108 protein-coding genes and 2 tRNA genes (3 of these 110 running past the window's edge) are annotated in these 113,991 nt (G+C 60.9%); 62 read left to right on the plus strand and 48 right to left on the minus strand.

Annotated features, from left to right (window positions below; genetic code table 11):
* Together PQU94_RS06735 and PQU94_RS06740 are read right to left on the minus strand one after the other, a co-directional pair.
* On the minus strand, window positions 1-836 hold the 5' portion of the coding sequence (locus PQU94_RS06735; protein WP_272740699.1) for a hypothetical protein. The gene continues 37 nt to the left of window position 1, outside the view; only the first 836 of its 873 coding nucleotides appear in the window; it begins with the start codon at window positions 834-836; its stop codon lies off the left edge, out of view.
* Window positions 837-911: 75 nt separating this feature from the next.
* Entirely contained in the window at window positions 912-1,931 is a 1,020-nt protein-coding gene (locus PQU94_RS06740) for an adenosine kinase (protein WP_272740700.1), read from the minus strand.
* A gap of 64 nt (window positions 1,932-1,995) precedes the next feature.
* Here PQU94_RS06740 and PQU94_RS06745 point away from each other — a divergent pair, with 64 nt between their 5' ends.
* On the plus strand, window positions 1,996-2,880 hold the full coding sequence (locus PQU94_RS06745) for an ATP-grasp domain-containing protein (protein ID WP_272740701.1): 885 nt from the start codon (window positions 1,996-1,998) through the stop codon (window positions 2,878-2,880).
* On the opposite strand, the gene nth is transcribed toward PQU94_RS06745, so the two are convergent.
* Together nth and PQU94_RS06755 are read right to left on the minus strand one after the other, a co-directional pair.
* Window positions 2,877-3,515 (minus strand): endonuclease III, encoded by a 639-nt coding sequence (gene nth, locus PQU94_RS06750; RefSeq protein ID WP_272740702.1) that lies wholly within the window; start codon window positions 3,513-3,515, stop codon window positions 2,877-2,879. The genes PQU94_RS06745 and nth overlap by 4 nt on opposite strands.
* Window positions 3,508-3,846, minus strand: a complete 339-nt coding sequence (locus PQU94_RS06755; protein WP_272740703.1) for a pyrophosphohydrolase domain-containing protein — start codon at window positions 3,844-3,846, stop codon at window positions 3,508-3,510. Before PQU94_RS06755 ends, nth begins: the two co-directional genes overlap by 8 nt.
* A gap of 79 nt (window positions 3,847-3,925) precedes the next feature.
* Here PQU94_RS06755 and PQU94_RS06760 point away from each other — a divergent pair, with 79 nt between their 5' ends.
* From PQU94_RS06760 to PQU94_RS06770, 3 genes are read left to right on the plus strand one after another with little or no spacing between them, the layout of a single operon-like run.
* Complete coding sequence (locus tag PQU94_RS06760) at window positions 3,926-4,396, plus strand: low molecular weight protein-tyrosine-phosphatase (protein WP_272740704.1); 471 nt, start codon at window positions 3,926-3,928, stop codon at window positions 4,394-4,396.
* A gap of 38 nt (window positions 4,397-4,434) precedes the next feature.
* Entirely contained in the window at window positions 4,435-4,731 is a 297-nt protein-coding gene (locus PQU94_RS06765; RefSeq protein WP_272740705.1) for a DUF3144 domain-containing protein, read from the plus strand.
* Between the two features lie 6 nt (window positions 4,732-4,737).
* A complete protein-coding gene (locus PQU94_RS06770; protein WP_272740706.1) occupies window positions 4,738-5,022 on the plus strand; it encodes a DUF3144 domain-containing protein in 285 nt (94 codons plus the stop codon).
* A 33-nt stretch (window positions 5,023-5,055) separates the two neighbouring features.
* Here PQU94_RS06770 and hslU read toward each other — a convergent pair whose 3' ends face one another.
* The 6 genes from hslU to PQU94_RS06800 are packed head-to-tail and all read right to left on the minus strand — an operon-like array spanning window position 5,056 to window position 8,851.
* Window positions 5,056-6,354, minus strand: coding sequence for an ATP-dependent protease ATPase subunit HslU (gene hslU / locus PQU94_RS06775; RefSeq protein WP_272740707.1), 1,299 nt, complete (start codon window positions 6,352-6,354; stop codon window positions 5,056-5,058).
* Window positions 6,351-6,842, minus strand: a complete 492-nt coding sequence (locus PQU94_RS06780; protein WP_272740708.1) for a GNAT family N-acetyltransferase — start codon at window positions 6,840-6,842, stop codon at window positions 6,351-6,353. Before PQU94_RS06780 ends, hslU begins: the two co-directional genes overlap by 4 nt.
* Window positions 6,842-7,348, minus strand: coding sequence for a GNAT family N-acetyltransferase (locus tag PQU94_RS06785; protein WP_272740709.1), 507 nt, complete (start codon window positions 7,346-7,348; stop codon window positions 6,842-6,844). The genes PQU94_RS06780 and PQU94_RS06785 overlap by 1 nt, the downstream gene beginning before the upstream one ends.
* 13 nt (window positions 7,349-7,361) lie before the next feature.
* Window positions 7,362-7,529 (minus strand): Imm27 family immunity protein, encoded by a 168-nt coding sequence (locus PQU94_RS06790; protein WP_272740710.1) that lies wholly within the window; start codon window positions 7,527-7,529, stop codon window positions 7,362-7,364.
* The gene (hslV, locus tag PQU94_RS06795) at window positions 7,526-8,077 is read right to left on the minus strand and encodes an ATP-dependent protease subunit HslV (protein ID WP_272740711.1); all 552 of its coding nucleotides are present in this window, start codon (window positions 8,075-8,077) and stop codon (window positions 7,526-7,528) included. The genes PQU94_RS06790 and hslV overlap by 4 nt, the downstream gene beginning before the upstream one ends.
* 6 nt (window positions 8,078-8,083) lie before the next feature.
* Window positions 8,084-8,851 carry a YoaK family protein gene (locus tag PQU94_RS06800; protein WP_272740712.1) on the minus strand — a complete coding sequence of 256 codons (768 nt, stop codon included), beginning with the start codon at window positions 8,849-8,851 and terminating at the stop codon, window positions 8,084-8,086.
* A 105-nt stretch (window positions 8,852-8,956) separates the two neighbouring features.
* Between PQU94_RS06800 and PQU94_RS06805 the strand changes: the two genes are divergently transcribed.
* The 8 genes from PQU94_RS06805 (at window position 8,957) to PQU94_RS06840 (ending at window position 14,661) form a co-directional block, all read left to right on the plus strand.
* Window positions 8,957-9,724: a HesA/MoeB/ThiF family protein gene (locus PQU94_RS06805; protein WP_272740713.1), complete on the plus strand. Its 768-nt coding sequence runs from the start codon at window positions 8,957-8,959 to the stop codon at window positions 9,722-9,724.
* Window positions 9,717-10,142 (plus strand): MAPEG family protein, encoded by a 426-nt coding sequence (locus PQU94_RS06810; RefSeq protein WP_272740714.1) that lies wholly within the window; start codon window positions 9,717-9,719, stop codon window positions 10,140-10,142. The genes PQU94_RS06805 and PQU94_RS06810 overlap by 8 nt, the downstream gene beginning before the upstream one ends.
* On the plus strand, window positions 10,139-10,495 hold the full coding sequence (locus PQU94_RS06815; RefSeq protein WP_272740715.1) for a c-type cytochrome: 357 nt from the start codon (window positions 10,139-10,141) through the stop codon (window positions 10,493-10,495). Before PQU94_RS06810 ends, PQU94_RS06815 begins: the two co-directional genes overlap by 4 nt.
* Before the next feature lie 159 nt (window positions 10,496-10,654).
* The gene (rlmN, locus tag PQU94_RS06820) at window positions 10,655-11,890 is read left to right on the plus strand and encodes a dual-specificity RNA methyltransferase RlmN (protein WP_272740716.1); all 1,236 of its coding nucleotides are present in this window, start codon (window positions 10,655-10,657) and stop codon (window positions 11,888-11,890) included.
* Between the two features lie 118 nt (window positions 11,891-12,008).
* Window positions 12,009-12,467, plus strand: a complete 459-nt coding sequence (locus PQU94_RS06825) for a DUF350 domain-containing protein (protein ID WP_272740717.1) — start codon at window positions 12,009-12,011, stop codon at window positions 12,465-12,467.
* An 18-nt stretch (window positions 12,468-12,485) separates the two neighbouring features.
* Window positions 12,486-13,313 (plus strand): peptidase, encoded by an 828-nt coding sequence (locus PQU94_RS06830; protein ID WP_272740718.1) that lies wholly within the window; start codon window positions 12,486-12,488, stop codon window positions 13,311-13,313.
* A 147-nt stretch (window positions 13,314-13,460) separates the two neighbouring features.
* Window positions 13,461-14,105 (plus strand): DNA-3-methyladenine glycosylase family protein, encoded by a 645-nt coding sequence (locus PQU94_RS06835; RefSeq protein ID WP_272740719.1) that lies wholly within the window; start codon window positions 13,461-13,463, stop codon window positions 14,103-14,105.
* 106 nt (window positions 14,106-14,211) lie between these two features.
* Entirely contained in the window at window positions 14,212-14,661 is a 450-nt protein-coding gene (locus PQU94_RS06840; RefSeq protein WP_272740720.1) for a hemerythrin domain-containing protein, read from the plus strand.
* Window positions 14,662-14,733: 72 nt separating this feature from the next.
* Here PQU94_RS06840 and acs read toward each other — a convergent pair whose 3' ends face one another.
* Entirely contained in the window at window positions 14,734-16,680 is a 1,947-nt protein-coding gene (acs, locus tag PQU94_RS06845) for an acetate--CoA ligase (protein WP_272740875.1), read from the minus strand.
* Window positions 16,681-16,845: 165 nt separating this feature from the next.
* Here acs and PQU94_RS06850 point away from each other — a divergent pair, with 165 nt between their 5' ends.
* The gene (locus PQU94_RS06850) at window positions 16,846-17,592 is read left to right on the plus strand and encodes a creatininase family protein (protein ID WP_272740721.1); all 747 of its coding nucleotides are present in this window, start codon (window positions 16,846-16,848) and stop codon (window positions 17,590-17,592) included.
* On the opposite strand, the gene PQU94_RS06855 is transcribed toward PQU94_RS06850, so the two are convergent.
* From PQU94_RS06855 to tsaD, 5 genes are read right to left on the minus strand one after another with little or no spacing between them, the layout of a single operon-like run.
* The gene (locus PQU94_RS06855; RefSeq protein ID WP_272740722.1) at window positions 17,593-17,880 is read right to left on the minus strand and encodes a type II toxin-antitoxin system RelE/ParE family toxin; all 288 of its coding nucleotides are present in this window, start codon (window positions 17,878-17,880) and stop codon (window positions 17,593-17,595) included.
* Window positions 17,873-18,115, minus strand: a complete 243-nt coding sequence (locus tag PQU94_RS06860) for a type II toxin-antitoxin system ParD family antitoxin (RefSeq protein WP_272740723.1) — start codon at window positions 18,113-18,115, stop codon at window positions 17,873-17,875. Before PQU94_RS06860 ends, PQU94_RS06855 begins: the two co-directional genes overlap by 8 nt.
* 39 nt (window positions 18,116-18,154) lie before the next feature.
* Window positions 18,155-18,490, minus strand: coding sequence for a Rieske (2Fe-2S) protein (locus PQU94_RS06865; RefSeq protein ID WP_272740724.1), 336 nt, complete (start codon window positions 18,488-18,490; stop codon window positions 18,155-18,157).
* Complete coding sequence (locus PQU94_RS06870; RefSeq protein WP_272740725.1) at window positions 18,487-19,503, minus strand: NAD(P)H-dependent glycerol-3-phosphate dehydrogenase; 1,017 nt, start codon at window positions 19,501-19,503, stop codon at window positions 18,487-18,489. The genes PQU94_RS06865 and PQU94_RS06870 overlap by 4 nt, the downstream gene beginning before the upstream one ends.
* Window positions 19,500-20,633 carry a tRNA (adenosine(37)-N6)-threonylcarbamoyltransferase complex transferase subunit TsaD gene (gene tsaD / locus PQU94_RS06875; protein ID WP_272740726.1) on the minus strand — a complete coding sequence of 378 codons (1,134 nt, stop codon included), beginning with the start codon at window positions 20,631-20,633 and terminating at the stop codon, window positions 19,500-19,502. The genes PQU94_RS06870 and tsaD overlap by 4 nt, the downstream gene beginning before the upstream one ends.
* A 133-nt stretch (window positions 20,634-20,766) precedes the next feature.
* On the opposite strand from tsaD, the gene hemC reads away from it, so the two are divergent.
* From hemC to PQU94_RS06905, 6 genes are all read left to right on the plus strand, one after another.
* The gene (hemC, locus tag PQU94_RS06880; RefSeq protein ID WP_272740727.1) at window positions 20,767-21,711 is read left to right on the plus strand and encodes a hydroxymethylbilane synthase; all 945 of its coding nucleotides are present in this window, start codon (window positions 20,767-20,769) and stop codon (window positions 21,709-21,711) included.
* A gap of 122 nt (window positions 21,712-21,833) precedes the next feature.
* On the plus strand, window positions 21,834-22,517 hold the full coding sequence (locus PQU94_RS06885) for a uroporphyrinogen-III synthase (protein WP_272740728.1): 684 nt from the start codon (window positions 21,834-21,836) through the stop codon (window positions 22,515-22,517).
* A 15-nt stretch (window positions 22,518-22,532) separates the two neighbouring features.
* Window positions 22,533-23,519 (plus strand): COG4223 family protein, encoded by a 987-nt coding sequence (locus PQU94_RS06890; RefSeq protein WP_272740729.1) that lies wholly within the window; start codon window positions 22,533-22,535, stop codon window positions 23,517-23,519.
* Window positions 23,516-25,063, plus strand: a complete 1,548-nt coding sequence (locus PQU94_RS06895; protein WP_272740730.1) for a heme biosynthesis protein HemY — start codon at window positions 23,516-23,518, stop codon at window positions 25,061-25,063. The genes PQU94_RS06890 and PQU94_RS06895 overlap by 4 nt, the downstream gene beginning before the upstream one ends.
* 100 nt (window positions 25,064-25,163) lie before the next feature.
* Window positions 25,164-25,239 (plus strand) — tRNA-Thr (locus PQU94_RS06900).
* A 156-nt stretch (window positions 25,240-25,395) separates the two neighbouring features.
* Complete coding sequence (locus PQU94_RS06905) at window positions 25,396-25,815, plus strand: hypothetical protein (protein WP_272740731.1); 420 nt, start codon at window positions 25,396-25,398, stop codon at window positions 25,813-25,815.
* Between the two features lie 1,079 nt (window positions 25,816-26,894).
* On the opposite strand, the gene PQU94_RS06910 is transcribed toward PQU94_RS06905, so the two are convergent.
* Window positions 26,895-27,044 carry a hypothetical protein gene (locus PQU94_RS06910; RefSeq protein WP_272740732.1) on the minus strand — a complete coding sequence of 50 codons (150 nt, stop codon included), beginning with the start codon at window positions 27,042-27,044 and terminating at the stop codon, window positions 26,895-26,897.
* A gap of 906 nt (window positions 27,045-27,950) precedes the next feature.
* Here PQU94_RS06910 and PQU94_RS06915 point away from each other — a divergent pair.
* Window positions 27,951-29,798 carry a type II toxin-antitoxin system HipA family toxin gene (locus PQU94_RS06915; protein ID WP_272740733.1) on the plus strand — a complete coding sequence of 616 codons (1,848 nt, stop codon included), beginning with the start codon at window positions 27,951-27,953 and terminating at the stop codon, window positions 29,796-29,798.
* A 696-nt stretch (window positions 29,799-30,494) separates the two neighbouring features.
* Here PQU94_RS06915 and PQU94_RS06920 read toward each other — a convergent pair.
* The 3 genes from PQU94_RS06920 to PQU94_RS06930 all read right to left on the minus strand — a co-directional run bounded on the left by PQU94_RS06920 (window position 30,495) and on the right by PQU94_RS06930 (window position 34,386).
* On the minus strand, window positions 30,495-31,070 hold the full coding sequence (locus PQU94_RS06920) for a hypothetical protein (RefSeq protein ID WP_272740734.1): 576 nt from the start codon (window positions 31,068-31,070) through the stop codon (window positions 30,495-30,497).
* Between the two features lie 277 nt (window positions 31,071-31,347).
* Window positions 31,348-32,640 (minus strand): HlyD family type I secretion periplasmic adaptor subunit, encoded by a 1,293-nt coding sequence (locus PQU94_RS06925; RefSeq protein ID WP_272740735.1) that lies wholly within the window; start codon window positions 32,638-32,640, stop codon window positions 31,348-31,350.
* 6 nt (window positions 32,641-32,646) lie between these two features.
* Window positions 32,647-34,386 carry a type I secretion system permease/ATPase gene (locus PQU94_RS06930; RefSeq protein ID WP_272740736.1) on the minus strand — a complete coding sequence of 580 codons (1,740 nt, stop codon included), beginning with the start codon at window positions 34,384-34,386 and terminating at the stop codon, window positions 32,647-32,649.
* 500 nt (window positions 34,387-34,886) lie between these two features.
* On the opposite strand from PQU94_RS06930, the gene PQU94_RS06935 reads away from it, so the two are divergent.
* From PQU94_RS06935 to PQU94_RS06960, 6 genes are all read left to right on the plus strand, one after another.
* Window positions 34,887-36,503, plus strand: coding sequence for a calcium-binding protein (locus PQU94_RS06935; protein WP_272740737.1), 1,617 nt, complete (start codon window positions 34,887-34,889; stop codon window positions 36,501-36,503).
* A gap of 730 nt (window positions 36,504-37,233) precedes the next feature.
* Window positions 37,234-38,052 carry a helix-turn-helix domain-containing protein gene (locus PQU94_RS06940; protein ID WP_272740738.1) on the plus strand — a complete coding sequence of 273 codons (819 nt, stop codon included), beginning with the start codon at window positions 37,234-37,236 and terminating at the stop codon, window positions 38,050-38,052.
* 130 nt (window positions 38,053-38,182) lie between these two features.
* Complete coding sequence (locus tag PQU94_RS06945) at window positions 38,183-38,491, plus strand: hypothetical protein (RefSeq protein WP_272740739.1); 309 nt, start codon at window positions 38,183-38,185, stop codon at window positions 38,489-38,491.
* A gap of 253 nt (window positions 38,492-38,744) precedes the next feature.
* Complete coding sequence (locus PQU94_RS06950; protein WP_272740740.1) at window positions 38,745-39,893, plus strand: hypothetical protein; 1,149 nt, start codon at window positions 38,745-38,747, stop codon at window positions 39,891-39,893.
* Window positions 39,890-41,047 carry a hypothetical protein gene (locus tag PQU94_RS06955; RefSeq protein WP_272740741.1) on the plus strand — a complete coding sequence of 386 codons (1,158 nt, stop codon included), beginning with the start codon at window positions 39,890-39,892 and terminating at the stop codon, window positions 41,045-41,047. The genes PQU94_RS06950 and PQU94_RS06955 overlap by 4 nt, the downstream gene beginning before the upstream one ends.
* On the plus strand, window positions 41,044-41,520 hold the full coding sequence (locus PQU94_RS06960) for an Hpt domain-containing protein (protein WP_272740742.1): 477 nt from the start codon (window positions 41,044-41,046) through the stop codon (window positions 41,518-41,520). The genes PQU94_RS06955 and PQU94_RS06960 overlap by 4 nt, the downstream gene beginning before the upstream one ends.
* A gap of 54 nt (window positions 41,521-41,574) precedes the next feature.
* Here the strand turns inward: PQU94_RS06960 and PQU94_RS06965 are convergent, their stop codons facing one another.
* Window positions 41,575-42,378, minus strand: coding sequence for a hypothetical protein (locus PQU94_RS06965; protein ID WP_272740743.1), 804 nt, complete (start codon window positions 42,376-42,378; stop codon window positions 41,575-41,577).
* 60 nt (window positions 42,379-42,438) lie between these two features.
* On the minus strand, window positions 42,439-43,326 hold the full coding sequence (locus PQU94_RS06970) for a peptidylprolyl isomerase (protein WP_272740744.1): 888 nt from the start codon (window positions 43,324-43,326) through the stop codon (window positions 42,439-42,441).
* 339 nt (window positions 43,327-43,665) lie between these two features.
* On the opposite strand from PQU94_RS06970, the gene PQU94_RS06975 reads away from it, so the two are divergent.
* Complete coding sequence (locus tag PQU94_RS06975) at window positions 43,666-43,980, plus strand: DUF485 domain-containing protein (protein WP_272740745.1); 315 nt, start codon at window positions 43,666-43,668, stop codon at window positions 43,978-43,980.
* On the plus strand, window positions 43,977-45,650 hold the full coding sequence (locus tag PQU94_RS06980) for a cation acetate symporter (RefSeq protein ID WP_272740746.1): 1,674 nt from the start codon (window positions 43,977-43,979) through the stop codon (window positions 45,648-45,650). The genes PQU94_RS06975 and PQU94_RS06980 overlap by 4 nt, the downstream gene beginning before the upstream one ends.
* A 63-nt stretch (window positions 45,651-45,713) precedes the next feature.
* On the opposite strand, the gene PQU94_RS06985 is transcribed toward PQU94_RS06980, so the two are convergent.
* The 5 genes from PQU94_RS06985 to ilvD all read right to left on the minus strand — a co-directional run bounded on the left by PQU94_RS06985 (window position 45,714) and on the right by ilvD (window position 51,062).
* Complete coding sequence (locus PQU94_RS06985) at window positions 45,714-46,340, minus strand: DsbA family protein (RefSeq protein WP_272740747.1); 627 nt, start codon at window positions 46,338-46,340, stop codon at window positions 45,714-45,716.
* Complete coding sequence (locus PQU94_RS06990) at window positions 46,337-46,729, minus strand: protein-disulfide reductase DsbD N-terminal domain-containing protein (protein WP_272740748.1); 393 nt, start codon at window positions 46,727-46,729, stop codon at window positions 46,337-46,339. The genes PQU94_RS06985 and PQU94_RS06990 overlap by 4 nt, the downstream gene beginning before the upstream one ends.
* Before the next feature lie 42 nt (window positions 46,730-46,771).
* On the minus strand, window positions 46,772-48,262 hold the full coding sequence (locus PQU94_RS06995) for an SEL1-like repeat protein (protein ID WP_272740749.1): 1,491 nt from the start codon (window positions 48,260-48,262) through the stop codon (window positions 46,772-46,774).
* A gap of 154 nt (window positions 48,263-48,416) precedes the next feature.
* Complete coding sequence (locus PQU94_RS07000) at window positions 48,417-49,133, minus strand: DUF4197 domain-containing protein (RefSeq protein ID WP_272740750.1); 717 nt, start codon at window positions 49,131-49,133, stop codon at window positions 48,417-48,419.
* A 63-nt stretch (window positions 49,134-49,196) separates the two neighbouring features.
* Entirely contained in the window at window positions 49,197-51,062 is a 1,866-nt protein-coding gene (gene ilvD, locus PQU94_RS07005) for a dihydroxy-acid dehydratase (protein WP_272740751.1), read from the minus strand.
* A 655-nt stretch (window positions 51,063-51,717) separates the two neighbouring features.
* On the opposite strand from ilvD, the gene PQU94_RS07010 reads away from it, so the two are divergent.
* The 9 genes from PQU94_RS07010 to leuB all read left to right on the plus strand — a co-directional run bounded on the left by PQU94_RS07010 (window position 51,718) and on the right by leuB (window position 61,326).
* Entirely contained in the window at window positions 51,718-52,260 is a 543-nt protein-coding gene (locus PQU94_RS07010) for an IlvD/Edd family dehydratase (protein WP_272740752.1), read from the plus strand.
* A gap of 96 nt (window positions 52,261-52,356) precedes the next feature.
* Window positions 52,357-53,358 (plus strand): ketol-acid reductoisomerase, encoded by a 1,002-nt coding sequence (gene ilvC / locus PQU94_RS07015; RefSeq protein WP_013478234.1) that lies wholly within the window; start codon window positions 52,357-52,359, stop codon window positions 53,356-53,358.
* A 248-nt stretch (window positions 53,359-53,606) separates the two neighbouring features.
* Window positions 53,607-55,295 (plus strand): acetolactate synthase 2 catalytic subunit, encoded by a 1,689-nt coding sequence (ilvG, locus tag PQU94_RS07020; RefSeq protein WP_272740754.1) that lies wholly within the window; start codon window positions 53,607-53,609, stop codon window positions 55,293-55,295.
* On the plus strand, window positions 55,273-55,554 hold the full coding sequence (locus tag PQU94_RS07025) for an ACT domain-containing protein (RefSeq protein ID WP_272740755.1): 282 nt from the start codon (window positions 55,273-55,275) through the stop codon (window positions 55,552-55,554). The genes ilvG and PQU94_RS07025 overlap by 23 nt, the downstream gene beginning before the upstream one ends.
* Window positions 55,555-55,562: 8 nt before the next feature.
* Window positions 55,563-57,146, plus strand: a complete 1,584-nt coding sequence (locus PQU94_RS07030) for a 2-isopropylmalate synthase (protein ID WP_126419456.1) — start codon at window positions 55,563-55,565, stop codon at window positions 57,144-57,146.
* Window positions 57,130-58,056 (plus strand): branched-chain amino acid transaminase, encoded by a 927-nt coding sequence (locus tag PQU94_RS07035; protein ID WP_013478230.1) that lies wholly within the window; start codon window positions 57,130-57,132, stop codon window positions 58,054-58,056. Before PQU94_RS07030 ends, PQU94_RS07035 begins: the two co-directional genes overlap by 17 nt.
* A 119-nt stretch (window positions 58,057-58,175) precedes the next feature.
* A complete protein-coding gene (gene leuC, locus PQU94_RS07040) occupies window positions 58,176-59,591 on the plus strand; it encodes a 3-isopropylmalate dehydratase large subunit (protein ID WP_272740756.1) in 1,416 nt (471 codons plus the stop codon).
* 50 nt (window positions 59,592-59,641) lie between these two features.
* Window positions 59,642-60,232, plus strand: a complete 591-nt coding sequence (gene leuD, locus PQU94_RS07045) for a 3-isopropylmalate dehydratase small subunit (RefSeq protein ID WP_126419454.1) — start codon at window positions 59,642-59,644, stop codon at window positions 60,230-60,232.
* Window positions 60,233-60,264: 32 nt separating this feature from the next.
* Window positions 60,265-61,326 carry a 3-isopropylmalate dehydrogenase gene (leuB, locus tag PQU94_RS07050; RefSeq protein WP_272740757.1) on the plus strand — a complete coding sequence of 354 codons (1,062 nt, stop codon included), beginning with the start codon at window positions 60,265-60,267 and terminating at the stop codon, window positions 61,324-61,326.
* Window positions 61,327-61,382: 56 nt separating this feature from the next.
* On the opposite strand, the gene PQU94_RS07055 is transcribed toward leuB, so the two are convergent.
* Together PQU94_RS07055 and PQU94_RS07060 are read right to left on the minus strand one after the other, a co-directional pair.
* On the minus strand, window positions 61,383-61,655 hold the full coding sequence (locus PQU94_RS07055) for a DUF167 domain-containing protein (protein ID WP_272740758.1): 273 nt from the start codon (window positions 61,653-61,655) through the stop codon (window positions 61,383-61,385).
* Window positions 61,656-61,964, minus strand: a complete 309-nt coding sequence (locus PQU94_RS07060; RefSeq protein WP_272740759.1) for a YggT family protein — start codon at window positions 61,962-61,964, stop codon at window positions 61,656-61,658. It lies immediately after the preceding gene.
* Between the two features lie 124 nt (window positions 61,965-62,088).
* Between PQU94_RS07060 and PQU94_RS07065 the strand changes: the two genes are divergently transcribed.
* Window positions 62,089-62,164 (plus strand) — tRNA-Ala (locus tag PQU94_RS07065).
* A 70-nt stretch (window positions 62,165-62,234) separates the two neighbouring features.
* On the opposite strand, the gene PQU94_RS07070 is transcribed toward PQU94_RS07065, so the two are convergent.
* From PQU94_RS07070 to PQU94_RS07085, 4 genes are all read right to left on the minus strand, one after another.
* Window positions 62,235-63,710: a tryptophan halogenase family protein gene (locus PQU94_RS07070; protein WP_272740760.1), complete on the minus strand. Its 1,476-nt coding sequence runs from the start codon at window positions 63,708-63,710 to the stop codon at window positions 62,235-62,237.
* A gap of 10 nt (window positions 63,711-63,720) precedes the next feature.
* Window positions 63,721-64,755: a cupin-like domain-containing protein gene (locus PQU94_RS07075; RefSeq protein ID WP_272740761.1), complete on the minus strand. Its 1,035-nt coding sequence runs from the start codon at window positions 64,753-64,755 to the stop codon at window positions 63,721-63,723.
* Window positions 64,755-65,459: a SapC family protein gene (locus tag PQU94_RS07080; protein ID WP_272740762.1), complete on the minus strand. Its 705-nt coding sequence runs from the start codon at window positions 65,457-65,459 to the stop codon at window positions 64,755-64,757. The genes PQU94_RS07075 and PQU94_RS07080 overlap by 1 nt, the downstream gene beginning before the upstream one ends.
* Window positions 65,460-65,590: 131 nt before the next feature.
* A complete protein-coding gene (locus PQU94_RS07085; RefSeq protein WP_272740763.1) occupies window positions 65,591-68,695 on the minus strand; it encodes a TonB-dependent receptor in 3,105 nt (1,034 codons plus the stop codon).
* 444 nt (window positions 68,696-69,139) lie between these two features.
* On the opposite strand from PQU94_RS07085, the gene ahpC reads away from it, so the two are divergent.
* Window positions 69,140-69,703: an alkyl hydroperoxide reductase subunit C gene (ahpC, locus tag PQU94_RS07090; protein ID WP_272740764.1), complete on the plus strand. Its 564-nt coding sequence runs from the start codon at window positions 69,140-69,142 to the stop codon at window positions 69,701-69,703.
* 225 nt (window positions 69,704-69,928) lie between these two features.
* A complete protein-coding gene (gene ahpF / locus PQU94_RS07095) occupies window positions 69,929-71,518 on the plus strand; it encodes an alkyl hydroperoxide reductase subunit F (protein ID WP_272740765.1) in 1,590 nt (529 codons plus the stop codon).
* A 72-nt stretch (window positions 71,519-71,590) separates the two neighbouring features.
* On the opposite strand, the gene argS is transcribed toward ahpF, so the two are convergent.
* Window positions 71,591-73,630 carry an arginine--tRNA ligase domain-containing protein gene (argS, locus tag PQU94_RS07100; protein ID WP_272740767.1) on the minus strand — a complete coding sequence of 680 codons (2,040 nt, stop codon included), beginning with the start codon at window positions 73,628-73,630 and terminating at the stop codon, window positions 71,591-71,593.
* Window positions 73,631-73,912: 282 nt separating this feature from the next.
* Here argS and PQU94_RS07105 point away from each other — a divergent pair, with 282 nt between their 5' ends.
* From PQU94_RS07105 to PQU94_RS07130, 6 genes are all read left to right on the plus strand, one after another.
* A complete protein-coding gene (locus PQU94_RS07105; RefSeq protein WP_272740768.1) occupies window positions 73,913-74,089 on the plus strand; it encodes a hypothetical protein in 177 nt (58 codons plus the stop codon).
* Window positions 74,090-74,492: 403 nt separating this feature from the next.
* Entirely contained in the window at window positions 74,493-74,864 is a 372-nt protein-coding gene (locus PQU94_RS07110; protein ID WP_272740769.1) for a response regulator, read from the plus strand.
* Window positions 74,865-74,894: 30 nt separating this feature from the next.
* Entirely contained in the window at window positions 74,895-78,353 is a 3,459-nt protein-coding gene (locus tag PQU94_RS07115) for a response regulator (RefSeq protein WP_272740770.1), read from the plus strand.
* 184 nt (window positions 78,354-78,537) lie between these two features.
* Entirely contained in the window at window positions 78,538-79,365 is an 828-nt protein-coding gene (locus tag PQU94_RS07120; RefSeq protein WP_272740771.1) for a CheR family methyltransferase, read from the plus strand.
* Window positions 79,362-79,931 (plus strand): chemotaxis protein CheB, encoded by a 570-nt coding sequence (locus PQU94_RS07125; RefSeq protein WP_272740772.1) that lies wholly within the window; start codon window positions 79,362-79,364, stop codon window positions 79,929-79,931. The genes PQU94_RS07120 and PQU94_RS07125 overlap by 4 nt, the downstream gene beginning before the upstream one ends.
* Before the next feature lie 100 nt (window positions 79,932-80,031).
* Window positions 80,032-81,591, plus strand: a complete 1,560-nt coding sequence (locus PQU94_RS07130) for a response regulator (RefSeq protein ID WP_272740773.1) — start codon at window positions 80,032-80,034, stop codon at window positions 81,589-81,591.
* Here the strand turns inward: PQU94_RS07130 and PQU94_RS07135 are convergent.
* The 3 genes from PQU94_RS07135 to PQU94_RS07145 form a co-directional block, all read right to left on the minus strand.
* A complete protein-coding gene (locus tag PQU94_RS07135) occupies window positions 81,588-82,655 on the minus strand; it encodes a DNA topoisomerase IB (protein WP_272740774.1) in 1,068 nt (355 codons plus the stop codon). The genes PQU94_RS07130 and PQU94_RS07135 overlap by 4 nt on opposite strands.
* Complete coding sequence (locus tag PQU94_RS07140; RefSeq protein WP_272740775.1) at window positions 82,655-83,953, minus strand: glycoside hydrolase family 130 protein; 1,299 nt, start codon at window positions 83,951-83,953, stop codon at window positions 82,655-82,657. The genes PQU94_RS07135 and PQU94_RS07140 overlap by 1 nt, the downstream gene beginning before the upstream one ends.
* Before the next feature lie 116 nt (window positions 83,954-84,069).
* Window positions 84,070-86,370, minus strand: coding sequence for a glycosyltransferase family 4 protein (locus PQU94_RS07145; RefSeq protein ID WP_272740776.1), 2,301 nt, complete (start codon window positions 86,368-86,370; stop codon window positions 84,070-84,072).
* Between the two features lie 252 nt (window positions 86,371-86,622).
* Between PQU94_RS07145 and PQU94_RS07150 the strand changes: the two genes are divergently transcribed.
* A complete protein-coding gene (locus tag PQU94_RS07150) occupies window positions 86,623-88,269 on the plus strand; it encodes a M28 family metallopeptidase (RefSeq protein WP_272740777.1) in 1,647 nt (548 codons plus the stop codon).
* Window positions 88,270-88,440: 171 nt separating this feature from the next.
* Here PQU94_RS07150 and phhA read toward each other — a convergent pair whose 3' ends face one another.
* The 3 genes from phhA to PQU94_RS07165 form a co-directional block, all read right to left on the minus strand.
* Window positions 88,441-89,307 carry a phenylalanine 4-monooxygenase gene (gene phhA / locus PQU94_RS07155; protein WP_272740778.1) on the minus strand — a complete coding sequence of 289 codons (867 nt, stop codon included), beginning with the start codon at window positions 89,305-89,307 and terminating at the stop codon, window positions 88,441-88,443.
* A 125-nt stretch (window positions 89,308-89,432) separates the two neighbouring features.
* Window positions 89,433-89,765, minus strand: coding sequence for a 4a-hydroxytetrahydrobiopterin dehydratase (locus PQU94_RS07160; RefSeq protein ID WP_272740779.1), 333 nt, complete (start codon window positions 89,763-89,765; stop codon window positions 89,433-89,435).
* Window positions 89,766-89,874: 109 nt separating this feature from the next.
* A complete protein-coding gene (locus PQU94_RS07165) occupies window positions 89,875-90,177 on the minus strand; it encodes a hypothetical protein (protein ID WP_272740780.1) in 303 nt (100 codons plus the stop codon).
* 245 nt (window positions 90,178-90,422) lie between these two features.
* On the opposite strand from PQU94_RS07165, the gene PQU94_RS07170 reads away from it, so the two are divergent.
* The 9 genes from PQU94_RS07170 to PQU94_RS07210 all read left to right on the plus strand — a co-directional run bounded on the left by PQU94_RS07170 (window position 90,423) and on the right by PQU94_RS07210 (window position 100,013).
* On the plus strand, window positions 90,423-92,630 hold the full coding sequence (locus tag PQU94_RS07170) for a DUF6311 domain-containing protein (RefSeq protein ID WP_272740781.1): 2,208 nt from the start codon (window positions 90,423-90,425) through the stop codon (window positions 92,628-92,630).
* A gap of 176 nt (window positions 92,631-92,806) precedes the next feature.
* Window positions 92,807-94,924: a DUF6311 domain-containing protein gene (locus PQU94_RS07175; protein ID WP_272740782.1), complete on the plus strand. Its 2,118-nt coding sequence runs from the start codon at window positions 92,807-92,809 to the stop codon at window positions 94,922-94,924.
* A gap of 321 nt (window positions 94,925-95,245) precedes the next feature.
* Window positions 95,246-95,719, plus strand: coding sequence for a transcription elongation factor GreA (greA, locus tag PQU94_RS07180; protein ID WP_041658489.1), 474 nt, complete (start codon window positions 95,246-95,248; stop codon window positions 95,717-95,719).
* A gap of 129 nt (window positions 95,720-95,848) precedes the next feature.
* Window positions 95,849-96,889, plus strand: a complete 1,041-nt coding sequence (locus PQU94_RS07185; protein WP_272740783.1) for a mitochondrial fission ELM1 family protein — start codon at window positions 95,849-95,851, stop codon at window positions 96,887-96,889.
* Window positions 96,890-96,972: 83 nt separating this feature from the next.
* Entirely contained in the window at window positions 96,973-97,959 is a 987-nt protein-coding gene (trxB, locus tag PQU94_RS07190) for a thioredoxin-disulfide reductase (protein ID WP_272740784.1), read from the plus strand.
* Between the two features lie 230 nt (window positions 97,960-98,189).
* Window positions 98,190-98,747, plus strand: a complete 558-nt coding sequence (locus PQU94_RS07195; protein WP_272740785.1) for a 6-pyruvoyl trahydropterin synthase family protein — start codon at window positions 98,190-98,192, stop codon at window positions 98,745-98,747.
* Complete coding sequence (gene folB / locus PQU94_RS07200) at window positions 98,738-99,091, plus strand: dihydroneopterin aldolase (protein WP_272740786.1); 354 nt, start codon at window positions 98,738-98,740, stop codon at window positions 99,089-99,091. The genes PQU94_RS07195 and folB overlap by 10 nt, the downstream gene beginning before the upstream one ends.
* Window positions 99,088-99,633 carry a DinB family protein gene (locus PQU94_RS07205; protein WP_272740787.1) on the plus strand — a complete coding sequence of 182 codons (546 nt, stop codon included), beginning with the start codon at window positions 99,088-99,090 and terminating at the stop codon, window positions 99,631-99,633. The genes folB and PQU94_RS07205 overlap by 4 nt, the downstream gene beginning before the upstream one ends.
* Window positions 99,630-100,013, plus strand: coding sequence for a DUF4870 family protein (locus PQU94_RS07210; RefSeq protein ID WP_272740788.1), 384 nt, complete (start codon window positions 99,630-99,632; stop codon window positions 100,011-100,013). The genes PQU94_RS07205 and PQU94_RS07210 overlap by 4 nt, the downstream gene beginning before the upstream one ends.
* A 1-nt stretch (window position 100,014) precedes the next feature.
* Here PQU94_RS07210 and PQU94_RS07215 read toward each other — a convergent pair whose 3' ends face one another.
* The 3 genes from PQU94_RS07215 to uvrB all read right to left on the minus strand — a co-directional run bounded on the left by PQU94_RS07215 (window position 100,015) and on the right by uvrB (window position 103,617).
* Window positions 100,015-100,632 carry a DUF3617 domain-containing protein gene (locus PQU94_RS07215; protein WP_272740789.1) on the minus strand — a complete coding sequence of 206 codons (618 nt, stop codon included), beginning with the start codon at window positions 100,630-100,632 and terminating at the stop codon, window positions 100,015-100,017.
* 108 nt (window positions 100,633-100,740) lie between these two features.
* Window positions 100,741-101,145, minus strand: coding sequence for a hypothetical protein (locus PQU94_RS07220; RefSeq protein WP_272740790.1), 405 nt, complete (start codon window positions 101,143-101,145; stop codon window positions 100,741-100,743).
* 300 nt (window positions 101,146-101,445) lie between these two features.
* On the minus strand, window positions 101,446-103,617 hold the full coding sequence (uvrB, locus tag PQU94_RS07225) for an excinuclease ABC subunit UvrB (protein ID WP_338735314.1): 2,172 nt from the start codon (window positions 103,615-103,617) through the stop codon (window positions 101,446-101,448).
* A 620-nt stretch (window positions 103,618-104,237) separates the two neighbouring features.
* On the opposite strand from uvrB, the gene PQU94_RS07230 reads away from it, so the two are divergent.
* From PQU94_RS07230 to PQU94_RS07245, 4 genes are all read left to right on the plus strand, one after another.
* A complete protein-coding gene (locus PQU94_RS07230; RefSeq protein ID WP_272740791.1) occupies window positions 104,238-105,374 on the plus strand; it encodes a cell wall hydrolase in 1,137 nt (378 codons plus the stop codon).
* A gap of 285 nt (window positions 105,375-105,659) precedes the next feature.
* Window positions 105,660-107,378 carry a methyl-accepting chemotaxis protein gene (locus tag PQU94_RS07235; protein ID WP_272740792.1) on the plus strand — a complete coding sequence of 573 codons (1,719 nt, stop codon included), beginning with the start codon at window positions 105,660-105,662 and terminating at the stop codon, window positions 107,376-107,378.
* 236 nt (window positions 107,379-107,614) lie between these two features.
* Entirely contained in the window at window positions 107,615-107,977 is a 363-nt protein-coding gene (locus PQU94_RS07240; RefSeq protein ID WP_272740793.1) for a hypothetical protein, read from the plus strand.
* Window positions 107,978-108,210: 233 nt separating this feature from the next.
* A complete protein-coding gene (locus PQU94_RS07245; RefSeq protein ID WP_272740794.1) occupies window positions 108,211-108,585 on the plus strand; it encodes a hypothetical protein in 375 nt (124 codons plus the stop codon).
* 95 nt (window positions 108,586-108,680) lie between these two features.
* On the opposite strand, the gene PQU94_RS07250 is transcribed toward PQU94_RS07245, so the two are convergent.
* The gene (locus tag PQU94_RS07250) at window positions 108,681-108,818 is read right to left on the minus strand and encodes a hypothetical protein (protein WP_272740880.1); all 138 of its coding nucleotides are present in this window, start codon (window positions 108,816-108,818) and stop codon (window positions 108,681-108,683) included.
* A gap of 353 nt (window positions 108,819-109,171) precedes the next feature.
* Here PQU94_RS07250 and PQU94_RS07255 point away from each other — a divergent pair, with 353 nt between their 5' ends.
* Complete coding sequence (locus tag PQU94_RS07255) at window positions 109,172-109,699, plus strand: TIGR02281 family clan AA aspartic protease (protein ID WP_272740795.1); 528 nt, start codon at window positions 109,172-109,174, stop codon at window positions 109,697-109,699.
* On the opposite strand, the gene dusA is transcribed toward PQU94_RS07255, so the two are convergent.
* From dusA to PQU94_RS07270, 3 genes are all read right to left on the minus strand, one after another.
* On the minus strand, window positions 109,683-110,714 hold the full coding sequence (gene dusA / locus PQU94_RS07260; RefSeq protein WP_272740796.1) for a tRNA dihydrouridine(20/20a) synthase DusA: 1,032 nt from the start codon (window positions 110,712-110,714) through the stop codon (window positions 109,683-109,685). The two genes, PQU94_RS07255 and dusA, sit on opposite strands and share 17 nt — an antisense overlap.
* Window positions 110,715-110,863: 149 nt before the next feature.
* The gene (locus PQU94_RS07265) at window positions 110,864-111,901 is read right to left on the minus strand and encodes a LacI family DNA-binding transcriptional regulator (protein WP_272740797.1); all 1,038 of its coding nucleotides are present in this window, start codon (window positions 111,899-111,901) and stop codon (window positions 110,864-110,866) included.
* A gap of 203 nt (window positions 111,902-112,104) precedes the next feature.
* Entirely contained in the window at window positions 112,105-112,866 is a 762-nt protein-coding gene (locus PQU94_RS07270; protein ID WP_272740798.1) for a LytTR family DNA-binding domain-containing protein, read from the minus strand.
* A gap of 161 nt (window positions 112,867-113,027) precedes the next feature.
* Between PQU94_RS07270 and PQU94_RS07275 the strand changes: the two genes are divergently transcribed.
* Window positions 113,028-113,991, plus strand: partial view of an alpha/beta hydrolase family protein gene (locus PQU94_RS07275; RefSeq protein ID WP_272740799.1) — the 5' portion only. It continues 2 nt past the right edge of the window; only the first 964 of its 966 coding nucleotides appear in the window; the start codon lies at window positions 113,028-113,030; its stop codon straddles the right edge of the window (only 1 of its three bases is visible, at window position 113,991).
* A protein-coding gene (locus PQU94_RS07280) for a glycoside hydrolase family 43 protein (RefSeq protein ID WP_272740800.1) crosses the window boundary here: on the minus strand, window positions 113,974-113,991 show its 3' end. 1,605 nt of this gene lie beyond the right edge of the window; only the last 18 of its 1,623 coding nucleotides appear in the window; its start codon lies beyond the right edge, outside the window — the gene reads right to left on this strand; it ends in the stop codon at window positions 113,974-113,976. The genes PQU94_RS07275 and PQU94_RS07280 overlap by 20 nt on opposite strands.

A 113,991-nucleotide genomic window follows, 5' to 3' on the forward strand; every position in this document is an offset into this window, starting at 1 on the left:
CGTTTCGGTGCAAATGGGGGTTGCGGCAACTTAGCACTTTTTCGTTTATGTTTGACACCTGACGCCCAGAACAGAATGGCACCCAAGGGAAGCGTCACATAAAACTCAAACGAACTGGCCAGCCCTTGCGCATATCCCGAAACGGGAAAGCCCAAAAAGAGGGGCTGCCAACTGATCATGTTGTTTATCCAGAAATAGGAAAGCCGGGTGAAGCCTATGGCAACGGAAATGGCCCACAGCCAGCCCAACGGTATGCCTTTGACGCTCAAACACACATAGAGGGTGTACAGACTAAATAGCAAAACACCGGAGGAAATGAACAAAAATAGAATTCGCTCTGAATTCAGACGTGCAAATGAAAAATCGACAGACTTCAAATCATTGCTATTTAAGTAATTTATTTTAAAATTATTGGCCTTGTAGCTCGATACTTGCTTTACGAACTGTACCGTGCTTATTAAAACACTATCACCCTGTTTATTTAAGAGTGTAATTGTCGTGATTTCCGGCTGACCTGTGGTGTAGGTCGTTTGCCATTGCGCCACACGAATCAGATCCGGCTTCGCCGGAATATATTTCGCAAAAATCGGTATGGTTTTGCGATACTCTGCGGTCATCATGGCCGGCAAACTACGCTGACTTAGACTTTCCCAGTCCTGGGCTTTGACCCGTTTTTGATAGGCAATGGCCTCACGCACGGCGGCTGGCGGAGCTGTTCGTTCTACCACGTAAAACAAAGGATGATCTGGTCTGTGCACGCTTGGCCAAAAGAGGAGGCCCGCCACGAAGAGAGCGAAAACAGACAGACAGAATGTAGCGGCCAGAAACTTACGCACTTCCCCCTCCGAGAGCGTAATACCCTTATGACCCCATCCAAAGCCAGGAAGGTGACATAGTCAAGCCGAAGTCAATCAGATCAGCCCGTTCTGCTTCGCCAGTTCGGCGTAAGAGACCTGCGGACGCGGGCCGTAGTGGCTGATCACCTCGGCGGCAGCGAGCGCCCCCAGACGGCCGCAGGTTTCCAGATGCAGGCCCTGCGTCAGGCCATACATCACCCCTGCCGCGTACTGATCACCGGCCCCGGTGGTATCGACGACCTCGGTCACCGGATAGACGGGGATGTCATGCGACAGATCGGCCTTCAGTGCTACCGAGCCGCGCTCGGAACGGGTGACGAAGGCCAGATCGGCCTTGGATTTCAGATAGCGCGCCGCCTTGTCGAAATCCTCAGTCTGGAACAGCGACAGAAGCTCGGACTCATTCGCAAAGACAAGATCGATATGCTGGTCGATAAAGGCCAGCAGGTCAGTGCGCCAGCGATCGACCACGAAGCTGTCAGACAGGGTCATGGCCGTCTTGCGGCCCGCCGACCTTGCGATTTCACAGGCCTTGGCAAAGGCGGCGCGGCCGGACGGCGTGTCGAACAGATAGCCTTCGAGGTAGGTGATTTGCGACGCCCTGATCAGCTGCGGATCGACGTCTTCGGGCTGCACCAGAGCGGCAGCCCCCAGAAACGTCGCCATGGTGCGCTGACCGTCTTCGGTGACATTGATCAGGCAACGGCCCGTGTGGGTCGGGTCGTCGTGCAGGAAGGGCACGTCGAAATGCACGCCGCTCTTTTTCAGGTCGCGGCTGAACACTTCGCCCAGTTCATCGTGCGCTACCTTGCCAATATAGGCCGCCTTGCCGCCAAACGAGGCGACGCCGGCGATGGTATTGCCCGCCGAACCGCCGGATTCCTGTGTCAGGTCTTCGTTATTGGCTTCCGAGCGCGCCACCATCTTGCCATAGAGGTTCAGCGCGCGGTGCTGATCAATCAGCGTCATGCCGCCCTTGGGCAGGCCTTCTGACACGATAAACGCTTCGCTGGCCGGGGCCAGCACGTCCACAATGGCATTGCCAACGGCGGTGACGTCGTACTCAGAAGACATGCGCGATAATCCGGTTGCTATTGGGCGTGTCTTTGCGCAAAAACCGCGCACGGAGCAAGCGAAAATGAAAAAGTCCCTTCTGATGAAGTCACTTCTCATCCTGACCCCCAACCCGGCGCACCCATCGCATCATGGACGCTGGCCCGCCGTGCTGGAGGCCTATCGCGCCGCCTTTGCAGCATTTGAGGTCGAGGCGCAGCCATGGTCGGAGCCTCTGACGCGACCCTATGATCTGGTGCTGCCGCTGGTCGCCTGGGGCTATCATAATGCGCCCGATGACTTCCGCCGCGCTCTGGCCCAGATCAAGGCCAAGGGCTACCGGATGCACAACCCCGCCGAAATCGTCAGTTGGAACGTCGATAAGGCCTATCTGCGCGATCTGGCCGAAGGTGGCATCCGCATCGTGCCGACCCTGTTTGCCGACACCCTCACGCCGGAAACCCTCACCCGCGCCCGTGCCGATTTCGGACAGGACGCGCTGGTGCTCAAGCCGCGCATCTCCGCCGGGGCCAAGAAAACCCTCGTCTGGGAAGGGGCCGACGTCCCCGAATGGGCACCTGAAACGGACGTCATGCTGCAGCCTTTTATGCCCGCCATCCAGTCCGAAGGCGAATGGTCGCTGATCTTCTTCGGCGGCGATTTCAGCCATGCGGTGCTCAAAACGCCCAAGCCGGGCGATTTCCGCTCGCAACCCGACTATGACGCCCATCTGCGGGTGCAGACGCCGCCGGTCGCCGCCGTCGAACTGGCCTATCAGGCGCTGGAATATGTGGGTCAGACCCTGCTCTATGCGCGCGTCGATATGGTGCGCAATGCCGCCGGTGACTTCTGCCTGATGGAGCTGGAGCTGATCGAACCCGACCTCTATCTCAAATACGAAGACACCGCACCGGCCCGCCTCAGCCACGCGGTCGAGCACGCACTGGGGCTATGCGGGCACAGTCACTAACCCACCCCTCGCTTGGGGCATAGGTCTTCGACCAGACAGGCCATGCACTTGGGGCCGCGCGCCGTGCAGGTATAGCGCCCGTGCAGGATCAGCCAGTGGTGCGCCCGCGTCAGCCATTTGCGCGGGATCGAGGCCATCAGTTGCGCCTCGACCTTGTCCGGCGTGGTGGCGCTGTCATCGACCAGCCCCAGCCGGTGCGAGACGCGATAGACGTGCGTATCGACCGCAATGGCCGGCTCGATATGCAGCTCATTGAGCACCACCGAGGCTGTTTTATTGCCCACGCCCGGCAGGCTGAGCAGGTCCGAGCGATTGAGCGGTACCTGACCGTCGAAACGGTTGATCAGGATACGGCACATCTCCATCACATTTTTGGCCTTGTTGCGATAAAGCCCGATGGAGGAGATCATCTGCATCAGCCGTTCTTCGCCCAGATCGAGCATGGCCTGCGGCGTGTCGGCCAGCGCAAACAGCGGCCCGGTCGCCTTGTTGACCGCCACATCGGTCGTCTGGGCCGACAGGGCGACAGCCACCACCAGCGTAAAGGGATTGGAGAAGTTCAGTTCGGTCCTGGGGTCCGGTTGATCGGCCTCAAAGCGCTCGAACAGCTTTTTGACGGCGGCCGCACTACGCATGTGTCGCTTCCGCCGCCATCACATCCTCCCACTTCAGCCATTTCTCGGCGATGGCGGCATTGAGGTCGATACCTTCTGCGCGCGCCATCAGCAGCGTCATGCAGATCAGATCGGCCATCTCCATCGCTACCTCGTGCCTGGCCGCTGTGGCGTCGCGCCGCGAACGCCCGGTCATGGCCAGATAGGCCTGGGTAAGTTCGCCCATCTCCTCCTGCATTTTCAGCAGGTGCCAGTCGCCGCTCCGGTCGATGTCATAGACGCGCTCATAGCGGTCGGAAATGGCCTGAAGGCGGTCGATAAAGGGCTCAAGTTCGGGAAGGGGCGCGGTCATGGCGGTATTGTGAAATGATTTCAGCGCCCCCGCAAGACACGCCTTGCGAGGGAAGCATCCGGCGGGCTAAGCCTTTTCCATGATCTGCGTTCTGTTTGTCTGTCTGGGTAATATCTGCCGTTCGCCGCTGGCCGAGGGCCTGTTGCGTCATCACGTCGAACAGGCGGGCTTAAGCGACCGCTTTGTCATCGACTCCGCCGGTACCGGCGGCTGGCACGCGGGCGAAGGGCCGGACCGCCGCTCCGTCGTCGTGGCGGCGCGTTATGGTGTCGATATTTCCGCCCAGTGCGCGCGTCAGCTTCATGGCGACGACTTTTACCGCTTTGACCTGATCCTTGGTCTTGACCGCGATAATGTGCGAAATATCCGCAAAATCGCTCCCGCCGATACGACCGCGACCATCGGTCTTTATCTTGAAGTAGCGCTGGGCCTGACGAAGGATGTGCCCGACCCCTATTACGGCGACACTCGCGATTTCGAAGCCGTCTATCGCCTGTGCGATGAGGCCTCGGCGGCACTGCTGCGCACGTTGACAAAGCGTCCCGCCTAAAGCCACATACGGCACTCTCACATCTAAAGGAGCCGCGTGTGGCCGAAGTCAGCAATGAACGTTTCAGCGAAATGGTCGTCGAACAGATCGAGGTAGCCAACCGCCATCTGCCTGAAAGCGAACCCGGCGTGGCCGGTGCCGCCCTGATGCAGGCGGCGGCGCGCTTTAATGCCTTTGTCTCTTCGCGGCAGTTCGTCAGTGGGCGGATCATGCTGCAAAACAAGGACGCCCATATCGAGCATTATGTGCGTCTGTATAAGCAGTATCTCGAAGAGCAGTTCGCCGACTATGCGGCCAATTACGATGTCTATACCCGTCCCGCGAACAAGGGCTAAGCGACCGTGACGTCTCCCGTTTCCAATGAGGTCTTTCGTCAGATGGCCGCCGACCATATCGACCTGACCAATAGCCACGCGCACAACAGCTCGATCGGTGAAGCCGGCGGGGCCCTGCTTCAGGCCGCCACACGCTACACGGCCTTTACCTGCGCCGCTCAAAGCGCCGACAAGACGCAGTTTCTGGCCGCGCGCAAACTCAATGTCGAGCAGTTGACGACGCAGTTCCGCGAACTGTTGCTCAGCCACTATGATGACTTTGGCGACAATTACGAAACCTATCTGAAATAGCAAAAAGCCCCGGAGCGATCCGGGGCCTTTTGTTTACAGAATATAGCGGCTGAGGTCGGCGTCGCCCGCCACCTCGCCCAGACGTTCGCGCACATAATCCGCCGTGATAGTCACGGTCTGGCCCGTCTGATCGGCGGCGGTGAAGCTCAGCTCCTCCATCACCCGCTCGATAATGGTGTGCAGGCGGCGCGCGCCGATGTTTTCCACCTTGGCATTGACCTGCGCAGCCGCCGCGGCCATTTCGGCAATCGCCCCGTCTTCGAAGGCCAGCGTCACCCCTTCGGTGGCCATCAGGGCCTGATTTTGTTTGATCAGATTGGCTTCGGGTTCAGATAAAATACGTCGAAAATCGTCCTGTGTCAGGGCCTTCAGCTCGACCCGGATAGGCAGACGCCCCTGAAGCTCCGGCAGCAAATCCGACGGCTTGGCCACATGGAAGGCGCCCGACGCAATGAACAGGATGTGGTCGGTCTTCACCGGTCCATACTTGGTCGAGACCGTCGTCCCTTCGATCAGCGGAAGTAAGTCGCGCTGCACGCCTTCGCGCGACACATCGGCCCCGCCGCGCTCCTGACGCGACGCCACCTTGTCGATCTCATCGAGGAAGACGATGCCTTCATGTTCAGCCAGCGACAGCGCTTCACGCGACACCGCCTCCTGATCGAGCAATTTGTCCGACTCTTCGGACAGCAGGATCGGCTGGGCCGCCGCGACCGTCAGGCGCACGGTCTTTTGCCGCCCGCCCATGGCCTTTTGCAGCATCTCGCCCAGATTGATCTGATTGCCCGGCTGCCCCGGAATCTCGAAGGCCCCGATCGCGCCCCCCGTGTCGGCGACGGTCAGCTCGACCTCCTTGTCGTCAAGCTCGTTATTGCGCAGACGCTTGCGGAAGCTGTCGCGCGTGGCGGGCTGCGCGGCCGGTCCGACCAGCGCGTCCAGCAGGCGTTCTTCGGCCTGCGCCTCGGCCTTGGCACGCACACCCTGACGGCTCTTGTCCTTGACCATCAGGATGGCCGCTTCGACCAGATCACGCACGATCTGATCGACGTCGCGGCCGACATAGCCGACTTCAGTAAACTTGGTCGCCTCAACCTTGATGAACGGGGCCTGAGCCAGTTTGGCCAGACGGCGCGCGATCTCGGTCTTGCCGACGCCCGTCGGCCCAATCATCAGGATATTCTTCGGCGTGATCTCGTCGCGGATGGCCGCGTCGGTCTGCTTGCGCCGCCAGCGGTTACGCAGCGCCACGGCCACGGCCTTTTTGGCATCGGCATGGCCGATAATATGACGGTCGAGTTCGGAGACGATCTCACGCGGTGAAAAGGTGGTCATTTGGCTTTGCATTCCATTAGCAGGCTGGGCCCCCATTCCGGGCTGATCACTTCCCCATATGGGACGAAACCTGCCTTTTGGTAGGCCCGGATGGCGCGGGCATTGTCCGGGTGCGGATCTGTAACGACGCAGGGAGCCCCTTCGGCAAACAGTTGGGCGACGCGCTGACGGATGAAGGCCGTGCCGTGGCCGATACCGACCATGTCCGCCTCGCCGATAATCTGGTCGATGCCGCGCGTCCCCAAGGGGCGATCGAAGAAGTGATGATCGGTATAGAGATGGGGATTATAGTCCTGCATATAGGCAAAAGGCCGGTCATGCAGGCTCACAATCCACGTGTTGAAGTCCGGTTCCTGCAGTATGTCGGCGTCAATAGGCTCCGACGGCCCGCCTGTACCGTCGATCCACCATTGTGCCACATGGGGGCGGGCGATCCAGTCATTGACCAGAGCGATGTCGGCCTCAGTCGGTCGGCGAAACCCGTACATCAGGCGTTCAGTTCCGGTGTGCGCTGCATCAGGACCATGCGGCCGCAGGGCGTCGGGCCGACAGGGACGAAGCCCGCCTTTTCGCTGGCGCGACGCGCGGCGGCGTTGGTCGTTTGGGGGGCCACACGCACGCACAGCGCGCCCTTCTTGAACATGCCGTTGCTGAGTTGGGTCAGGACCTGCGTGCCGATCCCCTCCCCCAGCAGGGCGGCATCGCCGATAAACAGGTCGATCAGAAAGGTGCCCTTCGGCGACTTCGCATGGCAGGGCGTGCCCGGTTCATGATCGGGGTGGCATTCATAGCACTGGGTATAGCCCGCCGGGCGCCCGTTCCAGCTAAAGATCCACGCCGTGGCATTGGCCGCGCCGATATAGGCCAGGGCGTCTTCGACGGCGTCCTCAGCGGTCTGGCCGTCATTGACCCACCACTGGCGCACGTGCGGCGAGGACATCCACAACAGCAGAAGCCCGGCATCGTTATCGGTCAGGGGGCGAAAGGCGATCATACGGTCCTAAAATTCAAAATTGATACTTCTGACGCGCGAAGGTTTCGGAAACCTCATCAAAACGAGGCTGACCACCGCCATGCTGATCACTTTCCGGGTAGGTTTTTTCAAAGTAACGCCCCGTGACGTCATCGTAATGCAGTTCAGACCAGCCGTCGTCAGCAGTGGCCAACTTTCTCACGATTCCAGCTTTTCCAGAGTGACGCTGTGATTGGTATAGACGCAGATATCTCCGGCGATCTGCATGGCCTTGCGCGCGATCACCTCGGCATCAGGCTCATAGTCGAGCAGGGCACGCGCCGCCGACAGGGCATAGGTGCCGCCCGATCCGATGGCCGCCACCCCGTCTTCGGGTTCCAGCACATCACCGACCCCGGTAATGGTCAGGATGTGGTTCCTGTCGCCCACCAGCAGCATGGCCTCAAGGCGGCGCAGATAGCGATCGGTGCGCCAGTCCTTGGCCAGATCGACGCAGGCCCGAGCCAGCTGATCCGGATAGAGTTCCAGCTTGGCCTCCAGCCGCTCCAGCAGGGTGAAGGCATCGGCGGTCGCCCCGGCAAAGCCGACGATCACCTTGCCGCCGGCCAGAGTCCTGACCTTCTTCGCGCCGCCCTTAACGATGGTGGGGCCCATCGAGACCTGACCGTCACCGGCGATGACCGTCTTGCCATTTTTGCGCACGGCGACGATGGTCGTCCCGTGCCAGTTGGGGAAGTTTTTATCCGTCATGACCGTCTAATTGGCGGTTTCTGTGGGGCCTTTCAAGCCCCCGCGGCGTTTTTGCCGGGACAAGTCGTCCAGCATGGGCACAAGGGCAATCAGACCGAGTCCCAGCGACAGAGGCAACACCGTCACAAAGCCCATATGGCTGAAGCCAAACGCCCCCGTAAGCCCGCCTGCCGCAAAGGCCCCCAGAAGCGACACAAGTAACCGCGCCTTCTTCGGATGAAAGCGCGCCCCGGCGTGGGTGGCGTGCCCGAATAGGAAGCGACCGGCCTCTATGCCGAGGTCAGTGATGATCCCCGTCATGTGGGTGGTGCGGATTTCGGCGTGCGACAGCTTGGTCATCAGGCTGTTCTGCAAGCCCATCAGGTAGCACAAAAGCCCGATGGTCAGGGGCAGACTGAGGTTAATATCCCCGATCAGACCCGCAGCCAGCAGACCGAACAGCAGCAGCAACACCGCCTCCAGCCCCAGCGTCAAAGCAAATTCCGAATGCAGCCGCTTCAGCCGCGCCCAGTTGACCAGCAGGCTTGAGGTCACCGCCCCCAGAAAGAAACACAGCACATAGGTGAGCGCCAGAACCGCCGGGCCAAACTTCCCCAGCACCATATCGTCGGCAAAGGAGGCCACCATGCCCGACATGTGCGACGTATAGACGCCGACGGCCAGAAAGCCCCCGGCATTGACCGCCCCGGCGACAAAGGCCAGCGTCACCCCCAGCCGCGCATCGCCCGTTTCCGAGCGCCGTTTGCCGCTGATCTGTCTGAGGGTCCGCCGCATCCAATATCCCTTATATCCTTAAGGGATTATAGGCCGCCGCCCGTTAACGGTAAACGAACAGATGAGGGCTGGCGGGGCGGCACGACGCCCTTTATATCTGAGGTCATGTCCCTGCCCCATGTGCCCCCCGAACTCAGTGACGACGATATTGACCGCTATGCCCGGCACATTGTGCTGAAAGAGGTAGGCGGCATGGGACAACGCCGTCTGAAAGGCGCCAAGGTGCTGATCGTCGGGCTGGGGGGCATAGGGGCCCCGGCGGCGCTTTATCTGGCCGCGGCGGGTATCGGTACGCTGGGCCTGCTCGATGACGACACGGTCAGTCTGTCCAACCTGCAAAGACAGGTCCTGTACGCCACCAATGATGTGGGGGCGCTTAAATCCGAGGTGGCGCAGGCGCGCCTGTCGGCGCTGAATCCGCACGCCGCGCTGAGCCGGCATCCGGTACGGCTGACGCCCGACACTGCGGCGGAGATCATCAGCGGCTATGACATCGTGCTGGATGGTTGCGACAATTTCGAGACGCGGCATCTGGTCAACCGCACCTGTATGGCATTGGGCAAGACGCTGGTGTCCGGCGCGCTGGGGCGGTTCAGCGGTCAGGTGGCGGTGTTCAAAGGGACGCCCTGCTATCAGTGCCTCGTGCCGGAGATACCGCCGGACGCCGAAACCTGTGAGCGCGTCGGCATTGTCGGCGCTCTGGCCGGGATTATTGGTTCGATGAGCGCGCTGGAGGTGATCAAGCTGATCACCGGCGCGGGCGATCCGCTGATCGGCAATCTGCTGATCTTCGACGGGCTGTCGATGACCTCGCGCGTCATTGCCCTGCCGCCGGAGCCGGATTGCCCGGTCTGTGGAGGGGGCCATGTTTGAATTGACTACCGACCAGCAGTTTCTGTTGCCGTTTCTGGGGCATTTCGCGCTGGTGGCCGGGCTCTATATCTGGCTGACCTGGGAGCGCCAGACGGCGCTTCGCAAGGGGGAGATCAAGCCTGCCGCCTTCGTCAACGCCAATGCCGACCCCGAGCGCTCAAAGCGCGTGGCGCGCAACCTGTCCAATCAGTTTGAACTGCCGGTCTTTGCCCTGTTTGCCGCCGCTGTCATCTATCAGTCGGGCCGCATCGAAGCGATCGACATTGCCGCCGCCTGGCTGTTTCTGATCGGGCGGCTCATCCATACGGGCGTTCAGACCCTGACGACGAACGTGCCATTGCGCGGCCTGGTCTTCCTGATCAACTTTGTCGCCGTGGTCATCCTGATGGGGCGCGTGGCGCAGGGGGTGTTTTTATGAAAGCCGCGCTTATTCTGGCGGGCCTGTTGGCCGCCTCCGGTGCACAGGCGCAAACCGTATCCGGCGAAGACCTGTTTGAGCGCTATTGCGCCAGTTGTCACGAAGTGACGGCGGCCAATGGTCAGGGGCCGTCACTCAAGGGCGTGGTCGGCCGCAAGGTGGCCAGCGTGGCGGGCTTTGCCTATTCGCCGGCCCTAAAGGCCGCCGGCGCGAAGGGCCTGCGCTGGGACACCGCGCATCTCGACCGGTTCCTCAGCGATCCGTCAAAGCTCTATCCCGGCACCTACATGCCGCAATCGGTGTCCAAACCCGAAAACCGCGCGGCGATCATCGCGTATCTCAAGGCCCAGTAGAGCCCCCTCCACCCCTTCGGGGTCGCCCTCCCCCGTACGCTTCGCTACAGGGGAGGATGTCAAGCCCATTGGGATACTTCCCAATTAGACATTCCGCACGTTTTCCTGTATAGGCCCCCACTCGCTCCCCGCATCTGTGCCTTTTCTGAGAGTCCCCCCGTGGCCTATACGCTCGACCTGTCCGCCAAACCCGCCGCAAGCGCCAAGGTGAATATCACCGGCCTGACGCGCGATGGCCTGATCGCGGCGCTGAAAGAGTCCGGTGTGGTCGAGGAGCGCAAGGCGAAGATGCGCGCCCAGCAGATCTGGCGCTGGGTGCACCATTACGGCTTCACCGATTTCGACAAGATGACCGATATCGGCAAGGATCAGCGCGGGCCGCTGGCCGAAAAATTCACCCTTGCCCGCCCGGAAGTGGTCGAGCGTCAGGTGTCGAAAGACGGCACGCGCAAGTGGCTGATCCGCATGGCGCCGGGTATCGAGGTCGAAACCGTCTATATCCCGGATGTAGGTCGCTCAGGCGCCCTGTGCGTCTCGTCTCAGGTCGGCTGCACGCTCAACTGCTCCTTCTGCCATACGGGCACGCAGCGTCTGGTGCGTAACCTGACCGCCGCCGAAATCGTGGCGCAGGTACAGGTAGCGCGCGATGATCTGGGGGAATGGCCGTCGCCCAAGGAAGACCGCCGCCTGTCCAATATCGTCTTCATGGGCATGGGCGAGCCGCTGTACAATCTCGACAATGTCGCCGATGCCATCGACATCATTTCGGACAATGAAGGCATCGCCATTTCGCGCCGCCGCATCACGGTTTCGACCTCCGGTGTGGTGCCGGAACTCGACACGCTGGGCAAGCGTACGGCGGCCATGCTGGCCATTTCGCTGCACGCCACCCATGATGAGTTGCGCGACGTACTGGTGCCAGTCAACAAGAAGTACCCGCTGAAAGACCTGATGGCCGCCATCCGCGCCTATCCGGACCTGTCGAACGCGCGGCGCGTCACCTTTGAATATGTGATGCTGAAAGGCGTTAACGACTCACCCGCCGAAGCGCGCGCCCTCATTAATCTGATCAAGGGCATTCCGGCGAAGATCAACCTGATCCCGTTCAACCCCTGGCCGGGCACCGACTATCAATGTTCGGACTGGCGGACCATCGAAGCCTTTGCGGCCATCCTTAACAAGGCCGGCTACGCCTCGCCCATCCGCACGCCGCGCGGGCGCGACATTCTGGCTGCCTGCGGTCAGTTGAAGTCCGAGAGCGAGAAGGTCCGCGCCAGCGCGCTGCGCAAGGCGCAGGTCGAAGGTCTGGCCCAGGTCGAAGACGAAACGCCCCATAATGAGACAGACGCGATCGAAACGGAGCTGCCTTACGGCCATCTGGCCTCCGGCATGTAGTTTTGGGCCTGTGTGGCTATAAAAAACGGTCACATTTTCGGCCTTGATCTTGCAACAACCCCGATACAATACTCCTCGTCCGCTTGGGACGGCGGGTGTAATCGGGGCTTTGATTGGCATGATACCGGATTTCCTCAATCTCGATTTTCTGGTGCCGGACGTTTTGCGTCCGGAGGTGCAGGCCTTTGCCTCCGGCTTCCCCATTACCCTACTGCACGCCGGGGCGACCCTGCTGATGCTGTTCATCGGGGCCTTCATCTATTCGATCCTGACGCCCTATAAAGAAATCCAGCAGATCCGCGACGGTAACTCGGCCGCGGCGGTGGCCTATGGCGGCGTGATCATCGGTCTGGCCGTACCACTGGCAGCGTCGATGGCCGCTTCGACCTCGGTGCGTGAAATTCTGATCTGGGGGGGTGCCACCGTCCTTTTGCAACTGTTCGTCTTCCGTCTGGTGGACTTTCTGCTGGCGGGCCTGCCGCAGCGCATCGACGAAGGCGAGGTTTCCGCCGCCGTGTTGCTGGTGGCGGGTAAGCTGGCCGTCGCCCTGATCCTCGCCGCCGCCGTCGCCGGTTAACCGCAAAGGGGTTTTAGGATGGGCCTGATCCCCGACTGGCTGCTCTACGGTTCGGCAGTGGCGCTGATGGTGATCGTGCCCGGTCGTTGGGCCGACAAATCCATGTCGCCGCCCGCCCCGCCACCGCCCGCGCCCGGCGAAGCGGCCCTCTTCGCCACCTATTCGCCCTTCTCGCATAACGAGATCATCAGCCTGCCGATGATGAACGATATTGATTATCGCGGCACGGCCTTTTCGGTTTCCAAGTCCGGTGAGTGGGTGCTGGCCCGCGAAAGCATCCGCAACTGCCGCTATCCTTTCCTTAATCTGGGTGGCCATCTGGGGGTGCGTATCCGGGTGCAGTATAAGCGCAGCCTCGACAACTATGTGCTGGCCGTCACCGAAAGCGGCGCGCGTCCCCTGCCCTTCGCCGATCCGAAGACGATCAAGCCGGGCATGCGCGGCTTCATGCCGGGTTTTCCGCAGGATCAGGTCGGCGAAGCCACCGGCCGCCTGATCGGGGAAACCCGGCTCAAGACCGGCAAACGCTTTGAGGCGGCAGAGCCCGTTCTGGCCTGGGCCGAGGCCGGACATACCGAGGATGTCTCAGGCAGCCTGAACAAGCTGCTGGGCGGCCCGACCCTCAACGCCCAGTCTCAGGTTATCGGCATCACCCTGAAAACCAAGCCGCGCCGCGGGCGTCTCTATTCCTCGACACCGGCTACTCTGGCCAAGATCGGCAATACGCCGTCGCGTACCTATGATTTCGAGCATGAAGACCTGCTGACGCGCCGCAATTACGGCATCGTCTCCGATACGCTGCGTCGCGATTATCGCGTCGCACAGGTCGGCTGTATTCAAAGCTGACGACCTTATACCTCACCAGCGTGCTGGGGATGGGGACTGCGCCTGAAAGGCGTGGCGGTGGGGCTTTACCTCCTCTGAGACAAATTACGATTTTAACCGCAATATTCGGGACGTGACGCGCGCGGTCATCCGTGTAAGTCTGCACGCATGATCCCCGGTGACCTCGTCCCCCTTGAACGCGCCCACATGACCGCTCTGGCCGAAGCCGACCCGGCGCTGGCGCCACTGTTTGCCACCGTGGGCGACCTCAACTTCCGTCACCGGGCCGACGGCTTCGAAGGCCTGCTGCGCCTGATCGTCGAGCAGCAATTATCGGTTAAGGCCGCCGACGCCATCTGGCAGAAGGTGCGCGGCGGCCTGGCCGAAATGAGCCCGGCCCATCTGCTGGCCCTGTCCGATGAGACCCTGCGCGGGCATGGCCTGTCGCGTCCCAAGGCCAGATATGCGCGCATTCTTGCCAAAGCCGTCCATGACCGGTCGCTCGATTTCGCGCATGTGAGGGGCCTGGAGGCCGAAGCCGCCATCGGCCACCTGACGGCGCTGAAAGGCATAGGGCGCTGGACGGCGGAGGTCTATCTGATGTTCTGCGAAGGCCGCCTCGACATCTTCCCGACCGGTGACATCGCCTTGCGCGAAGCCGTCGGCTGGCTCGACGGCCTTGATGCCCGCCCGGACGAAGCCTATTGTCGCGAGCGTGCCGTGCGCTGGTCGCCCTACCGCTCGGTGGTGTCGCACGCCCTGTGGGGCTGGTACGGCGCGGTCAAGCGGGGGGAGGCGAGCAAAGCGCTCTGAAGGTCCTTACCCGCGGCTTACACCCGGCTGTAGCTGCGCCATATCGCTCTTACGCAAGGCGGGTCTAGGCTCAGCGCTCAACCTATAATGAGACTGGAGCCGAGGCATGGATATCTATAATTACATCAAAAAAGACCACCGCAAGGTCGAGGACCTGATGGAGCAGGTGGTCAATGCCGCTGATGGCGCGACGCGCCTGCGTGTGTTCAATGAGATCAAAAACGAGCTGACGCTCCACGCCAAGAGCGAGGAAGAGACCTTCTACAAGGCCATTCTGGACGCCACGCGCTCAAAAACCGTCGAGCACAAGATGGACCATGCCAATGAAGAGCATGACGAAATCGAAGCCTTCCTGCAGAAGGTGTCCGGCCTGTCGGCCGACAGCGATCAGTGGCTGCTGCATTTCGGCGAACTGAAGCACGCCGTCATGCACCACGTCGAAGAGGAAGAGGGCGAAATCTTCGAAAAGGCCAAGACCTATCTCAGCGCCGATCAGGCCCGCAAGCTGGCCAAGGAAATGGATGCGCTGAAAAAGGACATGATGGCCGGGGCGTAAGGCTTAATCCCAACACCATCTTTCAAAATGGCCTCCCCGTTCTCAGGGGAGGCCATTTCTTTGCGCTCTGTTTTAAAGCCCCGCGCCCTTGACGAGATCGGCCACCACCGACGGATCGGCGAGCGTCGAAATATCGCCGAGGTTCGACACGTCGCGTTCGGCGATCTTGCGCAGGATGCGGCGCATAATCTTGCCGGAGCGCGTCTTGGGCAGGCCCGGCGCCCACTGGATGACGTCCGGTGAGGCGATGGGGCCGATTTCGCGACGCACCCAGTTGCGCAGTTCAGTCTTCAGGGCTTCGGTGGGCTCCACGCCCTTGGTCAGGGTGACATAGCAATAGATGCCTTGCCCCTTAATGTCGTGCGGGAAGCCGACCACAGCGGCTTCGGCGACGCTGTGGTGCGCCACCAGCGCGCTTTCGACCTCGGCCGTGCCCAGACGGTGGCCGGAAACGTTCAGTACGTCATCGACGCGGCCGGTGATCCAGTAATAGCCGTCTTCATCGCGACGCGCGCCATCGCCGGTGAAATACTTGCCGGGATAGGTCGAGAAATAGGTTTCGATAAAGCGCTGATGATCGCCAAAGACCGAGCGCATCTGACCCGGCCACGAATCGCAGATACACAGATTGCCTTCGGTCGCCCCGCTCAGTTCCTTACCTTCATTATCGACCAGACAGGCCTCAATCCCCGGCAGGGGGCGGGTGGCCGAACCGGGCTTCAAGGCCGTCGCCCCCGGTACCGGGGTGATCAGGTGACCGCCGGTTTCGGTCTGCCACCAGGTATCGACGATAGGGCAGTTTTCGTTGCCGACCACGCGATGATACCACAGCCAGGCTTCGGGGTTGATCGGCTCACCCACCGAACCCAGCAGGCGCAGCGACTTGCGCGAGGTCTTAAGCACCGGCGCATCGCCTTCGCGCATCAGGGCGCGGATGGCCGTCGGCGCGGTGTAGAAGGTCGTCACCTGATGCTTGTCGATCACTTCCCAGAAGCGCGACACGGTGGGGTAGTTGGGCACGCCTTCGAAGATCAGCGAGGTGGCCGCATTGGCCAGCGGGCCATAGACGACGTAGGAATGGCCCGTCACCCAACCGACATCGGCGGTGCACCAATAGACATCGCCTTCATGCCAGTCGAACACGGTTTTGAACGTATAGGCTGCCCAGGCGAGGTAGCCGCCCGTGGTGTGCAGCACACCCTTCGGCTTGCCCGTCGAACCCGACGTATAGAGGATAAACAGAGGGTCTTCGGCATTCATCGGCTCGGCCGGGCAGTCGGCGCTTACACCTTCCAGCTCCGGATCGACGCACAGGTCGCGCCCGTCATGGCTCAGCGAGCAGCCATTGCCGGTGACGAAGACGTGCTTCACGCCGGGGCATTGCAGCAGGGCGAGGTCGGTATTGGCCTTGAGCGGCACCGACTTGCCGCCGCGACGGCCTTCGATGGTGGTGACCACGTATTCCGACTGACAGTCATTGATACGCCCGGCCAGGCTGTCGGGCGAAAAGCCGCCAAACACCACCGAATGCACCGCCCCGATACGCGCGCAGGCCAGCATGAAATAGGCCGCTTCCGGCACCATGGGCATATAGATGGTGACGCGGTCGCCCTTTTTGACACCGTATTTTTTCAAAAGGTTGGCGCGCTTGCCTACCGCCTCGGCCAGTTGGCCATAGGTGACGGTGTAGGACTCGTTAGGCTCATCGCCTTCGAAAATAAAGGCCACCGTATCGGCCTTGTGCGGCAGATGGCGGTCGATGCAGTTGGCCGCGACGTTCAGTTGCCCGTCGTGATACCAGCGGATGCGGAAGTCTTCGCGGTTGAAGGACACGTCCTTGACCTGCGTGAAGGGCTTGATCCAGTCGAGCGCTTCGCCCAGTTGCCGCCAGTGAGCCCACGGGTCGGACTTGACCAGATCGCGCTGCGCCTGAAGCGCCGCCGCCGTCACGCTGTTTGCGCGCGGATAGGTCGCCGGCACGGGAAAGAGAGTCGTATTGTTCAGCGTATCAACCGTCATGGCGTCCTCACACATCTTCTTGCTTATCTTGCCGTAGAGATAAGACTGATCCACGGCCCTGTCGAGCCAGCCAACCACAATTTGCGCGGCAGGGAAACTTGGCAATAGGTCGTATATTGGTTATGCAATGTGGATCATTTTTGTGACCATTTTGAAGGACTAGCTGTGCATCTCGCCTTTTCCACATGGCCGGAAATCGAAGCCCGTCTGAAGACCTCGAAGACGGTGATCATTCCCATCGGTTCCAACGAACAGCACGGCCCGATGGGGCTTTTGGGGACCGACTGGCTGTGCCCGGAAATCATCGCCCATGCGGCGGAGAAGCAAGGCGATATTCTGGTCGCGCCGACCTTCAATATCGGCATGGCGCAGCACCATCTGGGCTTTGCGGGTACCATTTCCTTGCGCCCTTCGACCTTTATGGCGGCCATCGAAGACTGGGTGAAGTCGCTGGGGCGGCATGGCTTTGAGCGCATCTATTTCCTCAATGGCCACGGCGGCAATGTCGCCTCGATCGAAGCGGCCTTTTCGGAAATCTATAGCCAGTGGTCATGGCAGGGCGTGCGCTGCCCCTTCGCGCTGAAACTGTCGAACTGGTGGGATTTGCCGGGCATTTCGCCTCTGTGCGCCCGCCTCTTCCCCACCGGGCACGGCAGCCACGCCACGCCGTCGGAAATCGCCCTGACCTGGGCCGCCTATCCGCAGGCCGTGCGCGACCTGACGATGGACCCGCCGATTGCGCCCACCGGCCCGATCCGCGACGCACTTGATTATCGCGCGCGCTTCACTGACGGCCGCATCGGCGCAGACTCATCACTGGCCACGCAGGCGCTGGGGCAGCAGATTCTGGAAGCGGCGGTTCCGGCCCTGCTGAAAGATATTGCCAAGTTTGAGGCTGAGGAACGGCCCTGACTACAGATGCGTTTCGACATCCATGCGTTGATGCAGGATGCGAACAATGTCGAGCCCATCGTTCAGGCGAAAATAGATGATGTGCGACCCACAGGCATATTTGAGATAGCCTGTCCGCACATTCACGGGTTTGCCCTTACGGCGGCCTGCCGCCAGATCATCGAAGGCGGCGGCGATTAAGAGTGTATAACGATCCGCCTGATCCGCCGACCATTGACGGCGGCTGTATAGCCAGATGTCGCGCAGGTCGGCTTGTGCGGCCGGCCGAAGGCTGTACGCCTCAGCCATGTTCGGCGCGCATTTGCTTCAGGAAAGCGTCACTATCGAAGGCTTCAGGGGGACCGGATTGTTCGCCCTCAATCAGAGCCTGTTGCAGCGCCTTGACCTTGGCCTCATGTTCCTCAAGCAGCCTCAGTCCGGCACGCACCACTTCGGTAGCAGACCCATAGCGGCCTTCTTCAAGCTGCGTTGCAATAAAGCCGGTGAAATGGTCACCCAGAGATATGGAGGTTGTGCGTGCCATGGTCAGGCTCCTTCTGTGCTAAATATTAGCACAGCGCGACTAAACCGTCACCACCTCATCGTCGCGGCGTTCGACCGGCCACGGAGTGAGGTGCTCACCGGCGCAGGGGCCGCCGATGCAAAGGCCGCTGTCTTTCAGAAACGACGCGCCGTGCCAGCGGCAGAGGATCACGTCCTGCTCGCGCGTCTGATAATCGCTTTCTTCCTGATCGCCCCCCAGCAGCATCCCGTTGTGCGGGCACGCATCGACATAGCCGCGCGGCAAATAGTCATCGAGGATGACAAACCCCTCAAATCCGTCCTGACGATAGAGGACGGTGCCGGTTACCTGAAGCTCAGCCCAGGTGCAGATAACGGTGCCGGGAGGCGGTCTCACCGTTCGGTCTTCAGGGGACGCGACATCAGATCGCCGATGGCCTTATCGACACTGGCTTCGCCCGACAGGATGGTCGCCACCATGTTGCAGATCGGCAGATCGACACCCAGCTTTTCGCCCAGATGCTTGACCGCCGGGGCCGATTCCACTCCTTCGGCGACCGAAATCTTGCCTTCCAGCGCCTGAGCCAGAGTCTGCCCGCCACCGAGGGCCAGACCGACGCTCATATTGCGCGATTGCGGCGACGAGCACGACAGGACCAGATCACCCATGCCGCACAGACCGCTCAGCGTCTCGGCCTTCGCCCCCAGCGCCACGGCCAGACGGGTCATTTCGGCAAAACCGCGCGTAATCAGGGCGGCGTGCGCCGAACGCCCCAGTCCCTTACCTTCGGAAATACCACAGGCAATGGCCAGAACGTTTTTCAGCGCCCCCCCCGCCTCAGCGCCGATCATGTCGTCGATCAGATAGGGGCGGAAGGTCTGCGTCGCCAAAGTCGTCGAAATCTGCGCCCCCAGCTCGGCATCCTTGCAGGCCAGCGTCACCGCCGTGGGCAGGCCGCGCGCCACTTCGGCGGCGAAGGACGGCCCGGACAACACAGCCGCGCGCGCCTGCGGCAGGGTGGCGGCCAGCACCTCGTTCATCAGGCAGTCCGTGCCGCGCTCAACCCCCTTGGCGCACAGGACGATGGGCAGGCCGTCGCGCACATGCGGCGCAAAGGCCTTCAGCGAGGCGCGCATATGCTGCGCCGGCGGCACGGCCAGAATCAAATCGCAGTCGCCCAGATCGGCCAGATCGGCGGTCGCCTTTACCTGCGGCAGCAGCTCCCGGCCCGGCAGATAGAGGTGATTGAGGTGCTGAGCATTGATCGACTCGGCGACTTCCGGCTCACGGCACTGGATCAAGACCTCGCGCCCGGCCCGCGCGGCGACCTGCGCCAGCGCCGTACCCCATGCCCCTGCCCCGATGATTCCAACCTTGTCAAAGGCTTTGGCGTGCACGAATTGGGTCAAGCCTTGGCTCCCTTGCGTCCCGAAAACTTATGTATGGGTGCACTGAGCGCACGGCGCTCGTCAAGGGGCCAGCGTGGCCGCGCCAGCGCCGACAGTCCATCATGCACCTGTTTGTCCCCATCATAATCGGCCGCCGCCCGCATCAGCGCAAAGCGTTCCAGCCCGGCCAGCGCGATCATGGCCGCATTGTCGGTGCAGTAGGCAAGCGGCGGGGCCACGAATTCAAACCCCTCCTTTTGCGCCAGTGCCGACAGCTCAGACCGCACCGTTTTGTTGGCCGCCACGCCGCCCGCGACGACAAAGGCCGGGCTATCCCCCCCATGTTCAGCCTTGAAGGCGCGCATGGCGCGGGCGGAACGTTCGACCAGTTGCCGCGCAATCGCCGCCTGCACCGAGGCGCACAGATCGGCGCGATCCTGCGGCGTCTTTACCTGCTCCATAGCGATCTTGGCGGCGGCGGTTTTCAACCCCGAATAGGAAAAATCGCAGTCCTTGCGTCCCAAAAGCGCGCGCGGCAGGGTAAAGCGCGCGGCATCGCCCTTCGCCGCCTCGGCCTCCAGCGCAGGGCCGCCGGGATAGCCCAGCCCCAGAGTCTTGGCGATCTTGTCGAAGGCCTCGCCCGCCGCATCGTCGATCGTGGTCCCCAGACGCTCATAATCGCCGACGCCGCGCACGTGGAGCAACTGACAATGGCCACCGGAGACCAGCAGCAGCAGGAAGGGAAACGGCACATCGTGCGTCAGACGTACGGACAGGGCATGACCTTCGAGGTGATTGACCCCGATCAGCGGCAAACCGCGCGACAGGGCAAAGCCCTTGGCAAAGCTCAACCCCACCATCACCCCGCCGATCAGCCCCGGCCCCGCCGTGGCCGCCACCGCGTCAATCGCGTCCACCCCGACGCCCTTTTCAGCGGCCTCAGCGAGCGCCAGGCGCGCCAGATCGTCGATGGTTTCGACGTGGCTACGCGCCGCGATTTCCGGCACGACGCCACCATAGACGGCGTGCTTGACCACCTGAGAGTGGATGACCGAAGACAGGACTTCGACCGCGCCGTCATCGCCCCGCCGCACCACGGCGACCGCGGTTTCGTCGCAGCTCGATTCGACACCCAAAACGCAAAGAGACATTACATATCCTTATCTCTCGCTGCCTTGCGGAGAGAGGGGTTACCTGAAAAGGCCAAATGGCCGCAGGTCAAGGGGCTTGCAAGCCGCAGGGCGAAATTTTAGGGAAGAGACATAGCAACCCGAAGGCTAAGTTATGACCCCACTTCTGAAAATCGGTACGCGCGGTTCGCGGCTGGCCACCACCCAATGCGGCTGGGTTCAGCGTCAGATCGTCACCGCGCTGGGTCACGACCCGGCCCTGTCGCATGAGGTTGCGCCGCTGGTCATCATCACCACGCAGGGCGACCGCATTCAGGACCGCCGCCTGATCGAAGCCGGCGGCAAGCAGTTGTTCACCAAGGAGATTGAGGACGCGCTTCTGAATGGCGACGTCGATGTCGCCGTCCATTCGCTGAAGGACATGCCCGCCGAGGATATTCCCGGCCTCAGCCTGTGCGCCTTTCCGGTGCGCGAAGACCCGCGCGACGCCTTTGTGTCGATCAACTACCGCCGCCTCGAAGACCTGCCGCAAGGCGCAAAGCTCGGCACCGCCTCACTGCGGCGGCAGGCGCAGGCCCTGGCCGTGCGGCCGGACCTTGAGGTCGTCATGCTGCGCGGCAATGTCGATACGCGCCTGTCGAAGCTGGAGGCCGGGCATTGCGACGCCATCCTGCTGGCGGCGGCGGGCCTGAAACGCATGGGGCTTGAAGCGCATATCAAGTCCTATATCGACCCCGACCTGTTCCCCTGTGCCCCCGGCCAAGGCGCGCTGGCCGTACAATGCCGCACCGCCGACCTGGATCAGGAATGGATCAAGCGCCTGCACCACGTCGAAACGCACCTGCAGATTTCGGCCGAACGCGGCGCGCTGGTGGCGCTCGAAGCCTCGTGCCGCACGGCTGTCGGGGCCTATGCGAAGATCGAAAGCGACGGGCTCACCCTGTTTGTTGAGGCCCTGACGGCCGATGGCCGCACGCGCTGGCAAAGGCGCGAAACGATCAGCGCGCCAACGGTGGAATCGGCGCACGCTCTGGGCCTGCGTCTGGGGCAGTCTATCCGCGATGAGGCCGGCGACCGGCTGATCCAATACACAGGCTGATTTTTTAGCATTCTGCGTTTAGTAAAAAGGCACGGCCATAAAAAGCGCCCGACCGGGCGTCGGCGCCCCTGCGCCGCCCCCCAATTATTTTAGATGTCGGGCCCGAACGCAGTGAGGTAGCCGTGAGCGAATTAATATGGATTACCCGAACGGAGCCGCAGGCCAGCGTCACGACGCGGGCGCTGCGGGCGCGCGGCTTTGAGGTGATCAATGACCCGCTGCTTGAGGTCGAATCCTTAAACCCCGACATCGACGTGGCGCGCTTCGCCCATATTGTCGCCACCTCGATCAATGGCCTGAAAGCCTTTACGCGCCAATACGCGACGCGGCATCAGACGGTGTGGGCCGTCGGCGACGCCACCGCCCGCGAAGCGCGTGAGGCTGGCTTCCATACCGTGCATAGCGCCCGTGGCGATGTCGAAGACCTGATCCGCCTGCTGAAAGCTGAGGCCCCGCAAGGCCCCCTCCTCTACCCGCAACCCGAAACCCCGACGCGTGACCTGACTGCGGCCCTGTCCGGGTTCGACCTGCACCCGGTCCTCTTCTATCGCACCGTGGTGCGCGACGCCCCTGACGCCAGAGCGCAAATGGCGGCGATCACCCATATCCTGCTCTATTCACCGCGCGGGGCGCAGGCCTGCGCCCCCTATCTGAGCGGTGCGACGGCGCGGGTCCTCTGCATCTCAGAGGCCACCGCCCAACGCTTGCGCGAACACCTCAATTTCACTGGAAATTTACCCTCTGCGGGCCTAAACATAGAGGTAGCGGCCTCTCCGGATGAAGAGGCCCTGTTCGCCAGGCTCTAAAACCCACGGACCGCCATGACCGACGACTTCGCCCCGAACCCGATCCCCGCTGCGGCGGAGCCGGAAAAGACCCGTTGGGGGCGCGGCCCGCTGATCATCGCCTTTGCCTTTCCCATCGTCTTTGTGCTGCTGGCGCTGGGGGTGCTGGGCTTTGCGGTCTATAAGGAGCACCTGAGCGCCCCGCAAAAGACCGTGGCCGGCTCTTTCGACCCCGCAGCGGTGGCCAAGGACAGCGAAAAAGACTCCGAAATCGCCCGCCTGACCGCCGAACTGAACGCCCTGCGCGTGCGTCAGGCGCAGGCCGCCGTCGAAACCCCGCAAGCCCCCACCTATGCCGACCCAACGGCCCTAAACCGCCTGTCCGAGCGCCTCGATCGCCTTGAGGCCAATCAGCGTCTGCTGATTCAGGCCGCCGCTGCCGCCACTTCCGCGTCGGGCCTGCAACAGGCGGCCAAGGGCTCTCAGCCGTTCCTTTCCGAACTGGCCGACGTTGAAAAGAGCCTGACTGACACGGTGATGGTCGCGCCGCTTCGGCCTCTGGCGCAAAAGGGCGTGCCCAGCGAAATCGCGCTAGCCCTCAGCTTTCCGGCCTATGCCGCCAAGGCCCGCACCGCCGCCAGCGCCAAGACCGACGACAGCTTCCTGACGCGCCTGACCAATGCGCTCAGCGGCATGATCAGCATACGCCGCATCGACGGCGCGGCACGAGGCCCGGATGCGCTGCTGCTTCAGGCGCAGGGCCGTCTGGATCAGGGCGATCTTAACGGCGCGCTGACCGTCCTATCCACCCTGCCCCCGACCTCGCAAGCCGCGCTCAAGCCGTGGATGACCGAGGCGCGCAACCGCGTGCTGGTCGATACCACCACGCGCCGCATCACGGTCGAGGCCTTAAGCCGCCTCAGTCAGGCCAATTACAGCACGGCCAACGGCGCAGACGTCAGCGCCGACGCCAGCGGCCCCGCCAAGGACGGCATCACGCTTCAGCCGGAGCACGGCCTGTGATCCGCACGCTTCTGATTCTGCTCAGCATCCTTACCCTGATTGCCGTCGCCTTTGCCGCCGCCGGTGACCCCGGCACGGCGACATTGATCTGGCTCGGCTACCGCATCGACACCCCGGCGGCCGCGGCCGTCATTGCCATCGGTCTGCTGGCCTTCGCGGCCGTGTGCTTCTGGAACCTCGTCCTGTGGATGTCGCGCGCCCCGCAGCGCGCCGAACGCCAGCGCGCCGCCGCCCGCCGTCGGCAGGGCGAAGAGACCCTCACACGTGGCTTCGTCGCCGTTGTGTCCGGCGATGGGGCCGAAGCCCGCCGTCAGGCGATCAAGGCCGTGGATGTGCACGACAATGTGGCGCTGGTGCGCATCCTCAACGCCTTGGCCGCCGAAACCGCCCAAGACCCGGTCGCCACCCGCGCCGCTTGGACGGCCATGCTCAGTGTGCCGGAGTTGAAACTCGCCGGCCTGCGCGGCCTGATGACCCTCGCCATTTCCGAAGGCGACCGCGCCGAGGCCATCCGTCTCGCCGCCGAAGGCTACAACCAGCCCAAGCCCGCCATGTGGGCCTTCAAAACCTTGTTCGAAGCGCGCTCGACCGCCGGCGAATGGGCCGAAGCGCTCGATCTGGTCGAAGGGGCGCTGAACCGCAAGCTGGTCTCGCCGCTGTTTGCCGAACGCGCGCGCGCCGCCCTGATGGCCGCCTCCGCTGCGCATCTGGAAACTGCCCCTGAGGCACAGATCCGCGAACAGGCGCTTGATTACGCCGTGCGCGCCGCCAAGCTCCAGCCCATGTTCGCGCCCGGTGCGGTCATTGCCGCGCGCCTGCTGGCCGCCCATAACAAGCTCGGCCGCGCCGAAGACGTGCTGGAAGCCGCCTATGCCGCTCAGCCGCACCCGGCCATCTGGCTGGCCTATCGCGACCTCGTCAACGATGAAACGCCGAAGGACCGCGCCCGCCGCCTGCAAGGTCTGATCGACCGCAACCCGCAGCATCGCGAAAGCCGCCTGCTGGAGGTCGAACGCGCCGTCTTGAGCGGTGTGCGCGCGGATATCGACCGCGCCACGGCAGCCCTTGAGGATGAGCTGACCGAGGAGCGCCTGACGCGCCGCCTGTGCGGTCTGATGGCCAAGGCGGCTCTGGCCGTGCAGGACGTGGACGGGGCGCGCGGCTGGGTGGCCAAGGCCTCTCTGGCCAGGGCCGAGCCCGACTGGTCCGACCTTGACCCAGAGGGGAAGGCCTTTGCCTATACGGCGTCCGACTGGACGACGCTGGTCCTGACCTATGCCGAAACGGGGGCTTTGGCGCACCCGCGCCATGAACGCGCCGAAAAGGGTCTGCCCGACGTGCCCGACATGCCGACGCGCTACGTGCCGTCCATGCCCTTCGTCAAGGCGGCGCAGAAAAAGTCGGGCCCCGCCCCCCTGCCCGACAATCTGGCCCTCAGCCCGGATGGATACGACGCGGCCATTGCCGGACACGACCTCGATGAGGCCGAAGTCGCCCCGCCTGCCCCCAAACCCCGCGCCCGCAAGACAAAACCCACAAAATAATTGCCGTCGCGGGCGCTTTGGGGCCTTGCCAAACCGCTATGGGAGCCTGTAAACAGCGCTCTCCGAACCGGGGCGGGCGATTATGCGCCTGCATCTAAGTGCCGCTTTAGCTCAGCCGGTAGAGCACCTCATTCGTAATGAGGGGGTCAGGTGTTCGAGTCACCTAAGCGGCACCATTTTTCCCCATTAAGATCAATATCTTGACACAACTACGCGAAACAAACACGCGCCGCCTTGCGTTCATGGGGCACAGATGGGGCACGCCATTTCCATATACAACCCCAAATTATGATGCTCTATAATTCCCCGATGAGTCGATTTCAGGAGGGGCAATGCTAGACGCCAAACGGAGCATGAAAGCGCGAATGCCATGGGGCGTTGCGCACAAAGTGCTGAGCGGTCTCGACATCTTACCTGGAATGGGTTGGGAGAAAACGCTTTCTAAGATCAATGACAGGGCAATAGACGCCGCAAAATCGGCTTCGATTTTAAATGCTCTGCGTGAGCACATCGTCTGCGGCGAAAAGTACTGCAAAATCCAGGAGGCATCGCGTGCGGAGTTGGACAGTCTAATCCCCGTATTGCGAGCCGTTACCATTCCAACCTCATCGTTCTCAGCTGCCTACCCGTTGTCACTCTCCGACGACGAACTATCCGACATTTACTCAGACCCCGTGTTAACTGCCGTTGAGGATTTCAATAACGGTCTAGCCCGGATCATTCATCGTAACGTTGTTCGGGTTTTCAGTTAGGTCGGCTTTTTCGCGGACGCGATTGTTGGCGTCGTGTTTTCCGCCACGCGCTGGGTTTGATTTTTCTCCGATGGGGTTGATGGTGATGGCGGCGGTTTCGGGGGCATAGCCCCGTCGTTCATGCGGGCGCGGGTTTGAGGGACGCCATTATATGGCGCAAGAGCGAAGCCTCCGGGCAAGCCGCGGCGAAGGCAATCCTTAGTCCATCGCCTCCTTTATGGTTTGCCCATAGGTGCTCTCACTCTCCGCGTAGTTTTCAATGGCGATGCAATCCGCTGCGGATGGCTCAGACGCGCACCTCGTTCGGTGCGACGCGCTCCAGAGTATCGCCGGCCGTTTTTATGTGGGCGATAAGCTTTTGAAACTCAGAGACGGTTTGGCTCAAGCGGCGTAGATGCCGAGCTCTACCTCCTTTGTCGTCAAGCATTACCCAGCGGCCTACATCCGGCGCAACGAACCACGGCTCTCCGTCGATCATGGTGGACCGAATGGTGACCGGCGCGTCGTTATACGTGGGCTGGAAGGTGAAGATGGGGCGGAATGGCTCCCTAGAGCGCGGGCAATCCACCCTTCGGTGATCTTCAAGCTAGCCACAGGGGAACGGACGGTGAGCGAGGGTGAGGAGAACTCTCCCTCCCCAACAATTAGATCAGACCTTAGTGAACCCTACACGTACCCAGCGGACCGCTTGGGCAACAGTAAGCGTCCCTCCCCAGCCCAGTAGCAGTCCTCCGACAGCGTAAAGAGGGATGGGATATGCCTCGGCGAACGCCGCCCTCACGGCTACAGCCGCCTCTGCATCGCAACTTGAAACGGGCTTATGTTGGCGCTCATGAGTCGACTGACATAACGCTTGAATAACGCTTGCTGTCTCAAGCTTCGGCCACAGAATTGTTCGAGCCCCGGTGAAGACGACGAGTGCCGCCCAAATTACGCTAAGGATCACACCAATCCTGTACCAGCCATTCAGGTTCTTCATGTTTCCCCCCTGACTCACCGAAGGTAACCATAGGTTGGATCGACCCGTAAGTCACCATGTGAAATAGAAGTCAGGCCGCAAGCGATTACTTTCCGTAGGCCTAAAGCCCGCTTAGGGCCAACTCTTTGCCCTCCCCGCCCTTCTTGGATTCTGTCCCGCCAGCTTTGAGCTGCGTCAGGATGTCTGCGAGCATCTCATTGGTCTTGACCTGCGCCGCAGTGAACTGGGCGAACGCGTCGGCGATGTCCATGGGCGGGGGCATGGCTTTCCGACCGTGGTCTTCGAGCGCGTACTTGCCGATCTTGCGGATACCCGTTCTTGCGCATAGGAACGGTCACGATTAAAAATGGCCCTACACAGCACACCAGTTAAGGGGTATTGCGTCCGACGACGAATGTTCGTGCGGTATCCTTATATTTTTGAGGACCGCAACCCAAACAACACAACAGTATTGGAGGCCATTTTGGGGGCCTTTTGTTTTTCAATATTTTCAAAGAAAATTGAATTCAAAGGCTTATTTCGACAATTCGAGTCACCTAAGCCCGATAGATCGTGAAGGTCAAGACAGCGGCTCCCGTAAATACGTAGGTCCACCGTGTCAATTCTCGGCGAAAATTAACATTCTGGAAACCACAACTAAGAAGATCCTCGACATCCTGATGAAGGGCATTTCGGCTTGGTAGGCGAAAGCTCCGAGGAGCCGAATGCCCCAGTGTGCGGCTTCGCACGATTGTAAATTCGCCCGCAACTCTGGCCATCTAGAGGCCGAGTTTCGCGTCAAACTCGCCCCCTCAGGCTGTTCCTATCCCGTTCTAAAGTTTGGGACTTTGAAGACCATGTTGTACGTAACAACGGTGCGTTTGAAACAGATTGCACAGATCGCGTAATTACCGAGGCCGACCCAGCGGCCGCCATGGACTATTCACGCAGACATCGAAGATCCAAAACTACAATCGCACAGTGAGAGGGCCTTATGGCGATGCCTAGAGGTTGACCGACGAGTGGTGTTAAGGCCAAGGCGCCGTAATGGATGAGCGTAAAGGTAAACGACTTCACCTTGATCGCGGAATTATCTCGCATCTGACATGCGAGATAATTCTTGACAAACCCGCAACGACATAGGAATTATGCCGCACGTCAGATGCGAGATAATTCCATGCTGCACCTCGTCGGCGAGACCATTACACCTAAGCAGGCGCACCTTCAGGCCAACAAGGGCGAACTTATCCAAATCGTCCGCGGTGTCTATGCCTCTGCGGTATCTGACGTGAACCAGGTCATCCGCTCCCATGCGGTCAGGATTGCCCACTACCTTTACCCTACCGCGTACCTGGCATCTGTATCGTCGTTAAACCTGACCCCCACGTCGGATGGGCGCCTATTCTTAAGCGGACGCCGGAACCAGCGTACCAGACTCAGAACGCTCGAGATCATCCAGAACGAGGCCCCTCCCAGTCCGTCACTGATCGACGTCATCGTCGGTGACGACATGGGTGAGATGCATGCCAAGGCTTCATCGCCGCGCCAACGCTTCCTCGAGGCCTTCCGCCTGAGAAGTGAACATGCCAGCGCCATCACGGAGGACATACGTGCCGCGACCGCCCGGCGATTGAGAGACGAATTCGGTAGCCCCGACGCGATCGTCGATGCGCTGTGGCCTTTGGCCAGGGAAAACGGCTGGCTCAAGGAACTGGAAGGTGCCCAGCGCTACCTAAAGGGAATAGACGAAGGCCACCGCCCCGTCAAAAACAAGTCCACGATCAACCTGATAGTTGCTTGGAACAAGAAGCCGGTCGGCACGCTTATCCACGATGGTGCCGAATGGCGCTGGAAGCCCTCGCCCGCGAAGGCGCCCCCGCTGATTAGAGATACACACCCGGGGAAGTTGCCATCTCTGGTAGAATCGCTACTACCGGAGGGCTGGCTGGCACAAATCCTGGAGGCCCGCGATGACCGCGACTTCTTGCGCTCCGGCAGACGCTACATGTCGAACATCGACATCGTCCCGTCATCGGCTGACCTGAACGCGCTGCCCGAAGACGTCTTACAGTCTCCCCTTGCAGCCCATTCGGACCATGGGCGTTTCACCGGCACTTACAAAGGCCCTGCCAGGGACGATATCGAAAGCACATTTGAACAAAATCTGGCGAGAGTGTTCATCCATGCCCAGACCCCAAGGCTTTCAGGCGTTCAAATCAAGGCGCCGATGTGCCTGACCTCGGAAGGCGAACTCAAGCCCGCCATCGACTTGCCATTCACTCACATTATGAAGCCAGCGGGCACCTCCGGCTTCGAGGGACTGCCCGTCGTCGAATGGCTCTGCCTGGAATTGGGACGAGGGGCCGGGTTCGAAACGCCCAACGCAGCCCTCATTGCTATGCCCGAAGGTATGCCACCTGCTCTGCTGGTTGAACGCTTTGATATCCGCAGTTCAAATGATGACCGCCGCTGGCTGGCAATGGAGGATTTTTGCTCAGTCCTGGATCAGCCCGCCTCCACCAAATATGACGGAACAATCGAAAAGATAGGTCGGGGCCTTCGGCCCCTCTCCACGCAGCCAAACGACGATATGAAGACGCTTTTCATGCGTGCCCTCTTCGCCTGGCTGATTGCCGATGGCGACATGCACTTGAAGAACCTGGCATTACTGAAGACCACATATGAAAACGAGCGGTACTTCAAGAGTGTCCGCTTCGCGCCACTCTACGACGCCGTTACCACGAGGGTATTTCCAGGCCTCGGACACGACCGCATGGCGTTGAAGGTCAATGGAAAGGACGACCGCCTGAAGCGTCGTGACTTCGTTCAATTAGCCCAGACCCTAGGTATAACCGTTATCGACGCTGTTTCAATAATGACCACTCTTATCCAGGCCGTTATCGACACCGCCAGGATTTTGGAATTGCCTGACTTGGACTATCCCGCGCAGATAAGAGATCTGAAATCAAAAATACAGGAAATTGTAGCTCGAAGAACCGATGACCTACTGAATGACGCGGATTAGTCCGGGGGACTGCAACTATTGCGCGGTCTAGGCGATCGCTGCGCTCGGTCTCACACACGGGCGGATGAAAGACTACTAAGATCTGTGAGCCATCCCACGAAGCCCCGAGATCAGCGCCGCCGAACTGGATCAAGCCATAGCCGCAGCATTCCAGCGGCGGGGCACACCTATCCCGTCTGAGCCTCCTCCGGGACTTTCAAAAGCCATGCATACCTCCGCAGACGCGAGCCGACGTTGGACGGCTTATGCCGGGTCCAGAGTACCGAACGGCTAAAATTAGAAGAGATCGAAAGTACCATCTGAGGAGTTGTTGGTCCGACTTGTCGGCCTATTTCAGCGGCTCTATGACGCGGCATCTACACGCTCTTGCGCCTAAAACCGGTCCCCATTACAAAGGCCCTACACAGCACCCCAGTTAAGTGCTATTGCGCCCGACGAAGAATGTTCGTGCGGTATCTTTATATTTTTGAGGACCGTAACACAAACAACACAACAGAATTGGGGGCCATTTTGGGGGCCTCTTAATTTTCAAGAATTTCAAAGAAAATTGAATTCAAACGGTTATTTCTAGAATTCGAGTCACCTAAGCGGCACCACTCTTTTCCAAAAATTCAAAAGCCTACTGAACTGCGCAGGAATTGCGTCTTGGGCAACAGCTTCGGGCCACATGACCATACGCTCGCGACAGAGCCGCAGTCACAGCTTGGGTGTCAGGTACAGGTCGCCGTTACGATACAGGACCACGTGCTGCGAGCCCGCCCAGTAAGGCATGGCGGCGGTCTGATCCGCCGACATCAGCCACCAGACGCGCTTTGAAAAGCCATAGGACACCCCGGCCAGCGGCGTCACGATCAGCAGAAAGACAATAAAGCCTGACAGGACATGGCGGTAGGTGCCGTTGAATATCTTGCGCGACTCGATCAGCCAGATCAGCAGCAGGATAAAGCCCAGTGAGAACACCACCGCCATGATGATCGGGGCTTCCAGTCGCATCACATATTTCGACAGGAGGTCAGCGGTCACGCGGTCAATCGACACGCCCTGCCGCATGGCCAGCCATTCGAGGGCAGAGACCCCCGCCACGATCACCATGATCAGGAAGGCATAGACGTAAAGGTGCGCACCGGTTTTGCGCTTTCGCGGGCCCTCTTCGGCCGCAGGGCTCCCGCTTGAGGGCAAAAAGATATGCCCCAGCACGGTCAGAAGCGTCGTCAGAAACAGAAAATAGATATAGTAGAGGCCGATATCATAAGCAGACAGAAACGATATCAAATTTAGTCGCGCCGAAGCAAAATAGCCCCACAAATATAGAATTTCGAATATTAGCGCAAAAATACAGACATGCAAAAAATGCGCGCGCAAATTTTGAAACTTTTGTGAAATCTCCAGCCACTCTTTTTCCATAATCTGCCCCTGTTCTGGAAAAAGCCCCATCCATCTGGCGGGGAAATTTACATACGGAGCCGTATAAGGCCAGAGCCGTCAGCACGCCTCAAAAGCGAATCCGGCGCTTTTCCCGCCGGTCGTGACCTTTATCGCACAGAGGGAGTCATTCCTCGCGGAAGGCGCGGCTGAACTGGTCGTAGAGAGGCTTGAGGAAATAGCTCATGACGCTGCGGCGTTCGGTTTCGATCATTACCTCGACGGGCATCCCCGCCACCAGCTTTTGTCGAAGCGCCTTCGGCACACCGGCCGCAGAGAGGTTGAGGCGGACGAGATAATAGGCTTCGCCTGTCTTGGGATCGCTCAGGGCGTCCGCCGACACGGAGTCGATGCCGGCATCCGCCTGCGGCGTGGTGGTCGCGGAAAAGGCCGTAAAGCGGACGTGGGCAGACGCCCTGGCGCGCACCTGATCAATATGACGGGGATCGACCCGCGCTTCGATCGTCAGGGGATCGCCTTCGGGCACCAGCGACATCAGCACCTCGCCCGCCCCGGCCACATCGCCGGCCGAATGGACGTGCAGGCCCATGACGCGCCCGGCGGTAGGGGCGCGCAGTTCGGTGCGCTGGCGAGCATCGACCGTCACCCGCCGCTCCTGCCCGATCTGAGCCAGACGCGCCTCCACATCTTTCAGTTCGTCCGCGGCTTCGGTCTGCGTCTGGGATTGCAGTTGCAGTATCTGCATCCGCAAAGCCGACGCCTGGGTGCGGTACTGGGCGCGGCGGCTGCTGACATTGGCCTGCTGAGCGCGCAGGTCTTCGGCCTGTCGTTTATACTGATTGACGCGCGTGATGGGGGCATAGCCCTTACTGTAGAGGTCTTCCATGGCCGCGCCTTCCGAAACGATCAGCGCATACTGGCGGCCATAGGCCTCCCCCTGCGCATCGAGACCTTCCACCGCCTCACCGCTTTGCCGGATCTGGGCCAGAATTTCCTGACGCTTCTCGGCGCGCAGACGCAGACGTGCCTGATAGAGGGCCTTTTCCACACTCAGACGCTGGGCGGCCTCCGGCGTCTGCGGAGCCGTGACCGAGGCGTCGGGCCAGCCGCGACCGGCGATTTCGGCTTCAAGCCGCGACTTGCGCAATTGAAGCCGCGCCCACTGATCGGCGAGGATGGCATCCTGAGAGGCGCTTTGCGTTTCGTCCATGCGGATCAGCACGGCGTCCTTGCGCACATAGTCGCCTTCGCGGACAAGGACGGACTGGATGACCCCGCCTTCCTTGTGCTGAATGGGCTTGACGCTGCCGGTGACCGAGACGCGACCCGGTGCGATCACCGCCCCGACGATGCAGAAGAGGCAGGCCCAGATCAGCAAAGACAACAGGCCCATCACGATCAGGCCGCAGCCGATGGACGACAGCCGGACCATTTTGTCGAAATCATTATGCGCAGTCATGGCGGCTCAGCCCTGATTGACGGCCACAAGGCCGTGTGGTCGGAAAATATCGGCGGGCGCGCCCAGTCGGGCCACCTTACCGGCGGTGAGGACCAGTATCTTGTGCGCGCACTGGATCAGGGCCTGACGGTGGACGGAGACGATGGCGATGCCGCCACGCGCACAGTGGCGTTTAAGCGCCGTCAGCAGGGCTCCTTCGCCATGCGCATCCAGTGCGGCATTCGGCTCATCGAGGATAAGGACGAAGGGGTCGCCATAGAGGGCCCAGGCCAGGGCGATACGCTGCTTCTGACCGCCGGAGAGGACGGTTTCACCGGGGCCGAGTCGGGTATCGAAACCCTGAGGCAGGCCGCGTATCCACGGCCCCAGTCCGGCGGCTTCGGCGGCCTTTAGAATGGCGTCGGACGTTGCGTCCGGATTGAAGCGCGCAATGTTTTCGGCGAGGCTGCCGGGCAGCAGCTCGACCTCCTGCGGCAGGTAGCCGATGATGCGGGCGCGATCGGCGGGCGACCATTGCGACAGGGTGGAATCGTCAAACCGCACCTCGCCGGTACTGCCGGGCAAGGCCCCCACGAGCGCCTTCATCAGGCTCGACTTACCGGCACCGCTGGGGCCGACCACCGCCAGCATCTCGCCCGCCTCAAGACTGAAACCGCTGAGGTCGAGAAAGGGCCGCCCCTCCGGCGTGACGGCCTGCACCTTCTCAACCCGCAGATGACGGCTGGGCAGGGGCAAGCGCACGCCCGGCGTGTCGCTGACCTCGCTCAGGGCCTCTTGCAGACGCTGGCAGGCTTCGCGCGTGGCCACGGCCGGCTTCCACAGGCCGATAGCCTGTTCGATAGGACTGAGGGCGCGACCGAGAAGAATAGAGGCGGCCATCATGACCCCGCCGCTGGCCTTGTCCGTGATGACCAGATAGGCACCGGCGGCCAGAACGACGGATTGCAGGCCCAGCCGGCAGGCCCGTGACAGGGCCGCATACAGACCGGCGGTGGCCCCCTGCTGAAACAGATGATCGCCCGCAAAGCCGCCAAGTGTGCGCCAGTGGCGCTGAAGCTGGGGCACCATGCCCAGCGGCACAAGAGTGCCTGCGCTGTGGCGGCAGGCATCGCTCAGGCTTTGGGCCTGGGCCGCGAAACGCGTGATTTCGCGCTGATGCGCGGCGGTGGCCCGGTTGGCCAGCAATGTCAGGCTGACCAGCAGGACCATACCGGCCGCGCAGACCACTCCCAGCAGCGGGTGAAGGACAAACAGGAGGATCAGAAACAGGGGCGCCCACGGCAGGTCCAGACCAACGACCCGACCCGATCCGCTGAAAAAGCTCCGCAGTTGCTCCAGATCGCGCAGAAGCTGAGCCCCGACCTGCGGTCTCCCGTCAAGAGCCGCACCGATATGCGCCCGGAACACCGCGTCTGCCAGCCGGTTGTACAGATACTGCCCCATATGGAGGAACAGGCGCGAGCGCACCGCATCGAGCAGCGCCATCAGACCGTACACCAGCCCCATCATGACCATCAGGGCCTGAAGCGTCGGCAGGCTGTGCGCGGGCAGGACGCGGTCATAAACCTGAATCATAAAAAGCGCGCCGGAAAACATCAGAAGACTGAGGAGGCCGCTGAACAGACCTGCCAGTATCAACGGCCGCCGGAGCCGTTGCGTTGCGACCTTCAGAGACAGGCTTTGCGCGTCTTCCGACGGGCGCGACAGGGCGTCGGATGCAGGACGGGGTGTTACAGGGTCGATCATCCGGGGCTCCAAAGAAGATTCCCGGACACCCCAGCAATATTCATGCGTAAATCAGCGCGCTGCCTTTAGTAAATTTCGCCGATAAGCTGCCTGATGCAATAGAAAAAATATTACCTAAATTCATATAGTTGTGAATTTTAACAATTTATTATATGTTAATTTAAAATAATTATAAATACTAATAAAATAATAATTTCTAAATTTGGGTTATGTATAATTGTAATTTTGTTTCAAATAGAGATTTATTTTCAAAATTTCGCAAATAACAATTTTAATATAACGCAAATATAATTTTTGATTTAAACAAAAAATTTGAATTTCACGCTAATTATTTTGAGTGCAAATTCAAAATGGAGAAATTTATCATTTTGTTAATTATATAAAATCAACAAAACGGTGAATAAATATCACGATTACACCAATTTACAGGTAAGGCGCGCAATTTGCACAAAATCAGGCGCGCCAATACTGGCGTGAATCCATTGAAATGGAGTTTCACAATGTCCATACAGCTTAATGTAAATGTATCTACCGTGTCCGGCTCGACCGTGACACTGGTGGGCAGTGCACCGGACGCCACGAATGATGATTTCATCCGCGGCAGCGCCGGGGCCGATACGATTGATGCCGGAGCGGGTAACGACCGGGTCTGGGCCGGCAACGGCAATGACCTTGTCAATGGCGGGGCTGGCGACGACATTCTCTATGGTGAGAATGGCGATGACATCCTGGTCGGCGGCGAAGGCAATGATATCCTTTATGGCGGCAATGATCAGGACTGGCTGTTCGGCGGAGAGGGCAATGATTACCTCTACGGCGACAGCGGTAATGACGTGCTGGACGGCGGCGCGGGTAATGACCTCCTGTGGGGCGGTACCGGCAATGACCGTCTGGATGGGGGTGCCGGGGCCGATATGCTGAGTGGCGGGTCGGGCAATGACATATTGACCGGCGGTGCAGGCAGCGACCGCTTCGAATACTGGCTCAACAACGCCAACAAGTCGCTCAATCTGGGGGCCGAGTTCGGCAAGGACGTGATTACCGACTTCACCAGCGGCACGGACAAGCTGGACCTGCGCACCCTGTTCGAGCGCCTGTCCGATGCGGACGTGTCCAAGGTACTGACGGCGGCGGACGCGCTGGTCGGGGATAACGGCAAATATCTCTATGAGATGAACCTGCCGGGCTTTGAGATCAAGGCCAGCAACGGTTCGGCCCTGACGGGTGGATTCACCTCGCTGGGCGGGGATGCGCTGAAGTTCGACCTCAGTGTGTCCACGATCAACAGGGCCGGTCAGGTGATCATCAAGGTGCAGAACCTGAGCAATGCGGCGGATACGGGCATGGAAATCAAGCTCGACAACCTGTCCGATCTGAAGGCCAGCGACTTCCTGCGTGAAAGCCTTAAGGTCGTGCACGGCGATGCCGCCGACAATGTGATGAGCGGTTACGACTTTGGCGACAAGGGCGTGAAGCTCTACGGCTTCGGCGGCAATGACACGCTCGAAGGCACCAAGATGAGCGATAACCTCTTCGGCGGCGAAGGGCATGACACGCTGAACGGCGGTAAAGGCAATGACTACCTTTACGGCGAAAACGGCAATGACATCCTCAATGGCGGCGAAGGCAATGATCAGCTCTGGGGCGGTAACGGCAACGACACGCTCAGTGGCGGCGCGGGCAATGACTACCTCTATGCCGGGGTCGGCAACGACACGCTCAGCGGCGGCGACGGCAAGGACGTCTTCGTCATGGGCGGCAAGGTGACGGTGGACTGGACCAAGGGCACAGCCGCTTTCAATGTGGACGAAGGCACCAAGGTGATCACCGACTTCACCAAGGGGCAGGACATGATCCGTTTTGCCGACTTCATCCCCGAATGGAACCTGCAGAACGCCCAGCTTCGCCAGCAGTTCGTCAGCACCTGGTTCAAGGACCACGCCGCCCTGATCGACACCAATAATGACGGTGTCGGCGACAGGCTTTCGATCAAGGGCGACAATAACGGTGCAGCCGCAGGCGGTCAGTGGGAGATTCAAATCCAGCACGGCGAAGCCATCTATGCCGACCTGACCGATGGCAGCTTCAACTATCAGGACTACTTCAGCTTCGTCTGATGAGGTCGCCTGAAGGTGAAGAAGCGGAAAAGGCGAAGTGGCCGTGTGCTCAAACGCCGTCACTTCGCCCTCTCAACGGCAGATATTACGCTCTATCGTTGAGGAACCGTCCTCAGACATAGCGCGGCGCGGCGGATTGTCACCTCCGCAAATCCGGAAATGACGCAAATGTACCAAGCTCGGTTCAGTTTGCCGCTTTCGCCTGCCGGTTGATCGCTTCCTGCCGCCTCACACGACGCCAAACCCCGTGCCGCTCGTCAGGCTTGCGGATGAATACCTGACCACTCGCTGATTCTTTGTGCTGCGCACAATTCTGGCGATAACATTGTTTGATATGGGAAAATGGGCGATTTTTGTGCCGAAGCCGTGCAGAAGTTACCGCTAGTGAAGCCCAAAGCCAGACCACGGGGACGCCGATCAAAAACGCGAATGTCGCAATTGGAACAAATGAAGGGCGATTGACGCCTCCGCGGCAAATTCGCCTCTTACGATAAAATGAAAATGCGATTAACCGTCGCTTAGGAGTGGGCTGATGTCAAATACTAGCGCTTTACCGCAAGGGGAGTGGAGAATTACAGGGGACGGGTTTGATGATCTCGCGCAACTTATGCAGCGTCATTGCGCTATATCGGCGCAACAACGCGACACTACCCAACCAGTAAACTGGGGACTGAATCTCTCCTGTGTTGAGTCTCGCCACCTTAAAGATCACATCTATTTAAAGTTGTGGATGGTGGAGTGTTCGGCGGACTGGTCCTACACCTCAGCGACACCCAGCGACGACATCGTGATGAGCTTTCCGCTGGAGGGGCGTCAGAGCCACACCTTTGCCGACCAGACGGTCGAAATTGGCCAAGGTCAGGCCATCATGTATCAGCAGCGCGAGCAGATTCGTCAGAGCTTCATCGCGGGTGACGGCGTGGCCCGTTCCGTCTCGCTGCGCCTCAGCCATAAGTGCGTGCGTCGCATTATTGCGCGCCGCACCGGGCGCTTCGACCGCCTGCGCACCGATTTCCGTCAGGTTTTCGAACAGAGCCTGCCGGGATTCGCTCTGATACCGGCTCTGGCCACCACGCTGTCCGGGCTGGATTCGGACGCAGTGTTTTCCGTCCTGTCCGAAGAAACGCGGCACGCCCTGATCACGGCCATGGGCGAACTGGTGTTCGACCTTGTGCCCAATGTCACGCGCCGCCACGTCCGCCTGTCGGAGGCCGATGGCGTCCCGCCCTATGTCCGCAAGGCCTGCGATTACGTTCTGCATCATTACCGCGACGCCATCACGATCCGCCAACTGGCCGAACACTGCGCCGTCAGCCTGCGCAAGCTGGAGCGCGGTTTTGACCAGAGCCTGAAGACCACCCCCTCTGCCTTCGTCAAAAAGGTCCGCCTCGAAGCCATCCGCGCGGTCCTCACCTCCGGCGGCTTTCGCGGCACCATATCGGCCCTGGCGGCGGAATGTGGATATTCCAGCCGACACCGGTTTCTCAAAGACTATACGGCGCGATTTGGAGAAACCCCCAGAGAAACACTGCGCGCCCACAAGCCATAACCGACTGTGCAAAACCCTTCGGTTTCAACAGATGCCCCCACGATGGAGATGATGTTAAGCCGAACTTAACCATTCCCCTGCACATATAGGTTGTGCTCAAAAATATCATGAAACTGCGAGGAGCGAACCAATGTTTGCTATTCCTGCGGGTATGGGCACGATTCCTGCCAGCCCCTACGCACAGACGGTCAGTCCGGCAGACCTGAAAGATCGCCGTCAGGTACTGACCTCCCTGGTCAGCGATGCCACGGGAACGGTATCGGTGGATACCAAGGCCAAGGCCCTGAGCGCGCTTAGTCTGCTGCAATTCACAAACGCTCTGGCCGAAACGCGTCCGGCGACACCGCTCACCACCGACACCATTGTCCTGTCCGAAGAAGCCACACGACAGCTCCGGCAATCGCAGGGCGATGCGACAGCGGCCTCTGCTGCCGTCTAATGCCTTAAGTATGGCTCTTGCCGGAGGCTGGCTGAGCCACCCTGGCCACCGCGTCAACGGCGGCTTGAGCACAACAGGGGCAGCGCGTTCTGAAACGCGCTGAAACGCCCCGATCCGTACCTTTTCTGAGTAACGCATCCCACGCGGCCCACCATCAACGGCCGCCCTCTCAATATCGCGCTACCTCACGACACACATCTGAGGCTGGGGGACGTTGCGTCCGCCCAGCGACGGACCGCCACAAGGACACGACATGCCGCCATCTCAGCTTATGGAGCCCAAACGCCCCCCGGCCAAGGCGGGGCGCGATCTGCGCAGTCTCGCCAGTCTGGGCGACACCGCCACGACCAGCCGCGTTCTCAACCTGTCGGAGATAGCCCGGACCTCGCGCGACGATCCGGACTACGCCACCCTCCCCTTTTTCCGCGACCCGCGGCTCAACAAGTGCATCCTGATCAAACACACCCTGCGCAATCACGAGCTGGGTCATTTTCAGCAGCCGCGCCGGACCGCCACAAAGCTGGTCCTGCCTTTCGACGGCAGCAATCTGAAGCTGGGGGGCAGTTCCATCTTTGTGGGTGAGATGGGGTTTGAGGCCTTCTGTAAAGATTTCCTGCAGGGCTGTTCGCTGGCCGACGCCCATCCGGATATCGAACTGCTGATGCTGCTGGACACCATTCCGACGCTCGATCCGTTCCTGCTGCGGGAATTGCTGTCGCGACACGGCTACCGCCCGGCCGCCTGCTATCTGCGCATCTCACCGGCGGACGTTCAGAAAATGCTGGGCTTCGCCAATAGCGAGATCGAACGGCTGGTCTCGATGGCCTTCGGCAGCGCCAATTCGGCAGCCTCCTTGAAGCTGACGACGCGTATCCTGTCGAACGCGCTGGATACCGAACTTTCCGACCTGCAGCAGACGCTCATGCTGTCGGATCATGAGTTTTCCGAAGGCATTTTTTCGTGGCGCGGCTTCCTCTATTTCAAATGGCGCTATCTCCAGATGAAGGCCGAAATGCAGGGCGTGTTTGAGGGCCTGTCCAGCTATCAGCCGCGCCGACTGATCGACCCGGATACGGCGGCCTATCTTAAGTCGGTGCGCCCGGCACTGGTGCGCAAGATTACCAGCGTCATGACCGCCATCGGGCGCGCCCTGTCCGTCTATGACCGCGCCTATAGGGGGCTGGTGGAACGCGGCGAACCGGCCCTGTTCCGCGACTTCCTGCTCAATGGCCCCCGACTGTTCTACGAACTGGGCGAATGTTGCGGCGTCATCGGCCATATCGGTTCCTTCTGGGCCTATCGCCTGAGCCCCGGACAGGGTCGTATGGACGCGATGGACTATGCCGAAGTGCTGATGGACTTCGAAGACAGTCTGGCCATCATCGACGGGATAAAGGAATGAGCCGTCCCAAGGTCAAAAACCGCGAATTTCGCAGTCTGGCCAATATAAGCGACACGGGTTCGACCAGTCGCATCCTCAACCTGTGCCATGTGAAGCTGAACGCCTCCGCCGAAGAGGCGAAGACGACCCAGCCCTTTTTCAAAAGCGCCGAACTCAACAAGTCCATCATCATCAAGCACGCCTTACGACCCAATGAGCGCGAACTGTTCCTCAAGCCCGCCAGCGTCGCCACCAAGATCATCCTGCCGTTCGACTCGCGCGATCTGCGACTGGGAGGCGGGGCCATCTTCATCAACGAGTACGGCTATAAACAGGCCATGGAGGACGTTCTGGGTAAGGAGGCGCGTCATCAGTATGCGGACGACCTCAACATCCTTCAGCTTATCGACACCCTGCCCTCTCTCGACCCCTTCATCCTGCGCGAATGTCTGGCGCGCAACGGCATTCATCCGTCGAGCGCCTATTTCCGCATTTCGACCAGCGACATTGCCTCGATGACCGCCTTCGCCAGCGATGAGTTTTCAAAGCTGGTGCGCATTGCGCTCGACGAAAATCAGGCGGCGGCATCGTCACGATTTGTCACCAAAATCCTGTCGGACAAGGTGGATTCCGAACTGGACCCGTTTCGCACTACCTTGCGTCTGAACGCCAAGGATTTTGCCGAAGGTCTCTTTTCGTGGCGCGGCTTTCTGTACTTCAAATGGCAATATCTTCGGCTGCGCGACGACCTGAAAAAGGTGCTGAACGAAATGCTGACCTACCGCACCATTGGCTTTCGTGACCCGGCGATGCTGGAATATATCGAAAAGGCCCGGCCGCGCGTCGCCCATGACGTATCGGCCGTATTCGAAGCCGTTGGTCTGATGCTGTCGCGCTATGACGAGGCCTTCGCGGCCCTGACCGAACGCCGCGACCCCAATCCGTTCCGCACCTTCCTGCTGAAAGGACCGCAGATGTTTTATGAGCTGGGCGAGCGCGTGGGCGTCCTCAGCCATATCAACTCGTTCTGGGCCTACCACTTCGGCACGCTGGGCGGTCGGCGGATGTCGCTCCTCGATTTCGCCGAAGTCCTGATGGATTTCGAGGACAGTCTGAGGTCCGTTTTCATTGACGTAAATACGCCCCCTCAAAAGCCGGAAGGAATCTCGCGTTGAAACCCGCACATATCCTACAGATACCCAATGATTTGCAGGCCAAGCTGGGGGATACGCCTCTGGACGGCGCGCTGCTGCAAAAGATGGAAGACGCCCTGCAAACCTTGTCCGGCGAATTTCCCCTGTGGCTGGCCGATGAGGTGACGCGACTGCAAAGGGCCGTCAGGGCGGCGCGGCAAACCCCCGGCTCGGACAGCCGGCGCACACTTCTCAAAAGCTGCGGCGACCTGAAAGGGATGGGGACGACCTGCGGCTATCCGCTGATCAGCCGCGTGGCCAGTTCGGCCTGCGCCCTGCTGAGAGAGGAGAGCAACCTCGCCGAGGCGATGCCCCTGCTCGAAGCGCATGTGGCGGCCATAACCGTGCTTCTGGATTGCCAGATTCGCTGCGAAAGTCACGAGGAAGGCCGCTTGCTGGCCAGCGAGTTGGAGTGTCAGACGCGGTTGTTCAGCGAGCAGCAACTCACCCTCTGAGCCGCGCTCAGGCCACCTTTGCGGCGGCGGCCCCAAAAACACCGGGAGTCCGGGTCAGGCCCGCGTCAGCTTGCGGAAATTCATCCAGAACAGGATGGCTCCCAGCGGGATGGACAAAAGGATGATCAGTGGCTGATAGAGGCCCAGACTGAAACGCGACGGCGGCAGGTTGGCCTGGAACAGGTCCAGCGCCATACGCCCTTCCAGCCAGTTGAAACTCATCAGCCCGACCCCCAGAAGGATCAGGACGATCCACGCGAAACGCCAGCGCACGCGCGGGGCGGCGATACAGATAAACAGCGTCACCGCACAGAAGATGAGATTGATCACGGCCAGCCCCAGAAGGACATAGTGTTCGATACTCTGCCCGCTCAGGCGAAACTGCGTGCGCTCAAACAGTGACGCGCGGTAGGTGTTGATATTGAACCCGGCCACCGCGGCCTTGCCCGATGCGGGTTCGACGGTGATGGTGGCGATGATCCAGCGGTCGGAAAACTCGTATTCCAGGGCGACGAAGACGAAGCGCTTGCCGCTCATTTCACGCACCATATAGCCGACGGGCTGGATATTGCGCGGCGCTTCCTGCGGCAGGTACAGATAGACACGCTCCATGATCAGGTCGAAATTGGCGTCGATATAGTCGCTGTTGATCTGGGCGCGCACGGCGGGCGTGTCACGGGTCTGCATCAGGGCCACAAAATCCTTGGACTGCCCCACCTCCGGCTCCAGTCGCGCCAGTTCACGCGACAGGCGCTCGGCGCGGTCACGCTGGTCCAGCGTCCCGCCCAGCACATAGAGCTGACTGACCAGCAGAATCAGACTCAGCACCGCGCCGATGATTTTCCGGAAAAGTCCCATCTACCCACCCGTTAACCTTTTTAGTGTTGGCACGGGAGGGGCCTTCGCAAAAGTCCTTTTTTACGGTTTTTGGCGGATGGGCGGCAAAGCGTTGCAAATATCCACCGCTCCGGCCGAAACGGCGAAAAAATCATCCTTGCGGTTGGCGCGGGCATTTATCCAGGCGGCAAAGGTCGGGCTTTGCGTATCGAGATACTGAAAAGCCGGACGCTCCGTGGGCGGAAGATCAGCGGCGATGCGCACGGACACGATCTTTGTGCGCTCCGCCTCGGTCTTGTAGAAACCCAGGGCCTCGGTCCCGCGCGGACGGGCGCTCAGGGCGTCCATGCCCGACACCACACGCCCGGCCATGGCCAGATTGCGATCAAGATGGCGCGGTGCGTGACCGATAATCGCGTAAAGCTGCGATGAGGAGCCCGTATCCGGATTGAGGCCACGCGCCACACCGACCATGCCGTTGCAATGCGGCAACCACTGCGCCTGACCATCCGTCGCCACAGGCCAGCCGTCCACATGCCCGACCTGAACCGCATAGGCGTCACGATACGGCAGCGGACGGAAGGCCTTTGACAGGGGCTGTTCATATTCGGCAGGTGGCTCGGCCTTCACCGCGTCCGGGTATTTCGGCTCCGGCTCATCGGGCCAGCCCCATTGCGTCACATAATTGTCCTGCGAGCGGATAATGGCCGATCCGTCCCACCACCGGGCGCGGGCAAAGGCACGGACATTGGCCACGTGCTGCGGCGAAAAGGTCGAGGCCAGTTGCACCACCACCTTCGATCCGTCGGCCAGAGTCATGACCATCAGGTCCTCCGCCGCAATGTCCTTCCACGCGGTCGCAGGCGCAGCCTCCAGCACCGAGGACGGCGTGACGGGCTTGTCCTGCGCTGACGCTTGCGTGGCGACGACAGCCAGAAAAACGGCCAGGCTCAGTGTGCGAATGGTCATGCGTGCGTCCCCTTTAGAGCGATATATCGAAAAGTGTGAGCGGTTTTCGACAAAAATATCGCGGCAAAACAAAAATTTAGAGCGGGATGATGCTTCCATTCAAAATCATCCCGCTCTAATAACAGCAGAAACCTTATCCGGCCCCCGGCTGACCGCAAGTGGAAAAATCACGCGATTGGCTGTTGCATTTTGCGACGACTAAAGTCGAATAGCCGCCGGGGCGGGGCTGTTTTACCCTCCCCCTATGATCTTCCGCGCCATAAGGAAGACGAACAAGCGGCTGAAGGTCAAAAACAGGCCCAAAAAAACAGGCCAAAACAACAGGAAGGACAACCCGAAATGAGTTCCGACGAGGTCTATCGTCGTATCTACGACAACCCCAGATTTCAGGCTCTGGTCAAAAAGCGCGGGCGCTTTGCCTGGACGCTGTCGGCCATCATGCTGCTGGCCTATTACGGCTTTGTCTGCCTGATCGCCTTTGACCCGAAGCTGTTGGGCACACGCATCCAGCCCGACGCGGTCCTCACCTGGGGCATTCCGGGCGGCATCGGCCTGATCCTGCTGTGCTTCATCCTCACCGGCATCTATGTGCAGCGCGCCAATGGCGAATTCGACCGCGAAGTGCGCCAGATTCTTGAGGAGGCGGGGCAATGAAGGGCTTTTCATTCAGCTGGCGCGCCCTGTTCGGAGCGGCCCTGATCAGCGCGGTCCCGGCCATGGTTCTGGCCGACTCCGTCAATGGCGAGGTGCACAAGCAGCCCACCAACTATATCGCCATCGGCATGTTCCTGGCCTTCATCATCCTGACGCTGGGCATCACCAAATGGGCTTCGGCGCGCTCGGCCTCGACCAAGGATTATTACACCGCCGGCGGCAAGATCACCGGATTTCAGAACGGTCTGGCCATTGCGGGTGACTATATGTCCGCCGCTTCGTTTCTGGGCATTTCGGCGCAGGTCTTTACCTCCGGCTTTGACGGCCTGATCTATTCGATCGGCTTCCTTGTCGGCTGGCCCATCATCCTGTTCCTGATGGCCGAACGGCTGCGCAATCTGGGCAAGTTTACCTTCTCGGACGTGGCCTCCTACCGTCTGGGGCAAAAGCCGATCCGCTTCCTGTCGGCCCTGTCCTCGCTGACGGTCGTGGCCTTCTACCTGATCGCGCAGATGGTCGGCGCGGGTAAGCTGATCCAGCTTCTGTTCGGGCTCGACTACCTGATCGCCGTGGTGCTGGTGGGCGTGCTGATGGTGCTCTATGTGCTGTTCGGCGGGATGCTGGCCACCACCTGGGTGCAGATCATCAAGGCCGTCCTTCTGTTGTCCGGCGCCACCTTCATGGCCGTGATGGTGCTGAAATCGGTCAATTTCGACTTCTCTGCCCTGTTTGAAAAGGCCGTCGAGGTGCACCCGAAGGGCGATGCCATCATGGCCCCCGGCGTACTGATCAGCGATCCGATCTCCGCCATTTCTCTGGGTCTGGCCCTGATGTTCGGGACCGCCGGTCTGCCGCACATCCTGATGCGCTTCTTCACCGTCGGTGACGCCAAGGAGGCGCGCAAGTCGGTCTTCTACGCCACCGGTTTCATCGGCTATTTCTACATCCTGACCTTCGTCATCGGTTTCGGGGCCATCCTGCTGGTCGGCACCAACCCGGCCTTCAAGGACGCGGCGGGTGAGCTTCTGGGCGGGTCGAACATGGCGGCGGTGCACCTCGCCAAGGCCGTGGGCGGCGACTTCTTCCTCGGCTTTATCTCAGCCGTCGCCTTTGCCACCATTCTGGCCGTCGTGGCCGGTCTGGCTCTGGCCGGGGCCTCCGCCGTGGCGCTCGACCTCTATACCCACGTCCTGCGCGGCGGCAACGTCAATGAAAAGGCGCAGATGGCGGTCTCGAAAGGCGCGGTCATTGCGCTCGGTATCGTGGCCATCGTGCTCGGCATCGTGTTCGAAAAGCAGAATATCGCCTTCATGGTGGGGCTGGCCTTCTCGGTGGCGGCGGCGACCAACTTCCCCATCCTGTTCCTCAGCATGTACTGGTCGAAGCTGACCACGCGCGGCGCGGTCATCGGCGGGGCCATGGGTCTGATCACGGCCCTTACCCTCACTGTCCTGAGCCCCACCGTGTGGGTCGATGTGCTGCACCATCCGGCCGCCATATTCCCGTATAAGTATCCGGCCCTGTTCGCCATGATCGCCGCCTTTGTGGGTATCTGGCTGTTCTCGGTGACGGACACCTCAGCCAAGGCCAGGGCCGAGCGCGAGAAGTTCTTTGCCCAGTTTGTCCGCTCACAGACGGGGCTTGGGGCTTCGGGAGCGGTGGATCATTAAACCAATGTTCGAGTAAGCGTTTGCGCACAGACTGGCCGCTCCCACCCCGGAGCGGCCTTTTCTTTATACCGCGTTTGGCGTCTGACGGGCACGGGCTTCGGCTACCGCCTGAAGGATGTCCTCGCGGCTCTGAAACGCCCCCGGATAGACGGCATTGCCGACGACAAAGGACGGCGTCCCGTTGAAGCCAAAGCCCATGGCCTGCGCATCATTGCGTAGCAAAAGCGCCTCATAGGCCTCCGCCTTTTGGCGATAAGCCGCCAGCGCCGCGGCCGGCGTCAGGCCGGTCGCAGACAAGGCGGCAAAGACGTCGCCCTTGGTCAACTGACTGCCGGTCGCCATGAGGGCCAGATGCACGTCGAGATACCGCCCCAGCGCCTGCGCCCCCAGCGCCACCTGCGCCGCATAATGCGAGCCTTCGCCGAAGATGATCCAGTCGCGCATGACCAGACGGATCTGGCCGTCTCTGGCCACCACGTCGAGCAGCAAGGGGTGCATCCGCTTGCACACGCCGCACTGATAATCGAAATATTCGACGATGGTCACATCGCCCTGCGGATTGCCCAGCACCGGGGCCAGCGGATCATAATGCACCTCAGGCAGTTTGGGTGCGGGCGGAGTCTCTTGCGCCAGAGCAGGCGCGGCCACAAGCGCCGGAACGGCGGCAAGAAGATGACGGCGGGAGATCATGGGCGCGGACGCTCCGGAGCAGCGGGAATAAGTACAGTGACAGGAATATAGCACAGGCCGTCTTCCTGACAGCCGCGATAGGTGAGCCGAACCGGCCCGGCATGGCGGAGCGAGGCGCGCGCCGTACCGTAATAGACCTCGGTCGGCCCGAAGGTGGGGTCAGGCTTGATCTGACCTGCCGGGGTCTTGACGCTCAGCGGACGCCCGCTGGCGTCCTTCGCTTCGATATGGGCGCGGTAGAGATAATAACCCTTCGGCATCCGCCAGTTCAGCCGCACCTGATCGCCCTGCCGTTGCCAGGTCAGAGCAAAGGCCTTGTCCGGTGGCAAGGGGGCTTCCCGCGCCGACGCAGAGGTCAGCACCAGCGGCAGGCACAGAAAAAGGGACATGGCGCGCATGTCCCTGTCTCTATCAGCCGCCGACGGCAAAAACTAGCTCTTGGGTGCAAACAGCTTTGCCACCTCGGCCTTCTCGGCATCGGTCATCTGAGACTGGATCGACTTGAGCGCCGTTGTGGCGTTTTCATGCCCATGCACGCGCGCGGCCATAAACCACACATAGGCCTTGACCAGATCCTTCGGACCGCCCTCCCCCTTGGTGTACATCACGGCCAGATTAAAGGCCGCGTCCGCCTGTCCATTACGCGCAGCGACTTCGAACCACTGACGCGCCGCCACATCGTCCTTGGGCAAGAGGCCGCCCTGATAGAAGTATGTGCCGATGGCGTTCTGCGCATCCGCATTGCCGCCGATCGCCGCCTCCTTATAGAAGATCAGCGCCTTTTGCGGGTCTGCCGCGACGCCTTCGCCGCTGTCGTAAGCGACGGCGATCTTGTACATAGCGCCCGGATGCTTGGCCTTGGCCGCTTCGCGGAACCAGCCCAGCGCCGTATTGGGATCGGCCTTGATACTGCCTTCGCCGTATTCGAGAATCTGCCCCACGGCGTATTGCGCCGGGGCATAGCCGTATTTGGCGGCTTCGCTATAGTTCTTATAGGCCTTGTTCAGGTCCTTCGGCACGCCATTGCCGTAATAAAAGATGTCGCCGACGATCTTTGAGGCCGGGACGAAGCCGATAGAGGCGGCCTTTTCGAACCATTTCAGCGCCTCTTTCGGATCGCGCGGCACGCCGAAGCCGGTCAGGTAAATCTTGGCCAGCGTCAAGGTCGCTTCGGCCCGCGTCTCCATATAATCCGGATTTTTGGGGTCAAACGGATGCGGCCTGCGCATGTTTACCGGCTGTTCGGCGACCTTGCGTAACCAGAAAATGGCGTCCTTGGGGCTTTTGGGCGTGCCTAGCCCTTCGAGGTACATCCGGGCGATATAGAAGGCCGCTTCCTCGTAACCGATCTTATTATAGGCGGTTTTGAACATGGCCAGCGCCTCGGGGTACTTCTTCTGATCGAAGAAGTCGAAGGCCTGATAGATGGTCTTGTCACGGCGCAGAATGGTGGCGCGGCCGGCAGCAAAGCGGCGGTCGGTATCGGTACAGCCATCGCTGGCACCAGAACCCGTCTCATCCGTACTGCGATCCTGACGATCAAAGAAATCCGTTCCGCCCCCTTCGCGCGACGCATCGCCCAGAGGGCTGTTCTCGCTGAAATTATTAGGGTCGTTCAGATCATAGGTACCGGTCGTTTCACGAATATAGTCGGCAATATAGTCCGAACTGCCGTCGCTGCCGATAAAGCCGCACGAAGAGGCCGTGCGCGTATCAATGCGCATATTCTGCTCAGGAATACTGCTCTTTCTTTTGAGAAAGACGGTGACGTCGGTCACCTCATCCGCCGGGGCAGGGGAAGCGGGGGCCGCAGCCTTCGGTTCGGCGGGCTTGGGTGTCGTTTGCGCCCAGACGCTGAGAGGGGTCGCTACGATCACAAGCGCGCACATACCGGCGTGAAATTTCGCAATGCCCTGACGCATCGTCTTCCCCCCTCTTTCCCTGTTACCGGCCTTTGCGGCCTTTGATCGTGATGATTGATACGGCACAGCCGCGCAAATCCTGCGCGCAATAATGAACTTCGCGCAGATTACGTCAAGTTCAATCGTAAATGGCAGAGAAAGGGGACGCCCGCGCCTAACCGAACACAGTCCTCAGAAGGACGCTGGTGCGTTTGGCCGGATCGGTGCGGATCGCTGTCTCTTCGGTCCCGACATAGTGGAACAGGCCTCCCAGAGCCTTACCCACCGCAAATTCACTGAGGTAAACCTTGGGCTCTTTCCTGATGTAGCCGTTAAGCCCGTTGCGCTTGATGGCGCGATCCAGCGCCTGCACCGCCCCCGTCTCCTGCAAGGCGATTTCAATCGGTGGTGTGAACAGGTTGGTCAGGCGCGGCGTCGTCGCCTTTTGCAGGTACTGCGTGCCGGAGGTCGGCCCGCCCTTCACGATACCGATGGCGTCCTGAATGGTCAGGGCCTTGATGGCGTCGATAAACAGCGCCTTAGCGACCGGAGCGGCGGCTTCGGCGGCACGGTTCATCTTCAGGTGCACATCGTCGAGCGCCCCGGACAGGCCCAGCGGTTTCAGCGTCCTTTGCACCTTCAACAGGGTGTCGGGAAGCGGGATGCGGATCAGGCTGTCGCCCCAGTAGCCGTCGGTCCTCGCCACCCGCGTCACTGCGGCGGCAGCCCCCAGCGACAGGGCCTCGCGCAGGCCACTGTCGGCCTGCGACGAGGTGAGCCCGCCTTTGGATGCCTTTACGGCCTTGATCACCTTCGACAGGTCGCTTTCGGCGGCAGCGTGCGTGGTCCACCCTGCCGAAATCAGTGCCGCTATCACAAAACGCCGGTCCATCCGCGTGCTCCCCATGGCTTCGATTAACGATACGATGGCGCAGATGAATTGGGAATGAAAAAGCTACTTCCGCAGCAAACTCACATCGCGCACCGCGCCAGTATCGGCGCTGGTGACCATGGCGGCATAGGCCTGAAGCGCCGCAGAGACGTAGCGCTCGCGGTTTTTCGGCGTATAGGCGTCGGCGCCACGCGCCTCTTCCTTGGCGCGGCGTTCGGCGATGACGGCATCGGAAACCGCCAGCTTAATCGTGCGTTCCGGGATGTTGATTTCGATAGAGTCGCCGTCTTCGACCAGCGCGATCAGACCGCCCTGCGCCGCTTCGGGCGAGGCGTGGCCAATCGACAGGCCCGACGTACCGCCGGAGAAACGCCCATCGGTCAAGAGCGCGCACTTTTTGCCCAGCCCCTTCGATTTCAGGTAGGATGTGGGGTAGAGCATTTCCTGCATCCCCGGCCCGCCGCGCGGCCCTTCGTAGCGGATGATGACCACTTCGCCGGGCTGCACCTGATTGTTGAGGATGCCGTGCGTGGCGTCTTCCTGCGATTCAAACACACGGGCCTTGCCCGTAAAGCGCCAGATTTCCTCATCAACACCGGCCGTCTTCACGATGCAGCCGTTTTCGGCGATATTGCCGTACAGCACGGCCAGACCGCCATCCTTGGTAAAGGCGTGCTCGATCGAGCGGATGACACCCGTCTGACGGTTTGAGTCCAGCTCGTCCCAGCGGCGCGCCTGAGAGAAGGCGACCGTCGTGCGCACGCCGCCCGGAGCCGCCTTGAAGAAGGTGGCCACGCGCTCATCGTTCGATTGCTTGATGTCCCAGTGGGCGATCGCCGAAGCGAGGGTCGGGGCGTGCACGGTCGGCACTTCGCCGTGCAACATGCCGCCGCGGTGCAGTTCGCCCAGAATGCCGACAATGCCTCCGGCGCGGTGCACGTCTTCGATATGCACGCTGGAGGTCGCCGGAGCCACCTTGCACAGACACGGCGTGGTGCGCGACAGGCGGTCGATATCCTGCATGGTAAAGTTGACGCCCGCCTCCTGCGCCGCTGCCAGCAGGTGCAGCACGGTATTGGTCGAACCGCCCATGGCGATGTCGAGGCGAATGGCGTTTTCAAAGGCCTCAAAAGTCGCGATCGAGCGCGGCAGGACCGAGGCGTCGTCCTTTTCGTAATAACGGCGGGTATTCTCGACGATCAGACGCCCGGCTTCACAGAACAGGGCCTTGCGATCCGCATGGGTGGCCAAGGTCGTGCCGTTCCCCGGCAAAGACAGCCCCAGCGCCTCGGTCAGGCAATTCATCGAATTGGCGGTGAACATGCCGGAACAGGAGCCGCAAGTCGGGCAGGCGGCCTCTTCGACGGCCTTGACCTGCGCATCGGAGATCGAATCGTCGGCGGCCTGCACCATGGCATCGACCAGATCGAGCGCGTGGGTGCGCTGCACGCCGTCCTTGTCCGGCCACACCACCTTACCGGCTTCCATCGGCCCGCCGGACACGAAGATGCAGGGAATGTTGAGGCGCATGGCGGCCATCAGCATCCCCGGCGTGATCTTATCGCAGTTACTGATGCAGACCATGGCATCGGCGCAGTGGGCATTGACCATATATTCGACGCTGTCGGCGATCAGGTCGCGCGACGGCAGCGAATAGAGCATCCCGCCGTGGCCCATGGCGATGCCGTCATCAACGGCGATGGTGTTGAACTCCTTGGCGACGCCCCCGGCCTTTTCGATTTCGCGCGCCACCATCTGGCCCAGGTCCTTCAGGTGGACGTGGCCGGGCACGAACTGCGTGAAGGAATTGACCACGGCGATGATCGGCTTGGAGAAGTCGGCATCGGTCATGCCGGTCGCCCGCCATAGGGCACGCGCGCCCGCCATATTTCGGCCGAAAGTCGTGGTGCGTGAGCGATAGGCGGGCATGGGAACCTCAGGGGGAAGGCTGGGGAGAATGGCCACAGGATAGACTGTGACGTGCGGCCATATAAAACGAACAAGGCGAATTGCAACAGCACCTCAGCCGCCCGCAAACCTTCGCAGACGCATCGGACTTTTTTTTGCTCCTGCGAAACTGTTGCGCAAAGCCCGGCGGTTGTGGGGTAATTTTTTCAGAGAATCCGTATACCAAAAAAATATTTTTAAAATATGGCGCTTTTTTATTAAGTTTCACCTGATAAATTCCACCATTCGCCCCTTGAAGAAATTTTTTTTCAATTTTGCCTTTGCAATCGGTAAAGGTTTCAGTCTATATGATCTCACGACGCGGCCATGGTGGCCCGCCGAATGGAGACGCTTAAGGTGCGCAAGGCTATTGCCATCGCTGCCCGCATGGACGTTCAAGGCGCTGCCCTGAACTTGTCCGCTGCTGCGTCCGCCATTATCGTAGTCCTGATTAACCTACTCATCGTAGGCGTACTTGCACGTCCTATGATTACGGAGTGGTAGCGCAGGTCTGAAACCCGCCTGACGAGGAATAACCATCCTCCCGCTCCCTGACCAGAGCGGGCTTTTTTGTACATGCCTGCTGCCTGACCAACCTCAGTATCCCGCGTAAAACCCTGAAAACCGAGATTTCGCCATGAACGCTCACGCTCGCATCATCGACCCGGCCGCCTTACCCGCCTCGAACTTCGTGATTCTGCACGGCTCGCTGTCGCCGGAAGGCTGCGTGATGACCGGTGGCGGTTTTGAGCGCGACCCGCACGAAGCCCGCACCCGCGTCTTTGCCATGGAATCCGACGCCATCGCCGCCATTCAGCAGGGCCGCGTCGCTCACGGTGAGGCCATCGTCATCGCCGCGGCGGACGAAGCGGAAATGACGGCCATCTTCGGGGCCATCGCCGAGGCCGGTCTGCGCGACATCAGCCTGATCTCCAACGGGCGTTTTGCGGCGGCTTCGGAAGGTATCGTCATCGGCCACGTCGGCAAGGCGATCCGCTACGTCCAGAATTTCGACACCATCACCATCGACATCAAAAACCGCCGCCTCGACATCGACGCCGACATGGTGGCGCGCCGGGCGGATGGGCCGCGCGGCGCAAAGGTCAAGAACGGCTTTGCCCCGATGGGCAAGTACGCTGCCCTGATGGCCGAGGCAGATGCCGAGGCCAGACCCACTTAAAATGTTGGCCGAGGCCGACGCCGCTCAGGCCTGATCACCCTTTCCTTTTTCCTTTCAAAGCGACCGGCAAAGCCGGCACTCAATGGAGCCTCCCAAGTGAAAATCTATACCAATGACGACGTTTCGCCGGACAGCCTGAAGGGCGAACGCATCGCCATTATCGGCTACGGTTCGCAAGGCCGCGCCCACGCCCAGAACCTGAAAGAGTCGGGCGCTGATGTGATCGTCGGCGTGCGCGCTGGCGGTGCGGGTCACACCAAGGCGACGGCCGATGGCCTCGCCACGGCGGAAATCAAGGACGCGGTTAAGGACGCCACCATCATCGCGCTTCTGACGCCCGACATGTCGCATGCCGACATCTACAAGAACGACATCGAGCCCTACGCCCCCAAGGGTGCGGCGCTCCTCTTCGCCCACGGCTTCTCGGTTCTCTATGGCCGCGTCACCGCCCGTGAAGACCTCGACGTCATCCTCGTCGCGCCGAAGGGTCCGGGCGATCTGGTGCGTCGTGAATATCAACGCGGCCGCGGCGTGCCGTCGCTGTTCGCCGTGGATCGTGACGTCACCGGTCAGGCGGCGCGCAAGGCGCTGGGCTATGCCCGTGGCATTGGCGGCACCGTCGGCGGCGTGATCGAAACCTCGTTCCGCGAAGAAACCGAAACCGACCTGTTCGGCGAACAGGCCGTTCTGTGCGGCGGTACGTCGGAACTGATCCTGATGGGCTTTGAGACCCTGACCAATGCCGGCTACCGTCCGGAAATCGCCTATTTCGAAGTGCTGCACGAACTGAAGCTGATCGTCGATCTGCTGTATGAAGGCGGCCTCGAAAAGATGCACTCCTTCGTGTCGGAAACCTGCAAGTACGGCGACCTCGTCTCGGGTCCGCGCATCATCAACGAAGAAACCCGTGAGCGCATGGAAGAAGTGCTCAACGACATTCAGTCGGGTGACTTCGCGCGCGACTGGATCCTGGAAAACATGGCCGGTCGTCCGCGCTACAACGCCCTGATGCGTCAGGACCTTGAGCATCCGATCGAAACCGTCGGTCGTGACCTGCGTTCGCGCATGTCGTGGCTGAACCAAAAGGGTAACGGCTAATCGCCTCACCTCTTTTCCCGGCAAGCCGGGAAAAGAGGTGAATACCTGAACGGTCAAGGAAGGGCTCGAAGCGGTCCTTCGCCCTTCCTTGGCGTTCTAAGGCTCCGTTCCGGCTTCGCCGAAATTGAGCCAATCAAAAAAGCGAAAAATATCCGAAGGCCTTATAACTTTCATGGCCCAAGGTGATTTTTCTCCACACCGAGAAGACATGTGGATTTCGCTTGCGAAATTCATATGAGGACAACGATATGCCCACCAATAAACCGACCGGCGCGCAACTCGTCATCTCAACGCTGAAGGCGCTGGGCGTAGACGTGCTGTTCGGTTATCCGGGCGGCGCCATCATGCCGATCTATGACGCGCTAGCCGGATCGGGCCTGCGTCACATTCTGGTGCGCCACGAACAGGGGGCATCGTTCGCCGCCGACGCCTATGCGCGCGCCACGGGCCGCGTCGGCGTGTGCATGGCCACCTCCGGGCCCGGCGCGACCAATCTGATCACCGGCATCGCCAATGCCTATATGGACTCGGTCCCCGTCGTCTTCATCACCGGTCAGGTCGCCACGCACCTTATGGGCACCGATGGCTTTCAGGAAGTGGACTTTCTGGGCCTGACCCTGCCGGTCGTCAAACACTCGTGGCTGGTGCGCGACGCCGCGCAAATCCCGGCCATCCTCGCCCGCGCCTTTGCCATCGCCAAGGAAGGCCGCCCTGGCCCGGTGCTGGTCGATATTCCGAAGGACGTCGCCGCCAGCTTTGTCGAAGCCTCCGAAATGGGGGAACTGCCCGCCTGGACGCCGGCCGCGCCCAAGGCCGACGCCATTGAGGCCGCGAAAGCCCTGATCGAACAGGCGAAAAAGCCGCTGCTGTACATCGGCGGTGGCGTGCACATGGCCGATGCGGATGCCGAGATGCGCGACTTTGTCGAGCGCACCGGCATACCGTTCGTTTCGACCCTGAAGGGGCTGGGGACGGTTTCAACCTATCACGACCTGCATCTGGGGATGCTGGGGATGCACGGGACCCGCGCCGGGAATATGGCCGTGCAAGAAACCGACCTGCTGATCGCCGTCGGCGCGCGTTTCGATGACCGCGCCACGGGCAAGCTGTCGGCCTTTGCCCCGCACGCCAAGGTCATCCACTTCGACATCGACCCGGCCGAGTTCCACAAGAACCGCCGCGCCGATGTCGCCATTCTGGGCGACCTGAAACAGGCCCTGCCGGCGCTCCGCCCGACCATGCCCGACATTTCGGACTGGGTGAAGCTCAACAAGGCCAACAAGTGGCAGCACCGCTTCAAGTACGATGCGCCGGGCAAGGGCGTCTATGCCCCGGCCCTGCTCAAATCCCTGTCGGAAAAGGCGGGCAAGAAGTTCATCGTCGCCTGCGATGTGGGTCAGCACCAGATGTGGGTGGCGCAACATTGCGAGTTTGAGCAGAACCGCGCCCACCTGACCTCCGGCGGCTCCGGCGCGATGGGCTATGGCCTGCCCGCCGGTATGGGGGCCAAGCTGGGCCTGCCCGACCACCACGTCGTCACCGTCTCCGGCGACGGCAGCTTCATGATGAATATTCAGGAGATGGCGACGCTGCGGCGCTACGGCATCAATCTGAAGATCGTCCTGCTCGATAACTCGTCGCTGGGGCTGGTGCGTCAGTGGCAGGAACTGTTCTACGAAGAAAATTACAGCGAAATCGACCTGTCCGACAATCCGGACTTTGTCGAGGTCGCCAAGGCGTTTGGCCTGAGTGCGTTCCGCATCACCCAGCGCCATGAGGTCGAAGGTGCCATTGACCGGCTTCTGGCCGCCGACGCCCCGACCCTGCTGCATGTGTTGATCGACCCGCGCGAAAACGTCTGGCCGCTGGTGCCGCCGGGCGCGTCGAACGCGGAAATGATGGAGGAGCGCTGGGATGAGCCAATCGATTCATATTGAGATCGACCGTCTGGAAGGCACGCTCCTGCGGGTGCTGGGCCTGATCGAGCGTCGCGGCTTCCACATTGATGAGATCGACCTGTACGATCTGGGTCCCGACACGCGCGGCCTCAGCGTCAGCGTGCGTCCGCGCGATGCGGGCCGCAATATCGACATTCTGGGGCTGCAAATCGACCGCCTCTATGGCATCAAGCGGCTTGAGCAGGCGCCGGAACGGGCGCAAACTGTCCGCCCTAACGCCGAAAAACTGAGCGCCTGAGTTCCATCATGAATGCCATTGTCCCCAACGACCCCAACCGCGTCATCGTCTTTGACACCACCCTGCGTGACGGCGAACAGGCCCCCGGCTTTTCATTAGGCGTCAAGGATAAGCTGATGCTGGCCCACACGCTCAAGGATCTGGGCGTGGACGTCATCGAAGCCGGTTTTGCCGCCTCATCGCCCGGCGATGAGGAAGCCATCCGCACCATTGCCCGCGAAGTGGTCGGCCCCACCTTCTGCTCACTGTCGCGCGCGCTGGAATCCGACATCGACGCCGCCGCCCGTGCACTGCTGCCCGCCAAGCGCAAGCGCTGCCACATCTTCCTCGCCACCTCGCCCATCCATCGCGCGGCCAAGCTGAAGAAGACGCGCGAGCAGGTGGTTGAAATCGCCCACAAGGCCGTCAGCTACGCCTCGACGATTTTCGATGAGGTCGAGTTCTCGCCCGAAGACGCCATCCGTACCGAACAGGACTTCCTGCACGAGGTCTGTATCGCCGCGGCCGAGGCCGGGGCGCGTACGCTGAATATTCCGGACACGGTCGGCTACACCACGCCGAAGGAAATCTATCAGATTTTCAGCGACCTGAAGGCCGCCCTGAAGGACCATCCGCAGGTCATCCTGTCCGCGCACAATCACGACGATCTGGGTCTGGGCGTCGCCAACACACTGGCCGCCCTAGAAGCCGGGGCGCGTCAGATCGAAGTGACCATCAACGGCATCGGCGAGCGTGCGGGTAATGCGGCGCTGGAAGAAGTCGTTATGGCGCTGCGCACGCGGCCTGAGCTGTTCAAGCTGCACACCGGCATCCACACGCCGCTGCTGAGCAAGGCCAGCCACCTCCTGTCGCGCGCGACCGGCACCATCGTCATGCGCAACAAGGCGGTCGTCGGCCGCAACGCCTTCGCCCACGAATCGGGCATCCATCAGCACGGTATGCTGACCGATGCACGCACCTATGAGATCATGCGCCCGGAAGACGTCGGGGCGGAAAAGTCCAATCTGGTGCTGGGCAAACATTCGGGCCGCCACGCCATCGCCAAGCAGGCGGCGGCGCTGGGCTTCGACCTTGACGAGCTGTCGCTGGGCGACCTGTTTGCCGCCTTCAAGCGCCGCGCCGATGAGATCGGCGAAATCGACGAGTTCGAGCTGATGTCGCTGCTCACGCGCGACAATGCCGACAAGGACGATGCGCGCCTGTTTAAGGTATCGAGCGAAGTCACCAAGGACTTCGTCACGATCACGCTCGACCTGTTCCGCGACAACGGCGAACCGTTGAAGGTGACGGCCACGGGGCTCAATGCCTTTGAGGCCGGGTTCCGTGCATTGGTGGACGCCTATCAGATCGAGGCGCGCGTCAATGACTGCGAAATCATCCAGTCGGGGTTCACCTTCGACGGCGGGGCCTTTGCAGAAATCAGTTTACAGATTAAGGGTGAGGCATACCGGGGCCGTGGTCGCGGCCCCGACCCTGTATGGGCCGGGCTTCGCGCCATGTGCGACGCTTTTGAAAAATACGTCTTCCTGCACGACCGGAAGACTCATGCCTCAAACCTGAATTCTGAGAAACAACATGAAACCGCTCGCTGAAAAAATCTGGTTCAACGGTGAACTCAAGGCGTGGGAGGACACCAAGGTCCACGTCATGACCCACGCCCTGCACTATGGCACCTCGGTGTTTGAGGGCGTTCGCGCCTACGACACACCGAAGGGCCCGGCGGTGTTCCGCCTGACCGAACACACCCAGCGCCTGCTCGATTCAGCCCGCATCTATCACATGCCGGTCCCCTACACGCTGCAACAGATCAATGACGCCTGTAAGGAAACCCTGCGCGTCAACGGCCTGAAATCCGCCTATCTGCGCCCGATTGCATTCCTGGGCGAATGCGGCATGGGCGTTACGCCGAAGCCGGAAAACGTCCGCGTCGATGTCGCCATCGCCGCCTTCCCGTGGGGCGCCTATCTGGGTGACGAAGGCCTGACCAAGGGCGTCGATGTCATCGTCTCCTCGTGGAACCGCGCCGCGCCGAACACCATCCCCGTCATGGCCAAGGCCGGCGGCAACTACCTGTCGTCCTACCTGATCGGCCGCGAAGCGCGCTCGAAGGGGTATGTCGAAGGTCTGGGCCTCGGCGTCGATGGGCGTCTGTCGGAAGGGGCCGGTGAAAACCTCTTCCTGATGATGGGCGGCAAGATCTACACCCCGCCGGTCTCGGCCTCGATCCTGGGCGGCATCACGCGCAACACCGTGCTGACGCTCGCCCGCGAAGAGGGCATCGAGATCATCGAGCAGGACCTGCCGCGCGAAATGCTCTACCTCGCCGACGAAGTGTTCATGACCGGTACGGCGGCGGAAATCACGCCGATCCGCACGATCGATGACATTCCGACGCGTGAAAACGGCCCCGGCCCGATCACCAAGCTGCTGCAGGCCCGTTTCCACGGCCTCTTTAACGGCCAGACCGAAGACAAGTGGGGCTGGCTCGACTACGTGAATTAAACCGCCGCGGGGGTGACCCCGATGGTGCCATTCCAACCACCGCGCGGTTTTTTTAGCCGCGCGGTCCCCCTCGCCTGAGACCAGGGGAGGCTCTTTTATGAAGTGCACGGACGACCATCATGTCAAAACCCAAATCATTGTTCGAGAAGGTGTGGGAACGCCACATCGTTGAGGAAGAAGGCGCGGACAAGCCCGCCGTCCTCTACATCGACCTGCATCTGGTTCATGAGGTGACCAGTCCTCAGGCGTTTTCCGAGCTGGATGCGCGCGGCCTGAAGGTTCGTCGTCCCGATCGCACCTTTGCCACGCTCGATCACTCGATCCCGACTCTGGCCCCCGATGCCGACGGCAACCGCCCCTATGTGACAGCGCAGGCCAAGAAGCAGGTCGAAACGCTTGAGGCCAATGCCGCCAAAAACGGTCTGCGGCTGTTCGGATATGACGCCGAAAACCGCGGCGTCGTCCACGTCATCGGGCCGGAAATGGGCCTGACCCAGCCGGGTTTCACAGTCGTTTGCGGCGACTCGCACACCTCGACCCACGGTGCTTTTGGCTGCATCGCCTTCGGCATCGGCACCTCGGAAGTCGGCCACGTTCTGGCCACCCAGTGCCTCGCTCAGCGTAAGCCCAAGACCATGCGCATCAACATCACCGGCGCGCTGCAACCGGGCGTAACGGGCAAGGACGTGGCGCTGACCGTCATCAACACGCTGGGCTTCTCCGGCGGCACGGGCTTTGCGCTCGAATATGCCGGGCCGGTTATCGAAGCGCTCGATATGGAAGGCCGCATGACGGTCTGTAACCTGTCGATCGAAGCCGGTGCGCGCTGCGGCATGATCGCCCCTGACCAGAAGACGGTCGAATGGCTGCGCGGCCGCGAATACGTGCCGCAAGGCGCGGCCTTTGACGAAGCCGCCGCTCAGTGGCTGACGCTGAAGTCCGACGATGGCGCGGTGTTTGATAAGGAAATCACCATCGACGGTTCAGCGATTGAGCCGATGGCCACCTGGGGCACCTCGCCCGATCAGGGTGCGCCCATCGTCAAGGGCGTGCCCGTGGCCGCCAACGAAGACGAAGAACGCGCGCTGAAATACATGGGCTTCACCGGCGGCGAGGCCCGCGAGGTGGAGAAGGTCGATGTGGTCTTCATCGGTTCGTGCACCAATGGCCGCATGGCCGATCTGCGCGCCGCCGCTGCCATCATGAAGGGTCGCAAGGTCGCGCCGGGCGTGCGCGCCCTGATCGTGCCGGGTTCGGAATGGGTGCGCGTCGAAGCCGAAAAGGAAGGCCTGCATCAGATCTTCCTCGAAGCCGGTGCGGAATGGCGTCTGCCGGGCTGCTCGATGTGTATTGCCATGAACGGCGACTTCGTGCTGCCGGGGCAACTGGCCGTTTCGACCTCGAACCGCAATTTCGAAGGCCGTCAGGGCCCCGGCTCGCGCACGGTTCTGGCCTCACCGGCCACCGCCGCGGCCTCGGCCATTGCCGGTCATGTGGCCGACCCCCGTCAATTCATGCAGCTTGAAAGCGCCTAACTTTTCGCCTCCCCTGCACAGCGGGGGAGGACGGGAAAAAAGAGAACCCAATGTCCAACCAAGAACCCGTCAACAGCTTCTCGTCACGCATCGTCGTCCTTCCGGAAGCCAATATCGACACCGACCAGATCATACCCGCGCGCTTTCTGACCACGACCACAAAGGCCGGTCTGGGCAAGGTCGCCTTCAACGACTGGCGCTACAATGCCGACGGATCGAACAAGCCGCACATCCTCAATGAGATCGACCCGACCGAGCACCGCGTGCTGGTCGCCGGTAACAATCTCGGCTGCGGCTCGTCGCGCGAACACGCCCCGTGGGCGCTGATGGACTATGGTTTCAAGGCCGTCATCTCGACCGAAATCGCCGACATCTTCAAGTCGAACAGCCTGAAGAACGGCCTGTTGCCGGTCGTGGTATCGCCCGAAATCCACGACAAGCTGACGCAAAACCCGCAGCAGCGCGTCACCATCGACCTCGAATCCTGCACCCTGACGCTGGAAGACGGCACCACCGTCACCTTCCAGGTCGAAGCCTTCGCGCGCCAATGCCTGCTGGAAGGCGTCGATGCCATGGGCTGGCTGTTGAAGCGCCTGCCGGAAATCGAAGCCTACGAACAAACAAACAATAAAGCTGCCTGAGCTCTTACTGCGTCACATACTGGAAAATTATTATGTCCACCTTCAACATCGTCGTGCTGCCGGGTGACGGCATCGGTCCCGAAGTCGCCGCCGCGGGCGTGTCCGCGCTGAAGGCCATCGGTGAGGTCTATGGCCACACCTTCAACTTCGAAGAAAAGCTGATCGGCGGCATCGCCATTGATGAGCGCAACGACCCCTACCCCGCCGACACCGACGCCGCCTGTCAGGCCGCCGATGCGGTGCTGCTGGGGGCTGTGGGTGGCCCGAAGTGGGACCTGCAACCCAAGCGCCCGGAGCAGGGCCTTCTGGCCGTGCGCAAGTCGATGGGCCTGTTCGCCAATCTGCGCCCGATGGACGTCCCCGCCTCGCAAGCCTTCCGCTCGCCGCTGAAAGAAGAGATCGTGTCGGGGGCCGACATGCTGATCGTGCGCGAACTGACCGGTGGCCTCTATTTCGGCAAGCAGACCCGCACCGAAGACCGCGCCGTCGATGAATGTGTCTATACGGTCGAGGAAATCGAGCGCGTCGCCCGCGTCGCCTTTGAAGCCGCCCGCAAGCGTCGCAACAAGGTCACCTCGGTCGATAAGGCCAATGTCATTGAGACCTCGCGTCTGTGGCGCGAAACGGTCATCAAGCTGCACAAGGCGGAATATGCGGATGTCGAGCTGGAGCACGCTCTGGTCGATTCGATGGCCATGCACCTCGTCACCCGTCCGAAGGCGTTTGACGTGATCGTCACCGAAAACATGTTCGGCGACATCCTGTCCGACCTCGCCTCGGTGCTGCCGGGTTCGATCGGTCTGCTGGGCTCGGCCTCGCTGGGCTCCGGTAAAGGCCTCTACGAGCCGATCCACGGCTCGGCCCCGGACATTGCGGGCAAGGACCTCGCCAACCCCATAGGCACGCTGAAGTCCGTGGCCATGATGCTGCGCTTCTCGCTCAATCTGAGCGCTGAAGCCGACGCGCTGGACGCCGCCATCGAAGCGGTGATCAAGGCCGGGCAACTGACCCGCGATCTGGGCGGTACGCTAGCCGGTTCGGAAGTCACCAAAGCGATCGTGGCGCAAATCCACGCGGCCAAGGTCGCAGCGTAAGCGCTTCGCACAATTGCAAATACAAAACCCCGCCGGAGCATTCCGGCGGGGTTTTGTTATGTCAGGGCCTCCCGTAACGCCGCCTCGTCCAGACCCTCGACCTCGATCTGCTTGAGGCGCGACGTATCTCCGGCCAGCAGCGACAGGCGCGATTTGGGCAGCTTCAACCGCTTGGCCAGAAAGGCGATCAGGGCGTCATTGGCGCGACCCTCTATCGGCGGCGCGGTGACGCGCACCTTGAGATAGGGCCGCCCCTGCTCATCCGCCTCCCAGCCATCGACGCGATCCGCCGCCGCCTTGGGCGTCAGCCGCACGACCAGCCGGGCCAATTACATACCCGTCAGGCCATAGAGGCTGGCGCGCGCCATCGGAAGCAGGAAGCGCTGCATCCCCTGAATGATCAGGATGGCGATAATCGGACTGATGTCGATGCCTCCCAGATTGGGGATGACACGACGGAAAGGCTCGAGGATCGGATAGGTCAGGCGATCAAGCATTTCCATGAAGCGGTACACGCCGGGATTACGGGTATTGATGACGTTGAACGCCACCAGCCAGCTCAGGATCGCGCTGATGATGATGACCCACACCGCGAAAGACAAAATACCGTTGAGGACGAAGAAGACGAAATCGATCATGAAAAACCCTTGGCACCCGGCATGTCCGGCTTTTTGTGAATATAGCGGTGCCGACAGCTATAACAAGTCAAACCCGACTTGACAGTCTCCGGCGTTCGATTAAAAGACGCCTTCCACAAGGAATGGGGCTATAGCTCAGTTGGTAGAGCGCCTCGTTCGCAATGAGGAGGCCAGCGGTTCGAATCCGCTTAGCTCCACCATTTCTTGCTCGACCTCACGCCCGCCGCGCTTCCCGCCGGCGGGCGTCGGTTTATTCGCCGCCTCTCAAACTCACGCCGCCAGATAGCTTTTGAGGAAGGCGTCGTGCGTCGGCATGGCATCGACCGTGCGGGCGATGTTGGTTTTCAGGCCGTCCAGCGCCTGACGCAGTTGCGCCTCGCTCATCAGTTGGCCAATGGCGTGGTGCGATTGCGGCTCAAGCCTTTGGCCCAGCAGCACCTGCACCCACGAATCGACGCGGAACAGATCATCGGCCGCCTGCCAGGCGTGACCGTGTTCGCGGAACATCTCCAGCCGCTCGGTCAGGCTGTCGGGCACGCTCATCTCGCGCCGTTCGCGCCAGAAGGCCGTGTCGTCGCGCTGGGTCAGCTTGTAGTGCAGGATCACGAAGTCGCGCACCTTCTCGATTTCACGACGCGCAATCTCGTTATAATGGTCGCTGACCGCCTCGGTGATGCCGCCGAAGGGGAACATCTGGATCAGGCGCGTCACGGCGATCTGGAACAGGTGGATGCTGGTCGATTCCAGCGGCTCGATAAAGCCGCTCGACAGGCCGACCGTCAGGCAGTTCTTGTTCCATATCTTGTTGCGCCGCCCGGTGCGGTAGCGGATCAGGCGCGGCTCGGTCAGGGGCTCCCCATCGACCAGTGACAGCAGGCGTTCGCGCGCCGCCTCATCCGATAGGTGCCCGCTGGCATAGACCAGCCCGTTGCCCACACGGTTCTGTAGCGGGATGCGCCAGCGCCAGCCTTCGCCGTGCGCAATGGCGCGCGTATAGGGATCGAGCCGCCCGGATGGCGCGGTCTGCACGGCCAGCGCCCGATCGGTGGGCAGCCAGTGGCTCCAGTCCTCAAAACCGGTCTTCAGCGTCTCTTCGATCAGAAGCCCCTTAAAGCCCGTGCAGTCGATAAACAGGTCTCCGTCGATGACCTCACCCGACTCCAGCGCCAGCGCCGTGATAAACCCGGTATCGGCGTCCTGACGCACCTCACGGATGCGGCCTTCGATGCGCCTGGCCCCGTGCGCTTCGCTGAATTGCCTCAGGAACCGCCCATACAGCACAGCGTCGAAATGATAGGCGTAGTTGATGCGCGCCGTATCCGAGGTGAAGAACTTGCCCTCTTCCGCCGCCCGCAGCTCAAAACAATAGTCGCCGAGATCGCCGCCAAAGCCTTTATCACGCGCCGCCATCCACACATGGTGAAACGGGGCCATCCAGTTGGATTTGCCGATCTCACCGAAGGAGTGGATGTAGCGGTCGCCGTCGCGCGCCCAGTTTTCAAAGGCGATGCCCAGCTTATAGGTGGCATTGGTCGCCTTGAGGAAGGCGCGTTCATCTATGCCCAGAAAGTGATGGAAGGTGCGGGCCGTGGGGATGGTCGCCTCCCCCACCCCGACAATACCGATCTCTTCCGACTCGATCAGGGTAATATCGATCAGCGTCCCCAAAAGCTTCGACAGGGCCGCCGCCGCGCACCATCCGGCCGTGCCGCCGCCGGCAATGACTACCTTTTTGACCGGTTGCATGTCTCTTCCCTCAGCGATTTAATTTTTGCAGAAGTTGCGCCCTCAGGCGTCTGGCCGTCATGTCGTTCAGCGTCCCCAGTGCGCCGCGCGCCGCTTCGGGGATATGCGCGCCCGCCTGCTCGGCCGGGCCGAAGATGTAATAGTCGAACAGCGCCTTCCAGGCGTCCTTTTCCGGCTGGGGCCGATCGCGCAGGCTCAATAGGCCGTGCAGCAGGGTGTTCATCGGCGTGTCCATGAAGGCCGGAGAGGTGTTCCACCAGTAGTTCACCAGAATGTTGAACGGTGCCAGCGCCTCAACGTGGTGCCACCACAGGGCCGGATAGAAGAGGACATCGCCCGGTTCCATATCAGCCACCTGACCGGCGGCTTCGGCGTCGCGGAAGCTCGGGAAGCGGTCATAGTCGGGATCACGGAAATCGACCAGACTGACCACCTGACCGCCGGGCGTCGGCTCCAGCGGGCCGGGATAGAGGTTGGCGACCTGATCCGGCGGGAACAGGGTAAAGCGCCGCTGCCCGGCGACGCAAACCGCGATATTGTGCGACATGTCGAAATGGCAGGTCGCCGTGGTGCGGTTGCCGATCCAGATACTGGCCAAAGGCGGATTAGCCACGAACATGGGATGGTTCAGGCTCAGGTCGTTGCCCGCCTCACGCAGGCCCGGCAGGTACAGACCCAGATCGGTCGAGCCGATATAGAAGGACGGCGGCGCAGGGTCGTCGAGATGCGCCGCCACCTCTTCGAGAAACGCGCTGAGGTCGGTGCGCGCGGCGGTGAAATTGAGCCCCGCCATATCGTCGCGGTAGAAGAAGCGGCCGCCAATCTTCTGCGCGCCCGTATAGGCGGTCACCGGCCGCCCCTGATAAAAGCGGCGCAAAAGGTCCATCGCCGCCGCCGCGCTCTTTACCCCCTCACGCACCAAAGGCCAGTCGCGCGCCACACCCTTGAGGATGACCGGCTTTTGCGCGGCCATAAGTTCATCAAACGCAATGGCGTCCGGCGCAATACCGGTCACGACCTCGGTACGGCGGGTAATCTCAGCCATCAGAGCGCGGCCCGCTTGCGGTTCTTCAGCTCAATAATGCGGGCCATATTGCCCATCGAGCCCACGATCTGAAAGGCCAGCGCCAGGAAACCGGCGCGGTTCAGGCGTTCCAGCGCCTCTCCGCTGAGCTGCGACAGGGCCTCCTGACTGATGGAGAACAGCCCCGGCATCTTGTATTCGGTGGTGTCGTCGAGGCGGATGGCGATTTCGACCGGCGCGATCAGGCCCTCGGCCTGAAACGCCGCGAACATCGGCGTATTGAGTTCGACGCCCTGATGGATAGTGCGCAGCGCCCGCATATGGCGTTCCAGAGCGGGCGCGTTACCGCCGTGCGGGAGGAATACGGGTTCGCCCTCGCTGCGGCTGAGGCGCGGGTGGTCGAGATCGACCATCAGCATGGGCTGGTCGTCGTTCATGCCAATCAGGAAGGGACCACGATTGCTCATGGCCGGAACGTGGCGTGCCTGCCACTGACCGTCGGCCAAAAACAGGTTTTCGTCCTTATCGAGGCCCAGCAGGGCATAGGTCTGAAAGCCGCCGTTTTCCGTCTCCCGGAAATAGAGCGGATAGTCGCGCTGAAGCTCGGCAAATTCGGTCGCAAAGACGGGGATTTCATTTAACGCGTCGCCAAAATGCGAGCCGTGGCCGGCGATGACCCTCAGGTCGTGATGCTGGACATTGTCGAGAAGGACGGCGTTGGGCATGGAAGTACTTTCACAAATACATAGAACTTACCCCGCCCGTCTCAAACAGCAAGATGCCAGGCGACAGGGCGGAAGGCAGCAAAGGCCGCGGTTCCCCGCGGCCTTTGCCGTTTACGCACGTAAAGCTCTTATCAGAACTTGTAGCGGACGCCGATCTGATAACGGGTGTCCAGTTCCTGAGCGAAGTAGAGGTTGGTGGTATCACGTCCGTACTGACGGATGTGTTCCTTGGTCAGATTCAGACCTTCAAAGGTGATCTGAATGTTCGGCGTCACAGAGTAGTTGACCGAAGCGTCCAGAACGCCGAAGGCCTCGAAGTACTGCGGGTCACCCTGCGCGCCAACATTGGTGTTGGCGATGTACTTGTCGCGCCAGTTATAGGCCAGACGACCCGACAGCGGCCCCTTATCGTAGATCAGGGTGACGTTGTACGTGTCCGACAGACCCAGAAGCGGGAACTGAAGCGTGCCCGGTGCCGCCGAATTGTCGAAGCCGATGTCGCCATCGACCGTCGTCAGGCTGCCCGAAACGCCCCAGCCGGTGTTGCCGAAGAAGTGCTGGAAGGCCAGTTCGAAGCCGTGGATATTCGCGGTCTTGTTATTGACCGGGATAGCGGTGTCGAAGTTGAACAGCGGATCGTTGGCATTGGCGGTAATGTCGTAGGCGGCGAGGATCTGATCCACGAAGGCCTGATTGAGGTTACCGCCGGTAGAGTTGGCGGTGTACTCGTTCTTGGCGGCCGTCGTGTTGCCGTTGTTCTTGATAACCAGAGCGGTCATGGTGAACAGGTTGACGTCGGTCGGCGATTGACCCAGTTCGCTGAGCGCAGTCTTGGCCGTGCCGGAGCGCGAGCCAGCCGTAGCAGCGGTCGGGTCACGCAGGCTGAACAGGTTCTGCGTCACGCGGCCGGTACCGATGAAGTTCGCCACGTCCTTGTTATAGAAGCCGAGCGACACATAGTTGGCTGGGCCGTAGTACCATTCCGCCGAGAAGTCGATGTTCGACGATTCCAGCGGCAGCAGGGCCGGGTTACCCGAAGAGGCCGTCGGGTTGGTCCCGTTGGCGGTCGGACGCGGCGGCGTGTTGACCGTCGTCGTAGCGTACATGTTGCCATAGGCCGCACGCGCGATGGTCTTGGAGTACGAGGCCCGCAGGGTCACGTCAGCACGCACATTCCACGTGATATCGAGGTTCGGCAGCCAGTTGTCGTAATCCGCCTGGCTGCTGAGGGTCGACACGCCCGTGCCGAAGTCGACGGCAAAGTCGTTATCGGCGGTCCAGCGGATGGCGGTCGGAACGCTTTGCAGAGCCGAAGCCGTCACATTGGTTTTTTCATAACGCAGACCGGCGACCACTCCGACCGGCTTACCGAGGAAGTCGCCCTTAAGGGTCAACTGACCATAGATCGCCTTGATCTCTTCTTCGATGGTGTTGGCCGTCAAAGAGGTGGTCGGCAGCGACTGATTATAGCCCTTGGCCAGAGCGCGGTAGATGTCGAGGGCATTGCCACGGAAGGCCACGTTCGACTGACCCGGCGTGAAGTCCTGGAACAGGCCACCCAGATCATAGGTCGTGATCATGCCGGGCGCATACTGCGCCACGTCACCGGGACGCGAAATGCCCCAGTCACCCAGCGCCTGATAGGTCGAACCCGTCGTGGTCGTCATGGTCGACTTCAGCAGGTCAACACCGCCGTCAAAGCGGCTTTCACCGTCGAAGTCATAGGCGAAATCGACCTTGAATTCGTCGATCTTGTTAGTCTGGCTGTTGGTCCAGGTACGACCAACCTGAGACCCCAGATCGCCCGCGTCGAGACGACCGTTATTGTTGCCACGCAACGCATCATTGATGGTGTACTTCTGGATCGGGATTTCACCGCGGAAGTCAACCGAGTGCGAGGCAATGACCGGGGCGCCAATGGAGATGGCGACAGTGGTCGAACCGTCCGGGTTGTTCGGCAGCACCTTGCCTTCCGACGAATGGGCGTCGAAGGTCAGGCTCATCTTGTCGTTGATGTCCCACTTGGCGTTGAAGCCCAGCGACTTCAGGGTGCTCTTCAGGCTGACCAGTTGCTGTTCGAAGCCGATATCCTTCACGCCCGACAGGTTTTCCTGAAGGAACAGCGCGTTGTAGATGCCCGAATCGCCCTTCTCGAAGACGATCTGGTCGAACGGACGGTTGAACCAGTTGGTTTGTTCCGCACGCCGTTCGGTCGCTTCGTTCTGCACGTAGAGGGCATCGGCGGTGAACAGCCAGTTTTCGACCGGACGCCATTGCGCTGTCGCCACGAGGTTGCTGCGCTCATTATGCGTTTCAGACAGGGCGTAACGGCTGTCGTTCGGATAGGCGACCAGCGCACCGGCGGGCGGCGGGTTGGTGATCTGCGTCAGCAGTGTCGTCTGGTTGGAGGCGTAACGAAGACGGCCGCTGGAGGCGCTGTAGAATTGATCGCGGGGATCAAGGTTCCAGCTGTTCTGGGTGGCCTGACGGGTCGCGACGTCCTTCTCGGCGAACTGACCGAACAGGGCCACGCCGAAGGTGTTATCTTCGTTCGTCCACTTATAGGTACCGGCGATTTCCGGCGTCCAGTCCTTGCCGTCGATCAGGTTTTCGCCGTGCACAGCCTTGGCCGAGATCGAGCCCGAGGCCCCGGCCTTGCCGATCGGACGCAGGGTCTTGATGTTCAGCGTGGCACCGATACCGCCTGAGGCAATATTGGCCTTACCGGTCTTGTACACTTCGAAGCCCGACACGCCGTCAGAGGCGATGCTTGAGAAGTCGAAGTTACGCGAACCGCCGCCCGCAGTGCCGTTACCCGAACCCACGGCGTTGATCTGCGCTGCCGGCATCACGCGCCCGTTCAGGGTCACGAGGTTGAAGCCCGGACCGAAGCCGCGCACGGTAACGGTCGAACCTTCGCCATTGGTGCGGTCAATCGACACGCCCGGAATGCGCTGAACCGATTCGGCCAGGTTGGTGTCCGGATACTTACCGATGTCTTCCGACGTAATGGCGTCCACCACGCCCGTAGCGTTGCGCTTGACGTTCATCGAGCGTTGCAGCGAGCCGCGCACACCCGTAACCACCACGGTTTCGATATTGTCGCTAGACGCAGGCGCTTCCTGCGCAAAGGCGGCTCCGGCCAGCATCGCCATACCGGACGCGCTGCACAAGACCACATTACGAATCACGCGACGCGCGCCGCGAGAAGACGCACCGAAATTCGGTGAAGTCATGATTTCCTCCCAGAAGTTGGATATTTTTACTAATGAAAACGCTTTTTGGATACGTGATTTCGCCGTCGGTTTTACTCTTAACGGAAAAACCACGTTACTGATTGACACATAGCGGCCCGCCATCCATGCTGAATGGCAGCGGCTCAGTTTCTCGGCAAAGTCGGAAAACCCTGCGCGCTCTTCCCTCTGCGACTTGAGTCGCTTATTGTGGGAGGTAGCGCTAACATGACAACGCTGTCCTTTCTACTGCTTATTTTGAATTTTTCATCATCGTTTTTCCTCGTTGCCTTAATGTCACAACCGCGAGTTAACCCTGCGTACCCCTCGGCGTGCCCACCAGCCCCCCTTATAAAAAAAACTTATCCATAATATAAAAATTATAGATTTGTCTTTTGCATCGAAATGGGGAATACAGCATCGTCCATTCACGAAAGGATTTCCCCAATGGCCCTCATCAATACCCCGATCAAGCCCTTCAAAGCCACCGCGTACAAGGAAGGCAAGTTCGTCGATATTTCCGATGCCGATACCAAGGGCAAGTGGTCGATCTTCTTCTTCTATCCCGCTGACTTCACCTTCGTCTGCCCGACCGAGCTGGAAGACCTGGCCGGTATCTATCCGGAGCTGCAAAAGCTGAACGTCGAAGTCTATTCGGTCTCGACCGACACCCACTTCTCGCACAAGGCCTGGCACGACACCTCGCCCGCCATCGGCAAGATCAACTACTACATGGTCGGCGATCAGTCGGGCACCCTCACCAACAATTTCGACGTGATGCGTCCAGGCGTCGGCCTAGCCGACCGCGCCACCTTCCTCGTCGATCCGGAAGGCATCATCCAGTTCATGGAAATCACCTCGGAAGGCGTGGGCCGCAACGCCACCGAACTGTTCCGCAAGGTGAAGGCGGCTCAATACGTCGCTTCGCACCCCGGCGAAGTCTGCCCGGCCAAGTGGGAAGAGGGTGAAAAGACCCTGGCCCCGTCGCTGGACCTCGTTGGGAAGATCTAGAGCGCAATCCGATAAAGTGGACACCACTTTTCGGAAAAATTGCGCGACCAAACAAAAACTTGGAGCCATTCGGCGGCTCATCTTAGCCGACGAAGGCTCTAAGGCGCGCATGGGGGGAGGCCCGCCTCCCCCCATGTCCCCCCGCACCCACGTCATTTTCTTTATCCGGGCTTTGCGGAGCCCGCATATAGACAATGATTTTCACGACAATTTACGGAGTACGCCATGCTTGACGACGGCATGAAGGCCCAACTGAAGGCCTATCTCGAAAACCTGCGCACGCCGATCGAACTGGTGGCGCACACCGATGATCAGCCCAAGTCGCGTGAACTGGTCGATCTGCTCGAAGACATCGTGGCCGCCTCGCCCAAGGTGACCCTGACCGTCTCGTCCGGCGGTGAGCGTGTGCCGTCCTTCGACATCGTGCGCAGCGGCAGCCCGGAGGTCGCCGTGACCTTTGCCGGCTTGCCCATGGGCCATGAGTTCACCTCGCTGGTGCTGGCGCTCCTGTGGGTCGGTGGCCACCCGCCCAAGGTCGAGGCCGAAGTGATCGAACAGGTCAAGGCGCTCGACATCGACGGTGAACTGCGCTTTGAAACCTACTTCTCGCTGTCGTGCCAGAACTGCCCCGACGTGGTGCAGGCGCTGAGCCTGATGAGTGTGCTGAACCCCAAGATAAAGCACGTCGCCATTGACGGTGCCCTGTTCAAGGACGAGGTCGAGCAGCGTCAGGTCATGGCCGTGCCGACCATCCTGCTCAACGGTCAGCCCTTCGGTCAGGGCCGCATGGGTCTGGAGCAGATTCTGGCCAAGCTCGACACCGGTGCCCAATCGCGTGAAGCCGAAAAGATCAGCGCCAAGTCGGAATTCGACGTGCTGGTCGTCGGCGGTGGCCCCGCCGGGGCTTCGGCCGCCATCTATGCGGCGCGCAAAGGCATCCGCACCGGCGTCGTGGCCGAACGCTTCGGCGGTCAGGTGCTCGACACCATGGACATCGAGAACTTCATCTCGGTGCCGCACACTGAAGGCCCGAAGCTCGCTACCGCGCTGGAGCAGCACGTCAAGGACTATGAGGTCGATATCATGAACCTCCAGACAGCGACGCAACTGATCCCGGCGACCACGCCCGGCGGCCTAATCGAGGTCAGGCTGCAAAGTGGGGCTTCGGTGAAGTCGCGCACCGTCATCCTTTCGACCGGGGCCCGCTGGCGCAATATGAATGTGCCTGGCGAAGCCGAATACAAGAACAAGGGCGTGGCCTACTGCCCGCACTGCGACGGTCCGCTGTTCAAGGGCAAGCGCGTGGCGGTTATCGGCGGCGGCAATTCGGGCGTCGAAGCGGCCATTGATCTGGCCGGGATCGTTGCCGAGGTGACCCTGCTGGAATTTGCCGCCGAACTGCGCGCCGACGCGGTTCTGCAACGCAAACTCTACAGCCTGCCGAACGTCAAGGTGCTGACCAATGCCCAGACAACCGAGGTCAAGGGCGACGGCAGCAAGGTAACGGGCCTGAGCTATAAGGACCGCCTGCACGACGTGACGCACGATATCGCGCTGGAAGGCATCTTTGTGCAGATCGGTCTGGTACCCAACACCGAATGGCTGAAAGGCACGCTGGCCCTGTCGAAGCATGGCGAGGTCGAGGTCAATGCCAAGGGCGAAACCTCACTGCCGGGCGTCTTCGCGGCGGGCGACTGCACCACCGTGCCGTACAAGCAGATCATCATCGCCATGGGCGAAGGCTCCAAGGCCTCGCTGTCGGCCTTTGATCACCTGATCCGCAGCACGGCCCCGGCGGACGTTATCGCCGCCTAGAGCCCACCACCCGCACAGTAAAAAGCCGCCGGATTTACCCCGGCGGCTTTTTTTTTCAGATCGCCTCTCTTATCAGATCGCTTCCGGGCACTCGATATGGCAGATCGACAGGGCCCGGGTCAGGGCCACCTGCACCGCTTGCGTGATCATCAGGCGCGCGGGGTTGGCCACACCGTCGCTGATCACCGGCACGCGGGTGTAATAGGAATTATAGATCGCCGCGACGTCCATCAGGTGACGCACCAGCAGCGACGGATTGGCGGCCCTGGCGGCGGCCACCACCTTCTGCGGAATTTGCTGCACCTTCAGGAGCAGATCGGCTTCCTGAGCGTCGATCTCATAGGTCAACCCGTCGATATTCGCCGTGCCGCCGCCGTTTTTGCGCAAAATGCTGCGCGCCCGACACGCCGCATAAACGACATAGGCCCCGCCTGAGCGTTCAAACCCGGCAATGGTGGCATCCATGTCCGAGGCGTCGATTTCCACCGCGCCTTTCAGGTCCTGCTTGAGGTCATTAAACACGATAGAGCCGATGGCCAGTTCCTGTGCCGCGCGGCTCAGTTCGGCCTCATCGGAGTCCACCCGGTCGGACAGGCGGTTGCGGAAATAGACCTGCGCCGCCGACAACAGGCCGATGACGTTTGATACCGACTGACGCGACGACAGCTTTTTGCCGGTCTTCGCATCGACGTAGAAGCCGAAATAGACGTGCTGAAACGCGGTCTTTGCGGCATCGGCAATCCCCGTCGCATAGGCTGAGCGGAACAGGCGGTTGAAGTGCACCTGCTGCTCCTGACCCACAACGTAAAAGACGTCGGTGGGGTCGAACATCTGCGCGCGCAGTTGGATGGCGCCCATATCGCGCGTCGAATAGATGCTCTGACCGTCGGCACGGCGCACCACGAAACGCTCATTATTGTCGAGCCGCACCACCGCTGCACCGATATCCTTGCGGATTGACTTTATCAGGGTGTCGCGTTCGATCTCGCCGATCTCCCCGGCGGCAAAACGCGCCTCTTCAATTGCGGCCGCCGCTTCGGCATCGGCTTCGCTGAACACCACAGCCTTGCCCGACGCCAGCGCCGCTTCGACCACGGCGTCGCCCGCCTGATAGTAGAAGCTCTCGCCCAGGACGAGGTCGAAGTGGATATTCAGCGCATCATAGAAGCCTTCGAACGACTGAAGGCTCCACTTGACCATGTCGATCCACAGGGCGACCTCATCGGCGTCGCCCTGCTCAAGCGCCCGGAAGCGAGCATCCGATGCCGCCACATAATCGGCGAAGGCAGACGTCAACCGATCCAGACTTGTGGCATCCGGGAAATAGCGCCCGGCAATGGCGGCGTCTTCGGCGTCCCATTCGGCCGGGGCCTTGCCGCCTTCGAGAATACGCTCGACCGAGCGGCGGATCTTGTAGATTTCCAGCAGCTTGTCGTTATCGCCGGAATCCGCCGGGAAAACGTCACCAAACCGGCGATAGCCTTCCAGCATGAAGCCGAAACCGCCAAAGTCATTGATATGGTTGACGCGAAAGGTATCCGCCCCCGACCGCTCCCACAGGTTCGACAGGACGTGGCCCACAATGGTCGAGCGAATATGCCCGGCGTGCAGCGTCTTGGCGACATTGGGCGAGGAGTAATCGACCACCGCCGAACGCCCCCTGAGCGCGTCGGAATCGCCGAAATGCGCGCCGATTTCGGTCACGGCCTGCGCCCCGCTGAGCATCCAGCCATCGGACAGGGTCAGGTTGATATACATGCCCTTGGTTTCGAGCTTGGCAATGGCGTCGGCAAAGTCCGGCCCGGTGAGGATGTCCACGATCCACGGCAGGTGGTTGGCCATAAAGCCCTTGGGCCCGCCATCTTTCAGCAGTTGCGGAAAACGCAGGGCGACATCGCCGCCCATCTTGGTGCGGTCGATCAGGTCGAACTTGATATCGAGCGCATACCCCACCTTCGCCGACAGGGCGTCGGTGATGCGCTTTTCCAGTTGCGGCAGGGGATAGGCGTCAAAAGCCACCGAAGCCGCGGCCGCGCGCTCACGGCGGTAACGCGCGACAAAGGCGTTGACCTCCGACAGGCGTGACGAATTGACCTCAGCGAGCGCGTTCATGGGGAATCCCTTGTACTGAATAATACCAACGTCCGAAGGTGCTGACCGCACCCGGCCGTTGTAGACACGAGACGGTCTCATATGTATCAGCGACATGAGACCGTCTCGAATGGAATACCAAGCGTCATTTTCAATGACCCTTGGTATAGGGGCCTGCATCTATGGCAAACGCGCCCCAATATCAAGGATCACGCTTATCCCCTCTTTGCGCCATGCTTGCGCTTGCCTCTCTCGCCCTTACCTTTACGGCGTTAGGCTTGGGGTTCAATGGAGACGAACCCCATGATCCAGACCATACGCATCGTCAGGGCCTTCTGTGACGGCTTCCTTCACCCCAAACGCTCGCTGAGCCATTGCCATCGCGAAGATCGCGCGGTGCGCGACAACCTCGCCGAAGATCAGGTGGACACCATGGTCGAAGATACCTTTCCGGCCTCAGACCCGCCCAGCACCTACTGAGCGGCAGGCGCACTTAATGACAGAACAATAATAGTATATATAGCCAAAATTCCCTTTACCCCACCCCGAACCACGTCCTATTAATCGCAAAAAATCTGTCAAAAATTAAAAACTGAAATACTATTTCTCCGATCTTGTTTTATATATACTGAAATTTAACTGATAATAAAAATATAAATAATCCATAAGCGCTTTAATAAAGCATTCACTCGCCTTTCCGGCGCCTCTATATTTCAAAAGATCGCGCGCGACGGTTGCCTTGCCATAAAAAAGGCCCTATTGTTTTCGCGGGCGTCGTGAAGGGCGGCGTACGGTTTTTTGCGTGCTGTTTCCATATCGACATTCGCCTTCCCGGCTCTCTGCGGGCGGGCCGCACACGCATCGCGTAATCTCAGGGACACGTATGAAGATTCTGATTGTCGAGGACAATGAAGCTTTGGCCCAGACCACGGGCTGGATTATCGAAATGCTGGGCTATGATTATCGCATCAGCCTGACGCCGCAGGCGGCGCTGACGGATGGTGAAGCCTATGTCCCGGACGTGGTGATGATGGATATCGGACTGCCCGGCATGACCGGCTATGATCTGTGCCGCGAAATGCGTCAGAAGCCTGTTCATGCGGGGGCCGTTTTCGTTGCTCAGACCGGCTGGGATGAACGCGAGCACCGCGAACAGTCCGCCGAGGCCGGTTTTGCGCACCACCTGACCAAGCCCGTCGATCTTCAGACCCTCGAATCCGTGCTGAACGCCATTGCGGCGGACATGCGCGTCTGATCTCCACATTTGTCCCGAGGCCGCCTGCTTATGACTCCGAATGGTCCGCTTCACGCTTTGAAGGCCTTCCTGTTTCCCGGAAAAAGCCACGCCGCCAGCAGCAGTCTGGGCGTCCTCCTGTCCCTCATTTTTGTAGCCGCCTTTTTCCTGATCAGCGGTTTTATCTCCTACACCAACATTGTCACGCTGCGTAAAAACAGCGAGGAAGTCACCCAGACGCACAAGACCATACTGGGCCTGAGCGAACTGATTGCCACCCTGACCGACGCCGAAACGGGGCAGCGCGGCTATATCATCACGGGCGACGAGGCCTATCTGGTGCCCTATGAGAACGCCACCTTCGTCCTCAAGGAGCGCGCGAAGGTCCTGCAAACGCTGCTGGCCCAGTCGCCCGAGCTGAAACCGCAGGTCGATGCGATCGAAGAACGCATCAATCTCAAAATGGCGGAACTGCACCGCACCATAGATATCCGTCGCACGCAGGGGATGCAGGCCGCCGCGATTGAGGTCAGCCGCCACCTTGGCAAGAACCACATGGACATCATCCGGCGCGAAATCAAAGAGATCGAGGCGGCGGAAAATGCCCGGCGTCAGGCGGGTATCCGCCAGCGCGCCGAAGCCTTTAACACGGCCATCCTGTCCACCACCGCGACCGCCATTCTGGGCGTGATCCTGACCCTGATCATCGCCATGATTGTGCGCCGCTCGACCGAAAGACAGGCCCTGCAAAACTGGCTGTCCAATGGTGAGGTCGGGCTTGGGGCCGCCCTCGCCGGAGACCCCAGCCTGGATGAGGTGGGGCAACGGACCCTGGCCTTCCTGTGCGACTATCTGGGGGCGCAAAGTGCTGCCTTCTACGCGCGCGACGGGGGCATATTGAAGCAGGCCGCCACCTATGGCGTCCCCGGCGAAACGGGCCTGCCGCTGACGATCAAGATGCACGAAGGCCTGCTGGGTCAGGCGGCAGCGGAGGGCAAGATCGCGGTCCTCTCCGACCTGCCCGATCCGCTGCTGAGTGTCGGGACGTCGCTGGGGCAATGGCAGCCGCGCCACGTGGTCATAGCCCCTGCCGCCACCGAAACGCAGGTCGATGCGGTGGTTGAACTGGGCTTCATGGCCGGCGTCGATCCGGCCACCGTCACCCTGCTTGAGCGTTCGTCCGATATTATCAGCGTCGCCGTGCGCTCGGCCAATTACCGGGCCATGCAGCAGAACCTGCTGGAGGAAACCCAGCGGCAATCCGAAGAGCTTCAAACCCAGGCCGAGGAACTGCGGGTCAATAATGAGGAGCTTGAGGAACAGAGCCGCGCGCTCAAGGAATCGCATCTGCGCCTTGAACAGCAGCAGGCCGAACTGGAACAGACCAATGTGCAACTGTCCGAGCAGGCGCGCATACTGGAACAGCAGAAGGACGACCTGAACCGCAGCGCCGCCGACATCGCGCTCAAGGCGCAGGAACTGGAACAGGCCAGCCGTTATAAGTCGGATTTCCTCGCCAATATGAGCCACGAACTGCGCACGCCGCTCAACTCGTCGCTCATTCTGGCCAAGCTGCTGGCCGACAACCGCGACGGCAATCTGAGCGAGGAACAGGTTAAATTCGCCCGCACCATCCAGTCGTCGGGCAACGATCTTCTGGCGCTGATCAACGACATTCTCGACCTGTCGAAGATCGAGGCCGGTCAGATGGACATCAATGCGGAGCCGGTCTCGTTCCGCCGCCTGGTCAGCGACATGACGCGGATGTTCGAGCCGCTGGCCAATGAAAAGGGCCTGACCTTCCGTGTCGAAGCCGATGAAAACCTGCCCGACCTGTTCGATTCCGACCGCCAGCGTCTGGAGCAGGTGCTGAAAAACCTGTTGTCCAACGCCCTGAAATTCACCGAAAGCGGGTCGGTCATCCTGCGCATGTCGGCAGCCGACAACAAGGTGCGCTTTGCCGTCAGCGATACGGGTATCGGCATCTCCACCGAACAGCAGAACAGCATTTTCGAAGCCTTCCGTCAGGCGGATTCGACCATTTCGCGCAAGTACGGCGGCACGGGTCTGGGCCTGTCGATTTCGCGCGAACTGTCGCGCCTGCTGGGCGGCCATATCGAGCTGAAAAGCGAACCGGGCGAAGGCTCGACCTTCACCCTTATCCTGCCGCTGATCTACGACCCGCAGCAGGTGGCCCCGCGCGAAACGCCGCGCAGCGCCCCTGAACCGCAGATTATCGAAACCTTTGCCGAGGCACCGGCGGCCCCGATCCTGCCGACCCGTACCCGTATTCCGGATGATCGCGACCGGCTCAGCGGCGACAAGCGCCTGCTGCTGGCCGTGGAAGACGATCCGTCCTTTGCCCGCATTCTTTACGAACTGGCGCAGGATCTGGGCTTTCAGTGCCTGATCGCCAGCACGGCCGAAGACGCCATGCTGATGGTGCGTCAGTACGTGCCGTCGGCCGTGGTACTCGACCTCGGCCTGCCCGATCATTCCGGCCTGTCGGTGCTCGACCGCCTCAAGCGCGACCCCAAGACGCGGCACATCCCCGTGCACGTCGTGTCGGCCAATGATTACATGCACGCCGCCCTGTCGATGGGGGCCATCGGCTACATGCTGAAACCCGTCAAACGCGACGAACTGGTCGAGGCCTTCACTCAGCTTGAGACGCGTCTTGAAAAGCGGATGCGCCGCGTACTGATCGTCGAAGACGACGCCGTGCAGCGTGACTCGGTGATGGCGCTGTTGAAGACGCAGGACGTCGAAACCGTAGCCGTCGGCACGGCGGCGGAGTGCCTGACGGAACTGAAGTCACACACCTATGACTGCATGGTGCTGGACCTGAGCCTGCCCGACGCCAGCGGCTACTCGTTGCTGGAAACGCTGTCCACCGAACAGGACTACGCCTTCCCGCCGGTCATCGTCTATACGGGCCGCGACATCTCCGCAGCGGATGAACAGAAGCTGCGCCGCTATTCCAAGTCCATCATCATCAAGGGCGCCAAGTCGCCGGAACGCCTGCTCGACGAAGTCACCCTGTTCCTGCACCAGATGGTGTCGGACCTGTCGCCCGAACAGCAGAAGATGCTGCACCGGGCCAAGGGCCGCGACAACATGCTGGAAGGGCGGCGTCTGCTGGTGGTCGAAGACGATGTGCGCAACGTCTATGCCGTCACCAACATCTTCGAGCCTCTGGGGGCCATTGTGCAGATCGCCCGCAATGGTCGCGAAGCCCTTGAGGCTCTGGAAGTGGCGCAGACCTCACCCGAAACCGCCATCGACCTGGTACTGATGGACGTCATGATGCCGGAAATGGACGGCCTCACCGCCACGCGCGAAATCCGCAAGCGTGCGGAATGGAAGAAGCTGCCGGTCATCATGCTGACCGCCAAGGCGATGAAGGACGATCAGGAACGCTGCCTCGAAGCCGGTGCCAATGACTATATGGCCAAGCCGCTGGATGTCGAAAAGCTGGTATCGCTGGTGCGCGTCTGGGTGCCGAGGTAACTTAAACCGCATCCGGCCGTTGAAGACTCGAGGCTGTCTCACATGTGTCAGACACATGAGACCGTCTCGAAAGGCATACCGAGTGTCATTTCCAATGACCCTTGGTATCAGTTACTGATTTTATTTTTATGCGTGATGGTCCTACAGTGGCTTTCCTTTTAGCGGCTGGCGTGCGTGACGGGTTGTGCATAACAAGATCGAGGATATAGAAATTCGCCTTTTCCTTGAGGCGATATATCTCAAATATCACTATGATTTCAGAGGCTACGCCATGGCCTCGATCAAACGCCGCCTGTTGCAGGCCCGCGATCAGTTCGGCTGCCGCTCGATTTCGATGCTTCAGGACATGGTGTTGCACGATGAAGACATGCTGGCCGCGCTGATGAGCTACCTGACGGTGCAGGTCTCCGAACTGTTTCGTGACCCGGCCTATTTCCGCGCCATCCGCGAAAAGGTCGTGCCGCACCTTAAGACCTATCCGTCGCTGAAGGTGTGGATCGCCGGCTGTTCGACCGGCGAGGAGCTTTATGCCTTCGCCATCCTGTTCCGCGAAGAAGGACTGGAAGAACGCACCCTCTTCTACGCCACAGACATCAATCAGGAGTCGCTGCGCAAGGCCGAAGCCGGGGTCTATGACCTCGACCGGATGCGTTTGTTTACCGAAAATCACCGTCTGTCGGGCGGCAAGACCTCGCTGTCCGACTACTACACCGCCGCCTATGGCGCGGCCACCTTCGACAAGTCCTTGCGCAAGCACGTGGTCTTTTCCGATCATTCGCTGGTCACGGACGCGGTATTTGCCGAAACGCAGTTTGTGTCGTGTCGCAATGTGCTGATCTATTTCAACCGCGACCTGCAAAACCGCGCCGTGGCCCTGTTTGCCGAGTCCCTGTCGCGCAAAGGGTTTCTGGGCCTAGGCGCCAAGGAGACGCTGCGCTTTACCGATCATCACGATAAATTCGACGAATTCGCCCGTGAAGAACGTCTCTATCAGAAGCGGGAAGCCGCATGAGCTCCTCCCCTCGCAAAGCCGTCGTTATCGGGGCCTCGGCAGGCGGCGTAGAGGCCCTGTCCAGCCTGTTGCCGCACCTGCCCCCCGACTATTGCCCGGTGCTGGTGGTTATTCACCTGCCGCCGACGAAATCGAGCGTTCTGGCCGATCTGTTTCACGACAAATGTCGTATGAGAGTGGTGGAGGCCGAAGATAAGGCCCCTATCGAGGCAGGTACCATCTACTTCGCCCCTCCGGATTATCACCTCATGGTCGAAACCGATTTTACCGTCGCCTTGTCGAACGAAGCGCCGGTGTGGTTTTCGCGCCCGTCCATCGACGTATTGTTCGAGACGGCCGCCGATGCCTACGGAGCGGGCCTGACAGGCCTGATCCTGACCGGCGCCAATGAGGACGGCGCGGCGGGTCTGCGCAGGGTCATGGCACAGGGCGGGCGCGGCCTGATCCAGTCGCCGGAGACGGCCTATGCGCGGCTGATGCCGGAAACGGCCCTGTCCCTGTGCCCGAAGGCGCTCGTACGCCCTCTGGATCGCCTTGCGGCGGAACTGATTACGGAAGCCGCTTAGAGCGTGTTTCGCTCAGTTTGATCGAAATGACGCTCAAAGTTTTTAGTTTAACGCGCTTTTTCGCCCGAAAAGCGCGTCCCACTTTTCGGAAAGCGCTTCAATGAACACGCCCGCCCCCATCTTGCTGGTCGATGATCTCGAAGAAAACCTGCTGGCGCTCGAAGCCTTGTTGCGTCGTGACGGCCTGACCATCCTCAAGGCGCGGTCGGGCGTCGAGGCGCTGGAGATCCTGCTGCGGCAGGAGGTGGCGCTGGCCCTGCTCGACGTGCAGATGCCTGAAATGGACGGCTTCGAACTGGCCGAAACCCTGCGCGGTGCCGAACGCACGCGGCGCATCCCTATCATCTTTCTGACCGCCGGGACCACCGACCGCGAACGCCGTTTCCGCGGCTATGAGGCCGGGGCCGTCGATTTCCTGCAAAAGCCCATCGAAGGCGACATCCTCAAATCCAAGGTCGAGGTCTTCGTCGAACTCTACGCCCAGCGTCGTCAGATCGCCCAGCAGCGCGACGCCCTTCTGGCGCAGACGGATGAAATCCGCCGCACCTCGGAGGCGCTGCGTGACGCCGACCACCGCAAGGATGTCTTCCTCGCCACCTTGGCCCACGAACTGCGCAATCCGATGGCCCCTATCCGCAACGGGCTCCAGATTTTACGCATGGCCCCGGACAGCCCGATGGCGGCGCAGGTGCGCGACATGATGGATCGTCAGATGACCCATCTGGTGCGCCTTGTCGATGATCTGCTGGATGTGTCGCGCGTCAGTCAGGGCAAGATCGAGCTGAAGCGCGAGCACCTGACCCTGCGTTCGGTGGTCGAGGCCGCGGTCGAAACCGCGCGTCCCGTCATCGACCTCGCCGGGCACACCTTTACGCTGGACCTGCCGGCGGAAGAGTTGTGGGTCGATGGCGACCTGACGCGGCTGGCGCAGATCGTCGCCAACCTGCTCAACAATGCCGCCAAATATACGCCCGAAAGCGGCCGCATCGGCCTCAGCCTGCGTCGGGACGGGACTGAGGCAGTCATCCGCGTCAGCGATACCGGGCTGGGCATAGATGCCGATATGCTCCCAAAGGTATTTGAACTCTTCACGCAGGTGGACCGCAATATCCACCGCGCGCAGGGCGGGCTGGGGATCGGTCTGGCGCTGGCGCAAAAGCTGGTGGCCCTGCATGGCGGTTCGATCCACGCCGAAAGCGCCGGGGCCAACAAGGGCTCGACCTTCGAGCTGCGCCTGCCTCTGGCCGAAGCGCCGCACGCCACGGCGGACGGTCTGAGCGAAGCGCAGACGGCGCGCGCCCTGAACGTGCTGGTGGTCGATGACAACCGCGAGTCGGCCAGGACAACAAGCTGGATGCTCGACCTGATCGGCCACCATACGCGCACCGTGCACGACGGCATTGCGGCTCTGGCCGCCGCCGACAGCGAGACGCCCGACGTTATCCTGCTCGACATCGGTATGCCTGGTTTGAACGGCTATGAGGTCTGCCGCGAACTGCGCAAACGTCCGCAATTGCAGGAAACGGTGGTGATTGCTCAGACCGGCTGGGGGCAGGACAGCGACCGTCAGGCGGCGTTTGAGGCGGGCTTCAACCACCACCTGACCAAGCCGGTCAATCTCGACAGCCTGAGCCGCCTGCTGGCCGATATAAGGGCTTAAACCGATAAGCGCTTCTTCAGGAAGCCGAGGACCATCACCTCATCGGGGTCCAGTTCCGCCGCCCCGCTCAGTTCAGCGTCGATTTCGTCCACGATCTGCTGGCTCAGGGCCCCGTCCAGATAGGCGCTGATCACCTCCGGGTGCACATAGCCCTTTCGGCACACGGCGGGCGTATTGCCGAGCCGGCGCGCCACGTCTTCGATGGCGGCCTTGAGATTGCGCTTGGCCTCGGTCTGGGTCTCAAACGCATCAAAAGCCTGAAGCGCCAGCGCCGCCAGCACCGTCCCCGTAAAGGTGCGGAAGTCCTTGGCGGTGACGGCCTCGCCGCTGATCTCTTTCAGATAGGCATTGACGTCCGACGAAGTGACGTCGTGCACCCGTCCGCCTTCATCTACCCAGGCGAACAATTCCTGCTCGCCGAGGTCCTGAAGGCGGCGGATGACGGCGGCGGCACGCCTATCGCTAAGTTTCAGGTTCCACGCCTTGCCCGACTTGCCCATAAAGCGAAAACGGACGCTCTGGCCTTCGACCGAAACGTGCTCGTCTTTCAGCGTGGTCAGGCCGTAGGATTTGTTGGTGCGGGCATATTCGTCATTGCCGACGCGGATCAGGGTCTTTTCCAGAAGATAGACGACGGTGGCCAGCACCTTTTCACGGCTTAGGGTGCGTCGGGCCATGTCGACGCGCACGGCGGCCCGGATGCGCGGCAACACTTCGCCAAAACGCAGGATATGGCTGAACTTGGTGGCATCGCGCACGCTGCGCCAGTCGGCGTGATAGCGGTACTGCTTGCGGCCTTTGGCGTCCATGCCCGTCGCCTGAATATGGCCATTGGCAAAGGGGCATATCCACACCTCTTTCCACGCCGGCGGAATGGCCAGCCGGTCGATGCGGGTGCGCACCTTTTCGTCGTCAATACGCTCACCCCTGGTGTCGAAATAGACGAAGCGGCGACCATATCGCCGCCGCGTCAAGCCGGGCCGCCGGTCATTGACGTAGCGCAGGCCACAGGCCTTCGCCTGTGCACTCGCATCCCCCTCTCGCACGGGCAGGCCGCCGTCCATCAGAAGGGCCGCAGGTGCTGAAGGATGTCATCGACGTGCAGCGAGGCGAAGCGGATCGAGGAATCGGCCACCCCATAGGGCAGCAGTATCCAGTCGCCGTGCTTCAGCGCGCCGCAGCTATAGACGACATTGGGCACATAGCCTTCGCGCGTGTCTTCGCCGGGGGCCAGAATGGGCGTGCGCGACCGGCCGATGACCTGACGCGGATCGGCCTTGTCGAGCAGAACCGCCCCCAGACAGTAGCGGCGCATGGCCCCAACGCCGTGGGTAAAGACCAGCCACCCGGCGTCCAGTTCGATGGGCGAGCCGCAATTGCCCATCTGCACCATTTCCCACGGATGTTTGGGCGAGACGATGCGGTCGCCATAGTTCCACACCATGCGGTCTTCGCTTTCGAGGTAGAACAGGCTCTCGTGGTCCAGCCGCCCGATGGCCGCATAGCGTCCGTTGATGCGGCGCGGAAACAGGGCCAGCCCCTTGTGCATGGCCGCCAGTCCGCGAAACGGCGTCAGATAGATCGTGTCGAAATCCTCGGTCTCGAACAGCTCGCAGCCGATCTCGCGCCCCGAATAGGCGGTGTAGGTCCCCAGATAGGTGGTGTCGCCGTCGTCTTCGGTAAATTGCACCAGACGCAGGTCTTCAAGGCCGTTCGATTGGGCGCGCGTCACCGGGAAGATGACCGTGCCCGACACGGAACAGGCCTTATGCCGCATCAGGGTCACCGGGCCGTCGGTCGCGCCCTGCGCCGGTTTGGCGGCGACGATAAAGTCGGAATCGGGCTCAAGCTCGACCGTGCCGTCGGCATGGAAGACGCCTTCGCGGAAGGAGATGGTCGAGATGTGCCCCTCGCCTACCGTGCGCACCGACATCAGGAAACGCAACGCCCCCTGCGCGACATCGCTCTGTTCCGGGTGGACGACGACGGACGGGTTCATGATCGCCGCCGCTTCGAACGAATATTCCTGACAGAAATAGGCCCCTATCAGCGCCGCATGGTCCTCGTCGATCTCATCCATGCCTTCGATGGCGCGGCCGATCATGCTGCGGATCGCCTTGAACCGATCGAGGAAGATGGAGCGCGCCTGAAGGTGGCGGCCGCTGAAATCGCGGCTGACGCTGTCGAGTTCGGCGCAACATTCCTCTCGCGTCAGCCTGAGCAGCGAGCGGCAGATACGCTCGGCCCGCGACATGGTGCCCAGCGCCGTGTTATAGGGCTCAACCGAGATGGTGAAGGGGCGCAGCACAACGCGCTCAGGGTCTGCGCGCAGCACGATGTCGCTGTACTTGATCTCTTTCATAGGCACTCTGTCAAAAGCGCAGTCCGAAACGTGTGAAGCGGTTTTCGGACCCAAATGCGCGATAAAGCAAAAGTCAGAGCTGGGTTTCGATACCGTCTCACGAAACCCGGCTTAGCTTATAATCCGGCATCCTTCAGGGCGCACCAGCTCAGGTGCAGGGCCAGCACCGATTCCGCTCCCTGATTTTCGTTGAGTCCGTGCAAGGTGAGACCGTCGCAACAGCCGCCATCCTCGCTCATCAGGCTGAGGCCGTGATCATTGTCACCGCGGAACCATTGCCAGACGCGCAAAGCCTGCGCCTTCCAGCTCGCCTCTCCCGTCAGCCGCCACGCCGTCAGGCAGGCTTCGATAGAGGCTTGGGCCTCCAACGGCTGCTGATCGAACAGGGCCTCACGCCCGCCCTTATGCGATTGCCCGGCGGCGAAGCTGCGGGTCGGAATGGGGCGGAAATGACCGGCCTCGGCGGTTTGCAGGGCCATGATGCGCACGCTGGCGCTCAGGGCATTTTGCACCATCCGGGCATTGCCGAGACGCTTCCCGGCCAGCAACAGGCCTTCGGGCAGGCGCGAATTGTCGTAGGACAGGGCGGGCTCAAACCACCCATGCGCCGCGGCGTTGTGGCAATAGGCCGCGTGCAGCGGTTCGGCCAGTACCTCCATCAGCCGCAGGACCTCGGCCGCCTCGCCTACCTGATCGACAGTGGCATCCAGCGCACGCAGGCTCACGGCGCGGGCGCGCTGCGACGGCCACTCGGCGACGTGCGGCAGGACGCGCTGGCTGAGCTCCCGCGCCCACTGACGCAGATCGTCCGGCAGCGGAGAACGCACCACCTCGATCAGGGCCTCAAAGGCGCGGGCACAGCAATCGTCCGAGCCGCCCTCGTCCAGCCATTGCCGTGCAAAGCTCATGAAGTTGCGGAAACGGCCTGTTTCTGCGTTCCAGGCGTGGTTGACGAAGCCGGCATAGCGATAGGCGAGGTCCATGCGCTGTTCATCGAAGCGCTCGAACCTGGCCCGGCGCGCCATCAGCATCAGGGCGCGGGCATTGTCGTCGGTGCAGTAGCCATGCGCACGATCAGGCAGGCGGTAGCGGCTGTGCTGGGCCATGCCGCAATCGTCCGACAGCCGCAGAACGGCGCGCCAGGCCGGGGCCGATCCGATAGACGGGACCACAGACATCGCCTTCCCCTTTGTCGTGATGTCGGCGCGGGCGCGCCCGGTATAGGCGGCGGCCACCGCACTCCAGCGCGACGGCAGGGCCGCCTCATAGGCGCGCGCACTCATGGCTTCCCGTTTGGCCTCATCGGTCAAAAGGTCGATAATGGCATCGGCAAACGCGGCGCTGTCGCGGAAGGGACAGACGACGCCCACCCCGTCGGCCAGCGCCTCCACCGCGTGCCAGTAGGGGGCCGAGACCACCGGCTTACCCACGGCCAGCGCATAACTCAGCGTGCCTGACGTGATCTGCGTCTCGGTCAGATAGGGTGTCACATAGACGTCGGTCGCCTGAAGCAGGTCGATCAGGTCATCGTCGGATAGGAAGCGGTTGATGAACCGGATATGGTCTTCGACCCCCAGTTCGACGGCGCGCGCCATCAAACGCTCGCGGTAGGCTTCGCCCTCATGCAGGATCAGATTGGGGTGGGTGGCCCCCACTACGAAATACAGCACATCGGGGCAGGCGTCAGAAATGGCCGGCAGGGCTTCGATGATCGTCTCGATCCCTTTATTTGGCGACAACAGCCCGAAGGTGGACAGCACCCGCCGCCCTTCGGCGTCCAGACCGGCCTTGAAATCAGCGGTGGGGCGCAAGGCCCGCGACGGGGCTCCGTGCGGAACGACCAGAATCTGCGAGTCCGGCACGCCATAGATACGCTTGAGGATGTCCGCGCCCTTGTGGGCCATGGTGATCAGGGTCGAAGACAGGCGGATCAGCCCCTCCATTACGTGGCGCTGTTCGGCATTGGGGGTTTCGAGGACCGTGTGCAGGGTAGTGATGACCGGCATATCGACGCGCTCAAGACACGCCAGCAGATGTGCCCCTGCCGGGCCGCCGAAAATGCCGTATTCGTGCTGTACGAACAGCACCTGCATACGGGCGGCGTTGAGATCGGCGGCCAGTTGCCGATAGGCGGCCACCTCGTCCTGCGGCAGGTGGCGCGTCACTTCGGGCGGATAGGCATAGGGCCCGGCATGATCGTCCATGGCGATCACTTCGAAGCGTGCCGACGGCAGGGCCCCATGCAGACACGTGTAGATATCGCGGGTAAAGGTGGCCAGACCGCACTGACGCGGCGGGAAATTGCCAATCACGGCGACGCGCGACAGACCCGCTTCGGGTTTGAGACGGGCACGGCTGAGAATATCATCAAGGCTGTGGGCCTCGGTTTCGACGGCAAAATGCTTATCCTGAAGCATGGCGAACCCTTCGCGTAAAAAGCCAGCGTGGCGGATCGGGTCCGGCGCAAAATACCGCCGGAAGACACATCAAAATCGGAAGTCGGAAGAGAATTAAGGTGTGGGACGATCCGTCCGCAGAGCCTCACAATGGGCCGATAACGGATAAAGATGCAGTCAGGAAAGCGAAAGCCGCCATAAACCGGACATGATCTTGACACCTGCTCTTAGGGATTTAGCTTAATTTGAAACTGATCCCCGAAGGAGCCCCGCATGTCTTTCCGACCCGTTATGGCCGCCAGCCTGCTGGCCCTCGCCTTTTGCGTTCCGGCGCTGGCCGCCCCCAAGACGCCAGACATTTCCGGTGCGCGCATGTCCGCCGATGTAAAGGTGTTGTCTGACGACAGCTTCGAAGGCCGTGGCATCAACACGCCCGCTGAGCCCAAGGTGATCGACTATCTGTCGAAGGGCTTTGCCGCCGCCGGTTTTCAGCCGGGCGGCCCTCGCGGTGAGTGGACGCAGGCCGTGAAGCTGCGCCAGTTCACGGTACAAAACCCCACCCTCTCGCTCAGCAGCGGCGGCAAGGCGACGGCGCTGATGCTGGGCACGGACATTGTGGTTTCGACGCGCGGCGCGCTGGGCGATGTCAGCTTCAAGGACACGCCGCTGGTCTTTGTCGGCTATGGCGTCACGGCCCCGGAACGCGGCTGGGACGATTTCAAGGGTGTCGATGTGAAGGGCAAGATCGTGGTCGTGCTGATCAATGATCCGGACTTTTATGCCCCCGAAGCCAGCACCTTTGGCGGCAAGGCGATGACCTATTACGGACGCTGGACCTACAAGTACGAAGAGGCGGCCCGGCAAGGTGCTGCGGGTGTGCTGATCATCCACGACACGACGGCGGCCTCCTATGGCTGGGGCACGGTGAAAAATTCGTGGAGCGGACCGCAGTTCGATATCGTGCGCCCCGACCCGTCACAGCACTTTACCGGCCTTGAAGGCTGGCTGTCGGCGGAGAGCGCGCAAAGCCTGTTTGCTCAGGCGGGCCTTGACCTGGCGGCGCTGAAGGTCGCAGCACGTTCCATAGATTTCCGGCCGGTGGACCTGAAGACCACGCTCAATGGGGGTTATCAGGTGACGGCGAAGGAGATCGTCTCACACAACATCATCGCCCGCCTGCCCGGCACGAAGCACGCGGATGAAACCGTCGTCTATGGCGCGCACTGGGACCATATCGGCATCGGTGCCCCCGACGCCAATGGCGATAAGATCTTCAATGGTGCCGTCGATAACGGCACGGGCGTCGCCGCCCTGCTGGAACTGGCGCGCGCTTTTGGCAAGGCACCAAAGCCGGAACGCAGTGTGGTGATGATCGCCTTTACCGGCGAAGAAAGCGGCCTTCTGGGCTCGGAATACTACGCCGCAAACCCGGTCTATCCGCTGGAAAAGACGGTGGCGGGCATCAATATGGACGCGCTCAACGTCTCTGGCGCGACGAAAAACATCGTGGTGGTCGGCAATGGTCAGTCCTCGCTGGAAGACGATCTCGGCACCTTCGCCAGGGCGCAGAACCGTATCCTGTCGCCCGACGAAAAACCCGAAGCGGGGTACTTCTTCCGCTCGGACCACTTCCCCTTCGTCAAGCGCGGCGTGCCCATGCTCTATGCCAAGGGCGGCAAGGACCTGATCAAGGGTGGCATCGCAGCGGGCACGGCCAAAGAAGCCGAATACCGCGACAAGCGCTACCATCAGGCCGATGACGAATGGTCGGCGGACTGGGACATGGCGGGGATGGTCGAGGACGTGACGCTTTATTACCAGATCGGGGCGAAGCTGGCCCATTCGCGCGAATGGCCGCAATGGCGCGCCACGTCGGAGTTCAAAACCGCCCGAGATACCTCCGCCGATCAGCGGAAATAAACGGAAAAGCGCCTCCCCTGATCCTGGATCATGATTTCTGGTGGAAACATAATGATATGGATTTTTGTTTAGCCCCTCGCCGGGTACGGGCTCCGCCACCTTGGCCGCCGCCTCAATGGCGGCTTAGGCGGAATGATTCCCTTAGAAATCATTCCGCTATAGGGGGAGGCTCTATCGGTGATAGTTGCCCGTGCCGCGGTGAAAAACGCGGTCGGTGGCTTCAATCCTACCCGGCGTCAGGTCGGGCAGACCGGCCAGCGCCTCATAGATCGGTCCGAAATCCTTTTGCGCCAGCCCCAGAAGCGTATCTATCGACGGCAGGACGAAATAACCCTCCTGAAAATCGTCGATGCGATAGACGGTGCGCATGACGCGCTCCAGATCGAAGCCGATACGGTTCGGCGACGGGCTTTCCAGCGCAAACTGCGTCTCGGTAAAGGACGACAATATGCCGGCGCCGAAGATGCGCACACCACCGGCCTCTTCGACCAGTCCGAACTCCACCGTGTACCAGTAGAGCCGCGCCAGACGGTCGAGCACGCCCAGCTTTTCGGCGCGCAACCCGCCTTCGCCATAGGCCTGCATGAAGTCGGCCATGACCGGGTTCATCATCATCGGCACATGGCCGAACAGGTCATGAAAGACATCCGGCTCGACCAGATAGTCCAGTTCGCGACCGTCGCGGATAAACTGCCCCGCCGGGAAACGCCGGTTGGCCAGATGGTCAAAAAAGATGTCATTGGGCACCATGCCGGGCACGGCCACCACCGTCCAGCCGGTGCGGCGGTAAAGAACCTCGCTCAGGGCGTCGAAATCAGGGATGGCTTCGGCTGTGATCGGCAACTGGCTCAGGCCGTCCATATATTCTTCGCAGGCCCGGCCGCGGATGGTCTGCATCTGACGCTCGAACAGGGTGCGCCAGGTGGCGTGCTCGGTCGCCGTGTAGGCGTCCCAGTTTTGCGGGATGGTCCAGTCGGGACGGTCCGGCACATAGCCGCCGACAATACCGTGGCGCGCAGGCTGTGTTTGTGTATCCATCCCTTACCCTCCTTTAGAGCGATGTGCGGAAACGAAGTTCGGCGAAGCCAAAAGTGTGAGCGGTTTTCCGCAAAAACATCGCGACAAAACAAAAATTTAGAGCGAAATGACGATTCCACTCAAAGTCATTTCGCTCTAGCCGCGTTAAAACGGGTGGCTGCAGCGTCGATCGCTTCGGCCAGCGCCACATCGCGATCGCTGAGCCCGCCCGTGTCGTGGGTCGTCAGGCGGATCGACACGCGGTCATAGACATTGGACCATTCCGGATGGTGGTCGAGCCGCTCCGCCGCCTGAGCCACGGCGCTCATAAAACCAAACGCCGCCGTGAAATCGGTAAAGCGCAGATGGCGCTCTATGGCCTTGTCCCCCGCTTCGCGCGTCCATAATGGCAGGCGCTGCGGCAGGGCCGCGATTTCAGCGGGCATCAAAGGCGTAGCCGGGGGCAGGTCAGCGTGCATGACGGGTCCTCTTCAAGAAAGATGATCCCCCCGAAGGTCGAGAAAATCTTTCTTATTTTTCGCCCACACGCCAATTTTGCAAAATGGTTTTCCGTCAAATGGCCAGTAGCTAGTCGGTCTTGCTTCGCCGACGGGCGGCCCCGGCACTGCCGCCACCCCATATAAAGGACAGGCCCAGCAGGAAGCCGAAATCGTACCAGCCGCCCGAATTGGGCACGGCATAGATGCGAATGCTGTGATCGAAAATATGCCCGATCAGGGCCAACGGCGCGATAGCCCCGTGCACCAGCCCCATCCAGAAGCCGGGCACAGCGGGCTGAGCCGGCGGTGCCCCCTGCGTCGCGCAGGCCGTAAGCAACAGGCCCGTACCGACCAGCGTCAGAAACAGACTCCCAAAGCGATTCACCGTCATGAGCAGACCCTCCCGATCCACAGGAAACGACCTCAGACCCGTCCTGTCAATCGCCCGGCGTAACCCGCTCACCAGCCGGTTCACAGCCCAGCGAAATTTTCGATGGCAGGCCCGAAAATTGCCTATTTTTAGGGCTTGATCACGCAACTTGTGATGTGTGGCGTTTTCGCTATGATGCGCCGCGCCAGAACTGACCCTATCCCCGTCATTTTCGATAGAGCTGTCCCATTCGTACCCCGTCCTATTTGCCGCATATCCTGATCTGGGCCCGCCGTCTTCTGACCGTGGCGACGCCCTTTCTTCTGTTCAGTTTGTTCTTCCATATCGAGATCCTTGATCCGACGCGGATTGGCTGGCTGCTGGACGAGGACTGGGGGCAGCACGTGCTGGGCTGGCACGCCTTCCGTAATGTGCCGTGGGCGTGGCCGTTCAACTATCAGGACCTGCTGGCGTGGCCGACGGGCATCAGCATTATCTATACGGACTCCAATCCGTTCTTTTCTTTTATTTTCAAAGCGCTCAGTCCGCTCCTGCCCGATAATTTCCAGTTTATCGGACCGTGGTTCCTGCTATGCGTGGTGATGCAGTTCTTCTTTGCGTGGAAGCTGGTGCGCCCGCATGCGCCGGGTCCGTGGTCGGCCCTGGCCGGGGCGGTCATCATGTCGCTGCTGCCAGCCCTCTATTACCGGATGCGCCACGACACGCTGGTGGCGCACTTTCTCATCCTGTGGACGCTGTGGATCTTCTTCAACGTCAGGGACGAGCGCAAAAAGAACATCTGGTACGCCACGGCGCTGGGCCTGACCGGCTTCCTGCACCCGTACATGCTGTTCATGATGGCGGCCGTCTGGGGTGCCGACGTGCTGCGGATATTCGTCCCGGCGGCGAAGGCCATGGACCGTCCGCGCGTACTGCGCATCCTGCGCGATGCGGCGCTGGTCTTTATCTGCCCTCTGATCACGCTGGGGATTTCAGGGGCCTATTCCGGCTCCTCGGCCGAAGCGCGCGGTTTCGGCTTCTATTCGATGGGGCTAGATGCGCCATTTAACCCGGTGCAGCCAGACTTCTCCTTCTTTATCAAGGCCCACCCGCAGGATATGGGGCAGTATTTCGAAGGCTATCAGTATATGGGCCTCGGCATTCTGGGCCTGTTGCTGGGCGCTCTGCTGCTCTATCAGATCACCTTCTCGGCCCGTCAGGCGCGTCCCTTTATCGACAGCGCCAAGCCGCTAATCATCCCTTTTATCTGCCTGTTCGTCATCGCCGTGTCGCACCACGTTCAGTTCTACGACATCGTGCTGCTGAACCTGCCCCTGCCGAAATATCTGCTGGAAAAGCTGGCCGTGCTGCGCGCCTCGGGCCGCTTCTTCTGGCCCATCGCCTATACCCTGATCCTGATTGCGCTGGTCATCGTCTATAAGTCGCGGCCCAAGGTGATGAAGGTCGTCCTGCCGCTGGTCATCGTCGTGCAACTGATCGACCTTCAGGGCTTTGTCGTCGCCATGCGCAAGCAGACGGAACTGGCCACCAGCAAGGTCATCTTCGATCAGGCCCCGGACCCCATCTGGGACAAGCTGATTTCCGGCGCCAAGGGTGTGGACTTCTACCCGGCGCAGGTACACCTGAACGATAAGCTGTTCTATGAGATCGCCTGGCGCGCCGTGTCGCAGCACCGCTACGTCAACACCATGTACATGGCGCGTGAAAACTATGAGCAGCGCGCCATCGAGCTGAAAGGCCGCGAAGCCTATCTAAACGGCAATATCAATAACGACAACCTGTACGTCTTCCTCAATCAGTGCATCGCGCCGGCCAATCTTCAGCCACTGATGCGTGAAGTGGACGGCGTGTGGATCATCCCGCCGCAGTCGATGCGCAACCTGCCGCTGGCCCTGCCCGAATGGAAGCCGATCAAGGCGCGCATGGGCTTTGGCTATCTCAATCAGGGCTCGTGCCTGCTCGACAAGAACTGGGCAGCACCTGAGGCCGACGGGGCGTGGACACTAGGCAAACGCGCCGAGCTGGTCATCCCCATTCAGGAGGTGCAGTTCGAAAACGATGCCCGGCCGGTCAAGCCGTCGATCCGTCTGGTCGCCAAGAGCTTCTTCCGCCCGATGACGGTCGATGTGCTGATCAACGGTCGCAAACGTGCCACCATGGAGCTGGAAAAAATCCGCTCCTATGAGGATATTCCCCTGCCGCCTTCGGTGTTCAACCGTCCCGACATGAAGGTCTCCTTCATCGTGCGTGACCCCCTGTCGCTCAAGGAGCTGGGCCGCGGGGATGATGAGCGCCAGTGGGGCATGAAGCTGTTCCGCCTGACCATCGAAGACGCGGCTGTGCGCGAGAAGGAAGAGGCGGAAAAGAAGGCGAAGATTGCCGAGGCACAGGCGGCGATAAAGGCGCAGCCGGCGGGCGTCACGGCCGGCCAGCAGGCACCACAGAAACCCTGATTACCTGCGAAAAGCCCGGATTCGTCCGGGCTTTTTTCCTCACACCTGCTTGTTTTGAGAAAAGGCTCTCTTTAAAGTCGTTGCTGCCGAGGGGGCGGTCCTGTCCGGAAAAGACAAGACATGACGTGCATCACTGACTGCGCGCGTGCTTCCGTTTGACAGACCATGGGACCGATATGCCTGATAGTACCCAAACCTCCTATTATCGTCTGGCGCTCTTCGGCACGCCCGTTCTGCTGTTTCTGGTCTTCTTCAACCCTGCCATTCTGGACCCGACCAATATCGGCTGGCTGATGCACGGCGACTGGGGGCAGCATTTTCTCGGCTGGCACGCCTACCGCAACGGGGCGGACGGTTTCAACCATCAGGACCTGCTGGCCCACCCCACAGGCCTCAGCATCCTCTATACGGACTCCAATCCCCTGTTTTCCCTGCCTCTGAAGCTGATCAGTCCGTTTCTGCCGGCAAACTTCCAGTTCATCGGACCGTGGTTCCTGCTGTGCCTGTGTCTGCACTACGTCTTCGCCCTGCGCCTGATGGAGCGGTATGCCCCCGGCGCATGGAGCGCGCTGGGCGGGGCGCTGCTGCTGTGTTTGCTGCCGACCCTTTATAATCGCATCGGCCACGATACGCTGTTTGCGCACTGGCTGATCCTGTGGTCGCTGTACATCTTCTTCGTCGTTGAGACGCCGCGCGGCAAGGCCACAGGCTGGGCGGCCAATCTGACCCTGGCATCGCTGATCCATCCCTATCTGCTGATCATGTGCCTGTTTATCTGGGCCGCCGATCAATGGCAGGCGGTGCAGCCCCTCCGCCGCACCCGCGATTTGAAAGCGCTCTCAGCGCTCGCCATCAGCGCCGTGATCAGCGCCGGTCTTTGCCTCACCGCCCTGTGGGCCGGAGGGGCGTTTTCGGGCACCAGCCCGGCGGGCGACGGTTTTGGCATCTATTCTATGGGACTGGATGGTCCGTTCAATCCGTCCGGCCTGCCATCCTTCCTGTCCTTCCTGCCCAGACAGGAGGCGCGTCAGGGTTTCGAAGGCTTCCAGTATCTGGGGGCCGGGCTGCTGGTGCTGGTCGGTGCGGCGTGGTGGATGACCCGCCGGACGAAAACGCTGACGACGGACAGCACGCTCGACCCGGAGATATTCATTATAACTGAGCCACAAGGTCAGGATACGCAGGCCGTGACCGCTCGGGCCTTCGATCGCGCCCGCACGCTGAAATGGGTGCTGATTGCGCTGAGCGTGCTGGCTGTTTCAACCAAGATACAGATTTTCGGCAAAACTCTGATCGACATCCCCCTGCCGGAAGCCGTCGTCCCGGTTCTGGGTGTTATCCGCGCCTCAGGCCGCCTCTTCTGGCCGGTGGCCTATACGCTGATCTTCCTGAGCCTTCTCGTCCTCTATCGCTCGCCTAAACGGACTATATGGCTAGGCCTGATCGTCGGTCTTCAGATTCTCGACCTTGGGATCTTTGCCGGATACGTCAAGGGCCTGACGGCGCGAGCCTCGGATCGCACCATCGTCAGCATCGCCAAAAGCCCCCAATGGACCCAACTGATCGCCGCCAGTGCGCAGGTTAATTTCGTGCCGCCCGATCCGCACATCAATACAGATCGCTTTTATAACGTCGCCTATCGCGCCGTGTCCGCAAAGGTACCCGTCACCACCATGTACGGCGCCCGACCGGATATCCGGCAACAAAGGCTCGAAATGGAGGGCTATAGCCGCTTCCTGAAAGGCGAGGCGGCACCGGATCAGCTCTATGTCTATCTTAATCCCTGCCCGCCGCCCCCGGCTCTGCGTGCGCGCCTGCGTGAGCTTGACGGTTATTGGATTCTGCCGCCACTCAGAGCCGCCTCGGTCGGTCATGCACCGGTCTATCCGACCTTGCCTCTGAATGCGATGCAGACGGTCGCCCGCGACAAGCCAACGGCCTGCGGATTCGGCGCGGACTGGGCCCTGCCGGAAGAAGCCGGCATCTGGACGCAGGGCAGCCGAGCCGTCTTCCTCCTGCCTACGGATATCGATGCAAGCGCCGCAAGACAGGTGCGCCTGACGCTCAATGCGCGCCGCCCGTCGCAGGTGACGGTCTCCATTAACGATAAGAAGGTGGCGACGCTGCTCCTGAGCAAAAAACCTTCGACCCACAGTCTGGCCGTACCGGCGGGCGCGTCCGGGCCGGTGCGGGTGTCGTTCGTCGTCAACGATCCTCCCGCCCCCGGCAAACCGGTGCCAGAGGACCTAAAGCGCCTGAAAATCTCCCAATGGGGGCTGTTTACCGCCCCTTGACCCCCTATTTGACAGCAACGGCCGAAGACGCTGAACGCATATGGCCGTTGAGACCTCGCGAACGTCTCACCTGCGCCACGGGCATGAGACATTCGCGAAACGAATACCCGGTGTCATTTTCAATGATACAAGGTATGAAACAAGATTTGTTTTTTCGCGCGTTTTGCGCTATGAAGCGTGCCCCGTCGTCCAAGGGTGCTCGTAAATAGCACCCGACGCGCGGCTTAAGTTCCAACACAGGTTTTCCGGCCGGTCGCAGGCGCCCTCGACCGTCGTCGGCTCTATTGTCTTTCACTCAGGGCGTTTCAGAAACAATCGCACATGGAAAAAGTGCCGATGACCGTCGCCGGCTATCAGAGCCTCGACGACGAACTCAAGCGTTTGAAGTCGGTAGAGCGTCCCGCCGTTATCGCTGCGATCGCCGAAGCGCGTTCGCATGGCGACCTGTCGGAAAACGCCGAGTATCACGCGGCCAAGGAACGTCAGGGCTGGATCGAGGGTCAGATCGCCGAGATCGAGGACAAGATCAGCCGCGCCCAGGTGATCGACGTTTCGAAGCTGTCCGGGAACCAGATCAAGTTCGGCGCGACCGTCACCGTGGTCGATGAGGACACCGAGGAAGAAGGCCGCTATCAGGTCGTCGGCGAACACGAAGCCGACGTCAAGGCGGGCCGTATCTCGCTCAGCTCGCCTTTGTCGCGCGCCATGATCGGCAAGGAAGTGGGCGACGTGGTGGAGGTCAACACCCCCGCCGGCGTCAAGGCCTACGAAATCCTCAAGGTCGAGTGGATTTAGTTCTCACCGCCCGACAGGCTGCGCCTGCCGGGTGATGGCACTCAATAAGGTCAAAGACTTGCTCGGGACGGCCCGTCGCAAGTCTTTGGCTTTTTTCATACCTCGCCTTTGGCGAGGAAGGTGTCCGCTGTGCTCAATGCACCCGTCACAACCGAAGAGTCGCTGAAGATTCCCTCGGACCGCCCGCTGATCGTCTGGGCGGTATCGGACGGGCGCGCCGGTATCCACAATCAGGTGCTGGGGCTGGCCGAAGCCATAGCGGCCCTCACCCCGACCCAGATCGTCGTCCGACACATCCGCTATCGCCGCCTGTTCGATCGCTGGCCCACTGCGCTGCGTTTGTGGCCCGATGTGATGCTGAAGCGCGATTCCGACCTCATCGGCCCGCCCTATCCCGACATCTGGATCGCCGCCGGACGCGCCACCCTGCCCCATTCCCTGCGGATGCGTCGTCGCTCTCAGGGCAAGACGTTGGTGGTCCAGCTTCAGGACCCGCGCGTGCCGTCCGGCCGCTTTGACATGGTCATTGCGCCGAAGCACGACGAGGTGAAGGGCGACAATGTCTTGCCGATTCTGGGCTCGACCCATCGCATCACGCCGGAACGCCTCAGCCGTGAGGCCGTCCCGTGGGCCGAAAGCCTGTCGAAATTCGAAGGCCCGTTTGTCGCCGCGCTGATCGGCGGGCGCTCCAAAAGCCATGACATGTCTCCGGCGCGCGCCGAAACCCTCGTCCAGCAGATTCGCGCCGCCGTCAAAGGCAAGAAGGCCACCCTGCTGCTCAGCGTATCGCGCCGTACCCCCGAAGCCGCCCGCGCCATCCTGACCGAGGGGCTGAAAGACCTCGACGGCATCATCTATGAGGGCAAGGGCGACAATCCTTATTTCGCCTTTCTCAACGCCGCCGACCACATTCTTGTCACCGAGGATTCCGTGAACATGGCCACCGAAGCCGCCGCCACGGGCAAGCCGGTGCACGTCCTGCCCATGGATGCGCGCGGTACAGGTGCGAAGTTCGGCCGCTTCCATCAGGGGCTTCAGGAATACGGTGCCGCCCGTCCATGGTCGGGCGAACTGCGCACGTGGAAATATACGCCGCTGAACGAGACGCATCGCGCCGCCGAAGCCTTACTCGCCCTGTATAATCAAACGCACCCAGACGAAAAACGTTAACAGCCTTTAACGGAGGGATGACAAGGCGACAGCCGGTCATTATCTAAGGGGCCAGTTTACCCCAAGATAGAATCGAATCTCCAATGACCACGCCCCGTACTGTTCGTTGTGCCATCATCGGTTCCGGCCCGGCGGGCTGGACAGCGGCCATCTATGCCGCGCGGGGCCTGCTGCACCCAGTGGTGTTCACCGGCCCGCAGACGGGTGGTCAGCTCACCATCACCACCGATGTCGAAAACTATCCGGGCTTTGCCGAGGTCATTCAGGGCCCGTGGCTGATGGATCAGATGAAGGCACAGGCCGAGCACATGGGCACCGAGGTCATCACCGACATCGTAGTCAAGGCCGACCTCAGCCAGCGGCCTTTCCGCCTCGAAACCGATGCCGGGAACGTCTATCTGGCCGAAACCGTCATCATTTCGACCGGCGCTCAGGCCAAGTGGCTGGGCCTTGAGTCCGAAAAGACCTATCAGGGCTTCGGTGTGTCGGCCTGCGCCACCTGCGACGGTTTCTTCTACCGCAACAAGACGGTGGCCGTGGTCGGCGGCGGCAATACGGCGGTCGAAGAGGCTCTGTTCCTCACCAAGTTCGCCTCAAAGGTCTATCTGATCCACCGCCGCGACTCGGTACGTTCGGAAAAGATTCTGGCCGAACGCATGTATTCGGAGCCGAAGATTCAGCCGGTATGGAATTCGGCCATCGACGAGATTCTGGGTGAAACCAATGAATTCGGCGGGGCCAGCGTTACCGGCGTGCGCTTGAAAAACGTCCATACGGGCGATACGCACGAACTGCCGCTGGACGGCGTGTTTATCGCCATCGGTCACGCACCGTCCTCACAATTGTTCCAGGGGCAGCTTGAAACCAATGCCGGCGGCTACCTGAAGGTCGAACCCGGCACGCCGAAGACCGCCATCAAGGGCGTCTTCGCGGCGGGCGATGTGACCGACGACGTGTACCGTCAGGCGGTAACGGCGGCCGGCATGGGCTGCATGGCGGCGCTGGAAGCCATCCGCCTGCTGGCCGAAGAGGACCACCACCGTCAGGACGCCAAGATCGGTGCGTGGTAAAATTTGGCCGCAGATTCTAACCACGAAAATCACGAAATCCGCTGTATTGAAGCCTTGCGCGAAGCGCCCTTGATAGTCGCTCACAAACGAGGCTAACAGCCCTTCGGGCGAGGACCACCCGATGTTATGCATTTCGTGTTTTTCGTGGCCAATACTTCCAGATACGGCGCGTGATTTGACTCACGCGGGCTTTTGCGCTTTTAGCTGCCGCTCAAGAAAAGGCCCTTCCCGTGCAGATTCAGTTCACCCGTCGTTTTTCCATGGCTCACCGGTTGCGCGCCGACCGTTCGTCGAAGTGCGCGACCCCGCACGGCCATAATGAATTCGTGCGCGTGACGCTGAAGGCCAAATCGCCGGACACGGTGAAGTGGGGGCAATCCAACTACGCCCAGAGCTTTGATGCGCTCAAGCGCGACTGGCATCGCTTTGTCGATGACGCGCTTGATCACGCCTTTCAACTGGGGGCCGATGACCCGCTGATCGGCTTTTTTCAGGCGCATGAGCCCGATCTGCTGCCGCGTTTGCTGATCATTCCGGGCGACCCGACGACCGAAGGGGTGGCGCTAGCCCTCTATCACAAGCTAAACGCCATCTTGTCCGCCAATGTGCCGGACTTTGCGTGCGTGCGCTTTGAAATCGAAGAAACCCCGACCAATACGGTCATACTGACGCCCGACGACCTCAGCCACGGCCCGCGTCTGGCCGACTGGTGCCATCGGGCCGATCTGTCGATCAACGATCTCCTGCCGCCCGATGTGTGGGGCCGAAAGGACAGCCCATGCCTCTGATCAGCCGCCATGTCTTTGTCGAAGGGCTAAGGGTCGAAGCTGCCATCGGCGTCTATGACTACGAACACGGCCGCACCCAGCCCCTGATCATCGACGCGGATATCCGCATCGGCCGGCATGAGATCAAGGGCCTGAAAGACACGCTGAATTACGAGATGGTCGGCAATCTGGCGCGCGACCTCATCGCGCGCGGCCATATCAAGCTGGTCGAAACCCTGGCCGAGGACCTGGCCGAGGCCGTGCTGGCCCTACCGCAGGCCGAAGAGGTGCGTATCCGCATCTCCAAGCCCGAAGCCCTGGCTGATGCTGACCGTTCCGGCTGCATCGTGGTGATAAGCAAGTGACACATAAGACGCATCTGGGTCTGATGGCCCGCTATAACCAGTGGATGAACGCCAGGCTGCTGGAGCTGATGGCCGCGCATCCCGACGCCGATTTCCACGCCGATACAGGGGCTTTTTTCGGTTCGGTGTGGGGGACGCTCAACCACCTGATCGTGGCGGACCTGATCTGGATGGGCCGTTTGAGCGGCCATACGAGCGGCAGCGCGCTGTCGGCCGCCAAGACCCTGCCGCAGCCAAAGGGCCTCAATGACGCGCTCTATAGCGAACTGAGCGCCTTCGCGCCGGTGCGCAGGGAACTGGATCATCTGTGGCTGAGCTATAGTGAGGGCCTGAGCGACGCCGATCTGGAAACCCCTGTCACCTATCGCCGCGTCAATGGCGATGCCCATACCAAGCCGCTGGGGCTGGTGCTGAGCCATGTTTTCAATCACCAAACCCACCACCGTGGGCAGATTACGACGCTTTTGTCGCAGATGGGGCTTGATATAGGCGTGACGGACGTGCTTGTTCTGGTACCTGAACTCGATCCGGATATAAAATGACTGTGCCCGCCACCCGCACCAAACTCAGCGACACGACGATCATCCCCATCGTCAACTACCTGCTGCTGTTTTTCCTGATCGTCGGTGGCATTTCGGGCGTCGTTGCCATTACCCTGATCTATCTCTTTCAGGACGAAGCCCCGGACTGGCTCAAAACCCACTACGCGTTTCAGAAAAAGACCTTCTGGGTGGGCATATTGGCCTTCGTGCCGCTGGTGGTACTGCTGACCTCACCGGTGATGTCGAGCGTGGTACTGGGCGGCATCGTGCTGATCCTCGTCTTCGCGCTGTTCCTGTGGATCGTCGGCCGCTGCACCATGGGCTTCAACCACGTCTTCCATAAACGCCCGATCCCCAACCCCAATAGCTGGTTGGTCTGACCTACTTCGCCTTGCCCGGCTCGCGCCCGGCCATGTCGAATAGGTTGAAGCTGACGTCACCGCCGGGCAAGCTCACATCACCGGGCTTCTGATCCGGTTTGCAGGGGCTAAGGCGTTTAGATTTGATCTTCATATTGACCACGCGGTTCATGTGCGCCAGCGCCGCCCCCGTCGTCTGAGTACGCAGTGTCATAGTATAGTCGCGCGTATATTCGCCGGTGATACTGCCCGACACTTCCATCTTGCCGCCAGAGCCCATATTGCATTCGGCCAGAATGCCCCAGGTTCCGTCCTCCAGATGGCTCACCGTCGTATAGCGGCAGCGATTGCCGTTGAGGTCGGTGCCGGTAATGCCCAGCTCTTTTTCCGTAGCGGCGTCGATACAGATACGCATGGTCTGCGCCTGACTTTCCGAGCCCTCTTCGCTGAGGGTGGTCTCCCACAGGCCGGGGCGACGCGCGGGCAACGGTTCCTGCGGTTTCGGCTCCGGCGCGGCTGCGGAGGCCGGTGCCGGGGCGGGCTCAGGGGCGGGCGGCGCTTCTTTCTTGCCGCACCCCGTCATCAGGACCACAGAGGTCAGCAAAGAGAGAGTCACACCTGACTTTATAAACCCGGCCATGTTCTGTGCCTCCCTGTCCGTTACGGAGGCAACAGATGTAAGGGCAAAACCCCAGACAGGCGAGTCGAATTGTGAAGGTTATGGCCGCAGAACCCACAAAATACAGGTTCAGAGGCTCTTTTTGGTAACGATGCGCAAGGTTTGCAGCGTGCGCGGCAATTCATCCGCCAGACGACGGCTCAGTTCGCGCGCCCCCACCGGATAGGCCTCGCCGCCTTCGGCGATCTCATTGGCCATCTTCGCCGTGGCGTCGATCAGGATTTCCAGCTCGGAAATCTGCTCACGCGCCAGTGCCTTGGCCTCCTCCTGGAGGCGACGCACACGTTGCGTGCGGCTTTCGCGCGCCGAAACCGTCGCATCGACAAGGGATTGCAGGCTGTTGGTCGTGTTGAGGGTCACGGGCACGACATTGATAACCTCGTGGACCGGCTCGCCCCCGCCGCCCATCATCTCGGCTTCGATCGCCACCCCCTTTGTCGAGGGCGGCACCACATTCAATCTGGTTCTACGCATATCACACCCCAACCTCTTCTCTGTGCGCCCCGAAATGTCCTGACATCAGCCGATTTGAAACGCGCCAGGGCCCTGATCACAGGTTATGCACAGGCTGGGCCACAGAGTGAGGCATTTCGCCGCGGAAATCCAGCGGGTTTCGTCTCAAACTGGCACATTTTCGTAACAGGGGCGTGACGCACGCGCATCAGTCGCGCATTGAAATGCGCCAGGCGTGAGGCGAAACGAATCCACCGATCAGGCCGAAGGGCGGCAGTCGGCCGGGTCAGGCCAAAACCGCGGTTTCAAGCGCCGCCCGCCCTAGCTGCCATCGCCGCCGATCATATCCTTGGCGAACTCCAGATCGAGCAGTTTGAGCCGCTTGATCTCGTCGCGCAGGCGCGCGGCCTCTTCAAACTCCAGATTGCCCGCCGCCTCACGCATCCGCGTCTCAAGGTCCTTAAGCGTCGCCTGAAAGTTCGAGCCCAGAAAGGGTTTCGAGTCCTTGGCCGCCACGCCGACCGGCACCTGAACGCGGTCTGCCCTTTCATACGGACTATCCAGAATATCGGAAATGCCGCGCTTGACGCTTTCCGGCGTGATGCCGTGTTCGGCATTGTAGGCCATCTGCTTTTCACGGCGGCGGCTGGTTTCGGCCAGCGCACGTTCCATCGAGCCGGTCATCTTGTCGGCATAGAGGATGACGCGGCCTTCGACGTTACGCGCCGCCCGCCCTATGGTCTGGATCAGCGAGGTTTCCGAACGCAGGAAGCCTTCCTTGTCGGCATCAAGTATGGCCACAAAGCCACATTCGGGGATGTCGAGGCCTTCGCGCAGCAGGTTGATCCCCACCAGAACGTCGAACGCCCCCAGCCGCAGGTCGCGGATGATCTCGATGCGCTCCAGCGTGTCGATGTCGGAGTGCATATAGCGCACCCGGATGCCCTGCTCGTGCATATATTCGGTCAGGTTTTCCGCCATCTTCTTGGTCAGCACCGTAACCAGAGAGCGATAGCCGTTTTTGGCCACTTCGCGCACCTCGGCAATCACGTCATCGACCTGATTGGCGCCATTAGTCGAAACGGGGCGGATTTCGACCGGCGGGTCGATCAGGCCGGTCGGACGGATCACCTGTTCGGTAAAGACTCCGCCGGTCTGTTCCATCTCCCAGTTGCCGGGCGTCGCCGAGACGTGCACGGTCTGCGGCCGCATCGCCTCCCACTCCTCAAACTTCAGCGGCCGGTTATCCATGCATGACGGCAGGCGGAAGCCGTATTCGGCCAGCACCGACTTACGCGCAAAGTCGCCGCGATACATACCGCCGATCTGCGGTACGGTAACGTGGCTTTCATCGACGAACAACAGCGCGTTTTCCGGCAGATATTCAAAAAAAGTCGGCGGCGGCTCGCCCGGCGCCCGTCCCGTCAGATAGCGCGAATAGTTTTCGATACCCGCGCAGGCCCCGGTGGCTTCCATCATCTCCAGATCAAAGGTGGTACGCTGCTCAAGGCGCTGCGCCTCCAGCAGCTTACCCTCGGCGTGGAGCTGATCCAGCCGCAACTTCAACTCGGCCTTGATGCGGTCTATGGCCTGACGCAGGGTCGGACGCGGCGTCACATAGTGACTGGCGGCATAGACCTTAAGGTCTTTAAGATCCGCCGTCTTCTTGCCGGTCAGCGGGTCGAACTCGGTCAGGGCCTCGATCTCATCGCCGAACAAAGACACCCGCCAGGCGCGGTCTTCGTAGTGGGCCGGGAAGATTTCTATGACGTCGCCGCGGCGACGGAAGGTGCCGCGCTCAAAGGCCGCGTCATTACGCTTGTATTGCAGCGCTACCAGATCGGCGCGCAACTGCGCCTCATCTATGGTTTGCCCCACCTTCAGCTCGAAGGTCATAGCCGTATAGGTTTCGACCGAACCGATACCGTAGATGCACGACACCGAAGCCACCACGATGACGTCGTCGCGTTCAAGGATGGCGCGCGTCGCCGCGTGGCGCATCCGGTCGATCTGCTCGTTGATCGACGAGTCCTTCTCAATATAGGTGTCGGTACGCGGCACATAGGCTTCCGGCTGATAATAGTCGTAGTAGGAAACGAAATACTCGACCGCGTTTTCCGGAAAGAAGGCCTTGAACTCACTGTAGAGCTGCGCCGCCAATGTCTTGTTGTGTGCCAGAATCAGCGCCGGACGCTGGGTCTGCTCGATCACCTTGGCCATGGTAAAGGTCTTGCCTGACCCGGTGACGCCCAGGAGCACCTGATCGCGTTCGCGGGCATTGGCCCCTTCGACCAGCTCGGCAATGGCCGTCGGCTGATCACCCGCCGGCTCATAGGCCGAATGCAATACAAACCGCCGCCCGCCTTCGGACTTTTCCGGGCGATCAGGCCGGTGCGGCGACCAAAGGGTTGGCGGGAAGTCCTGCGCACCGGTTTCGGGCGCGTGACGGCGGCCATCGTCAAAAATGAGGCGGGCGAGATGAGAACGGTTCATGAACATAACATAGCGTTCCGCAAAAAAATGAAAAGGGCCGAGGCTCGGCTTTTACGCGGGGCGCTAAAATCGCGACCTCCGCGGCCTTCAAGTTTTCGTGACCCCGCCCCTGTGACAGGATTCACTCGTGATTCCAGTGCCTTGAAATCCCAATTTTCACGTAACAATGTTCTATACATGTGCCCTGCCTGAGTTTCACTTCTGCGCCACGTGAGTAAACTTCGTTAAATTGTAATTATCAAAAATTTAAATGGACACGCCATGAATATCGAAAGAAAAGATCGGACAAGCTTATCTCTTCAATACTGTGCAAAATAAAAAGTCATGATGCCATACATCTTGACCAAAAATTGGCAGGAAGTGAGAAAAATTCTCACATATACCCCCTCTGGACTGATGCTCTTTTTACGCGATTGACCACCTAACACATTTCTGCCATATTCCTGGCTATAAGACGGGCCGTCGATAGCGCAGCGTTGGTGCGCTTTGTCGGCTCCGGCGCCCCCGGAAGGCCCCGTCTCCTGACTGTGAGCGGGCCTGATGCATTCAGAAGAATGTATGGTGGGGTTGCCCTCTGTCAGGGAGCGCAGTGCGCTCTCGTTACTGAGGACAAGACACCTTTGGGTCTGAACCTGTCTCTTACGCGCCGTCAGATGCGCCTGTTGACCGCTGCGGGCGGCTCCAGTCTTATGCTGACCGCGGCGTTCGGCTCCGCCTGGCTGGGCGGCAAGCTGACGCGCGATGCGCAAATCCGCGAACAGGCCGAAAGCCTGATGAGCCTGAACGATCATTCCTATGGCGCGGACCGTCTGCGTCATCTCGACGGCCAGAAGAGCGTGGCCGCCCTGCAGGACGATCTGGACCGCCGCGCCATTGCGCTGGTCATGCGTCACGAATCCTACACCTCGCCTGTGGCCACGATGCGGATGCGTCAGGACCGCCAGCGCACCAACCTGTTTGCCTCGCTTGTGAGCCCGGCGCGCACGCACAAGGCCGAGGCCGCGCAGGCCCCGGTACTGAAGGCCAGCCTTGATCTGGGCCTGATGCGGGCCACGCCGCGCACGGCACCGGCCTCGCCCTTCGATCTCAAGAACCGTTCGGCCTCCGACCTCGATTGCCTGACTCAGGCCGTCTATTATGAGGCGCGCGGCGAAACCGATTCCGGTCAGCGCGCCGTGGCTCAGGTGATCCTGAACCGGGTGCGCCACCCGGCATATCCCAAGACCATCTGCAATGTCGTCTATCAGGGCGCGGTCAAGCGCACGGGCTGTCAGTTCAGCTTCACCTGCAACGGCATCATGACCAACCGCGTCGAAAGCTGGGCCTGGAAGCGGGCGCGCACCGTCGCCGAAGATGCGCTGGACGGCTATGTGATGAAGTCGGTAGGCGCTTCGACCCATTTCCACGTTCTGGGCATCTCGCCGGACTGGGCGGACCGTATGCAGCGCACCGCCACCATCGGCAACCACGCCTTCTATCAGTTCTCCAGCCGCGGCGCTCAGATGCTGGCCGCTGCAGATCAAGTTCGCCCCTCGGCGGTGCCGACGCTCGAAAAGGCGAAGGAGAGTGATCTGACCGCCGCTTCGGCCTCGTCGGCCGCACCGGTGGAAACAAAGCCGTCCGAAACGCTCAGTCATCTGCGTGACAACGCCAAGGACACAGCCACAAAGTCGGTGGCCCTGTCGGCGCAGGTTAAGGGCGAGGACGCTCAGGCGCTCACTCAGGCGATAAAAACGACCGCCCCCAGCCGTCCCTGATCTGCCTTCGACCGCCCCTCTTAACGAAGAATTCTTTAAAAACAGCGCCTTGGCACGCCCGGGGCGCTCTTTTCATTAAGGTTACTTCTATTATATTGTATTACAAAAAAAATCCTCAGTGTTAGGGTTTCAACAACTATGTTCTGGCAACTTGCGTGACAATCCGGGGTCTTAGGCCGCGTGGTGAGTCGGATCACGCGCCGGGGCCCTTGAAAGAACCACTCTTCCGGACGGTCCTGCAGTACCGCACCGGGGAACAGACACCAGAAATTGTCAGGGGCCATAATGACGAAGTCGAAATCTGCCGGCGGCAAGCTGAGCATCTCCAACCTGTCCTTCACGCTGAAGTTCATGACTCCGGCCGCCGTCGCCACGGCGCTGATCGTCGCGCTTGCCTTCGGCGCCGTGACCGTGATGAACACGCAGGGTAAGGCTATCGAAGCCATCAATACCCAGAGCCTCCCCGCCGTTCAGGCCATGGGCGACATCAAGTCGGCCATCAAGGAAGCCAATGGTCAGCTCTTCCGCGCCATGACCGATCAGGCTTCGGGTGCCGGTACCAATGCCGATCAGAAGGTCGCGCTGGTTGTGCAGGATCTGGGGAAGATCGAAGCCAGCCTCAAGACCATGGCGGCGGCCACCACCGATGCCGAAAAGAAAAAAGACCTTGAGAACCTCGGCAAGGAAGTGAAGACCTATAAGGAGGCCGTCGAATTTGCCGGTTCCGTCATGACCGTCGACTTCCCGTCGGTGGCTCCGCTGATGTCGCAGTTCGACGACGGCTATGCCAAGATGTCGCAGATCTCGGACAAGATCATTGCCGGTCAGGTCGCCAAGGCCAAGGCTGATGCCGAAGCGGCCCGCGCGGCCCAGACGGCGGGCATCTCGCTCCTGACCATCTTCGCCGCCGTGATGGCCGTCCTGTCCTGCGGTATCGCCTTCTTCTTCTCGCGCGCCACGGTGACCGGGATCAACCGCATCGCCAAGACGACCGAAGAACTGGCACGTGGCAATCTGAACGTGGACATTCAATCGCTCGCCCGTGGCGACGAACTGAAATCGGTCGTCGATAGCCTTAACGTCTTCAAGGCCAATGCCGAAGAAAAGCTGCGTCTGGCCGAAATCGAAGCCGCGACGATGAAAACCCGCGAAGAGCGCGCCCGTCAGATGTCGGAACTGGCCGAACGCTTCCGTCACGAGGCTCAGGACATGCTGGACGCCCTGTCGGCAGCCGCTTCGGACCTCGATGCCAACGGCCGCACCCTTCTGACCATTGCGCAGGAAAACGAGCGCCGCTCGCAATCGGCGGTGTCCTCGATCCGCAACTCGGCTGACAATGTGCAAAACGTCGCCTCGGCAACCACCGAACTGTCGGCCTCAATCGGCGTCATCGGTGATCAGGCCGTCCGCTCGGTGGAAATCGCCGCCGAAGCCGTGTCGGAAGCCGACAAGACTAACGAGTCGATGGTCGAACTGAGCCGTGCGGCGGATCAGATCGGTGAAGTCGTCGATCTCATCAACGCCATCGCTCAGCAAACCAACCTCCTGGCGCTGAACGCCACCATCGAATCGGCGCGCGCCGGTGAAGCCGGTAAGGGCTTTGCGGTCGTGGCCTCGGAAGTGAAGTCGCTGGCCCAGCAAACCGCCAAGGCCACCGACGAAATCCGCGAACGTATCAAGGACATCCAGACGGCGGCCCAGAACGGCGTCTCGGCCATCCGCGGCATCGGTGCGACGATCAAGCACATGAACGAAATCGCTTCGTCCATTGCCGACTCGGTGCACCAGCAAGGCGACGCGACGAACGAAATCGCCCGCAATGTTAACGAAGCCTCGGACGGCACCACCACCGCCTCTTCGTCGGTATCGCAACTGTCGGCTTCGGCCGCCGATACGGAAAAGGCCTCGACTGAAATGCTGGGCGCTGCCCGTCAGCTGACGCAGCGGACGGAAGCCATGAGCGAGAATATCCGCCGCTTCCTGTCCGAACTGACCGCCGCCTAAAGCCGGCGAAACGTCCCAGACTAAGAAACCCCTCCGGAGGCCCCTCCGGAGGGGCTTTTTCATGCCCTCATGCCAACTGAAAACGTTTTGAGCCGTAAAAATTTGCCGCGACGCACAATAGATTCACCGGCAATTAAACACTCATAGGTATATTAAACTCGCGCTATCCAACGCATCCTGTATTCCTCCTCCCGATGGGCCGAATGCCCAGTGTTCATTCAGAAAGAGTATTAGTCGTGAAAGCCGTTATCTTCTCCGCTCTCGCCCTGACCGCCCTCGCCGCTCCGGCCTTTGCCGAGTGTGATGAAGCCCAGGAAGCCGCCGCCGGTAAGGCGATCGCGGCCGCCACCTCAGCCGCCGTGTCGAAGGCCGTGGCCATTGAAGGCAAGCAGATGGTGAGCCTGAATACCTGCGATGCCGCGGGCAAGACCGCGGTAGCCGAATTCAAATACAACTTCCTCGGTGCCGGCGGCCTGTACTGGGTCGAAGGGACGGCCAAGTACAACGGTTCGGCCGTTACCGAACTGAAGCTGAAGCGCCTGAGCCCGAACCTGGCCGCCGCCGAAGCCAAGGCCGGCATCAAGCTGGCGTCGAACTAAGCCTGCAAGCGCCGCCGGGCAGCTCGCAATCGGGTTCCCGGCGGCCTTTTTTGCGCATCGCGTTCATATTTTTTCGCCCCATTTGCGCTGTTAAGGTTTGCCCCTTATATTTCAAGTGATTGAAATAACGGAGTTAACCTCTGTAAAAATTTCTTAACTTCCTGTTTAACTTAAGATTATTCATTATCTTGTAGTGTGTAGCCATCCTGAAGAACCTCAAGGAGCTACAAAACATGATCAAGAAAAGCCTGATGATTGCCGCCGTCGCCGTTCTGGGTATGACGGGCGCCGCCCAAGCCACCGAGTGCGACGATTCGCAACAGGCCGAGGCGGGCTCCACCCTGGCTGGTCTTGCCAAGGCCGCCGTGTCGAAGGTCGTCCCGGTCACCGGTAAGCAGATGGTCAACGTCAATGCCTGCGACGTGCGCGCGGGTACCTACGCCATCGAATTCAAGTACAACTTCCTCGGCGCGGACGGCCTGTACTGGGTCGAAGGCACCGCACGCTTCGGCGCGGGCGGTTCCAATCCGTCAGTGAAGATCACCAAGGCATCGCCGAACATGGCCGCTGCGGAAGCCAAGGCGGGCGTTAAGCTGGCCGCCAACTAAGTCGTCTTCCGACGTCTGAAAAAAGCCCTCCGCGATCACTCGCGGAGGGCTTTTTGCGTTTACGGTTTGCGTCACGCTCTATTTGACCGATCGCTCTATTTACGCCCGAAGGGTCTGAAATCCTGCGGCCGGCTCTGTATCGGCCCGGATTTGGGCTTCTGGCCTAAAAATACCCCGCCGAACAGGGCGAACGAAGTCATAGCGTGTTGTTTCTTTTCATTGTCGTTCATCACAATGCGCCTCCTTTTTCATGACAAGATGAACAAGAAGACGCGTCGCAAACTCTCAGGGGACTCTCACCTCTCTCAGCCGTCGTCGCGTCGGATATCAATATTGCACGGAACGCAGAAATGCACAATAAACATTCCGTAACCGGAGTAAAAAATGGATTAAAAGCTTCTTATGTATCGGAATTAATTGCTTTATTTGTTTTTTGAAAGATAATTTTTCATACCAAATTCGTCCGAACACGCCCCATTCTGGCGATTCACGATAAAAAAACCTTATCCCCCTAGACTGCGATCAGGCCGGAAAAGACCGGCGGCCCTCAACGGGCGACCCGGAAGCGGTGGTTGGTGAAAACGTCATGCTGAAATCTGCCTTTATCCTGGGATGCGCCATCACCAGCGCGGTGGCGACGGGCCTGCTCGTGGTTCGGCATGAAGGCTTCACCTCGCGTGGGGACGAAACCGCCATCGTGGCCCAGACCTCTCAGAGCCAGAGCCTGTCCTCACCCAGCAGCATAGGCGGGGTTACCGCCATACCCAAAGCGGCGGACGGCCACTACTGGGCCGAAGCGCGGGTTAATACGACGACGGTCAAGTTTCTGGTCGATACCGGGGCCTCGGTCGTCGCTCTTACGCCGCAGGACGCCCGCCGTCTGGGGATCAACCTGAACACCCTCACCTACGATCAGGACGTCACCACGGCCAGCGGCAAGACGCAGGCCGCGCGTGTCGTCATCGACCATATGCAGATCGGCCAGAGCCAGATGGACAATGTCGAAGCCCTGGTTATTCCCGACGGCCTGTCCAGCTCGCTTCTGGGCATGAGCTATCTGGGACGTCTCAGCCGCTTCGAAGCCACCCAGGGCAGCCTTATCCTGCGTCCGTAAGACTGGCCGCATAGGCTTCGCGCCGCGCCTGTGACGCAGCCATGGCATCGCGTACGGCGTCGATGGCCTGATCCAACACCTCTATACCCGCTCCGGGTCGAATGGACTCCACGGTCAGGATGCGCCGGAAGGCCCGCGCCCCCGGGAGACCGTGCATCAGACCCAGCATATGGCGCGTGATGGCCGGCAAATGCACCCCGGTGGCTAGTTGTGCTTCCATATAGGGGCGATAGGCCTCCAGCGCCTCGAACGGCCCCACATCGCCCTCTGCGCCAAAGATGCGCCGGTCCACCTGCCCCAGCAGGGCCGGTTCATGATAGGCCGCACGGCCCAGCATGACGCCATCGACGTGTTTCAGATGCGTCTCAGCCGCCTCCAGCGTGCTGATGCCGCCATTGATCGAGATCGTCAAATCCGGATAGGCGCGCTTTAGGGCATAGACCAGCTCATAGTTCAGCGGCGGGATGTCGCGGTTTTCCTTGGGCGACAGGCCCTTGAGCCACGCCTTGCGCGCATGGACGATAAAGGTCCGCACTCCCGCCTGGCGGCAGGCTTCGACCAGCGCAAACAGGGCCGTCTCTTCGTCCTGATCGTCCACCCCGATGCGGCATTTAACGGTCACGGGCAGCCGGGTCGCCTCACCCATGGCCTGCATACAATCAGCGACAAGCTGCGGCTCACGCATCAGACAAGCCCCGAACGACCCCGACTGCACGCGATCGGACGGACAACCGCAGTTGAGATTGACCTCGTCATAGCCCCAGTCTTCGGCGATCTTCGCGCAGGCCGCCAGTTCATCCGGCTCAGACCCGCCCAGTTGCAGCGCCACCGGGTGCTCGACTTCGGAAAAACCCAACAGCTTCTGACGGTCGCCATTAATGACCGCCCGCGAGGTTACCATCTCCGTATAGAGCAGCGCGCCCTTCGTCAGGGTCCGGTGAAAAGCCCGGCAATGCCGGTCCGTCCAGTCCATCATTGGGGCAACGGAAAATTTAAACGCTTGATTTTTGGTCATCCAACTCACTCAGGGCCTCTCGGCGAACGCCTCGGCATCCGCAATCCCTATTTCCCCCCATGGTAACGCCAGTGCGCACAGACTGCACATGTTTTATTGGGAGTGAGGAGTCCGAAGGCGCGTAACCGGTGTGCTGTCGCGCGCGCGGCTCAGATCTGAGTGGCCGACTCGCGCACGATGAGGCGGTGCGGCACCACTTCGAAGCCGAATTCCTGACTTTCCACGCCGTTCAAGACCTCGATCAGCTTTTCGACGGCCCGCGCCCCGATCTGGCGGATCGGCTGATGGATGGTCGTCAGGGGCGGCCACACCACTTCAGAGACGGGCGTATCGTCAAACCCAACCACGGACAGGTCAGCGGGCAAGCTCAGGCCCATACGATGCGCCGCAAACAGCGCGCCCGTAGCCATGTCGTCATTGGCGCAGATCAGCGCGGTCGGGCGTTGCGGCCCCTTCAGCAAGTCAACCGACTGATCGGCACCTGAGCGGAAGGTAAAGTTGCCGCGAGCCGTCGGCATGGCGTCCGGCGAGAGGCCGGCTTCGCCCAAAGCGCGCCTGTATCCGGCATAACGGCTTTCAGCCGAGGTGTGGCTTTCCAGACCCTGCAGGAAGGCAAACCGCCGATGACCGAGCCCCAGCAGATAACGGGTGATTTCATACCCGGCCACTTCATCGTCCATGCCGACGCCGGCCATTTGACGGCGCAATCCATCGCCCGGCGAAACCGCGACATGCGCAATATTTTGCCGCAGCAGGGCCTGATGCAGGTCCGCGTCATCGGAAAAGGGCGGGGTCAGTATGACCCCGTCGCAACGGCGCGAGGCGATGAAATCGATGATTTTCTGCACCCGGTCGAGGCTGTGCTGATTCACGCCGTGCATCAGAAGCTGAAAACCCGCCGGCGCGCAGGCCCGCAGCGCGCCCAGCTCCAGACCCGAATAGTAGTAGGAGTTTGGCTCCGAATCGAGATCCGAGGCATGGATCAGCGCCAGGAGCTGCGAACGCCCCCCCGCCAGAAAGCGCGCCTGCGCATTGACCTTATACTGAAGCTTTTCGACCGCTTCCAGTACGCGCATACGGACTTCCGGGCGCACATTCGGCCCGTTATTGAGTACCCGTGAAACCGTGGTGCGGCCCACACCTGACAAGGCCGCGACATCATCGATCGTCGGTTTCGCCTTTTTCACCCGCACCTCTGCAAAGACGCCCCCCTCAACGGGCGGTAATGGGCCTCTTTACATCAGAAATTTTCGAAACACGCAATTGCCCGGATACGGTATAAATTTTTCTCTAGCGGTATGGAGCTGACGGCACACTTAGAGCCGTGACCGCCTTATATAAGGCTCCCGCGTCAGTGCTGGAACTTTATACGCAATTAAAGCCCGGCTATTTAATCGGCCTGCGGCGCAAGCCAGCCCGCCTGACGCAAATGCACCACGGCCGAGCGGGCAACCGGAGCGGTTAGGCCGTTGCTCAGGTGCAGTCGCATGGCGCGCGGCGTACCCTCAATAGCCCTGACCGCGTGGCGCGCCACCCACCAGGACCGATGCGTCCGCAGCCCTTCGATCTCAAGCTTGGCGATCGCCTGATGCAGCGGCATCAGCATCAGCTGTGCGCCCGTGGGCGTATGGACGCGCACATAGTGGTCTTCCATCTGAAGCGCCAGCACATCCTTCGGCAGGGCGGCGGGCGGTTGCGAGCCTGCGGGGATGGGTCGTGAGGCTTTGCTGCGCTGAAGTGCCCACACCACGGCAACCATCAGCCCGCCGATCAGCAGGGTCTGGCCGTACCACAGGACCGGCGACAGGTCGAAGCGGTGCAGCTCCGGCCACAGCCAGAAGGCCGCCGTGCGGGTCAGAAAGGCCTGAAACAAACTGACAAGCCCAAAAGCGACGGCCAGCAGACTGAGGCTTTTCGTTCCGCCGCCGGGGACGAGGCGCCTGACCGCCCACAGGGTGCCCCCGAACAGCGCCGCGCCCACCAGCATCGACACCACCCAATAGGCTATGCGCTTGTCGAGGCCGGTATTCAGATAGCTGCCGAACGGCCCTAGCACCCCCAGTACCAGTCCGGCGACAGTGGCCACGGCGGCCCACTGTGCGACGGGGTTACGGCTCAGGCGCATCAGGCGGGTGGAAAGCGAAGGCAGCATCAGGGCTCAGAGGATAGCGGTTTATGACACTATAGCGGCCTGTAGCACCCACCGCCAGAGTGCCCAGTCGCCGGACCACGTATCCGTTTGCCCATTGGCGAATGACGGCTTTACGCGCTGTGCAAGGCGGTTACAGCCGACGGGTCAAACGGAGGTTTCTCATGCGCTGTCGCCTTTTATTCGCTCTCTTTATTTTGCTCGCCGCCCTTGGGGCGGTTGCCCACGCGGACACTGCACAGGTAGGGTTCCGCAAGACCGCCACGGCTGAGGGCGTCGAGGTAGGCATATGGTTTCCCGCCAGCGGCACGCCTGTCCGGCAAAGGCTGGGGCTGTACAGCCACCAAGTCGTGCCCAATGCCGCGCCCCTGCCCGGCGCGCATCCGCTGATCGTCATATCGCACGGCACCGGAGGCAGCTTTTCTGGTCATGTCGACACGGCGGTGGCCCTGGCGAAAGCGGGCTTCGTCGTAGCGGCCCTCACCCACCCGGGCGACAACTGGCAGGACAATAGCCGCGCCACCCGGATCGAGGACCGCCCGAAGGCGCTCAGCCAGCTCATCACCTATATACTGAACGAGGCACCGGAGCGCGGCGTCATCGACCCGCAGCGCATCGGGGCCTTCGGCTTCTCAGCGGGCGGGTTCACGGTTCTGGCCGCTGCCGGCGGGCGTCCGGACTTTGCGCGCCTGATCCCGCATTGTCAGGCGCATCCGGCCTATTTCGATTGTCAGATGATCGCAAGCCATCCGCGCCCGACCACCGCCGTTCCCGCGCCTGCGATGCCCGCCGATACGCGCATCAAGGCGCTGGTCGTGGTGGCCCCGGCCCTCGGTTTCACCTTTGCCGAGGGCCTGAAAGACCTGCGCCTGCCCGTGCAATTGTGGCGCGCTGATGCCGATGAGATTCTGCCCGCGCCCGACTATGCCGACGCGGTGCGTCAGGCCCTGCCGCAACCGCCTGAGTTTCACGCGGTGCTCAGTGCCGGGCACTTCGATTTCCTCGCCCCGTGCGTGGACGTCAATCTGGCCCCGCACATCTGCAAGAGCCGGGCGGGCTTTGATCGCGCGGCCTTCCACGACGCCTTTAATGCCGAGGTGGTGCGCTTCTTCAGCCAATCTCTGCGAT

The sequence above is a fragment of the Asticcacaulis currens genome (assembly GCF_028550395.1).
In the GTDB taxonomy this organism is placed as follows: domain Bacteria; phylum Pseudomonadota; class Alphaproteobacteria; order Caulobacterales; family Caulobacteraceae; genus Asticcacaulis; species Asticcacaulis currens.

Bases quoted from the DNA above. Each gene is read 5' to 3' on its own strand.
- hslV (WP_272740711.1), bottom strand. From the start codon at position 8,077: ATGACGGATAAAAACTTCCCCAACTGGCACGGGACGACCATCGTCGCC.
- PQU94_RS06755 (WP_272740703.1), bottom strand. From the start codon at position 3,846: ATGACCGCGCCCCTTCCCGAACTTGAGCCCTTTATCGACCGCCTTCAG.
- PQU94_RS07035 (WP_013478230.1), top strand. From the start codon at position 57,130: ATGAAACCGCTCGCTGAAAAAATCTGGTTCAACGGTGAACTCAAGGCG.
- leuB (WP_272740757.1), top strand. From the start codon at position 60,265: ATGTCCACCTTCAACATCGTCGTGCTGCCGGGTGACGGCATCGGTCCC.
- PQU94_RS07150 (WP_272740777.1), top strand. From the start codon at position 86,623: ATGTCTTTCCGACCCGTTATGGCCGCCAGCCTGCTGGCCCTCGCCTTT.
- nth (WP_272740702.1), bottom strand. From the start codon at position 3,515: ATGCGTAGTGCGGCCGCCGTCAAAAAGCTGTTCGAGCGCTTTGAGGCC.
- phhA (WP_272740778.1), bottom strand. From the start codon at position 89,307: ATGGATACACAAACACAGCCTGCGCGCCACGGTATTGTCGGCGGCTAT.
- PQU94_RS07245 (WP_272740794.1), top strand. From the start codon at position 108,211: ATGATCAAGAAAAGCCTGATGATTGCCGCCGTCGCCGTTCTGGGTATG.
- PQU94_RS06975 (WP_272740745.1), top strand. From the start codon at position 43,666: ATGAGTTCCGACGAGGTCTATCGTCGTATCTACGACAACCCCAGATTT.
- PQU94_RS07070 (WP_272740760.1), bottom strand. From the start codon at position 63,710: ATGCAACCGGTCAAAAAGGTAGTCATTGCCGGCGGCGGCACGGCCGGA.
- PQU94_RS07235 (WP_272740792.1), top strand. From the start codon at position 105,660: ATGACGAAGTCGAAATCTGCCGGCGGCAAGCTGAGCATCTCCAACCTG.
- PQU94_RS06905 (WP_272740731.1), top strand. From the start codon at position 25,396: ATGCTAGACGCCAAACGGAGCATGAAAGCGCGAATGCCATGGGGCGTT.
- PQU94_RS06995 (WP_272740749.1), bottom strand. From the start codon at position 48,262: ATGCGTCAGGGCATTGCGAAATTTCACGCCGGTATGTGCGCGCTTGTG.
- ilvD (WP_272740751.1), bottom strand. From the start codon at position 51,062: ATGCCCGCCTATCGCTCACGCACCACGACTTTCGGCCGAAATATGGCG.
- leuD (WP_126419454.1), top strand. From the start codon at position 59,642: ATGTCCAACCAAGAACCCGTCAACAGCTTCTCGTCACGCATCGTCGTC.
- PQU94_RS07025 (WP_272740755.1), top strand. From the start codon at position 55,273: ATGAGCCAATCGATTCATATTGAGATCGACCGTCTGGAAGGCACGCTC.
- PQU94_RS06860 (WP_272740723.1), bottom strand. From the start codon at position 18,115: ATGGCACGCACAACCTCCATATCTCTGGGTGACCATTTCACCGGCTTT.
- PQU94_RS06990 (WP_272740748.1), bottom strand. From the start codon at position 46,729: ATGTCCCTTTTTCTGTGCCTGCCGCTGGTGCTGACCTCTGCGTCGGCG.
- PQU94_RS06835 (WP_272740719.1), top strand. From the start codon at position 13,461: ATGATCCCCGGTGACCTCGTCCCCCTTGAACGCGCCCACATGACCGCT.
- leuC (WP_272740756.1), top strand. From the start codon at position 58,176: ATGTCAAAACCCAAATCATTGTTCGAGAAGGTGTGGGAACGCCACATC.
- tsaD (WP_272740726.1), bottom strand. From the start codon at position 20,633: ATGTCTCTTTGCGTTTTGGGTGTCGAATCGAGCTGCGACGAAACCGCG.
- PQU94_RS06915 (WP_272740733.1), top strand. From the start codon at position 27,951: ATGCTGCACCTCGTCGGCGAGACCATTACACCTAAGCAGGCGCACCTT.
- PQU94_RS06925 (WP_272740735.1), bottom strand. From the start codon at position 32,640: ATGACTGCGCATAATGATTTCGACAAAATGGTCCGGCTGTCGTCCATC.
- PQU94_RS06855 (WP_272740722.1), bottom strand. From the start codon at position 17,880: ATGGCTGAGGCGTACAGCCTTCGGCCGGCCGCACAAGCCGACCTGCGC.
- PQU94_RS07115 (WP_272740770.1), top strand. From the start codon at position 74,895: ATGACTCCGAATGGTCCGCTTCACGCTTTGAAGGCCTTCCTGTTTCCC.
- PQU94_RS07175 (WP_272740782.1), top strand. From the start codon at position 92,807: ATGCCTGATAGTACCCAAACCTCCTATTATCGTCTGGCGCTCTTCGGC.
- hemC (WP_272740727.1), top strand. From the start codon at position 20,767: ATGACCCCACTTCTGAAAATCGGTACGCGCGGTTCGCGGCTGGCCACC.
- uvrB (WP_338735314.1), bottom strand. From the start codon at position 103,617: ATGAACCGTTCTCATCTCGCCCGCCTCATTTTTGACGATGGCCGCCGT.
- PQU94_RS06815 (WP_272740715.1), top strand. From the start codon at position 10,139: ATGAAAGCCGCGCTTATTCTGGCGGGCCTGTTGGCCGCCTCCGGTGCA.
- ahpF (WP_272740765.1), top strand. From the start codon at position 69,929: ATGCTTGACGACGGCATGAAGGCCCAACTGAAGGCCTATCTCGAAAAC.
- PQU94_RS07060 (WP_272740759.1), bottom strand. From the start codon at position 61,964: ATGATCGATTTCGTCTTCTTCGTCCTCAACGGTATTTTGTCTTTCGCG.
- PQU94_RS06930 (WP_272740736.1), bottom strand. From the start codon at position 34,386: ATGATCGACCCTGTAACACCCCGTCCTGCATCCGACGCCCTGTCGCGC.
- folB (WP_272740786.1), top strand. From the start codon at position 98,738: ATGCCTCTGATCAGCCGCCATGTCTTTGTCGAAGGGCTAAGGGTCGAA.
- PQU94_RS07110 (WP_272740769.1), top strand. From the start codon at position 74,493: ATGAAGATTCTGATTGTCGAGGACAATGAAGCTTTGGCCCAGACCACG.
- trxB (WP_272740784.1), top strand. From the start codon at position 96,973: ATGACCACGCCCCGTACTGTTCGTTGTGCCATCATCGGTTCCGGCCCG.
- PQU94_RS06980 (WP_272740746.1), top strand. From the start codon at position 43,977: ATGAAGGGCTTTTCATTCAGCTGGCGCGCCCTGTTCGGAGCGGCCCTG.
- PQU94_RS06955 (WP_272740741.1), top strand. From the start codon at position 39,890: ATGAGCCGTCCCAAGGTCAAAAACCGCGAATTTCGCAGTCTGGCCAAT.
- PQU94_RS07085 (WP_272740763.1), bottom strand. From the start codon at position 68,695: ATGACTTCACCGAATTTCGGTGCGTCTTCTCGCGGCGCGCGTCGCGTG.
- PQU94_RS07105 (WP_272740768.1), top strand. From the start codon at position 73,913: ATGATCCAGACCATACGCATCGTCAGGGCCTTCTGTGACGGCTTCCTT.
- PQU94_RS06910 (WP_272740732.1), bottom strand. From the start codon at position 27,044: ATGGACATCGCCGACGCGTTCGCCCAGTTCACTGCGGCGCAGGTCAAG.
- PQU94_RS06950 (WP_272740740.1), top strand. From the start codon at position 38,745: ATGCCGCCATCTCAGCTTATGGAGCCCAAACGCCCCCCGGCCAAGGCG.
- ilvG (WP_272740754.1), top strand. From the start codon at position 53,607: ATGCCCACCAATAAACCGACCGGCGCGCAACTCGTCATCTCAACGCTG.
- PQU94_RS06985 (WP_272740747.1), bottom strand. From the start codon at position 46,340: ATGATCTCCCGCCGTCATCTTCTTGCCGCCGTTCCGGCGCTTGTGGCC.
- PQU94_RS07210 (WP_272740788.1), top strand. From the start codon at position 99,630: ATGACTGTGCCCGCCACCCGCACCAAACTCAGCGACACGACGATCATC.
- PQU94_RS06760 (WP_272740704.1), top strand. From the start codon at position 3,926: ATGATCTGCGTTCTGTTTGTCTGTCTGGGTAATATCTGCCGTTCGCCG.
- PQU94_RS07000 (WP_272740750.1), bottom strand. From the start codon at position 49,133: ATGGACCGGCGTTTTGTGATAGCGGCACTGATTTCGGCAGGGTGGACC.
- PQU94_RS06970 (WP_272740744.1), bottom strand. From the start codon at position 43,326: ATGACCATTCGCACACTGAGCCTGGCCGTTTTTCTGGCTGTCGTCGCC.
- argS (WP_272740767.1), bottom strand. From the start codon at position 73,630: ATGAACGCGCTCGCTGAGGTCAATTCGTCACGCCTGTCGGAGGTCAAC.
- PQU94_RS07075 (WP_272740761.1), bottom strand. From the start codon at position 64,755: ATGGCTGAGATTACCCGCCGTACCGAGGTCGTGACCGGTATTGCGCCG.
- PQU94_RS07135 (WP_272740774.1), bottom strand. From the start codon at position 82,655: ATGGACGGCGGCCTGCCCGTGCGAGAGGGGGATGCGAGTGCACAGGCG.
- PQU94_RS06965 (WP_272740743.1), bottom strand. From the start codon at position 42,378: ATGGGACTTTTCCGGAAAATCATCGGCGCGGTGCTGAGTCTGATTCTG.
- PQU94_RS07130 (WP_272740773.1), top strand. From the start codon at position 80,032: ATGAACACGCCCGCCCCCATCTTGCTGGTCGATGATCTCGAAGAAAAC.
- PQU94_RS07255 (WP_272740795.1), top strand. From the start codon at position 109,172: ATGCTGAAATCTGCCTTTATCCTGGGATGCGCCATCACCAGCGCGGTG.
- PQU94_RS06940 (WP_272740738.1), top strand. From the start codon at position 37,234: ATGGTGGAGTGTTCGGCGGACTGGTCCTACACCTCAGCGACACCCAGC.
- PQU94_RS07140 (WP_272740775.1), bottom strand. From the start codon at position 83,953: ATGAAAGAGATCAAGTACAGCGACATCGTGCTGCGCGCAGACCCTGAG.
- PQU94_RS07125 (WP_272740772.1), top strand. From the start codon at position 79,362: ATGAGCTCCTCCCCTCGCAAAGCCGTCGTTATCGGGGCCTCGGCAGGC.
- ahpC (WP_272740764.1), top strand. From the start codon at position 69,140: ATGGCCCTCATCAATACCCCGATCAAGCCCTTCAAAGCCACCGCGTAC.
- dusA (WP_272740796.1), bottom strand. From the start codon at position 110,714: ATGACCAAAAATCAAGCGTTTAAATTTTCCGTTGCCCCAATGATGGAC.
- hslU (WP_272740707.1), bottom strand. From the start codon at position 6,354: ATGACCACCTTTTCACCGCGTGAGATCGTCTCCGAACTCGACCGTCAT.
- greA (WP_041658489.1), top strand. From the start codon at position 95,246: ATGGAAAAAGTGCCGATGACCGTCGCCGGCTATCAGAGCCTCGACGAC.
- PQU94_RS06810 (WP_272740714.1), top strand. From the start codon at position 9,717: ATGTTTGAATTGACTACCGACCAGCAGTTTCTGTTGCCGTTTCTGGGG.
- PQU94_RS07030 (WP_126419456.1), top strand. From the start codon at position 55,563: ATGAATGCCATTGTCCCCAACGACCCCAACCGCGTCATCGTCTTTGAC.
- PQU94_RS06890 (WP_272740729.1), top strand. From the start codon at position 22,533: ATGACCGACGACTTCGCCCCGAACCCGATCCCCGCTGCGGCGGAGCCG.
- PQU94_RS06825 (WP_272740717.1), top strand. From the start codon at position 12,009: ATGATACCGGATTTCCTCAATCTCGATTTTCTGGTGCCGGACGTTTTG.
- PQU94_RS07080 (WP_272740762.1), bottom strand. From the start codon at position 65,459: ATGCCCAACGCCGTCCTTCTCGACAATGTCCAGCATCACGACCTGAGG.
- PQU94_RS06945 (WP_272740739.1), top strand. From the start codon at position 38,183: ATGTTTGCTATTCCTGCGGGTATGGGCACGATTCCTGCCAGCCCCTAC.
- PQU94_RS07165 (WP_272740780.1), bottom strand. From the start codon at position 90,177: ATGACGGTGAATCGCTTTGGGAGTCTGTTTCTGACGCTGGTCGGTACG.
- PQU94_RS07220 (WP_272740790.1), bottom strand. From the start codon at position 101,145: ATGCGTAGAACCAGATTGAATGTGGTGCCGCCCTCGACAAAGGGGGTG.
- PQU94_RS06785 (WP_272740709.1), bottom strand. From the start codon at position 7,348: ATGATCGCCTTTCGCCCCCTGACCGATAACGATGCCGGGCTTCTGCTG.
- PQU94_RS07270 (WP_272740798.1), bottom strand. From the start codon at position 112,866: ATGCTGCCTTCGCTTTCCACCCGCCTGATGCGCCTGAGCCGTAACCCC.
- PQU94_RS06830 (WP_272740718.1), top strand. From the start codon at position 12,486: ATGGGCCTGATCCCCGACTGGCTGCTCTACGGTTCGGCAGTGGCGCTG.
- PQU94_RS06740 (WP_272740700.1), bottom strand. From the start codon at position 1,931: ATGTCTTCTGAGTACGACGTCACCGCCGTTGGCAATGCCATTGTGGAC.
- PQU94_RS07160 (WP_272740779.1), bottom strand. From the start codon at position 89,765: ATGCACGCTGACCTGCCCCCGGCTACGCCTTTGATGCCCGCTGAAATC.
- PQU94_RS07010 (WP_272740752.1), top strand. From the start codon at position 51,718: ATGAACGCTCACGCTCGCATCATCGACCCGGCCGCCTTACCCGCCTCG.
- PQU94_RS06840 (WP_272740720.1), top strand. From the start codon at position 14,212: ATGGATATCTATAATTACATCAAAAAAGACCACCGCAAGGTCGAGGAC.
- acs (WP_272740875.1), bottom strand. From the start codon at position 16,680: ATGACGGTTGATACGCTGAACAATACGACTCTCTTTCCCGTGCCGGCG.
- PQU94_RS06800 (WP_272740712.1), bottom strand. From the start codon at position 8,851: ATGCGGCGGACCCTCAGACAGATCAGCGGCAAACGGCGCTCGGAAACG.
- PQU94_RS07215 (WP_272740789.1), bottom strand. From the start codon at position 100,632: ATGGCCGGGTTTATAAAGTCAGGTGTGACTCTCTCTTTGCTGACCTCT.
- PQU94_RS06935 (WP_272740737.1), top strand. From the start codon at position 34,887: ATGTCCATACAGCTTAATGTAAATGTATCTACCGTGTCCGGCTCGACC.
- PQU94_RS06745 (WP_272740701.1), top strand. From the start codon at position 1,996: ATGAAAAAGTCCCTTCTGATGAAGTCACTTCTCATCCTGACCCCCAAC.
- PQU94_RS06780 (WP_272740708.1), bottom strand. From the start codon at position 6,842: ATGTACGGGTTTCGCCGACCGACTGAGGCCGACATCGCTCTGGTCAAT.
- PQU94_RS07145 (WP_272740776.1), bottom strand. From the start codon at position 86,370: ATGCTTCAGGATAAGCATTTTGCCGTCGAAACCGAGGCCCACAGCCTT.
- PQU94_RS06805 (WP_272740713.1), top strand. From the start codon at position 8,957: ATGTCCCTGCCCCATGTGCCCCCCGAACTCAGTGACGACGATATTGAC.